The following is a 113,375-nucleotide window of genomic DNA, read 5'->3' as shown; positions in this document are numbered from 1 at the left end:
CCGGGCCCTGGCGGCGTCCAAGCCCGGAGGGCGGTTGCTCGAACTGGGCACCGGCACCGGAGCGGGTACCGCGTGGCTGCTCGCCGGGATGGACCGGGAGTCCGTCCTGGAGACCGTCGACAACGACCCCGCGTGCCTCGGCGTGGCCCGCCGCCACCACACCGTGGACCCGCGCGTGACGGTCTACGAGGCCGACGGCGGCGAGTGGCTGGCCGGTCGGGCGGACGACACCGGCCCCGGCTACGACCTGGTGTTCGCGGACGCGTGGCCGGGCAAGTTCACCCACCTGGACGAGGCGCTCTCGCTCGTGGACCGGGGCGGCTTCTACGTCGTCGCCGACCTCGCCCGGCACGCGGGGGGCACGGACTCCGAGGGCCACCGGCTGGAGGTGGAGGGGCTGATCGGCGACCTGGAGTCGCGTTCGGGCTGGGAGCGGATCCCGCTGCTGGGCTGGTCCTGCGGGGTGCTCGTGATGGTCCGCCGCTGAGGCGTGTCCGGCGCGGAACCGGCCCCCGGGCGGGCGGCGCCCCCTACGGTGGGCGGGACACCCGCCCTCTCCTGTCTGGAGCACCGACCTTGAGCCCACGTTTCCGGGAACTCGACCACCGGCCCACCCCGATGGGGGTGATCAGCCTGCGCCGCCGCTGGGACCCCCTCGTGGGCGACGACGTCTACGAGATCAAGCTCGACGACGACTTCCTGATGTCCAGCGCCTTCACCGCCGCGGAGGTGGAGGTGGCCCGCCTCGCCCTGGCCGAACTGCGCGCGGGCCCCGGCGCGGAGCCGCCGGACGGGTACGACGTGGTCGTGGGCGGGCTCGGGCTCGGCCACACCGCCCTCACCGTGCTCGACGACCCCGGTGTGCGCTCGCTCCTGGTGGTGGAGGCGCTGGGCGAGGTGGTCGACTGGCACCGGGAGGGGCTCGTCCCGGCGGGGGCCGTGCTGTCCGCCGACCCCCGCTGCAGGCTGGCGCGCGGCGACTTCTTCGCACGGGCCCTGGGCTCGGAGGGGCTGGACCCGGAGGCCCCGGGCAGCCGGTTCCACGCGGTCGTGGTCGACATCGACCACTCGCCCCGACACCTGCTCCACCCGTCCCACGCACCCTTCTACGAGCCGGAGGGGGTGCGCCGCCTCGCCGGGAGCCTGCACCCCGGCGGGGTGTTCGCGCTCTGGTCCAACGACCCGCCGGACGCCGGCTACGAGGACGTCCTGCGGCTCGCCTTCGGCGGGGTGCGCAGCGAGGTGGTGACCTTCGCCAGCCCCTACCAGGAGGCGCCCGCGTCGAACACCGTCTACCTGGGGACCGCCCCCGGGGCCTGAGCCGCGAGGACGGGGCCGCCGCGGTGCCGAGGGGCCCCGCGACGTGTCGGAAGCGCCGGAGGGGGAAGCGACGGTGACAGCGGGGACGGCCCGCGGCGGGACGGCTCCGCCGGGCCGGGGGCACGGGAACGGGCCCCTCCCCGGCGGCGGACGAGGACAGGAGGGGACGGGGTGGCGCAGCGGCATCGGACGGGACCCGGGGAGCGTTGGCGCCGGTGGGGGCGCAGGGCCTTCGAACGGCGGGGACACGAGCGCGAGACCGCCGTCCTCATCCTCAAGTGTGCCGTGGCCGCGACCCTCGCCCTGGGGGTGGGCACCCTGCTGATGGACACGCAGCAGATCGGGTTCGCGCCGTTCTCCGCCCTCCTGGTCGTGCGCCCCAGCGTCTACGGGTCGGTGCTCCAGTCCGGCCGCTACGTGGCCGCGGTCGTGACGGGCGCGCTGATCGCGGGCCTGGGCGGTCTCACCGTGGGCCCCGAGCTGTGGATCTTCGCCCTGCTCGTCCTGTTCGCCCTCGTCCTGGGCCAGGCCGCCGTCTTCGGCTCGCAGGGCTCCCAGATCCCCGTCGTCGCGGCGTTCGCCCTGGCGGGGGGCACGGCGGCCAGCCCCGGCGACCTCGGTTCGCTCCTGGCCATGGTCATGGTGGGCGCGGGCGCGGCCGTGGTGACGAACACGGTCCTCGCCCCCGCCATCCGCTTCCGCGACGCCGAGAACGCGGTGCTCGACTTCGCCGACGGCCTGCGCCACCTGTCGCACGAGATGGCCGAGGGGCTCGGGCGGGGGAACGACGGCCTGGCCGATCTCGACCACTGGGCGCGCGTCGCGGAGGGGTTCGACGACACCGAGCGCAACGCGCGGGCCGCGGTCGCCAAGCAGGAGGAGCGGGTGCGCCTCAACCCGCGCAGGGCCCTGGGAGGTCGCGGGCCCCAGGGCGACCCGGACGCGTACCGGGCCTGGATCTCCGCCCTGGGCCGGGCCTCGCGCCACCTCCGGTCCGTCGTGCGCACCCTGCGGTACTCGACCGACTCCGGGGGGAGGTTCCCCGCACCGGACGACGCCTTCCTGAGCGGGTTCGCGCAGCTCATGGACGGCGCGGCCGACGCTTTCCGGGCCGTCTGCGACGCAGAGGAGCCGGAGCGCTCCTCCGCCTCCGCCGACCTGCGCGCCTGCCTGGACGCGGGGGAGCGCGGGGTGGAGCGGGCGCGGCAGGAGCTCGGCGAGGACCGGGACCGGGACCGGTGGCCCGTGTACAGCGCGCTGCTCACCGACGTGGACCGCCTGTTCGAGGAGCTCCGCGAGGGGCACGAGAACAGCACGCGCGACCGCGGGTGAGGAACCGGGCGTACACGGGCCGTCACGGGGAAGGGAGCGGACATGGTGCACACATCGACCGCCGGACCCGCCTTGCGTACCCTCTCCGCCCTCGGCGCCCTCCTCCTGCTCTCCGCCTGCAGCACCCCCGAGGGCGTGACCACCGGAACCGGTGAGACCGACCCCGGGACGACCGCGTCCGAGCCCGGACAGCCGGAGGACGTCGCCACCGGCCTGGAGGTGCCGTGGGGCGTCGCGTTCCTCCCCGACGGCTCGGCTCTGGTCGCCCAGCGCGACTCCGCCGAGGTCGTCCGCGTGGCGGGCGACGGCACCGTCACCGGCGCCGGGACCGTCCCCGGGGTGTCCCCGTCCGGGGAGGGCGGCCTGCTGGGACTGGCCGTCGACCCCGGTTTCCCCGAGGAGCCCTACGTGTACGCCTACTACACGACGGACTCCGACAACCGGATCGGCCGGATGGAGTACGACCCGGACGGGGGCGTCCTGGGCGAGCCGGAGACGGTCCTCGACGGGATCCCCTCGGCGTCCACCCACAACGGCGGCCGGATCGAATTCGGCCCCGACGGCCTCCTCTACGCGGGGACCGGCGATGCCGGGGACCCGCGGAACTCCCAGGACACCGGCTCCCTCGGGGGCAAGGTCCTGCGCCTCACCCCGGACGGGGAGCCCGCCCCGGACAACCCTTTCGGCAACTACACGTACAGCTACGGGCACCGCAACGTGCAGGGCCTGGCCTGGGACGGGGACGGCAGCCTCTACGCCACCGAGTTCGGCCAGAACCGGCTGGACGAGGTCAACCTGATCGAGCCGGGCGACAACTACGGGTGGCCCGAGGTGGAGGGGCCCGGCGGCGGGGACGAGTACGTCGACCCGCTGGTCACGTGGACCACCGCGGAGGCCTCCCCGAGCGGCGCCGCCTTCGCGGGCGGCTCCCTGTGGGTGGCGGGCCTGCGCGGCGAGCGGCTCTGGGAGGTGCCGCTCACCGGTGACGGCGGAGCGGGCGAGCCGGTCGCCCACCTGGAGGGGGAGTACGGCCGCCTGCGCACGGTGGTGGCCGTCCCCGGCGGGGACGGGCTGTGGCTGGGCACCAGCAACCTGGACGGCCGGGGCGAACCGCGCGACGGCGACGACCGGATCCTGCGGCTGCCCCTGGAGTAGGCGGTCCGGTGACGCGCTGCTCCCGCCGGCCCGGGCGGGGGAGCGGCCCTGGCGGCCGGGCCCTCCCCGGACGTCCCGGGGGAGGATGTCGGACGGGGCCCCACGCTCTCCTGAGGGGCCCCGTCCTCCCGGATGGACCTGTGGCCGGTCCGGGCCCGGTCACCGGGGCCCGGACCGGGCGGCTACCGGAGCTGTTCGACGGCGAACGCGGACACCCACGCCAGCGTCGAGTTCCAGTTGACGGTCAGCTCGTTGGTGGCGTAGGAGCCGATGTCGTCGATGTAGCAGAACTGGGGGGCGCACCCCGCCAGGTCGGCCTCGGTCACCGGGTCCCAGGTGGCCGTGTCCGAGTTGGGCCCTCCGGCGAGCGAGCCGGGGGGCGGGGCGGGCAGCGACGGGTCGAGCTGGTGGGCGTACCAGCGGCTGTGCTGGTTGACCGCGTCGTTGGTGCCGTGCCCGGTGACGTAGGACTGGTTGAGGGCGTTGCGGCCCAGCACGTAGTCCATCCCCTCCAGGACCGCGTCCCGGAAGGCCGCGTCCCCGCTGACGTCGTAGGCGGTCGACAGCACCACCAGGTTGTTCAGCACGAGGTTGTTGGAGCCCCAGGCGAAGACCCCGTCCTCGGGCGCGTAGGCCAGGCCGTACGGGTGGGACCCGATGTTGTCCAGGTACTGCCCGGCGCCCTCGACCAGCGCGTCCCGGGCCCCGTCGGACAGGTCGTTGGGCACCGAGGCCAGCTGGAGGACCCCCAGCGGCGCCGTGTAGCGCCAGTCGAACCCGCCGGGTCCGAACACCCCGGGGTCGGCGTGCAGGCCGGACGAGGTGACGGCGTCCTCGTACCCGTCGTCGCCCGTGGCCAGGTACAGCTCCGCGGCCGCCCAGTAGAACTCGTCGGAGACGTCGGTGTCGTCGTAGGGGCCGCCGCCCTCGCCGGTCGGTGGGGCGTACTCCTCGGGGTGGGCCGCGGCGGCGGCCCAGGCGGTCTCCGCCGACTCCAGGCAGGAGGCGGCGAACTCCGCGTCGTAGGGCTCGAAGACCCGGGAGCACTGGGCCGCGGTCGCCGCGAGGTTGAGGGTGGCGGCCGTCGACGGCGGGTGCAGGTAACGGGGCTGGGGGTCGTCGGCGGGCAGCATCGGGATCGCCGTCCACGCCGCGTCGTGGACCTTGTGGTGGGCCATGCCGGCCAGGGGTTCTCCCTCGGGCACCTGCATGGCCATCAGGAACTCCATCTCCCAGCGGGCCTCGTCCAGGACGTCGGGGACGCCGTTGTCCCGCTCGGGCAGGCGCAGGGTGGAGTCGCCCGCGCGCTCGGGGTTGCCGGTCGGCGCGTGCAGGGCGCGCTCGTGGACGCTCATCAGCTGGTGGACGGAGATGCCGCCGTTGACCACGTACTTGCCGTGGTCGCCCGCGTCGTACCAGCCGCCGGACACGTCCAGTGTGTAGTCGCAGGGGGTCGCGGGATGGCAGGGGACCTCGGTGTCGCCCTGGTTGGGCGCGACGCCGACGTGTCCGGCCCCGCGTCCGTAGCCGGGGGCGATCGCGTCCGAGATCCCGATGCCGCTGCGCTGGGGGTAGTAGAAGGACAGGGCGTCCGCGGCCAGGTCCTCGTAGAGGTCGGCGGAGACGGCGAAGGGATGGCTCGTCTCGCCGTCGGCGGTCAGCGTGTACCCCTCACCGGGTTCGGTGAAGCCGCCGAAGTCGACGGTGTGGACGCTCTGGCCGGACGAGGCGTCGGGGCCGTGGGGGACGGTGTCGCCGTCGGCGACGACCGCGCCGTCCGCGTCGGCCAGCGTCCAGGGGAGGGGATCGGCGGCGTCGGTGACGACGGTGGCGTTCTTGGGGCCCTCGGGCAGGTAGCCGAGCTGGTTGACGCGCACGCGCGGGCCGGTGTCGGGCACGTACACGGGGGGTTCGGCGCCGTCGAGCAGGGACACGTCGTCCAGGCAGAGCGTCCAGGGCTCGGCCGCGCCGCCGACCTGGAAGGCCACCTGGGCGTCGTCGCGGTCCTCGTCCGCCGTGAAGACGAACGCGTGGGCGGCGGCCTCCTCGGTGAGGAACGCGCGTTCGTCGAGTTCGGTGCGCCAGGGGTCGACGGGTTCCTGGACGAGCGCGCGGACGGGCCGCGACCCGGTCCCGGAGGCGGTGAAGGAGAAGGTGTAGGACTCGCCCGCACGCAGGGGGACGCCGTCCTGGCCGATGATCACGTCCCACGGATCGGCGGTTCCGCCGGGGACGTCGGCGCACAGCCGTCCGTCCTCCGTGACCTCGGGCGCGATGGAGGGGCTGCCCCACCATCCGGTGGCGCCGTCGTCGAAGCCTCCGTTGACGATGTGTTCGGTGGGTTCCTCGTCGGCCTGAACGGGGGAGGCCGCGAGGAGGGTCGCCGAGAGCGCCAGGGCGGCGCCGAGGGCCGGTGCGGCGTTTCTTCGTACCGGTCTCACTGTGGGGGTTCCTTCCGCCGGGGGTGAGCGGTCGACAGGTCTGGGAGCGCTCCCAAATTCATTGTTGTGTCGTGGATCACTGCTGTCAATGGGGGTAAACGGCATCGGAGGGCGCGGTCTCCCCGCCGCGGCGGAGGGAGCCCTCCGGCGCGGCGGGCGACCCGCCAGGGCTCAGCCCCCGGCCCCGGACACCTGCGTCCCCACCCGCTCCACGCCGGCGGCGGAGCCCCCGGCCCCGGCCGACCCGCCTTCGCGACCCAGCGCCCACAGGGCCAGGGCCGCGCCCAGCAGAACCAGGACCAGCGCCGCCGCGGCCAGGGCGACGGCCGGTCCCGTCCCGGACCGTTTCCGCTCGGGGGGCGGCGGGGGCCCGCCGGAACCGGTCAGCGCGCGGGCCAGGCCCGCCGCGTCCGGGCGGTCCTCCGCCAGCGGCACCAGCGCGGCCGAGACCGGGCCGGCCAGGTCCCGGGGCACCCCGAACAGGTCCGGGCGTCCGTTCTCGTGCCGGTGCGCCACCGCGTCCGGGTCGCCGGTGCCGAACGGAGCCCTGCCGGTCGCGGCGAAGGCCACCACCGACCCCCAGGAGAACATGTCGATCGAGGAGGACAGGCGGCCGGTGAAGCACTCCGGGTCGACCCAGCCCGCCGAGTCGGCCGCGGCCACGTGCGCCTCGAAACCGGTCAGCACCGGGCCGTCCGGCCCCAGGACCACGCCGGCCGGGGTCAGGTTCGGGTAGACGGCCCCGGCGGCGTGGACGTCGGCCAGCGCCGCCGCGATGCCGGCGGCGAGTTCGCGGACCTGGCCGCCGGGCATCGGCCCGTGCGTGGCGACCATGTCGCGCACGGTCGGCCCGGGGACGTACGCGGTCGCGAACCACGGGCGCGGGGCGGAGCCGTCCGCGGCGAGCAGCGGGGCCACACGGGGTGAGCGCACCCGCTGGACCAGGCCGGCGTGGTGGGCGAACCGGGACCGGAAGCCGGGGACGGCCACGTGCTCCTCGCGGACCACGGTGAGCGCGGCCCAGCCGCCGTGCCCGTCCGGGGCGGCGTAGGTGACACCGGAGCCCCCGGTGTTCATCCGGCCGTGCAGGGGATACGGGCCGACCTGTGCGGGGTCGCCGGCCACGAGCGGGGTCGTCGGGGGAGTCTCGTTCACGGGTCCTCCGGCGGGCCCCGGCTCACGGGCCGTCCGGGTCCGCCTGTCGTCCGGATGCGTTCGGGGACAGTATGGCGCGAACCGGACGAAGGCCGTGACCGGGCCTCCCCGGGGCCCCTCCGGTCCCGGGGAGCCCCGGGGGAGTCACTCCCCGGAGGGGAGCAGGCCCCGTGCGACGACGGTGTCGGTCAGGGCGCGGCGGATCTCCTCGGCGTCGCCGGCGTGGCCCCGGTGCCCCGTGGCGGCGAGCAGCTGGTCGCGGATCGCCGCGACCACGGCGTCCCCGCGCAGCACCTCGGCCAGCGGGGCCGCCTCGACGGCCTCCTTCCACTGGCGCAGCGCGTCCAGCCGGCCGTGGTCGACGGACTCGCGGGTGAGGTGGAACAGGGCGTCGATGTTGCGGTGGTAGGCGTCCGCGTCCAGGAGGTCCACGTCGAGGACCTCGACCGGGGTGTTGCCGCCCTCGCCGTCGGGGCGCAGGTGGTAGACCCGCCAGCGGCGGCCGTTGGTGAGGATCACCCACTCGGCGCCCTCGTCCGCCGCCAGGCGCCGCGACATCTGGATGTTGCGCTGGTCGAGCTCCTGGCCGATCCGCCGCACCTCGACGGGGGCGAAGAGCTTGCCCTCCAGCATGATCGCGTAGTCGATCGAGTCGCCGCTCGTGCGGTACTCGGTGGTCATGTCCTGGTACTTGCTGAAATTCAGTCCGACACTGAAGAAGTCGGCGACGAGCATGCGGGTGTCGCCGTCGTTGGCGTCGCGCTCCAGCAGGTCGGCCAGGGGGCCGGAGAGGCGGTCCACCGCCGCGGCGACCCGACCGCGGACCGGGGTCTCCCAGCTCACGGTGGTGGTGAACTCGCCGGTCCTGGTCATGACCTGGGTGTCGTCAGCGTCCATGAACGTCCGTTTCCGTCTGTGGTGAAAGCCCTGTCGCACGGCTTTCTCCGGGACCGGGGGAGCACGCGGACGAGGGGGAGAATCCGGCCCCGATGGTACAGCTCACGGGGCGGGCCGCGGGCCGCGGGTTCGCCTTGCCACCGGCGGAACCGGGGGCCGGCACGCCGCCCGCAGACCCCCTCGCGCCGGGCGCCCGCCGTCGGCCCGCCCGTCCGGCCGCGCGCTGCCGGGCACGCGCCGGGCGCCTCAGAGGCCCCCGGAGACGCGCAGCACCGTGCCCGTCGCGTAGGCGGCCTCGGGGGACAGCAGCCACGAGACCGCGGCGGCGATCTCGAAGTCCTGCCCGGGCCGGCCCAGGGGGATGCGCGTGGCGGCGGCCTTGGCCGGGCGGTCGGGGTCGCCCATCGCCGCGTGCATGCCGGTCTCGATCACGCCGGGCGCCACGGCGTTGACGCGGACCCCGTCGGGGCCCAGCTCCTTCGACAGGCCCACGGTGAGGGCGTCCACCGCGGCCTTGGTCGCGGCGTAGTGCACGTACTCGCCGGGGCTGCCGAGCGTGGCGGCCGCGGAGGACACGTTGACGATGGAACCCGAGCCGTGCGCGGCCATGTCCCGGGCGGCCCGGCGGCAGCACAGCAGGTAGCCGAGCAGGTTGACGTCGACCACCCTGCGCAGGACGTCGGCCGAGGCGTCCGCGAGCCTGCCCAGCGGGCCGGTGACACCGGCGTTGTTGACCAGGCCGGTGACCCGCCCCAGCGGGGCGGCCGAGTCGAAGAGCCGCTCGACGTCCTCCTCCGAGGAGGTGTCCGCGCGCACGGTGACGCAGCGCGCGCCGGCCTCCCGCACCGCGGCCGCGGTCCGGGCGGCCGCCCCCTCGTCGCTCGCGTAGCCCAGTACCAGGTCGTGGCCGTCGGAGGCCAGCCTGACGCAGGTGGCGGCGCCGATGCCCCGGCTGCCGCCGGTGACGACTGTGAGCGGACGTGACACGGTTACCCCCTGTGCGGACTGCCTCGACGGACCTCCAGTGTCCACCTCGGCGCCCGTGGCCCCGCCGTCGCCCCCGGTCACGGTGGTGGCCTGGTCCTTCCGGACCTCGCGGGCCCCGGCCCGGCGCCGCGGCGCGTACGCACCGCGGCGCCGGCGGCCGTCCTCTCCCCGTCCGCCGGGGCGCCCGTGGCGCGACCCCCACAGAGGCGCCACGGGGCCGCGCTCAGGAGAGGACGTCGCGCAGCTCCTCCAGGAACCGCAGGAGGGCGACCGAGCCCGGGTCGCGCTCGCCCGCCCCGCGCTCGCCCACCCAGGCGGCGCGGCCCTTCGCCGACGTCAGCCCGCTGGTCTCCTCGACGGCGCGCCCGGCCGCGGAGGCGGCGGCACGCACGGCGGCGACCGGGTCGTCGGCCCCTTCCAGGGCCTCCTCCACCAGGAGGAGCCCGTCCACGAACGTCTTGTCGCCGGGCTCGGCACCGCCCCGCTCCCGCACCCGGCGGGACACGGCGGAGGTGAGGCGCGCGGCGTCGCGGAACGAGACGGACGCGAGCTCCTCCGACTCGGCCGCGGCGGCGAGCACGCCCGCGCCGGTCAGCGCGGCGAACGTGGAGGGGTTGGCCGACGCGAACGCCGTCGCCGCCGCGCGCAGCACGTCGGCGTGGTGGGCGTCCTCCGGCAGCGCGAGCAGCGCCTCGCGCACGGCCTCCGCCCCCGAGGAGACCGTGATGCCCAGGTCGCCGTCGCCGAGGCGCGAGTCCAGCAGCCGCAGCTCCTCCGCGTGCGCGGGCATGCGCTCCATGGCCGCGACCAGCGCGCCGCGCAGCGCGCCGGCGGCGCCGGTACGGCGGACGGCGGGGGCCGGGCCCCGGACGGCCGCGGAACCGGGTGCCCCGACCCCGGCGGCGCGGGGCTCCGGCGCCTCCGTGTTCCCCTGGCCGAAGAACGGGGACGCGGCGGGGGCGTCGATCAGTTCGGCCAGCTCGTCGTCGAGCAGGAGCACGGAGACCGAGGCCCCCGCCATCTCCAGGCTCGTCGCGAACTCGCCCACGTAGCGCCGGTGGATGACCACGCCGCGCTCGCCCAGCACCTGGTGGACCCGGCGGTACACCAGGTACAGCTCCTCCAGGGGGGTGGCGCCCAGGCCGTTCACCAGGACCGCGACACGGTCGCCGGGCGCGGGCTCCAGTTCGCCGAGGATCTCGGCGAGGAAGCGGTCGGTGATCTCGTCGGCCGTCTCCAGCTTCCCCCGGTGGCTGCCCGGCTCGCCGTGGATGCCGATGCCGACCTCCATCTCCCCCTCGGCGAGCGTGAACGTGGGTTCGCCCGCGGCGGGGAGGATGGTGGGGGACAGGCCGACCCCCATCGTGCGCGTGGCGTCCACCGTGCGCCGGGCCACCGACCGCACCGCCTCCAGGTCGTCGCCGCGCTCGGCGGAGGCTCCCGCCGTCTTGTAGGCGAAGAACAGCCCGGCCACACCCCGCCGGGTGGCCTCCCTGCCGCGGGGCGCGGAGAGGATGTCGTCGGTGCCGAGCACGGTCGCCGTCGCGATGCCCTCTGCCGCGACGACGTCGGCGGCCAGGTCGAAGTTGTAGACGTCCCCGCCGTAGTTGCCGTACAGGTACAGCACGCCCGCGCCCCCGTGGGAGGCGCGCGTCGCCGCGGCGATCTGCTCGGCGGAGGGGGAGGAGAACACGTTCCCCACGGCCACGCCCGTGGCCAGTCCCCGGCCCACGTAGCCGAGGAACAGCGGCAGGTGTCCGGACCCGCCCCCGGTCACGATGCCGACGCGGCCCTCGACCGGCGCGTCGGCGCGCACCAGCGCCCTGCGGTCGCCGGACGCCGCCCGCAGGCGGTCGGGGTGCGCCATGAGCAGTGACTCGGTGACCTCGTCGACGAAGTCCTCGGGTCGGTTGATGATCTTCTTCAGCGCCATCCGCGCTCACTCGCCTCTCGGTCCGCCGCCCCCTGGGGCGGGTCGTGTGTACGCCACGGGGGCGTCGGGCGGCCGGGTCCGGGACCCGGGCCGCGGGGTCAGGCCAGGGCCTCCGCGGTCTCCCTGAGGACCTCCAGGTCGGCCTCGGAGACGGCGTCGCCGCAGACCCTCGCGGGTCCGGCGGGGAGCCCCTGGACCTCCAGCCCGGCCTTGAGGTGCGGGATGCTGCCGCTGCGGACCGCGGCCACCGCGCGGGCCACCAGGGGCTGGGCCGCGCGCACGCCTTCGGTGTCCCCGCTGTTCAGGGCGTCGCGCAGTGCCACGAACGGCCGGGGGAAGACGGAGGAGACGCCGGAGACCACGCCGAGGCCGCCCGCGCGGACGAACTCCTCGAAGGCGATGTCGTTGCCGGACAGGACGTCGAACCCCGCGGGCGCCGCGGCCAGGTACGCCGACACCGAGGCGTCGCTCTCACCGCTGATCTTCACCCCGCGGACGCCGGCGTCGGCGAGGCGGCGCAGCACCGAGGGCGCGGCCGGGGTGGTGGAGCGCACCTGGAACAGGTAGGCGTGCACCTCCGCGCCGCCGGCCGCCGCCACCAGGCGCTCGTAGTAGCGCACCAGCGCGTCCTCGGGGGCGGGCAGGAAGTAGGGCGTGACGGCGGCGAGCCGGGTGGCCCCCGCGCCGACGGCGGCGCGGACCAGCGACTCGGCCTGTCGGGGCGCGGCCGCGCCCACGTGGGCGTAGACCCGCTCCGGGCCGAAGACGTCCAGGGCCAGTCCGATCACCCCGGTCCGCTCGTCGTCGTCGAGGGCGGTGAACTCTCCGGTGGTCCCTGCGACGAACACCCCGTCGACGCCCCGGTCGCGGACCGCCGTGAACAGCGCGGTGGCGGCGTCGGGGTCGAGGGCCTCGTCCCGGGTGAACGGGGTCGGGAGGGCGGTGATCACCTTCGCGTGGACGGACATGCGTGGTTCTCCTCGGGTGGGGAAGGGGCGGCTGCCGGCGGATCCGGGTCAGGGCGCCGGGGTGGTGGTGTTCTCGGAGGCGGCGCGGGCGCGGGCGCGGCGCGCGCCCCACGCCGTGCGCAGCGGCGGCACGACGAGGGCGAGCGCGCTCACCGCCAGGAGTCCGAGTGCGATGGGGCTGGTCAGGATGTTCTCCGGGCCGCCGATCTCCAGGGCGCGGCGGAGGTTGCCCTCGGCCAGGCCGCCCAGGATCAGGCCGAGGACGACGGGCCCCGGCGGGATCCCGAAGCGCTTCAGGAACAGCCCGACGAGGCCGAACACGAGCATCACGGCGACGTCGAGGACGCTGTTGTTCACGGCGTAGGTGCCGACCATGCAGAACACGAGGATGACCGCCCACAGGAAGTGCTGCGGGAGCTCCAGGAGCTTGGCGACGCCGCGCATGCGCAGCACGCTGATCACGAGGGCGACCACCGTCGCGATGAGCATGATCCCGGCGATGCTGTAGACCAGGTCGGGCTGGTTCGCGAACAGCGACGGGCCCGGCTGGATGCCCCAGACGACCATCGAGCCGATCATCACGGCCATCACGGAGTCGCCGGGCAGACCCAGCGCCAGGGTGGTGGTCACGGACCCGCCGAGGGTGGCGTTGGACGAGGTGTCCGCGGCGGTGATGCCCTCCAGCGACCCCTTGCCGAACTCCTCGGGCCGCTTGGACGCCCTGCGGGCCTGGTCCCAGCCGAGGATGCCGGCGATGTCCCCGCCGGTGGCGGGCACGATGCCGACCACGCCGCCGACGCCGCTGCCGATCGCCATCGGCTTGAGCATGGTGCGCCAGTCCGAGCGCCTGGGGAACCAGCGGCCGAACTCCTTGATCGGCTCCGCCTCCCGGCCCCGGCGGTGCACGAGGATCTGGTTCATGACCTCCGCGATGCCGAAGAGGCCGATGATCGCGGCGATGAAGGGGATGCCGTCGGACAGTTCGGGGAGGCCGAACGTGAACCGCGGCGTGCCCGTGATGGGGTCCCGGCCGACGGCCCCGAGGAGCAGGCCCAGGCCGCCCGCCATGAGGCCCTTGACGATCCGGCCGCCGGACACCCCGATCATCATCGTCAGGCCGAACACGACCAGCGCGAACATCTCGGCGGGGCCGAAGTTCAGGGCCAGCCGGGACAGCGGGATCGCGGCGACCATGAGCAGGACGACGCCGACGAGCGTCCCCCACGCGGAGGCGAAGGCGGACGAGGTCAGGGCCAGGCCCGCCCTGCCCTGGCGGGCCATGGCGTAGCCGTCGAAGGTCGTGGCGATCGACGCGGGCGTCCCCGGGGTGTTGACGAGGATCGCCGGGACCCGGTCGCCGAAGTTCGCCGCCACGTAGATCGTGAGCAGGACCGCGAGGCCGGGAAGCGGTTCGAGGGAGAGCGTGAAACCGCTGGCCAGGGCGACCGCCATGGTGGCCGTCACGCCGGGGAAGGCGCCGACGAGCATGCCCAGGAGGGCGCCCGCGGCGATGCACAGCAGGACCATGGGGTCCAGGAGGGCGCTGAAGCCCTCGACGATCGGACTCATAGTGGCACTCTCAGGAGGACGCCGAACAGAAGGTAGAGGATCGCCGTCACGGCGATCGGGAAGAGGATCAGCGCCTTCCACCCGCGGCCTCCGCCGAGCCAGGTGAGGGCCGCGAACAGGACAGCCGTGGAGACCCGGAAGTCGACGAAGTACCAGAGGACGCCGTAGCCCGCGATCGACGCGAGCATCGCGACGAGCCGCCACGCCCCCTGGCGGGTCGCGGCCTCGGGCCCGTCCTCCTCCGCGGTCGCGGAGCGGCGGAACAGCGCCCCCGCGGCCAGCCACGCGCTCAGCACCAGCAGGAGGACGGCCAGCGTCTCCGGCCACCACCTCGGGCTGAACTGGGTGAGCCGGGCCCCTTCGGGGATCTGCGCGGCCAGGGCGAAGGCGCCCGCGGCGAGCGCGGCGCCGACGGCGGCGGGGACCAGGTCCCGCGGTCTGCGTCCCGGACGCGGCCCGCCGGGGGCGGGCGCGTCCGGGGTCGTGCTCGTGTCGGCCACGGTGCTCAGTCCTGGCCCTCGAGCAGTGCGCCGAAGCGGGTGTGCTCCTGGTCGACGAACTCGGAGAACTCCTCCGAGGGCACGTTGACCGGGATGTTCCCCGAGTCGGCGATGATCGTCCTGAACTCGTCGGAGTCGGCCGCCTCGGAGAACGCCTCCTCCAGCTTCGTGCGCACCTCGTCGGGGAGGCCGGCCGGCGCGCCGATGCCGCCCCAGCCGCCGATCACGACGTCCACGCCCTGTTCGGCCGCCGTCTCCACGCCGGGGAGCGAGTCGGAGGGCTGGGAGTCGAAGAGGGCGAGGACCCGGAGCCGGCCGTCCGCGTGGGCGGGGGCGGTCTCGGAGATGCCCGCGACCACGGCGTCCACCTGGCCGCCGACGGCGGCGGTGACGGCGGGGGCGCCGCCGTCGAAGGGCACCGGCTGGAACTCGGTCTCCGTGGCGCGCCCCAGCTCGGTGGTGGCGGCCTCCCAGATGGAGCCCGCGCCGGAGTTGGACACCGAGAGGGCCCCGGGCTCGGAGCGGGCGGCCTCGACCAGGTCGTCGAGGGTCTCGTAGGGGCTGTCCTCGGGGACGGCGATGGTGGCGGGGACCGACACCATCTGGCCGACGAGGTCGTAGGCGCCCGGGTCGACGTCGTAGCCCTGGTAGCCGAGCATGACGGTCTCGACCGGCAGGTAGCCGATGCTGTAGCCGTCGGCCGCCCGCCCGGCGAGGTTCTCCAGTCCCACGGAACCGGCGCCGCCGCTGCGGTTCTCCACGATGATGCTCTGCCCCAGGGAGTCCTCCATCCGGGCGGCCAGGGTGCGGGCCGCGAGGTCGGACGCGCCTCCGGCGTCGTAGGGGACGACGAGGGTGATGTCCTGGCTGGGGTAGTCCGCGGCGTCCTCGCTGACGCCGCCCCGGTCGGCGCAGCCGGCCGTGAGGGCGGTGACCGCGAGTGCGGCCGCGGTCAGGCGGAAGGTGGTGGAACGCATGGTGCTCTCCGGTGTTTCGGTGGAATCGGCTCCGTGGGTCGGTCGCGGGACATGAGCCGAGGGACGACGGGACGCGGTGCGGTCCCGTCGGGTCAGTGGGTCGCGGGCTGGGTGTAGGGGGCCCTGAGCCTGAGCCTGGCGTTGTCCAGGTGGCCGCGGAGCTCTTCCAGGACGGCCTCGGGCTCGCCGGACTCGACCAGCCCGGCGAGGACCTCGTGGGCGCGGACGGAGGGGCCGAGGTCCTCGTAGCGCTCGTTGGAGGCCAGGAGGAGCACCTCGATGGTGGGCCGGTACTGCGCCCACACGTCGGCGAGGCGGCGGTGGCCGGCGACGTCGTAGAAGACCGAGTGGAAGCGCACGTCGGCGGCGGTGAAGGCGTCGGGGTCGCGCTCCTCGCGGGCCCTGCGCATCTGCTCCAGGGGGGCGCGGAGGCCTTCGGCGAGCCCGGCCCGGTCGCGGTTCAGGCCGATCTCCAGGGCGAGCTGTTCGAGGGATCCGCGCAGGGAGAAGAGCTCGTCGATGTCGTCCCCGCCCAGGCCCACGACGGTGGCGCTGCGGCGGTTGGTGTCGATGAGCCCCTCGGAGGCGAGGATCTTGAGGGCGTCGCGGATCGGTCCGCGGCTCAGGTCGAACTGCTCGGCGAGGTGCCCCTCGACCAGCGACGTCCCGGGCGCGTAGCGCCCGGTGACGATCAGGCGCCGGAGTTCTCCGGCGACCTTCTCGCCGAGTGCCCGCTGCTTGATGGGCAGGATCTCCGACATGTCTTCCCTTCGGTTAACTGTTAACTGTTAACCAGATTGGATCACCGTGTGACGTGTGTCAATCCCCGTTGTTGCTGGTGTCTCCGTGGCGGTTGTCCGTTTTTTTCGGGTTCCCCTGTCCTTTCGGGGTTCCGGTGCGCACGGCCGCGAAAAGAACTCGGCCCGGTCGGACCTCCCGCCATGACGCTGTGGAATTGCCCGGTCGCCAGGAGTGCGCGAAAGGTGTCCGGAAGGTGGCGGCGGGGTGTCCTCGGCGTGTCGTCGGGGGCCGGGGCCGTCTTCCGTGTGCGGCGTTCCCGTGGATTCACGCGGCGCGGACCGCGTACCGTCGAGGGCGCAAGGGGACCGCCCCGACCGCGCCGGGGGAGCGCGAGGGGTGGTGGACGGGACGCGGCGGGCCGGTCGGCGCCGAGGCCGTGGAGAGGACATCCGAGATGCCGGAGAAACCGGGGAAGGCGCGGTTCGCCGCCACGGAGAGCGGCGCGCTGGTGTGCGAGGACGGGCTGGTGCGGCCGCCCTGGGCGGCGGCGGACCCGCTGCTGCGCGACTACTACGACACCGAGTGGGGGATGCCCGTCCGCGACGAGCGCGGCGTCTTCGAGCGGATCAGCCTGGAGGCGTTCCAGGCGGGACTCTCCTGGGCCACCATCCTGCGCAAGAGGCCGGCCTTCCGCACCGCCTTCGACGGCTTCGACCCCGACACCGTGGCCGGGTACGGCGAGGAGGACGTGGAGAGGCTGATGGGGGACGCCTCCATCGTGCGCAACGAGAGGAAGATCCGCGCCACGGTCCGCAACGCGCGGGCCGCGGTCGCCCTGCGCGGAGCGGGAGGGCTGGTCGACCTGGTGTGGTCCTTCCGGCCCGAGCGGACCCCGGCCCCCGCGCGGGTCGAGGACATCCCCACCGAGTCGCCGGAGTCGGCCGCCCTCGCCGGCGCCCTGCGCCGCGCGGGGTTCTCGTTCACCGGTCCGACGACCGTGTTCGCCCTCATGGAGGCGATCGGCATGGTCGACACCCACCTGGTGGACAGCCACCGCAGGGGGACCTCGGGGGTCTGGGCGCGTTCCTGACCCGGGCCGCCGCGGGCGGGGTCACTCCCCGCCGAAGAGCCGGGAGGCCGTGCCCCGGGCCCGGTCGAGCGGCCCGCGGTCGCGCGTGGCGCGGGAGAGCAGGAGCGCCCCCTCCACGAGGGAGAGCGCGGACCAGGCGTCGGCGTCCGCCTCCTCGGCCCCGCGCCCCTCGGCCACCAGGCGCTGCGCGAGTGTGGCCTGCCAGGAGGAGTACACCCTCCTGCACACGGTGTGCACCAGGTCGTTGGTGGCCGAGACGTCCAGGGCGGTGGCGGCCAGGGGGCAGCCCCTGGTGAACGCCGACCCCTCCATCCTGGCGGTGAAGAGGTCGACCACCCCCCGGACGAGGGCGGCCGCGTCGGGAGCCTCCTCGGAGAGCTCCCGGATGCGGGACCCGATCTCGGCCCCGGCGGACTCCAGGGCCGCCGCGACCAGTTCGTCCTTCCCTCCCGGGAAGTGGAAGTAGAGGGAGCCGCGGGGGGCGCCGCTGGCGGCCAGGACCTGCTCCAGACCCGTTCCGGCGTAACCGTGGGCCTCGAGCAGCTCGCGTGCGCGGTCGACGAGCCGTGTCCGTGTGACCGTTCCCCTGGTGCCCATGACAGTGACGGTAGACCCGGCCCCGGGGCGAGTACAGCGGAACGGTCGGGACACGCGGGCCGTGCGGCCCGGTGCCGCACGGCCCGCGTGTCGTGTCCGCGTCACCTGCCCGCGTCGACCAGGTGCTCGACGAAGGAGCGGTAGTCGCGCAGGGCCAGGCGCAGGGACTCGGTGTCCGAGCCGTCGCCCTCGCTCCACGCGGAGCGGAGCGCGGCCCGGCGCGTCTCGATCCCGGCGATCACGGCGTCGGCGACCTCGGCCGCCAACACGTCCGCCTCGCGCACGGTTCCCCGCGGATCGTCGACGAACCCGCCCTGCGTCTCCTGCCAGCGCGCCCGCACGTCCCCCGGGTCCATGCCGCGTGGCCCGAGCTGCCTCGCCGGGTCCTCCGCGCCGCGCGGGCCGGAGGGCGCGGACCCGGCGGGAGCCGGGGCCGGCGTGTCAGGGCGAGAGGGGGCGGAGGCGGGGTCGGACACCTCGGCGTCGACCGTCACCGCCCGCGCGGCGCCGGACGCCGCGTCCGGGGCAGGGGGCGGGGGCGCGGTCGGGGCGGGCCCCGCCGCCCGTGCCGGGTCCGCGTGGACCCCGCTGCGTCGCCGCTGCTCCGGCACCTCCTCGGCCGGGGGCCGCCGGACCCCGGCGGCCCCGGGCGTCGTCCGGCCGCCGGCGTCCTCGCGCTCCTGCGCCCGCGGGGTCCGGCGGACGCCGCTCTGCTTCCTGTCCGCCGGTGCGGCGGTCTCGTCGTGCTCTCTCACCGGTCCACCTCCGTATCGGTCCCGCTCCGCGCCGGACCGGTCACGGTCCTGCCCGGAGCCTCGGTCGGGGTCGTGCCGGGGGACTCGGGCAGCCCGCCCAACAGGGCCTCCACGAGGCCCCGGAAGGCCACCAGCTCCTCGCGCAGGCCCTCGGTGCCGACCCGGTCGGCCCCGGCCGGGCGCACGGCGCCGCGCACGCGGTGGAACTCGGCCACGGCGGCGGGATGGTCCACCGACAGGTCTCCCGCGCGCTGCTCGAAGCCCCGGTCCTCGGCCGGGGCGCGGTCGGCGTAGCCGACGTCGGACATGATCCCCTCGACCAGCCCGCGGGCGTTGCGCACGGCGCTGACGGGGTCGTCCACGAACTCCTGCTGCACCGCGGCCCATGTGCCGGCGTGCGCCTCGCGCTCGCGGTCGGTGAGCCTGCGGAGCCTCATGCCCTTGTGGCGGTCGAGCCGCTCGGACAGCTCGCGTTCCGCGGCCGCCCTGCCGCCGTGGGCCTCCACGGCGCGGTAGTACTCCGCGCCGAAGCGCTTCTTGAGCCGGGCGGTGCGCCGGGCCGGGAGGATCGAGGAGCGCGCGGCGAGCGCGACTCCCACGGCGATGATGACGATTGCCGCGATGACGATGATGACAACGGTTCCGGTTTCCACTGGGGGCACCTCCTGTCGTCGGGTCGTCCTGCCCTGCCCCGGTGACCACGCCCAAAACACGGTCACGGGAAGGTAACGGAACCGTCGCAGGTGAGAGCGCCGACAGCGCCCGGGGCGGTCGGCCGCCGCGGGGCCGTCTCGTCCGAGGAGGGTGTTCCCACCCCTCCCGGGCACCGTGTGCCACACACGGGAGCCGGTGCCGCAGAGGAACCGCGGACACCGTGGCCGTCGGCCCCCGTCGGCCGCGTACCTCGTGTGGCCGAGGGACCGCACCGCGCCGCCGCCGGCGACGACCCCCGCGGGGGCGCGGGGCCGGGACGCGGCGCGGACCGGGCGGCGGTCAGCGGCGGGCGGCCAGGAGTTCGTCCCCGAGCCAGTCCCGGGGACCGCCACGGTCGAGCCGGCGCAGGAAGGACAGGACCCCGGAGACCCCCGTCGCCCAGCCGCCGCCCGGCTCACGGGTGTGGTCGAGGAAGACCGGGGCCTCCGGGGTCCCGGCGGAGCGCACCAGCACCAGCCCGGCGACGTCCACGGCCGCGTCCCGGTACGCCGCCCCGCCCGTGAGCCCGGCGGTGTCGAGGAGGAACTCACCGACCCCCGCCAGCCCGCAGCACTGGCAGGCGACCTGCATCTTCGGGGCGAGGGCGCGGCAGTGCGACGCGGTCGTCTCCGCGAGCCCGGTGTAGCGGGGCTCGCCCCGCACCGAGCCGGCCCGGAGCAGCACCCCGCCGATCCCGGTGAGCCCCTGGCAGAAGGAGGCGGCCATGGGCCGGGCCTCGGGCGCGGAGGCGGCCGAGACCAGCCCCGGGACGAACCCGGCCAGCACCTCCAGGCAGGCCGCGGCCTCCGCACCCGCGGCAGTGTCGCCGGTGGCGGCCTCCAGGCACAGGAGGAAGTGGGCGACGCCCGCGACGCCGTGCGCGAACCCCAGCCGCGTCGTCACCTCCTCGTGGTCGCGCAGGTCGGGCGGGCAGGCGCGCAGACCCTCCGCGGGGGCCGAGGCCACGAGCCGCTCCGCGCAGCCCTGCGCCAGGTCGAGCCGGGACCCGTCCCCGCAGAGACGCCACAGCTGGAGCTGGGCCAGGCCGATCCCCGCCAGCCCCGACGAGTAGTCGGTCTCGGGGACCGACTCCGGGGCGGTCCGCGCCAGGGGGCGCACCGCGTCGGCCAGGGTCGGCTCGTCCAGTTCGCGGGCCGCCGCGGCCAGGAAGAGGGCGGTGCCCGCCTCGCCGTCCTGGAGGCCGGGCAGCGACCGGCGCAGCGTGAGGAAACCCGCGGTCCAGTGCGCCAGTGCGCGGGCCAGGCCGCGGGACTCGGCGTCCCCCTGGCGCAGCAGCTCCGTGCCCACGCCCGCCGCGCCCCGGTACAGGTTGGTGGGGCTGGGCCGTCCTCCCGGCGAGCCGCCGCGTCCGGACAGCAGGTCGCGCGCCACACCGCGGGTCTGCTCCAGGGCGCTCGCGACCAGCGCGGGAAGGGAGTGCGGGGTGACGGTGTAGCGCGGTTCGGCCCGGAGCGGCGGATGGTCCCCGCCCCTGCGGAGCAGGTCGGCCGCCGCCCTGCGCTCGGCGGGGTCGGGGGACATCAGCCCCGGCACCGCGCGGGCGCAGGGCGGGACGCCGTCGCCCAGCGAGGCCAGGAGGGTGCGGGCGCGCCCGTCGTCGGGCACCGCCCGGGTGGAGCGGGCGGCCGGCTCGGTGCCGGTGGCGGCGTACAGCAGGGTGGCCCCCAGCGAGTAGAGGTCGTCCTCCTCGCACGCCGGTTCGCCGCGTTCCTGGGCGGGGGAGGAGTACCCCGGGGTCCAGCCGTGCACCTGGTCGCCGTCGAGGCTGCTGATCTCGAAGTCCACCAGGGAGGGGGCGCCGTCGTCGGCCAGCACGATGTTCTTGGGGGCGAGGTCGCGCACGAGGACGCCGCGCCCGTGGACCGCGTCCAGCAGCCCGAGCAGGTCGCGGCCCAGGCGTTCCAGGTCGCGTTCCGGGGTGGTGTACGTGCCGTTCTCGGCCACGTCGGTGCGCAGGTCCCGGGGGCCGACGTCCGTGGTGACGAGGAACTCGTCGGCGCCGTGCCGGAAGTGGTCCACCACGCGGGGGACCCCCGCGACGTCCTCCAGGCGGCGCAGCACGGCGGCCTCGCCGCGCAGCCGGTGGCGCGCGTCGCGGGACCCGTCGAGGTCCTCGCCCGTGTACGCGCGGCGCTCCTTGACGACCACCCCCGCGCCCGACTCCCGGTCGGAGCCCCGGTAGACGCCGCCCACCGCGGTGTGGGCGATGGCGCCGGGCACCAGGAAGCGGCCGCCGAGCAGGACCGGCTCCCGGTCGGACCCGCCGGGGGAGGGGGGTTGCCCCGTGAACGGGTCGGGAAGCCAGTCCGGCGGCTGGTAGCGCCCGTCCGCGGCGCCGGGGCGCTCGCGTCCCTCGGCGTCGTGGAGGACCAGCTGGAAGTCGCCGTTGCCGTCGATGCCGTAGACGCCGGCGAACGGCGCGTAGCGGTAGTAGACCGGCGCGTCCGGCCGCAGCCTGCGGTCGCTGGGAATGCCGGGCCCCTCCACCCCGACGAGTTCGGCGGCGAGCTTCTCGGCCAGGCCGGCGAAGTCGTCCGGGCGGGTGTAGACGGTGACGCCCTTGCCGACGGCCCCGGGACGGTTGTGGTGGGAGTTGAGCTCGCGCATGGCCTCCGTGGTGCGCGCGAACTTGAACCTGCACGGCGTGCGCAGCAGCAGGGGGAGCACGCGCTCGACGGTGGACAGGAGGGTGACCGGCCGGGCCGACACGTGGATCTTCCACCCCTGGGGCGGAAGGTCGAGTCCGGGAAGCGCCACGTCGGTCCAGGGGCCGTAGTCGGAGACCACCCGGCCCGCCTCGACGGCCCGCTCCCGTATGCCGACCGTGCACGTGCGTGTGCCGGTGTGCTCCCGCACCCTGGTCTCCCTCGTGGTCGTCGGTGTCGAAGACGGGGCGGCCGGCTGAGCGGCCGACCGCCCCGCGGCCGGCGCGTCGGGGTCACACGGTGAACCCGGCGTGCGGCGGGGTGAAGGGGGCCCGGTCCCGGGACCGCCGCCCCGCGCTGCCGTCCACCCCGGTCGGCAGCGCTCCCTCATGGCACAGGTGGAGGAGGGCGATCGTCTCCGGACGGCCCGCGTCGGAAGGTCCGGCGCTCGTGCTCACGGCGCCTCGACGGGGTGCGTCACGGTCGTCTCGGGGGGTCGGCGGTACCCGGGCGGGTCCGGGCCGGACTAGAGCGAGTAGCCGTCGCAGCGGATGGTGAAGCCGGAGACGCAGGTGTTGCGGCACTCCAGGTTGAGCCGCTCGGAGATGAGCTCGGTCTCGGCCCCGAGGGAGATCAGAGCGGTGGTGTCGAGCGATCCGGCGTCGCGGGGCAGTTCCTGTGCGGACATGAGTCCTCCAGATCTAGCAACTTTTTGTTAATGGCCGACTACCTTGGGTAGTCTTGCCAGGGGTAGTGATCCCCCTCCACCCCCCGCGAAAACGCCGGTGGGGCGGGATGACCCGGCTCGGCCCCCGAGCCGGATGGTTTTGCCCCCATGAGGAGCGAATTGGAACCAGGAACACAGGCCCGAGTTCCGCTCGAAGTGACGTCCTCAAAGGCGCCAGGGGATCGGACCGAATCCTCGCCCCCGGCGGCGATCAGGACAGAGGCACTGGTCAAGACCTACCCGGGGGTCGAAGCGGTCCGGGGACTCGACCTCCTCGTCCACCCCGGGGAGATCTTCGGGTTCCTGGGACCCAACGGGGCGGGCAAGTCCACCACCATCTCGATGCTCTGCGCGCTCACCCGGCCCACCAGCGGCGGACTGTGGGTGGCCGGGCACGACGTCCGCGTCTCCCCCGACGCCGTCCGCAGGTCCATCGGCGTGGTCTTCCAGGGCTCCACCCTGGACGACAAGCTGACGTCGGAGGAGAACCTGGCCATCCACGCCGCCCTCTACGGGGTCCCCCGCCGCCAGGTGCGCGAGCGCGTCGTGGCCATGCTGACCCTGGCCGACCTGCTCGACCGGCGGCGCAGCCTGGTCCGCACGCTCTCCGGCGGGATGAAGCGCCGCCTGGAGATAGCCCGCGGCCTGCTGCACCGCCCCCACGTGCTCTTCCTGGACGAGCCCACGGTCGGCCTCGACCCGCACAGCCGGGCCGAGGTCTGGCGCCACGTCCACCGGATGCGGAGCGAGACGGGGGCCACCGTCCTGCTCACCACCCACCATCTGTCCGAGGCCGACAACTGCGACCGGATCGCCATCCTGGACCGGGGGCGGGTCGTGGCCCTCGGCACTCCCGCCGAGCTCCGCTCGCGGATCGGCCGCGACCGCATCGTGCTGGTCGCCTCCGACCCCGGGCAGTGCTCGCGGCGGCTGGCCGACTCCCTGGGGCTGAGCCCCTCCGTCGAGGACGGCGCCCTGGTCGTGCGGGTCGAGGACGGGGCGGCCGTGCTCCCGGCGGTCATGGCGGCCCTCGGCGGCTCCGTCACGTCGGTGTCCCTGGTCCGGCCCACCCTGGACGACGTGTTCCTGCACTACACGGGCCGCAGCATCGGTTCGGAGCCCGCAGAGGGGGGAGACGCGTGAGCCCCGCGCCGACGGTCCCCCCGACGGCCGCGCGCCTGGCCTCCGAGGGACGCGCGGCGGCCGCGGTGTGGAAGCGCGAGATGATCACGTTCCAGCGCGAGCGGATGCACCTCGTCATCAGCCTGCTGCAACCCCTGCTGATCCTCGTCGCCCTGGGCGTGGGGCTGGGGACGGTGGTCCCCGAGGACGGCTCCGGCGTCGGCTACGTGACGTTCCTCTTCCCCGGCGTCCTCGTGATGGCCATCCAGCCGCCGGCGTTCGCCACCGGCGCCTCCATCCTGTGGGACCGGGAGTTCGGCTTCCTGCGGGAGATGCTGGTGGCGCCCGTGCGCCGGGAGTCGCTGCTGCTCGGCAAGGTCCTGGCGGGCACCACCATCGCCACGTGCCACGGCGGGATCCTGCTCCTCTTCGCCGGGCTCGCGGGCGTGCCCTACGACCCGCTCCTCTTCGCAGGGTTCGTCGCGGTGCTGGCGCCGGCGTCGTTCGCCATGACCTGTCTCGGGGCGCTGCTGGCGGTCTGCGTGCCCAGCCCCAAGAGCTTCCAGGCCGCCACGGGCCTGCTCCTGGGGCCCCTCGTGTTCCTGTCGGGGGCGTTCTTCCCGCTCAACGGGCTGCCGTCCTGGCTCGTCGCCCTCACCGCCCTCAACCCCCTGACCTACGCGGTCGACGCGGCCAGGCGCGTCCTCGTCTCCCACCTGCCGGCCGGGGCCGCCGACGGGATGTTCCGCGGCCTGGAACTGTGGGGCGTGCGGCCGCCGGTCTCCGGGGAGCTGATGGCGCTGACCGTCTTCGGCGCGGTGTTCCTGCTCGTCGGGGCGCGCCGCTTCGCCCGCCCCGACTAGTGCGCTGTCCGGGCCGGGGCGGGGGTGCCGCCCCGGCCCGGGACGGCGCTCCCGGGACCGCTGTCCCGGTCAGGGCTTGCGCGCCACCCCGCCGTACTGGTCCATGCCGCGGCGGGTGCCGACCTCGATGGGGCCGGGACGCCACAGGGGGCACGGGACCACGCCGGGCTCCAGCAGCTCCAGGCCCTCGAAGCGGGCGGCGATCACCTCCGGGCTGCGCAGGAGGTAGGGGACGTCGCCCTGCTTGTTCCCCACCTCGATGGCCTGGTTGTAGGCCTCGCTGGTGTTGGAGCCGTCGTAGCTCGCCAGGTAGCTCCCGGGCGGCAGGGCGTCCATGAGCCGACCCACGATCGGCATGATCTCGTCCTCGGGCACGTGGCCCAGGATGCCCATGAGCATGAGCGCGACGGGCTTGTCGAAGTCGAGGGTCTGGGCGGCCTGCTCGAGGATCCTGTCGGGATCGCGCAGGTCGGCGTCGATGTAGTCGGTGGCCCCCTCCGGCGTTCCGACGAGGAGCGCCCGCGCGTGCGCGAGCACGAGGGGGTCGTTGTCCACGTAGACCACGCGGGACTCCGGGGCGACGGCCTGGGCGACCTCGTGGGTGTTGTTGGCGGTGGGCATCCCCGTGCCGATGTCGAGGAACTGGCGGATCCCCGCCTCCCCCGCCAGGTGGGTGACCACGCGGATCAGGAAGTCACGGCTCGTGCGGGCCAGGTCCCTGATCTCCGGGAAGAACTCGGCCACCGCGTCGCCCGCCTCGCGGTCGACCGGGTAGTTGTCCTTGCCGCCCATCCAGTAGTTCCAGATGCGGGCCGAGTGGGTCCGCGTGGTGTCGATCTGCGGCGGCCGGCCGGAGCTGTCGGGGGTGGACGGGGACGGGTTGTCGGTCATAGGGGTCTCTACCTCGCTGCAAGGGGGTTCACGCCACAGAGCGGGGGAACCGGCGCTGGCGCGCCCGGAACCCCTGTCTCATCAGGGATCTACTCGCGCCAACCATAGACGACGCGGCGCCGCGTACGGGCGCGCGGAAGAGGCAGGGGAAGGCGGAGCCGGGCCTGCGGGGTCCAGGCCCCGGAGACCGGCCACCGGCGCTCCTGCCGGGGCCGGGCGCGGCAGCCCTGACAGGGGAGCAGCGGTCCCGCCCCGCTCGCGCCGCCGGAACGGTCGGATCCGCCGCTCCCGGCGGCGGAGCCCGGACCCCCGACGTGCGGATCCGCTGCCCCGGAGGCGGTTCAAGGGGGTTGGCCGGACCGCTCCGGAGGACAGGCCTACGTTGGGACCATGACGAAATACGCGTGGATGTATCGTCTCGGCCTCACGCCCTGGGAGCGCTACGGCGCCGCGGGCGGGGCCCAGCTCGGCTCCCTCCTCGACCGCGAGGCGCGGGAGCGCCCGACCGGCCCCGGGCGGGCGCTGGACATCGGCTGCGGACGCGGACAGTTCACCCCCGAGCTCGCCCGGCGCGGGTGGGAGGCGGTGGGCGTCGACATCGTCCCGGCGGCGATCGCGGCGGCCCGGCGCAAGGGCCCTGCGGACGTCTCCTACGCCGTGGGCGACGCGACCGCCCTGGAGACGGCCGGCCTGGGCGCGTTCGACCTCTTCCTCGACGTCGGCTGCTTCCAGGGCCTCGACCCGGACCAGCGGGCCGCGGAGGGGCGGGGCGTGACGGCGCTCGCCGCGCCGGGGGCCGCCCTGCTGCTGCTCGCGTTCGGGCCGTCGCGGTACAGCCGACTCGTCGAGGGCGTCTCGCGGGCGGACGTCGAGGCGGCGTTCCCGGGGTGGGAGCTCCTCGCCGCCGAGGACGCGGACACCGCCGGCCTGGGGTGGCCGATGGACCGCACCTCCCCGCAGTGGTACCGGTTCCGCCGCACCGACGGGTGACGCGGTCCCCGGGGGCCGACGGCCGCGAGCCGGCGTCCGGTCAGGCGTCCCCCGCCGTGCGGGTGGTGTCGTGCAGCTCGAACATCTGGTGCTCGATGTGGTGATCGGGCTCGGCCCGTTCGGCGGCCAGGAGTTCGGGCCGCCAGCCGTGGGCGGCCGCGAGGTCCTCCATCGCGTCGCGGTAGCCGATGTCCCCGAACCCCAGGAAGAGCCGGCCCCGGGGCGCGAGGACGGCGCGCGCGCCGGCGAGGTAGGAGCGGCAGCAGTGGTGGCCGACGTCGAAGACCGCGCGGGTCAGATCGCAGGGGTGCTCGTAGCCCTCGGGCATGGCGACGTAGGGGATGGCCCAGAAGACGAGGTCGTACCCGGTGTCGGGGACGGCGTCGAACACGTCGCCGACCACGACCCTGACCCGGGAGGAGACGCCGTGGCGCCGGGCGTTGCGGGCGGTGTTCGCGGCGGCGGCGGGACCGATGTCGACCGCGGTCACCCCGGCGCACCCGGAGAGCGCGGCCTGCACGGCGGTCACCCCGGCGCCGCAGCCGATCTCCAGGAAGCGGCCCCCCTGCGGGAAGGGGAGGTGGCGGGTGTAGAACCCGGTGCTGGAGGTGAGCGCGGGCGAGAACACCCCGGGCAGCAGGTCCCAGGAACGGCCGAGGGCGTCGAAGTTCCTCCGGCCCTCCGAGAGCGCCCGCTCGACCAGGAGCGTGCTCCCGGCGACGACGGCGGACGAGGACGGGGCCGGGGTCCCGCCCGCGGCGCCCCCGAGCCCGGGGGAAGGTGTGGTGCCGCGGGTGTTCGAGTGCTCGACGCGCTCGTGCATGGTTCCGCCTCGTCTCCTGGTGGGGGAACGCCTGCCGCAGGGGCCGCCGCCCGCCAGCCGTCACCCGGACCGGCGCGGCCGGCGGGGAAGGGGGCGTGGGCGGACGCGTGAGCGCGACGGTCCGCGAAGCGCTCCACGAGAGGGCGCCGCGTCGCGGTGCCGGATCGTGTGAGCACTCTCCGAAATCAAGGACAGAGTAGACGTCGATTCCGGAGCCGACCGGGGATGGCGCCTCCCGAACCTCAAGGAGAGCCTCTGAACTGGGAGAACTCCTCCGAGGCGGGCTTGTGGGAAGCGTGGGTGCGCGGCGCGACCTGGTGGCCGGGTTCGTGGCCCTGCCCGTGGGCGCCGGTGCGGGGCCGAGCCGCCCACGTCTCCGACGACGGCATCACCGCCGGGGCCGACGTCTATGGGGCAGGGGCTTCCTCGGCCGAAGAGGCGGCCTGAGACGCGGGGGCGTCGCGGCGTTCACCCTTGTAGGTGCTGACGGCCTTGGCCAGAAGCACCGACCAGAAAGCGGTCGAAGCCAGTGCCGTACCGCTGACCCGCCCTTCGGTCAGCCATTCCAGTGCCACCCATTGCACTCCGACTCCGGTGAGGAGAGCGGTGAAGGCGACCGGTCGGCGGGCCGGTTGCGCAGGGGGGCTATTCCTCGGCGCTACGTGAGGGGCGGCTCCGGACGCGTTCGCGCCGGTCGAGGATCCAGCGGACGATGAGGGGGCTCACCAGACCGCTGGCGCCGCTCCCGATGAGGGCCGTGAGCCACGTGGGCCAACTCGTCAGGAGTGCGAGCGGCAACGAGACCGCCAACATCAGCGTGAACATGACGGCGACCATGGGGAGAAAGAACCTCTCCGGGTTAGGTGTGGCGCTCATACCGTCTCGAACTCCTTCGATACGGGGCGGGCCGGTGCCGACGCCCACCGGTGAATCAACGAGGGCCGAACGGCCCGCGCAACCTCTGGCCCGGGAGGTGGCCGAACAGGTCGCCGCCGACCACGGCGTGTGCATCCGCCCGGTGTCCCTTCGACGCACGAACACCGCCACCGGTGCCATCGAGGTGATCGACGTCCGGTGACTTCGCCGCGGAGTCGCCCTGACGGGCGTGTGGCACGTGTGTGGCACGGCCTTGGGGGCCTGCCCCGGGAACGCGAGAGGCCAGGTCACCGGAAATCCGGTCTGACCTGGCCTCTGCTGTGTGGAGCGGATGACGGGAATCGAACCCGCGCTATCAGCTTGGGAAGCTGAAGTTCTGCCATTGAACTACATCCGCGTGTGACCGCCGGAAGTCCGGTTGTCGACGCACGCCATCCTAGCCCAACTCCGCCCCCCATGGGCAACTCGGCGCGGCAACCGCGGTCCGGCCGTCCCGCCTATGGTGCGTTGTCGCAGGCGGTAGGTTCGGACCGTGCTGCTCTCCGATCGCGATATCAAGTCCGAAATCGATGCCGGGCGGGTCCGGATCGACCCCTACGACCCCGGCCTCGTCCAGCCCTCCAGCATCGACGTGCGGCTGGACCGTTTCTTCAGGGTCTTCGAGAACCACAAGTACCCCCACATCGACCCCTCGGTCGAACAGCCCGACCTCACCCGCCTGGTCGAGACCGACGGGGAGGAGGCGTTCATCCTCCACCCGGGCGAGTTCGTGCTGGCGTCCACCTACGAGGTGGTCAGCCTGCCGGTGGACATCGCGAGCCGGCTGGAGGGCAAGAGCTCCCTGGGCCGCCTCGGCCTCCTCACGCACTCCACTGCCGGCTTCATCGACCCGGGCTTCTCGGGGCACGTCACCCTCGAACTGTCGAACGTGGCGACCCTGCCGATCAAGCTGTACCCGGGCATGAAGATCGGCCAGCTCTGCATGTTCCGCCTGTCCTCCCCGGCGGAGCGCCCGTACGGCTCCGCGGGCTACGGCTCCCGGTACCAGGGGCAGCGCGGTCCGACGCCGTCCAGGTCGCACCAGAACTTCGTCCGCACGCCCATCAGCCCCGACGCCTCCTGACCGGCGGCGGCTCTGGAATCGGCCGGACGCTTACGTTACGGTTATGAATCGACACGTACCGTCGCGCGACGCATCTGTCTCGCATATGTGACAAGGGTCACCATGAAAAGCAGAGTGGCATAGATCACATATAGACGTCTTGCGGTGCCGACATCCGGTGTCATAGGTCGGCGGACGGTTTTTATGTCGGTTAAACATGTTATTTGCCGGTTACCAACCGTCTGAACTGTGCGTACGTATCTCTGTAGGGTTTGCACCCGACGTGAACCAGGTAGCGGTACCGCCCCGACCAGGGGGCGCATGGGGGCCCTGCGCAAGCCAGCTACCTGCGGGAACCGCGGGTCGGCAGTGGGGCTGAGTATGCCCTGGTGTGTCTCGCGGCCAGGACAGCCCCATAGAGGAGACCGTGCCAGCAGTACGCGCAGACCACTTGTACAAGGTGTTCGGGAAACAGTCCGGAGCCGCCGTCGAGCGGCTCCAGGACGGCAGCCACCGTGACACCATCGCCGACCTCGACGTGACGGCAGCCGTCATCGACGTGTCCTTCGAGGTCGAACCGGGCGAGATCTTCGTCGTCATGGGCCTGTCCGGATCAGGGAAGTCGACCCTGATCCGGATGCTCAACGGCCTCCTGGAACCCACCGCGGGGACGGTCGAGGTCGGCGGCGTGGACATCACCGCCCTGAGCAGGAAGGAACTCCTGAACCTCCGGGGCGAGAAGATCAGCATGGTCTTCCAGCACTTCGCGCTCCTGCCCCACCGCACGGTTCTCGAGAACGCCGCCTACGGCCTGGAGCTCCGCGGGGTCCCGCGTGCCGAGCGCGGCCGCAAGGCGCGGGAGACCCTCGAACTGGTGGGTCTGGGCGGCTGGGAGGACAAGCTCCCCGAACAGCTCTCCGGAGGCATGCAGCAGCGCGTGGGCCTGGCCAGGGCACTGGCCGCGGACACCGACATCATCCTCATGGACGAGGCGTTCAGCGCCCTCGACCCGCTCATCCGGCGGGACATGCAGACCCAGCTCCTGGAGCTCCAGGAGAGCCTGGGCAAGACCATCGTCTTCATCACGCACGACCTCAACGAGGCGATGCGCCTCGGCGACAGGATCTGCGTGCTCCGCGACGGCCGCGTCGCCCAGATCGGTACCGCGCAGGAGATCCTCAGCGAGCCCGCCAACGACTACGTCGAGCGGTTCATCGAGGACGTCGACCGGACCCGCGTGCTCACCGCGTCCTCCGTCCTGGACGCCGACGCCTCCGAGGCCGACGCGTCCGCGCCGCAGGTCGCCGCGAGCACGCCGGTGGCCGACCTGTACGCCGACATGACCACCGCCGACCGCCTCCGCGTGGTGGCCGAGGACGGCAGCGTCCTCGGCACGGTGACGCGCAACTCCGTGCTCGCCGCCCTCGCGGCGGGGAAGGAGACCCCGTGACACCCGTGGAGTTCCCACCGAGCCTGCCGATCGGCGAGGGCTTCGAGGCGTTCAACAGCTGGCTCAAGTCCAACTTCGGCCTCTTCTTCGACGCGCTCGGCGCGTTCATCCGCTGGGCGGTCGACGCCCTGTCCGGGTTCTTCGTCGAACCGGGTGCGGGCCAGCTCGCGTTCATCGCCGCGGTCATCGTCGCGGCCCCGCTGCTGAGGACCCGGCGTCTGCCGCTGACCGTGATCGTCGGCGCCGTCTCGCTGCTCTACGTCCTCCAGGGACAGTTCGGCTTCGGCGACACCGTCGTGAACCTCCTCGGACGCCCGTTCTTCGGGTGGGCGATGACGCTCTTCGACCAGCAGTACGTGGACGCCTACCTGTGCATCTCGCTGCTGTTCCTGATCGCCGTCACCGTGCTGGGCCTGACGGGCCGGTCGACGAGGGTCCGGACCGCCGTCGTCGCGGGCGGCTGGCTCGTCCTCCTCGTGCTGGGCTGGCTCGTGCTGCCGGCGCTGGTCACGAACCCGGCGTCGCTGCTGATGATCCTGCTGCTCGCCCTGCTCGCGCTCTCGGTGGCCGGATGGCGGATGGGCCTGTTCGCCCTCGTTGCCCTCACCCTGATCGCGTCCGTCGGCCAGTGGACGAACGCCATGGACACCCTGGGCCTCGTCCTCGTGGCCAGCGCCATCGCCGTCGTCGTCGCGATCCCCATCGGCGTCCTCGCGGCCTACAACGACACGGTCAGCAAGATCGCCAAGCCGGTCCTCGACCTGATGCAGACGCTGCCCGCGTTCGTCTACCTGATCCCCGCGATCTTCTTCTTCTCGATCGGCGCCGTCCCGGGCGTGGTCGCGACCATCGTGTTCGCGATGCCCCCCGGCGTCCGCCTGACCGAGCTGGGCATCCGCCAGGTCGACCGAGAGCTGGTGGAGGCGGGCGAGGCGTTCGGTGCGCCGAGCCGCAAGATCCTCACCGGCATCCAGCTGCCGCTGGCCCTCCCGAACATCATGGCGGGCGTCAACCAGGTCATCATGCTCGGCCTGTCGATGGTCGTCATCGCGGGCATGGTCGGCGCGGGAGGCCTGGGGAGCCAGGTGTACCAGGGCATTACGCGCAACGACGGCGCGCTCGGCTTCGAGGCCGGCATCGCCGTGGTCATCCTGGCCATCTTCCTCGACCGCCTCACCGCGGCCGTCACCCGCAAGGGGCCCCGGGCCCGCGCCTCCGCCCAGGCGTCCTGAGCCGACCCGGCCCCGCACACGGAATTACCTAGGGAAGGAATCCCACGATGTACACCCCCAAGCGCATGACCGCGCTGTCCGCCGCCGGCATGAGCGCCGCACTCCTCCTGACCGCCTGCGGTGGCGGCGGGGAGGACCTGACCGGCCCCGCGGAGGGCGAGGGCGGGGACAACAAGGAGATCAACATCGCGCTGATCGCCTGGGAGGAGGGCATCGCCACCACCGCCATGTGGGAGGTGATCCTGGAGGAGCTGGACTACGACGTCACCGTCACCGACGTCGACGTCGCCCCCATGTACCAGGGCGCCGCCAACGGCGACGTGGACCTGTTCCTCGACACCTGGCTGCCGATCACCCACTCGGACTACTGGGAGGACTACGGCGACCAGCTGGAGGACCTGGGCGTCTGGTACGACAACGCCGTCCTGACGATCACCGTCCCCACCTACATGGAGGACGTGAACAGCATCGCCGACCTGACCGACCACGCCGAGGAGCTGGGCGGCCAGATCATCGGCATCGACCCGGGCGCCGGCCTGACCCGGGTCACCAAGGAGGAGGCGATGCCGGGCTACGGCCTGGACGAGGACTTCGAGCTCGTCGAGTCCTCCACCGCGGCCATGCTCGCCGAGCTGGACTCGGCCATCGCCGAGGAGGAGCCCATCGTCGTCACCCTGTGGCGTCCGCACCCCGCCTACGCGCAGCACGACCTGAAGGACCTCGAGGACCCCGAGGGCCTCATGGGCGACGCCGAGCAGATCCACGCGGTCGGCCGTGACGGCTTCTCCGAGGAGTACCCGGAGCTCAGCGAGTGGATCGGGAACTGGGAGATGACCGACGACGAGCTGGCCTCCCTCGAGGTGCTGACCGTCGGCGAGGACGTCGACGACCCGCAGGCGGGCGCCCGCACCTGGCTGTCGGAGAACCCGGAGTTCCTGGAGCGCACCCTGGGCGAGGCCGCCGAGGGCCTGGAGTTCTAGCACGCCGGGCCGGCGGCGCGCGAGGCCGCGCGCCGCGCCCGCGGCGGGAAGCGTGAACGGGCCGTCCCCGAGGGGGCGGCCCGTTCGTGTCGTCGGGGGGTCAGGGGGCGTAGTAGCCGCCCTGGGCGCCGCCGTAGCCCTGGTTGAGCTGGCGGGCCCTCTCCCTCCTGGGGAGCAGGTACGCCGCGAGCAGGCCGCCGAGGAAGCCGAAGAGGTGGGCCTGCCAGGAGACGCCGGGGTACTGGGGGAGGACGCCCCAGATCATCGTCCCGTAGAAGACGACCACGCAGATCATGATGACGATGTCGACCGTCTTGCGCTCGACGATGCCGCGCAGGACCGTGTAGCCGAAGTAGCCGAACACCAGGCCGCTGGCGCCGACGGTGAGGGAGAAGGGCGAGCTGAACAGCCAGACCCCGACCCCGCTGACGACGATGACGATCAGCGTGGTGAGCAGGAACCGGCCCAGGCCGCTGAACGCCACGAGGGAGCCGAGCACCAGGAACGGCAGCGAGTTGCCGATGAGGTGTTCGAGGTTGCCGTGCATGAAGGGCGCGGTCAGCACGGTCCAGGGCTGGTCGAAGTTCCAGGCGCGCAGGCCGAACCCGTGGTCGAGCGCTCCCCGGAGGACGAAGCTGTCGAGGATCTCGAGAACCCACATGGCCGCGAGCATCCCCGCTACGGTCAGGATGGCGGTGATTCTGGACTGCTTCACGTCATCGAGGGTAGATGACACCGGCTTGCAGCGGTATGTCTGTGGGGCGCGTGGTGGGTAATTGTCTGATGTGTCCAGAGTCGTCCCAGGGGGACCCGGACGGTCAGGACGTCAGGGAGCGCTTGCGCGGCGGAATGCCGGCCACCGCCATGAACGACTCGACCTTGGCGGGGCTGGTCATCCCGGTGAGCGGCAGGTACGTGCGCGCGGCGCGGCGGCTCTGGAGCGAGGGGAAGCGCTTGGGGCGCCCGGTGGAGTCGCACAGGCCCAGGGAGCGGATGCGACCCGGCAGGACGTAGTAGGAGCCGATGTCGTGGAAGGGGACGCGCACGATGTAGCGGCCCCGCTGGTAGCGGAACTCGCCGTCGGAGACCTCCAGGACGGGGGCCTTGATCATGTGGCCGTGCGCGGCCAGGCCGACGCCCCCGAGGGCGAGGAGCAGGCCGAGGGTGATGTGGGCCCAGTGCCCGGGGTCGATCGCGACCACCACGACGCCGAGTACCACCAGCGCGTAACCTGCCCACAGCTCCACGTGTTTACGGCCTACGGGGCAGACCATGCGGACTGTTTCGGACACGGCAGATGCCTCTCTCGCTGGGTGCTGCGGTGGGATGACGGCGGTCGCCGTTCCCGACCCTATCGGCTCCGCGGGCATGCGAACGGTGGTTTCGGACAGCTCTGCCGAGGGGTTAGGTCTCGGGTATGCGTGCTTTGGTGTAACCAGCTCCTTTTGACGCTTTTATCTGATTAACATCATGTCATCCCACGAATCACTCGAAGATGTCGGGGCGTCCACTGGGGTGGCGTTTGCGACGAAAGAAAAGTGAGTCTTTCGTCCTCGATGGGGATTTTGGTGTCTTGTGTCCGTTTTTCTCTCGGTAATCATGCGCGAGCAAGTTGTAGTTAAACGTCGTTTACTTTATCGTCAACATTGTTGACTGGTATCAATGTCCAGCAATTCATTTCTGGCTTGTCCGAATCTGATGTCTGGGGCGTGTCGTGTGCGGTCGCCTCTGACCTGCGTGAACTGGTCGTGTTACCGCTGTATTGAGGGTTTGTGTCGACGTCCAAGGTCGATGGGCGCGAACCGGTTGCGGATGGGTCACGAATCTGCCAGTAGGGCTATACAGACATTTCGCTCAATGGTCTTCTGATCGACTAATCGCCTAGGCTCGGCTGGCTGTGTGCGAACCACACAAACCCGCGCGGTCCGGCTCGTATTAGTGATCAAGGGTGTGACTGATGGAGAATCGTAGGAAATTGCTGGCCGCCGCCGCTGTCGGCGTCTCGGCTGCCCTGGTGCTGGGCGCCTGCTCGCCCCCCGAGGACAGTGGCGGTGGCGGTGATGGAAGCTCCGTCACCTGGATCGTCAACCAGGCCGGCGGCGGCTGGAACCACAACGCCCCCGAGGGCGGTTCGGTCTACGTCATCCAGATGCTCCACGGCGTCCTGCCCCCGACCGGGTTCTACAACCCCGAGGGCCAGTGGGAGTGGAACTCCGACCTCATCGTCAACACTCCCGAGCTGCTCAGCGAAGACCCCATGGTCTGGGAGTACGAGATCAACCCGGACGCCAACTGGAGCGACGGCGAGCCCATCGACGCCGACGACTTCATCTGGGCCTGGAAGATGAACAGCGGCAAGGAGGAGCTCTGCGCCGAGATCTGCAACTCCCGCGGATCCGACGTGGACGTGCTGATCGAGAGCGTCGAGGGCTCCGAGGACGGCAAGACCGTCACGGTGACCATCGAGGAGGGGACGCAGTTCCCCGAGTGGTACACCTTCGGCATGGACGGCCTGTACCCGTCGCACCTCGCCGAGGCCGAGGGCTTCGACCTCGACACGCCCGAGGGCATGCTGGAGTCCTCCCACTGGTTCAACGAGAACCCCGTGACCGTCTCCGGCGGCCCGTACATCTTCGAGGGCACCCCCGAGCTCGACGGGCGGATCGTCAAGACCGTCAACGAGGAGTACTACGGCCCGGCACCGGAGATCCAGGAGATCATCCAGCAGGTCAACACCGAGGAGGGCAGCTGGGTCCCGGCGCTGACCAACGGCGAGGTCCAGGGCGGCTCCCCGGCCTCCTGGTCCGACGACGTCATCACGCAGCTCGAGGACGCCCCCGACGTCGAGTTCGGCATCGAGTCCGGCGGCAGCTGGGAGCACCTCGACGTCAACCTGGACAACGAGGCGCTGTCCGACCGGGCGCTGCGCCAGGGCATCTTCACCGCCATCGACGTCCAGAACATCGCGACCCGCACCTACGGCGAGAAGTTCCCCGAGGTCGAGCCCCGCACGAACCACATCTTCTCCTCCTCGAGCGAGTACCACGAGGACGTCATCACCCCCACCGGGCAGGGCACCGGTGACACCGAGGCCGCCCTGGAGCTCCTGGAGGAGGCCGGCTACGAGCTCAACGGCGACACCCTCGAACTCGACGGCGAGGCGGTCCCGGCCCTGCGCCTGCGCTACACCGCCGGCCACGTCGCCCGCGAGATCATCGCCGAGCTGATCCAGGCCGACCTGGCCGAGATCGGTGTCACCGCGGAGATCGAGACCACCGACGACCTGGGCGGCACCCTCGCCGAGCAGGACTTCGACCTGATGATCTACGGCTGGAGCACCACCCCGGCCTTCGCCAGCACGCCCTACAACTACTGGCACAGCACGAGCCTGAGCAACCACGGCAAGCTGGACGTCCCCGAGGTCGACGAGCTCACGGAGCAGGCGCAGAACGTCGCCACCTCCGAGGAGGCCGCCGTGTTCGCCAACGAGGCCGCCGCGCTCGTGGCCGAGGAGGCCTACGTCCTGCCGTTCGTGGACACCCCGTCGTTCTACTTCTACGACACCAACTACCTCGGCAACGTCACGGACAACAACACCCAGTCGCGCCGAGCCCAGTGGAACCAGCACGAGTGGACCGCGGTCAACTAGCGCACCTCCCGGCCCGCATCGCTCCGTGCCGAACAGCGGGGAGACGCGCCCGGACCGGTGACCGCCGACGGGACGAGAGTCCCGGCGGCGGCCCGGCCCGGGCGGGCCCCGCCCGCCGTCCCCCGCGGCGGGCAGGGCCGCCTCCCCGTTCCGGGAGCGCTCACCGAAGGACCTTCCCATGCTCGTATACACCGCGCGTCGCCTCGCCGTGGCGATCCCAGTGCTCCTGGCGGCGTCGGTTCTCGTGTTCCTCATGGTCGACCTCAGCGGCGACCCGCTGGCGGACATGCGCCTCGCGCAGCCGCCGCCCAGCGAGGAGGCCATCGCCGCCGCGGAGGCCCGCTACTACCTGGACCGGTCGACCCCGGAACGGTACTGGCTCTGGATGACGGGGATCGGCGGCAACGGAGACATCGGCCTGCTCCAGGGCGAGTTCGGACCCTCGGTCCGGGGCGGCGCCTTCGACATCGGCGAACAGCTCGCCTCCGGCATCTCCGTCACCCTCCGCCTCGTCTCCGCCGCCCTCGTCTTCGCCCTCGGACTGGCGGTCATCTCCGGCGTCGTCAGCGCCATGCGCCAGTACTCCAAGCTGGACTACACCCTCACCTTCATCGGGTTCCTCGCCCTCGCCATGCCGACGTTCTGGCTGGGCGCGCTGATCCGGGAGGGCGGGCTGGTCTTCAACCAGTCCACGGGCACCTCGTTCTTCTTCACCATCGGGGCGAACTCGGCCCGGGTGGGCAACATGACCAACTGGGAGTACTTCCTCGACTCCGCCGGTCACCTCGTGCTCCCCACCATCACCCTGATGCTGACCAGCTACGCGGCGTGGAGCCGCTACCAGCGCACGTCGATGCTGGAGGTGCTCAACAGCGACTACGTGCGCCTCGCCAGGTCCAAGGGCGTGCGCAACAGCGTGGTCGTCAGGCGGCACGCGCTGCGCACCGCGCTGATCCCCCTGGTCACCGTCGCCACCATCGGCTTCGTCGGCATCATCGAGGGCGTGGTGATCACCGAGACCATCTTCCAGTGGCGCGGTCTCGGGTACTTCTTCATCGAGGCGGTCAGGGCACAGGACGCGTTCGCGCTCATGTCCTGGCTGATGCTCAGCGGCACCCTCGTCGTCGTCGCCAACCTCATCGCCGACATCCTGTACGGCGTTCTCGACCCGAGGATCCGCTATGAGTGACATCGACAGCCGTACGGCGAGCGGGAAGGGCCCCGCCGGGCTCCCCGCCGGAGGCGACGTCAACCGGGGGGAGGAGCTGAGCCAGGTCCGGATGGTCTGGCGCCGGTTCCGCCGGCACCGGGCGGCGATGGTCAGCCTGGTCTTCCTGGGCCTCATCACGGCGTTCGCCTTCGTCGGACCCTTCGTGTGGCCGTGGGACCACACCGTCAGCCGGGACATCCTCGGCAACCAGCCGCCGAGCCTGCAGCACCCCTTCGGCACCACCAACCAGGGCAACGACGTGTTCGCGCAGACGATGCGCGGCACCCAGCAGTCCCTCAAGGTCGCCCTCACCGTCGCGGTCCTGTCGACCGTGATCGGCTCGGTCTGGGGCGCGGTCGCGGGCTACTACCGCGGCAGGGTCGACGCGATCATGATGCGCGTCGTCGACGTGTTCCTCATCGTGCCGCTCATCGTCGCCGTGGCGGCGATCAACGGCAACGTCCGGGGCGGGACCACCTGGTACGCGGTGGCGCTCATCATGTGCCTGTTCTCCTGGGCCACCATCGCCCGCGTGGTCCGCGGCGTGGTGCTCTCCCTGCGCGAACAGGAGTTCATCGAGGCGGCCAGGGCGGTGGGGGCCAGGGCCTCGCGGATCATCTTCCGCCACCTGCTGCCCAACGCGGCCGGGCCGATCATCGTGGCCGCGACCCTGCTGGTGGCGGTGGCGGTCCTCACCGAGGCCGCGCTCTCCTTCATCGGGTTCGGCATCCAGCCGCCGGACATCTCCCTCGGGAAGATGGTGGAGGGATCCAGGACCGCGGCCTTCACCCGGCCCTGGCTGTTCTACCCGCCCGGCATCCTGATCGTCATGATCTGCCTGACGATCAACTTCATCGGTGACGGACTCCGGGACGCACTCGACCCACGACAGACGATGGTGCGGCGATGACCACGACCGAACACATGAGCGACGGCCCCGTCCCGACCGCGGGGCACGATGTCGTCCTGGACGTCCGGGACCTCAGCGTCACCTTCTCGTCCGAGGACGGCCCCCTGGACGCCGTGCGCGGCGTCACCTATCAGGTCCGCCGCGGCGAGGCGCTGGGCATCGTCGGGGAGTCCGGCTCGGGCAAGTCGGTGACCTCGATGGCGATCATGGGCCTGCTGCCCAGGACCGCCAGGGTGACGGGATCGGCCAGGGTCCTCGACCAGGAGGTCATCGGGCTCGGCGACGCCGCGATCAGCAGGATCCGCGGCGAGAAGATCGCGATGATCTTCCAGGACCCCCTCACCTCGCTGAACCCGGTGTACACGATCGGCTACCAGATCGCCGAGGCCGTGCTCACCCACCGGGACGTGACCAAGAAGCAGGCGCGGGAGCGCGCCGTCGAACTCCTCGACAAGGTCGGCATCCCCAACCCCGAGCGCCGGGTCGACCAGTACCCGCACGAGCTGTCCGGCGGTATGCGCCAGCGGGTGGTCATCGCCATCGCGATGGCCAACGACCCCGACGTCATCATCGCCGACGAGCCCACGACCGCGCTGGACGTGACGGTCCAGGCCCAGGTGCTGGAGGCGCTGGAGGCGGCCCGCCGGGAGACCGGCGCCGCCCTCGTGCTCATCACCCACGACCTCGGCGTGGTCGCGGGACACGTGGACCGGGTGGCCGTCATGTACGCGGGTCGCCTGGTGGAGACGGGCACGGTCGAGGACGTCTTCTACCGTCCGCGCATGCCCTACGCCCTGGGCCTGCTGGGGTCGGTGCCCCGGCTGGACGGGGGGCGGCACGAACGGCTCACCCCCATCCTGGGGACGCCCCCCTCCCTGCTCAACCTCCCGCGCGGGTGCGCGTTCGCGCCGCGCTGCCCGATGGCGCAGGACATCTGCCAGGAGGAGGTGCCCGAGCTCGCGGAGCCGGCGGACATCGGGGCCCCCGGCGCGGGGGAGGAGGACGACCCCCTGCGCCGGCACCGGTCGGCCTGCCACTTCAGCGAGCAGTTGGCCGGGGTCCGCCCGGAAGACCTCTTCCGGCCCACCTCCGTGGACGCGGAAGCGCCCGCCGAGGTCCTCGCGGCCGAGCTGGGGGGGACCCGGCCGGCGGGGGGCGCCGCCGGGGAGGCCCCGGAGGCGGAGCCCGGGACGGGGGCCGGCACGCCCGGCGGGGGGTCCGAGGTCCTTCTGACCGCCACCGACCTCGTCAAGAACTTCCCGATCCGCTCCAAGGGGATCCTCCGGCGCAAGGTCGGGGAGGTCCAGGCGGTCTCCGGGATCTCCCTGGAGCTGCGCGAGCACGAGACCCTCGCGCTCGTCGGCGAGTCGGGCTGCGGCAAGTCCACGACGGCGCGCCTCCTGCTCCAGCTGATCCGCCGGACGTCGGGCGACGTCCGGTACATGGGGCGGCCGCTGCACGACCTGTCGGACGCCCAGATGCGGCCGCTGCGCCGTGACCTCCAGCTGGTCTTCCAGGACCCGTTCGCCTCCCTCGACCCGCGCATGACGGTCTCGGACACGGTCGCGGAGCCGCTGCAGATCCACGGCCGGGCCAAGGGCGCGAGGACCCGGGTCAAGGAACTCCTGGAACTGGTGGGCCTCAACCCCGAGCACGGCTCGCGCTACCCGCACGAGTTCTCGGGGGGCCAGCGCCAGCGCATCGGCATCGCCCGCGCCCTGGCGCTCAACCCCAAGGTGCTCATCCTGGACGAGCCGGTGTCGGCCCTGGACGTGTCGATCCAGGCGGGCGTGATCAACCTGTTGGAGGACCTCCAGGACGAGCTGGGGCTGTCGTACCTGTTCGTCTCGCACGACCTGTCGGTGGTCCGGCACATCGCCGACCGGGTCGCCGTGATGTACCTCGGCAAGATCGTGGAGACGGGCACGACCGACCAGCTGTTCAGCGCCCCGGCGCACCCGTACACGCAGGCGCTGATCTCGGCCATCCCGCTGCCGGACCCGGTCAAGGAGAGGACCCGGGAGCGGATCGTCGTCACCGGCGACGTGCCCAGTCCGGCCGACCCCCCGTCCGGCTGCCGGTTCCGCACCAGGTGCCCGAAGTTCGCGGGCGAGCTGTCGGAGGCCGAGCGGGTCAGGTGCGTGGAGGAGCCCCCGGACCTGCTGGACCGGGGGACGGGGCACCGGGACGCCTGCCACTACTCCCAGGTGGTCGAGCTGATCTGATCCGTCCGGGGCGTCGGGCCGGCGGCGGGGCGGGAGCCCCGGCGCCGGCCCGACGGGGTTCCCCCGGGGCGGGGGCCCGCCGGAGCCCCGCCCCGCCTCCGGGCATGCGGCGGATCCCGGACGAAACCGCTCCGCCGCGCGGGGGCTCGCGGTGAAACCCTGGATCGGCGGCCGTTTCTGGGCTAGGGTGCGTTGCTTCCGCCCCCTTCGAGGAGACCCATGAAGCAATCCTCCCCCGAACCCCTGCGCCCCCGCCGCACCGGAGGGCGCGGCGCCCGGAGGGCCGCCGCCCTCGTCACGATCCCCCTGCTGCCGATGACGCTCCTGGGAGCGTCCCCCGCGCTCGCCGACGCCTCCGGAGCCCGCCTGACCGAACTGCGCGAGGACATCGACGCCATCCTGGAGGACCCCGCCCTGGAGGGCGCCGTGTCGGGGGTGGTCGTCGTGGACACCGCGACCGGCGAGGAGCTGTACTCGCGCGACGGCGGCGAGCAGCTGCTGCCCGCCTCCAACATGAAGCTGTTCACCGCGGCCGCCGCCCTGGAGGTCCTGGGCGCCGACCACTCCTTCGGGACCGAGGTCGCGGCCGAGTCCGCTCCCGGGCGCCGGGGAGAGGTGCAGGACCTCTACCTGGTGGGCCGGGGCGACCCGACGCTCTCCGCCGAGGACCTGGACGCCATGGCCGCCGAGGTCGCGGCCTCCGGGGTCCGCACGGTCAAGGGCGACCTGTACGCCGACGACACGTGGTTCGACTCCGAGCGGCTCGTGGACGACTGGTGGCCCGAGGACGAGCCCTACGCCTACTCGGCGCAGATCTCGGCCCTGACGGTCGCCCACGGGGAGCGCTTCGACACCGGCGTGACGGAGGTCTCGGTGGCCCCCGCGGCGGAGGGCGAGCCCGCCGACGTGGACCTCGGCGCCGCGGAGGGCTACGCCGAGCTCGACAACCGGGCCGTCACCGGCGCCGCCGGCAGCGCCAACACCCTCGTCATCGACCGCCCGGTGGGCACCAACACCATCGCGGTCACCGGCTCGCTCCCCGCGGACGCCGCCCCCGTGACCGCGCTGCGGACGGTCGACGAGCCCGCCGCGCTCGCCGGTCACCTCTTCGAGGAGGCGCTGGAGAGCAACGGCGTCACGGTGAAGGGCGACGTCGGCCTGGGCGGTGTCCCCGACGACTGGCAGAACGCCGAGGTGCTCGCCGACCACACGTCGGCCGAGCTCTCCGAGATCCTCGTGCCCCTCATGAAGTTCAGCAACAACGGGCACGCCGAGATGCTGGTCAAGAGCATCGGCCAGGAGACCGCCGGCGCGGGCACCTGGGACGCCGGCCTCGCGGGCGTGGAGGACGCGCTGTCCGGCCTGGGCGTGGACACCGCCGGCCTGGTCCCCAACGACGGCTCCGGCCTGTCCCGCGGCAACCTGGTCACCGCCGACACCGTCGTCGACCTGCTCGGGCAGGCGGGCACCGCCCCCTGGGAGGAGACCTGGTCCGCCTCGCTGCCGGTCGCGGGCGAGAGCGACCCGTTCGTCGGCGGCACCCTCGCCAACCGGATGCGCGGTACCGCCGCCGAGGGCGTGGTCGAGGCCAAGACCGGAACGATGAGCGGGGTCAGCGCCCTCTCCGGGTACGTGCCCGGGCCGGAGGGCGAGCTGGCGTTCAGCATCGTGAACAACGGCCACTCCGGTCCCGCGCCCCTCGCGGTGCAGGACGCGATCGCGGTGCGCCTGGCCGAGTACGCGGGCCACCAGGCGCCGGAGGGCACCAGGACGATGCGCGGCCCGGTCCAGGGCAGCGGCGAGCTGGAGTGCTCCTGGGTGCAGGCATGCTGACCGGAGGGAGCACCTGCCGTCCGGCGGTGGCCCGAGGGGGCCCTCCGGCGGAGTGATCCGGTACGGCGCCGGCCCGGCGGCGTGCCGGCCGGCGGAAGCGGGACCGGCGGGCCGCACGCGGCCCGCCGGGGCCGAGGGCCACGGGTTCGCCCCCGTGGCCCTCGGCCGTTCCCGGACTCCGGTCCGCTCCCGTGCGCCTACCAGGCCCGGCGCCCGACGAAGGCGAGGAACCGCGTCTGGGCGTCCGCGCCCTCCGGCGGGGTGAGCTCGGGGCCGCAGACGCCGTTGCCCCGCATGCTGTCGCCGAACGCGGCGGTGTTCCCGTGTGCCCACCGCACGTCCTCCGGGTCCAGCCGGTCGTCCAGCCCCGCCGCGCGGGCCAGGTCCCAGCGGTGCACGACCAGGTCGAAGGAGAGGAACTGGTCGACGGAGCGCGCGAACGTCGTCGGTCCGAAGTACCCGTCGTACCCGGCGTCCGCGAGCTCCGGGTCGTCCAGGTCGGCCCGGACCACCGCGCGGGCCGCGTCCCAGGCCGCGGCCGGGTCCGCGTCCACCGACGGGATGTCCCCCAGGTCCCGGCCGACCAGGCGGAGGAACATGCCCTGGGTGTCCACGACGTGGCGGACCACGTCCCGGGCGGTCCATCCCTCGCAGGGGGACGGGGCCGTCCACCGGTCGTCGGGCACCGCGGCCACCGTCGAGGCGAAGGCGTCGGAGAGGCGGGCGTAGCGCTCGGAGATGTCGCTCATGGGCAGGTGTCCCCCTGGATCGGTCGAGTTCCGGCCCCATCCTCGTCCCGCGGTCCCGCCGGGGTCTTGAAGAAACGCGACAGGGCCGGGCGGCCCGCACGGCCGGGCCCCTCCGGGGGAGCGGAGCGGCGCCGGACCACCGTCCGGATCGCGGGCGCTCCGGGAACCGTCCGAGCGGGGACCTACCCTGGTGCGTGTGAGACCAGAGCCCGTCGAGCGGGACGCGCGGGGCATCATCGACCCGGGGACGGGGCTGACCCGGTTCCGGCTCGACAGGTACGCGCCCTCCGCGCCGGTCGCCCGCTTCGTGGACCACTACTGGGTGGCCTCGTGGAACCTGTCCGGGCACGAGCCGTACACCCAGCGGGTCCTCGCCCACCCCGTGGTCAACGTGGTGTTCACCGCGGGTGGGGCCGCGGTGCACGGCCCCGCCACGAAGGTCACCGGGCGCCGCCTGGAGGGGGAGGGGTGGGCGCTCGGGGTCATGTTCCGTCCGGCCGGGTTCCGGCCCCTCCTCGGCCGCCCGATGAGCGGGATCGTCGACGCCTCCCTGCCCGTGTCGGAGGTGTTCGCCGGGGACGTGCTCCCCGGGGCCCCGCACCCCCTCATGGCCGAGGTGGACCGGATCCTGGCCGGGAGGCTGCCCGCGGGCCGGCACCCGGCGGAGGACACCCGCGACCTCGTCGAGCGGGTGGCCGCGGACCCGGCGGTGGTCGGCGTCTCCGCCCTGGCCGAGCGCGAGGGGGTCGGTGTGCGGCTGCTCCAGCGCAGGTTCGCCGACCACGTCGGACTCGGGCCCAAGGCGGTGATCCGCAGGTACCGGCTCTACGAGGCGGCGGAGCGGGCGAGGCGGGGGGCCGCCCCCGACTGGGGCGTGCTGGCCGCCGAACTGGGGTTCAGCGACCAGTCGCACCTGACCAGGGAGTTCACCTCGGTCATCGGGGTCCCGCCCGCCCGCTACGCGGCTCTCACGAGGAGCGGAGGGAGAGGAGCCGGGTGAGGACCCGGTGGACGGCGTCCGCGGTCAGCTCCGGGTCGGTGCAGGAGCGCATGAACAGGCCGTCCACGGTCGCGGAGGCGGTTGCGCGGTCGTCCGGATCGGGGAGGTACGGCGCGAGGAAGGAGTCCACCGCGCGGTTCCAGCGGTCGATCTGCGGGCGCAGGGCGGGACGCCGGGACGCGAGCAGGAACAGCTCGTACTCCGCGACGACCGAGGCCCGGTCGCCCCCCGCCCCCGCGCAGGAGATCAGCTCGGCGAACCCCCGCAGCGCCGCGTCCGCCTCGCGGGGGAGGGTCCCCAGGGCCTCCACGTAGGTGTCGTTGACCCTGGTGAGGGCGTCCACGAGCAGGTCGTCGACGGCCGCGTAGTAGTAGGTGACGGTGCTGGGCGGCACCCCCGCCTCCGCGGCGACGCGGCGCTGGCTGACGGCGCCCACGCCCTCGCGCTCCACGACCCGCATCGTGGCGTCGAGGAGCAGCCGACGGCGCTGCATCCCCTTGAGCCTGCGGCCGTCGGTGGTCCCCTCGTCCGCCGTACCGCCCACGGTGCTGCTCCCCGTCAATGCGCGCCGCCCATCTCCAGTGCCATCACTCCTCCGATGACCAGGGCGATGCCTCCCACCTGGACCCAGGTGAGGGACTCCCCGAGGAAGAGCGCTCCGATCACCGCCACCAGCGCGATGCCCGCCGCCGCCCACACACCGTAGGCCACCCCCAGGTCCATTCCCCGCGCGAGGGCCTGGCTGAGCATGGCGAAGGCGGCGACGTAGCCGACCACGACGACCACCGAGGGGATCAGTCGGCTGAACCCCTCGGAGAGCTTGAGCGAGGTGGTGGCGGTCACCTCGGCGGCGATGGCGCCGACCAACCAGAACCACGGCATGTCATCCTCCAGGAGAAAGTTGTTCGCTCGACCAGGTTTCGACTGAAGAGAAACCTGAGCGTTCGGCCAAGATGTTATCCCCGGGGGCATCCCGGTGTACAGGGCGGTTCGGAGATGGCCGTAATCTCATACATGGAGGGCTTCTGGTACGTACCCCCTGGGTGTATGGTCGGCCGTTCCGGTGTCTCGCCCCGCGCCGGTGGTAACCGCTCTATACCGATGTGCGGGTTTTCAGAACCTTTTCCCCGCTGGTGCGTCTTAGTGGCAGTAGGCACACGGCGTTCGAGGTACGACATGGAGGTCCAGACGTGACGGGCAAGACCCCTGCGGCGGTGACGCGTCGGTTCGGCATCGGACTGGCGGCGCTCGCGCTCGTCGCCACGGCCTGTACGTCCGGCGAGGCGGAGACGCAGGGCAACAGCCCCGACGCCGACGGCGCGGACGCGGCCGAACTGGTGATCACGCCGGAGGACGGCGCCCAGGAGGTCGCGCCCAACTCCCCCGTCACGGTGACCTCCGAGAACGGCGTCATCACCGACGTCGCGGTGGAGCAGGTCGTCATGAACGAGGCCGCCGCGGACGAGGGCGAGGAGGACCCCGACCTCTACGCCATGACCGGAACCCTCAACGAGGAGGGGACCGAGTGGGTCAGCGACTGGAACCTGCGCCCCGGCTCGGAGATCGTGGTCACGGCCACCGCCGAGAACGACGCCGGTGAGACGACCGAGCTGGTCCAGGAGTTCACCACCCTGGACGCGGTGGCCGGTCAGCGCCTGGAACTGGAGTCCAACTTCCCCAGCTCCGGTGACACCGTCGGGGTCGGCATGCCGATCGTCATCAACTTCGACCTGCCGGTGACCAACAAGGCCCAGGTCGAGAACTCCATGGAGGTCGTCTCCGAGCAGGAGGTCGCGGGCGCCTGGAACTGGGTCAACGACAAGACCGCGCAGTTCCGCCCCGAGGAGTACTGGGACCCCTACCAGCAGGTCAGCGTCGACCTCCGCCTCGCGGGCGTCGAGGCGTCCGAGGGCGTCTACGGGGTGCGCAACCACCGGATCGACTTCGAGGTCGGCCGCGAGCTGATCGCCACCATGCACGTGCCCGACCACGAGATGGTCATCACCGTGGACGGCGAGCAGGAGCGCGTCATCGAGGTGAGCAACGGCAAGGAGAGCCGGCACTTCGACACCACGAGCAGCGGCACCCACGTGCTGATGGAGCGCTACGAGAGCCTGACGATGGACTCCGCGACCGTGGGCATCCCGGCGGACTCCCCGGGCTCCTACAAGGTCGACGTGCAGTACGCGGTCCGCACCTCGCACAGCGGCGAGTTCGTGCACGAGGCGTCCTACAACGGCAACATCGGCTCGGCCAACACCTCTAACGGCTGCACCAACCTGCGCATGGACGACGCGCTCTGGTTCTTCGAGAACACCCTGATGGGCGACGTCCTCGACACCACGGGCACCGACCGTGAGAAGGAGTGGGACAACGGCTGGGGCGTCTGGCAGAAGTCCTGGGACGAGTGGCTGGAGAGCAGCGCCACCGGCGAGGCCCAGATCACCGACGGCTCCGGCACCCCGGGCTCCGTGCACGGCGAGCAGTAGCCGCCGCACGTCCGAGGGGGCGTCGGGAACCACCTGGTTCCCGGCGCCCCCTCGTCGCGTTCCGGGCCGTCCCGGTGCGGGTCAGTCCTCCTGGGACAGCCGGGCGACGAGGGCGTCTATCACCAGCGCGGTCACGGAGGCCATGTCCACGGCCTCCGGGTCCAGGAGCCACTGCACCTGGAGGCCGTCCATGACGGCGATGACCGCGGCGGCGGCGGCTCCGGCCGGGGTGCGCCCGTCGGGGCCGGGGGTGGACGCGGCCTCCCGGTGCTCGGGCCCGAGCCTGTCCAGGACGGCGTCGCCGATCTCGCCGCGCAGCACCGTGTAGCGGTCCCGGAACCACTCCTGGGCGGGATGCCGGTCGGTGGCGCTCTCCGCCGAGAGGACGGCGTACAGCTGCGTGGTCCCCGGGCGGGCCGCGTTGCGCTCCGCGGTGGTCACCAGGTGGTCGAGCATCCGGCTGCCCCCGGGCGCCGGGTCGGAGTCGTCCCTCAGCTCCAGGACGGCGGTGAGCAGGTCGGTCTTGGAGCCGAAGTGGTGCAGGACCCCGGCCGGGGTGATGTCGAGCATCGCGGCGATGTCGGCGAGCGAGGTGTTGTTGAACCCCCGGGCCGCGAAGACGTCGGCGGCGGTGCGCAGGATCTGCTCCCGCCGGTTCACCCGCTTCCGCGGAGTCGGGGCCTCGGGGCCGCCGGGGGACCGGGTGTCCGGTGCGGGGGTCGTCTCGCTCATTCCTGCTCTCCACTTCGTTGTACCCGGCGGGTACTCCGGGCCCGTGGCCGGGGGCGGGCCCGTCGCCCACGGTATCGAGATCTCGTTTCCTCCCTTTGCTTAATAAACATTAAGTAAGGTTCCCGGCCAAGAGACGTACACCACAGGGTAGGACGGCCCCCACCGGGTCCGGCGGTACGGGAGCGGTGGGGGCAGGGGCTCCCACGTCACACCGGCAACGGTTTCGGACAGCCCCTCAACGCGCATCCCCGCCCGGACCGGAGCGGCCCCGGGCCCTCAGACGTCCGCGCCGCAGTCGGTCCCGGCGCCGGAGGGATCGCAGGCCAGCATGACCAGGCGAAGGGTCTCCGGTCCGCTGACCTCGACGGTGACGGCCCCGGCGCGGTGCGCGGACCGGACCGCCGCCGGGTCCGGCCGCTCGGGCCCGGGCGCCTTGTCCGCCCGGTCCGCGGCGTCGGCCGCGCACGGTTCGGCGCAGCCGAACACCCGCGCGCTCCCGTCCCGGAGCACCTCGGCGCGTGAGCCGGCCGGCGTCCCCGGGGCGGCGGCCTCCGCGTCGTCGGGGCACGGGCTCCCGGTGTCGCACACCCGCAGGTAGAGCGTGGAGGGGCCGTGGTCGGGGTCCGTGCGCCAGTAGGCGGCCACGACCCGGCCGCCGACCCGTGCGTGCGACCCGTCCGCGTCGACGTGCGCCTCGCGGCCCGGCTCGGCGGGACCGACGGTGCACCCGGGACCGCAGCCGGCCTCGCGCAGCCCCCCGGGACCGACCTCGAACAGGTGGGCGGTGCCGTCCTCGTCCTCGATCTGCACCGTCGTCCGGTTCTCCGCCGACGCCGTGAGGGCGGCGGAGGGCGCCGCCCCGGGGGGCGCCGGCTCCGGGCGGAGCAGCCCCGGGGCGGCGAGCGGGAGGAGGGCCAGCACGCAGACGAGGGCGGGCACCGCGGCCGGGATGCCGTGGGCGTCGCCGGGGCGGGGACGGGGGAGGGCGGCGCGGACCGGCGCGGTCAGCCGGGCGGTGCTCCGGGCGCGGACGGTCCGCCAGGTCTCGGCCAGGGCCCGTCCCGGGGGCAGGTCGGCCAGCACGTGGAGGGGGAGCGCCGCCAGGAGGAGGGCCGTCACGGCGATCCCGGCCGCCGTTGCGGCGGCGGCCGGCGCGGACCACACGCCTTCCGACGCGAGTCGGCGCAGACCCCAGAACGGCCCGGCCCAGGACGCGGCCGACGGAAGGAGGAGGGCCAGGGTCCCCGGGACGCGGCGCAGGGCGCGGGACCAGGACGCGGGCGCACCGACGTCCTGCCCGAGCACGGCGCCGCCGCCGACGAGCAGCCCCGCGTGCACGGACACCGGGAGGCCGACCACGAGGGCGGCCAGGGTGAGACCGGCGAGGACCACGAGGCCCGCGGACGGCTCCGCCGGCAGGGAGAGCGGCGGCGCGGCCCCTCCGTCCGGGGCCGGCGAGAGGAGTCCGTGGGCCGGGAAGGCCACCGAGGCGACGGCGAGGAGGAGCACGGCCGGGAGGAGGGGGAGCAGGACGGCCGTCAGCAGGGAGCCGCCGGGCGACGGGCGCCGCTCGCGGGAGCGTGCGGGAGGGGAACCGTCCGGGGCACGGTGGGGGAGTGCGGAATCCGCGGTCCGACGGATTCCGCCGGAGCCGGTCTGACCGTCCATCGCCGTCTCCCTCGCTGTGCCCCAACCGAGACTACACAGGCCTTCCGGGGCGTACCGGGCACTCCGGGGGTCGGGGGCGGCCGTGGCGCGACCGGGACGGAGGCGCCGCGGAGCGGTCCTACCAGGACCGGACGCCGCCGACGGGCGCGGGCAGGCGCTCGTTCAGCCACGTCCACGTGCCGTCGTTCTCGGTGAAGCGGCGCTGGATGCGCTCCACGTCCGTGAGGGGGTTCGCGAACACCTCGGTCCACGCCCCCGCGGTGCGCTCCTCCAGGTAGAGGCTGCGCGCGTCGGTGCGCATGCGCACCGCCTGGAGGGTGTGGGAGGAGCCGTTGCTCAACTGGATGCGGTAGTAGGCCATGGGAAGTCCCTGGGGTCTGGTTCGTCCTGGGAGGAAGGACGGTGCGTCCCCGGAACGTGCGTGCCGCCTCGAACGGCAGGGGGATCGGTCTCCCGGTGCGTGCGGCGGGACGAGAGTGGTCGTCGACCGCGAGGGTGTGCCTGAAGGGTGGCGGCGAGAGTGCCGAGACCCGGAGTGCTCCGGGGAACGGGTGCGGGTGCCGGTGCACCGTGCCTTCCGTGTCCTCGGACTCTACTCCTCCGGGTGGGGGCGGGAGCCGAAAACGGGGTGACGGGCGGTGAAATCCGGGTGATCCGCGGGTGAGCGGCGGAGGTGATTCGGAAACCACCGTGTATATCGGTCTATATTGCTGTGATTCGTGTGATTGACGCGACCAGAGGGAAACAGTAGCGAGCCGAGGCGAACGGTTCACGCTCTGCGGTCGTCCAACGGACAGGACCCCTCTCCCCAGGGTGCCCCGTGCAACGCTTCCGACCCGAGGACCGCCATGGCCCACCCGCCCCCGCCGCCGAACCTCACGCCCCTCCAGAGCTCCGACCCCCGCGTGATCCCGCCGTTCGCCGTGCACGGCAGGCTCGGTGCGGGAGGCATGGGCGTGGTCTACGGCGCCGTGGGCCCGGACGGGCGGTGGGCGGCGGTCAAGGTCGTACGCCCCGAGTACGCCGGAGAGCCCGAGTTCCGCTCCAGGTTCGCCAGCGAGGTCGCCCTGATGCACCGGGTGCGGGCCCGCTGCATCGCCCCCGTGCTCGCCCACGACACCCGCGCCGAACTCCCCTGGTACGCCACCCCCTACCTCCCCGGACCCACCCTGGGCGCGCGGGTGCGGCAGGGCGGGGCGCTCGCGCCGCACCAGGCGAGGGTGGTCGCGGCCGGGATGGCCGAGGCGATCGCCGCCATCCACGCGGCCGGGGTCGTGCACCGGGACCTCAAGCCCGCCAACGTCATCCTCGCCCCCGACGGTCCCAAGGTGCTGGACTTCGGCATCGCCAGGGCGGCCGACGCCACCGCCCTCACGCGGACCGGCGGGCTCGTGGGCTCGCCAGCCTGGATGAGCCCGGAGCGCTACCGGGGCACCAGCGGCCCCGAGGCCGACGTGTTCGCGTGGGGCGCGATGGTCGCCTACACGGCCACCGGGCGGCCTCCCTTCGGGGACGGCGGCGCCGAGACCCTGATGTACCGCATCCTGCGCGAGGACCCGGACCTGGAAGGGCTCCCCCCGGAGCTGGAGGAGCCGGTCACCCGCGCGCTCGACAAGGACCCCGCGTCCAGGCCGTCGGCCGGGGAACTGCTGCACCGCGTCGCGGCGGCGGACCCGGAGGCCGCGGCGGGGGCGGACGACACCACCATCGTGGACGGGCTGATCCGCGCCCACTGGGCCGGCGGCGCGGTCCGGGGAGCCCCGGCGCCCCGGACCGCGCCGACCGCCTTCGCCCCGCCTGCCCCCGCCGTCGGCCCCGGGGGCGGACCGGCGGGCGGCGGGCCCGGGCGCGCCGGAGCGGGAGCCGCCCCGCCACCGCGGAGGCGGTTCCGCCGGGCCCCCGTGGTGATCGCCGCCGGGGCGCTCGCGGTGGCGGCCGTGGGCGGCATCGGGCTGGTCAACGCCCTGGAGGGCGGCGATCCGGAGCCGCCCGCCCCCGACCCCGCCCCGTCGGTGGAGACCGCGGAACCGGGCACCCTGGCGGGCACGGTGAACGGCGCCGGCTCCACGTTCCTCTCCTCGGCGGTCGAGGCGTGGTCGGCCTCGTACACGGCTGAGCGGCAGCCCGACACGCGGATCTCCTACGAGGCGACCGGCTCCGGGGCGGGCGCCGACGCGTTCGTGCGCGGCGAGGTGGACTTCGGGGCCTCCGAGAACGCGCTCACCGAGAGCCAGGTCGCGGAGGCGGCGGAGGCCAGGGGCTGCTCCGTCGTGCAGTTCCCGGTGCTGGCGGGGGGCATCGCCCTGGTGTACGACGCCGAGGGCCTCGACGGCCTCGCGCTGCACCGGACGGAACTGGCGGACATCTACTCGGGCGCCGTGACCGCCTACTCCGACCTGGACGGGGCCGCGGACCTCGGGCTCCCGGACCTGGAGATCGTCCCCGTCCGCCACGAGAGCGAGGCCTCCACGGCGCACGTCTTCAGCCGCTACCTGGCCGCCGACGGGGGGTCCTGGGGAGCGGACAACGTCGGGGACGACACCCGGTGGGGCCCCGGAGTGGTCGCCGCGTCCGGGGACGAGGGAGTGCACGCCGAGGTGGCGGCCACCCCGGGCGCGATCGGGTTCGTCAACGCGTCCTACGCCGAGGAGCACGGCCTGGACGTGATGCCGCTGCGCAGTGACCGGGGCGTCGAGGTCGACCTCACCCCGGAGACGACCAGGGCCGCCACCGAGCAGATCGACCTGGACGGGACGGACTTCTCCCTCGACGCGGTCCAAGGGGACAGCGCCTACCCGATCATGCGGGTGAACCACGTGTTCGCCTACGAGTGCGGCCACCCGGAGGGAACCGGTTCCGTCCTGCGCGACTTCTGGGCCTACGCCCTCGGGGACGAGGGCGCGCGGATCGCCGAGGGGGCGGGGTACACGCCGCTGGCGGACTCCGTCGGCGCGCGAGTGGTCGCCGACCACGTCTCCCGGATCACCGAGGGGTGACCCCGCCGGTCCCGCCCGGGGCCCGGGTCAGGCGTTGACGCCCCCGTCCACGCCGATCACCGTGCCGGTGACGAACCGCCCGCCCGGTCCGGCCGGGGCACGCGCGGTCCCCGGGACGCCGCGGTCCCCGCGGGTGGGCGGGGCTCAGGCGGCGGCGAGGCGGGCGCGCGCCTCCATGAGCGCGAAGCCCAGCAGGTTGAGGCCCCGCCAGTGCTCGGGCTGCTCGGCGTGGTCGTGCCGGGCGCCGAGCCCGATGCCCCACACGCGGTCGCGGGGGCTGGCCTCCACCAGCACGCGGGAGCCCGTGCCGAGCAGGTAGGCCCCCAGGTCCGGGTTCTGGCCGAACTTGGCGAGGTTGCCCTCGACCACGATGCCGAACCGGGCCGCCTCCCACGCCTCCTGGTCGAAGCCGCGGACCTCGCGGCCGATCGCCTTGGCGTCGCGCGGGTGCCCCGCGGCGACGATCCGCGCCTCCGCCTCGGCGTCGCCGAACAGGCGCGCCTTCCCGGCCATCATGTGGTGCTCGGCGGTCGGGTGGAGGACCCCGTCCACCGTGAAGTCGGCGGCCCACCACTGGGAGAGGCAGCTCGCGGAGACGCCACCGCCGGCCGGAGGCCGGTGGCCCCAGAAGCAGAGGTACCGGGCCCGCCCCGTGGCGTCGATGAGCTCCCGCACGGACCGGGCGTCCGCGGGGCCGTGTGCGTCGGTCATGGGGAAGTCTGCCAGGAGCCGCCGACGTTCGGCCGCCCGTTTCCCGGTCGGCGCCCGGAGCGGTCCGCGGCCCCGCCGCCTCCGCCGCGATCTCGTGCTCACGGCCCGTCGGGGCGCCGGAGCCGTCCATGAGCACGGGGCCGTCCGGGCCGGATCCCCGCCGCACCGGGAACGGGTGCGGTCGGCCCGCTAGTCGAACTGGAAGGAGCGCTTGGCCAGGCCGTGCCAGAAGCCGTCCACGGTGGACCGCGAGCTCCGGTGCCCGTCCAGGCCCGCGCCCAGGGCCACGAACAGCGGCGCGAAGTGGTCGCTGCGCGGGTGGGCGATCGCGGCGGCCGGGGCCTTGTGCCCGAAGTCGAGCAGGGAGTCGACGTCGTGGTCGGCCACCGCCCGGTTCACCCAGTCGTCGAACTCCACCGACCAGGAGGGGGCGTCGCCGTGCGCCTGCCGGGACATCTCGCGCAGGTTGTGCGTCGTGAACCCGCTGCCGACGATGAGGACGCCCTCGTCGCGCAGCGGGGCCAGGCGGCGCCCCAGGGCGAGGAGCCGTGCCGGGTCGAGGGTCGGCATGGACACCTGGAGGACCGGGACGTCCGCCTCGGGGTACATCTCCCGGAGGGGCACGTAGGCGCCGTGGTCGAGTCCGCGCCCCGGTTCCTGGTGGAGGGTCCCGACCGGACCGGTGACGAGGTCGCGCACCCTCGCGGCGAGGGTCGGCGCTCCCGGGGCGGGATAGGTGACACCGTAGTAGCGTTGCGGGAAGCCCCAGAAGTCGTAGGTCAGAGGGACTCCGTCCGCCGTCGCGCCGACGGTGAGCGGAGCGTCCTCCCAGTGCGCCGAGACCACGAGGATCGCCTCCGGCCGGGCGAGGCCACCGGACCAGTCGGCCAGCTCCCGGGTCCACCGGGCGTCGTCGGCCAGCGGCGGCGCCCCATGGCTGAGGTACAGGGTCGGCATGCGTGTGGGCCGCGGTGCCATGGGGTCCTCCTGTGACTGGGAGATCGGATTTTGACCAGAACACAATTGAACTCTCAAGTATTCCGGGGGGCACGGGCCTGATGGCCGACACGAGGTGGCTAGACGAGGGCGAGCAGCGGACCTGGCGGACCTTCCTGGCCGCCGTCCACCTGTTGGAGGGCTCCCTGGACCGGCAGCTCAGAAGGGACTCGGGGCTCCCCCACGCGTACTACCAGGCCCTGGCGATGCTGTCCGAGGCCCCGGGGGGCGCGCTGACGATGACCGAGCTGGCCGGGCTGCTGAGGTCGTCGCCCAGCCGGCTCTCGCACGCCGCCGCCCGGCTGGAGGAGGACGGCCTGATCCACCGGTTCAAGCGGCTGGGGGACAGGCGGACCACGATCGCCGAGCTCACGCCGCGCGGGCTCAAGGTACTGCGGGAGGCGGCGCCCGGCCACGTGCGCGAGGTGCGCCGGGTCCTGTTCGACTCCCTGACGAGGGAGCAGGTCGACCAGCTCCGCGAGATCTCCGAGGTGATGCTCGGCGAGCTGGACCCCGAGGGGCGGGAGCCGCGGTGCCCGGGGTCCGGAGGGGCCGGGGACCGGGACTGAACCGGGTTCTGTGACCTGTCCTGACCGGGGGTTACGGCGCGGGAGGGAAAAACGCGGGGAGACACTCTATGTGTTCGGGCGGATGCGTACTATCATCTGGCTTCCCAGAAAAAGGTTGCGATCTCAAGTGTTGGACTCGGGCCGCGATCTCCTCTGGGATACCCGCTCACAGAACAGGAATCACCCGTGAACGAGAAAACAGTCGTCTCCAGAATCAGCGACACCACCACCCTCCTCGCCAGAGCGGTCGTCGGTGTCGTCTTCATCGCCCACGGCTGGCCGAAGGCCGCCGACCTCGAGGGCACCGCCCAGGGGTTCGCCTCCCTGGGAATTCCCTTTCCCCAGTTCTCCGCCCTTCTGGGCGCGGGAATCGAGATGGGCGCCGGGCTGGCGCTCGCCGTCGGGTTCGCCCTGCCCCTCGCCGGACTCCTCCTGGCCTTCATGATGGGAAGCGCCTACTACTTCGCCCACCTCGGTGACGCGTTCATCGGCGGCTACGAGTACCTGGTGGTCCTCGCCGTCACCGCCGTCGCCCTCGGGTTCGCGGGCGGGCGCTACTCCCTGGACCGCGTCATGCCGTGGGGCCGCGCCCCGCGCCGACGGACATCGGAATCACTGCCGGCCTCCTGACCGGGGTGCCCGGTCGCCCGCTGCCGGAGGCGGGCGGCCCGGCCGCCAGAAAATACTTTTAACTTACTTAACACCTTTCACAAAACAGACATTAGTTCGCACAATATCGAGTTTCTGTCCTATCCTCGTGGCGTTTCGGGTTCGATCGGTAGAATAAAAAAACCAAACACAATCCACGTTGACAGCGGGGTCGCGTCACCGGGTCCGTCCTCCGTGACCCGACCCCCTGTGCCGAACGGGAGCACCGTGTCCCTCCTGTCCAACCGACCCGACACCCCTGACTGGCAGCTCCGCGTCACCGACCGGGACGGCACCGCCCTCCACGGAGCGGCGGTACTGGTCGCGCCGGAGTACGCCCTCACCTGTGCCCACGTCGTCGTCGAGGCCGTCGGGCCCTCGGCGGGCCCCGGCAGCGAGGTGCGCCTGGACGCGCCGCGCGGACTCCCCGGATGGGAGTCCGTCGGCACCGTCCTCTCCGGCGGGTGGTGGTGGGAGGGGGAGGCGCCCTGGGACGCGGCCGTGCTCCGCCTCGACCGCACCGCCCCGGGGCCGCCCGCCGCGACAGCCCGCCACCGCGTCGGGGACCGGGTACGCGTCCTGGGCTTCCCCAACGCCGAGACCGGACGTTGGGTGACCGGACGGATCACCGGCGACAGCGGCAGCCGTTTCGGCTACACGCAGATCGACGTCGACTCCGCCACGGGCTTCACCGTCCTGCCGGGCTTCAGCGGCAGCGGTGTCCGGGAGGGGACGGGCGACGGGCTCCTGGGCATCGTCTGCGAGGCGGCCGCCAACGGCAGGGCCGGCTGGATGATCCCCCTCGACCGGGTCCCCCGGGTCTGGGGGGCGGGACCGGACACCGCGACCGCCGTCGCGCGCACCGCGCGCGCCATGACCGACCTGCGCACCCTGCTCTCCCCCGACCTGAGGTTCGACCTCTACACGGCCCTCGACCCGAGGCTGCGCCGCAGACTCCGCGCGGACCAGGACCTGACGGTCTTCGCCTCCCAGCTGGTCTCCCTCGCCCACGAGGAGTACCGACTCCTCGGCGCCGTGCTCGACCTCCTCGACGAGAGGGAGGAGGGGAGCGCCGGCATGCTCCGCGTCCGCGAGGCCGCGGCGCCGCTCCTGACGGGGCGGGACGGGTGAGCCGTGCGGCCGGGATAGAGGACCAGCCGCTGGAGGGCCCCGTCCCTCCCCGGGTGGACGAGGCCGACTACGCCCGGCTGGCCAAGGCCCTGTGCTCGGTCACCTGCGTCACGTCCCCCGAGTACCACGAGCTGCTGCTGGGCAAGCTCCCCCGGGTCCGCTCCGGGATCAACCGGAACGCCGTGCCCGTGGTCTTCACCGACGCCCTGGTCGGCCGCTGCCGCGAGAGCCGGCTGCTCGGCGTCCTCATGCGGTGGATCGGCTACTGGTCCGACGACAGCCGGAGCTGGCGGACGGCGGCCCTGATCGCCGAGCCCCTGGTGAGGGAGGAGGAGTGGGCCCAGGTCAGCCAGGCCATACCCGAGGCCACCCGGCAGCAGGTCGACACCGTCCGGGAGGAGCTGGTCCTGTACGACGCCGCGGACTTCCGGGAGATCGCCGACCGCGTCCGGGGGGCGCGGCCCATCGACCGCACGCCGTCCGACCGTGCGTGGCACACGTTCGTGGCCCTGGCCGAGATCCCCGGCAGGGAGGGGGAGTCCGCGCTGGTCGAGTTCTGCGCGATCCTGGGCGCCCGGGGTGCGCTGCGCTGCTCGGCGCTGCTGGAGGGCTGGGGCGGGGGGAGCGGTGCCCCCGAGGCCCCCGGGGCGCCGCCGGGGCCGGACGCCGGGGAGGACGTGCCGGCCCGCCTCGTCGTCCACGTCGAGAGGGGCGAGGAGCGCGACCGCCACGACCTGCGGTACTGGACGGTGCTCAGGGAGCACGGCGGGGACCGGCCCGACTTCTGCGACTCGGGCACCCGCAAGGGCGTCACCCCGGACAGGATCGCCGACAGCGTCGGCGTCCTGCTCGGCCTCGTGGAGGTGGACCACCGCAGGGAGCACCACCGGGGGAGGATGCGGGTGGAGCTGGTCGCGGAGCTGGACCTGCTGCGGGAGCTGGAGGCCGACCGGTGGCAGGAGGCGGGGGGAGCGGCCGGGGCGCCGCCGCTCGGGGCCCGCGCGGAGGTGGTCTACCGGGCGGCGGAGCTGGAGGACCCCTCGCGGCGCGACTACGACGCGGGGAGGAGGGCCCTGGGCCGGCGGTGGGCGGCCCTGCTGAGGTGCGGTTCGGGGGTGCACCTGGACACGGCCCACGAGGCGCAGACCAAGGAGCGGCTGAGCGGTCGGACCTACCGGGAACCATTGGAGGATCGGCTCCCGGACGATAGAATAGCCATTCTCTCGGTACCCTCCCATTTGGACGACTGCCACCAGTCGGTCCGGTCCGCGCTCAGGTTCGGAGTTCCGGTTGTGGTGTGGCGTTCCGCCGACAACGGTCGGGGAATCGGTCCGTGGCTGAATCTGGGAAAGACGGGACGAGAGGTGACGGTGTCATCAGAGAAACTCCAGTCGATCCCCCAGGTGCTCCACAAGTCCCGCTCAGGGGGCGTTTCGCCGGACGATAGCGGGTACATCGAAGAAAGCTTCGAGGTCGCCGTCTTCTACCACGATTCCCTGCCGGTCCTCCCGGACCCCCCTCCGCTGACCGCCAGCAGTATCCGCACCACCCCCCGTTGACCGAGGCTCGAAGGGCTCGCCATGACCGCACACGCCGGACCCGGGCCGACCGACTCCGTACCGGAGTGGTGGGTCTTCCACGGCACTGGTCAGCCGCGCGCGCATCTGGACCTCGCGACGCGGTTACCCCCGCCTCCGCAGTGGCGTACCTACGGCGGGGCGTTGAACTCCGGTTCGACGTCCCCCTTCTACGAACCGTCGGCTCCCCCGGGGGAGCCCGGTGAGCCGGCGGAGCCGGGGGAGGACGCCGTCGCGACGGCGGAGAGCGCACGGCACCTCGGCCCGCAGCACCCGCGCCCCGGCACGGTCCCGCTCGGCCCCCACCGCAAGCACCTCCTGGACAAGGTCAACGCGGCGATCCACCTGCGCAGGCCGCTCCTGGTCACGGGGCCGCCCGGGGTGGGCAAGTCCAGCCTGGCCCACCAGATCGCCCGCGAGCTCAACCTGGGCAGGACGCTGCGCTGGGCGGTGACCAGCAGGAGCACCGTCGGGGACGGCCTGTACTCCTACGACCCGCTCACCCAGATCCACGACCTCAACCTGGAGAACGCCCACCGGCGGGCCACCGGGCAGGCCCCGGACCGGCGCTACGCGGGGGACGGCGACGCGCACCTGCGCAGCAGCGCGGAGTCGATCAGCCGCTACCTCGCCCTGGGCCCCCTGGGCACCGCGTTCCTCCCGACGAGGGCGCCTCGCGTCCTGCTGATCGACGACTTCGACCTGGGCGACTTCGACCTCCCCGGAGACCTGCTCGACCTGTTCGAGAACGGCGGCTACCGCATCCCCGAGCTGGCCAGGCTGGCGGGGGTGGCGCCGACGATCGAGGTGGCCACCGACGACCCCGGACGCACCGTGCCGGTCGCGCACGGAGAGGTGCTCTGCTCCGCCTTCCCCATCACCGTGCTCACCTGCAACAGCGGACGCGACCTCTCCCCCGCCTTCATGCGGCGGTGCATCCCGGTCCGGATGGGCCTCCCGGACGAGCAGGAGCTGCTGGCCGCCGTGGCGGGGCACTTCGGGGGCGACCTGCCCTCCGGGGCGCGCCCGCTGGTGACGGAGTTCCTGGAGAGGAGCGGCAGCGGGCACGAACTCGCCATCGACCAGCTGCTCAACGCCGTGCACCTGGTGGGCGCGCTCGGCCCCGACCAGGCCGGACCCGGGGGGGATCAGGTGCGGGAGCTCTCGGAGCTCCTCTGGCACCGGCTCACGGAAAGCCCGGGATGAGTTCGGGGCGTGGACCGGGGAGCGACCGACCCCGGGTGACAGGCGACGCGGAAGGGTCCACGCGCCGGGGGCCGGGGCTCACCGCGACCGACCTGGCGGACGCGATCCACCTGGCGGCCCTGTGGGACGCGAGCGCCCGCCGGGCCCGGCGGGCGCACCGCCTCGGGGAGGGCCGGGAGGAACTCGTGGCCGACACGGGCCACGACTTCGGGCCGGCGCCGTCCCCGTGGCCTCCCGGCACGGTCCCGGAGCAGGTCGGGAACCCCGTCGCGGGCCGGCCCCGGGAGCCCGCGCCCGCGACCGGCGCGGACCGCCCGGCGGCCCCGGACGGGCGCGTGCCGACACCGGACGCCCCTTCCGGGCGGGAGCAGGCCCCCTCCGAGGAGGGGGCCGAGTCGCCCGGGTTCGTCCAGCCCGTCCTGGAACGGCGGCAGGAGTTCGTCGCGGCCCTGTCCCCGTTCAACCTCAAGGCGCCCCGGGGCGAGCCCGACCGGGTCGACCCGGAGGGCACCGCGCGCGCGTACGCCCGCGCGCTGCTGGACAGCCTCCACTGGACGGACGGCGAGCGCGCGAGCGCCGGCGTCCCCGTCGTGCCCGTGCTCCGTGCACGCGACGAGAGGGCGGTGGACCTGACCCTCCTGCTCGACGAGGGCGTCACCATGCTCTTCCAGCGCGGTCCGGCGGGCGAGTTCGCCGGGCTCCTCCGGGACAGCGGGGTCTTCCGGACGGTGCGCGCGCTGCACTTCGACTCCGAGCGGGCCGGGCCGCCGGAGCTGAGGGACGCGAACGGGCGGGGCCGCGGGCTCGGCGGACGCCGGGCGACCGGCGCGCACGTCACCCTGATCCTCACCGACGGACTCGGCGGGGCCTGGCGGGACCGGGAATTCCAGGAGTGGGTGGCGCGCGCGGCCGGAGAGGGCGCACTGGCGATCCTGCACCTCCTGAGCCCACGCCTGTGGAGGCGCGGCGCCATCGCCACCGCCCCCGCGGAGCTGGGCACGTCCTGGCCCGCCGCCGCCGGGGCGCCGAACACCCGGTACGTGCGCGAGCGGACGCTCGCCGACCTGGTCGCGGACGAGGACGAGCCCGCGGCCGGGACGCTGGTCCCGGTGCTCCCGCTGAAGCCGTCCGCGCTCCACGACTGGGCGTCGTTCGTGATGGCCCGCGGTCGCGCGCGGCTGTGGACGCAGACCGCGGAGTTCCCGGGGCGGCCGGGACCGGTGCTGGCGCCCGACGCCGGGGCCGACGGGGAGTTCGACCCCGACCGGGAGGTGGGCCGCTTCCAGCGGGCGGCGACCCCCGAGGCGTTCGACCTCGCCGTGGCCCTGGCCGCCGTCCCGCTGGACCCGGGCCTCGTGGAGGCCGTGTGCGAGGACGTGATGGGCCGGGCGTCGCCGTCCGAGCTGACCGAGGTCTTCTTCAGCGGGCTCGTCCGGATGGGGGACGCGGCCGAGCGCGGGGCGGTCCGGTGGGACTTCCGCGACGGGGTCCGCAAGGCCCTCCTCGCCCGGGGAGGGCGGGTGTCCGACATCCGCCGGATGCTGGGCCTGGCGGCGGAGCGCCTGCTGAGGGTGGACCCCTGGTTCGGCGACCTCGCGAGGATGCTCCGCGGCGAGCACGTGGTCTCCCCGACGAACACGGGGGCGTCGCGCTCGTGGGTGCGGTCCATGCTCCCCGCGGTGGAGAGCGCGGCCCTCGTACGCCGTTATTCGGCACCGATCAGGGAATATGCCGAAGCGGCCGGGCGAAACGGATACCGGGATCATTCTGTGCCGGAAAACTGGCCCCCGTCCTCGTCTGGTTTAGGATTGACCAAGGTTCCCGGATCTGCGCAAACGAGTAAGAGCGATAACCGGAAGACACGGAATACCGCACCCTTTTCTGATCGGTCGGGTGAAAAGCCGCTTATGTCTACAAACCCGTCAATTGGGGATAGAATGAACGATTCTGGCGACATTCACAGCGGCCGCGCGGGCAGATCGTCCACCAGCGGTCGGCCGCTGAGTGCTGTCTGGGTGCAGGTCCCCCGTAAGAACAGCGCCTTCACGGGGCGCGAGGAGCTGCTCTCCGCGCTGAGGGCACAGCTCCTCACGGGGCAGCGCCAGGTCATCACCGCGCTGAACGGGATGTCCGGGGTGGGCAAGACCGAGCTCGCGAAGGAGTACCTGCACAGGTACGCCTCCGAATACGATCTCATCGTCTGGATCCCCTCCGCCCACGGCAACCAGCTGCGCGAGAGCTTCTCCGTGCTGGCGTCCCGCCTGAGGCTGGACAGCGTCGGCGCCGGCAGCGGGCACGTCGTGGAGGACGTGCTCGCGGCGCTCCACCAGGGCGGGCTCTTCCAGCGCTGGCTTCTCGTCTACGACAACGCGCAGGCCCGGGCCGAACTGGAACAGTATCTTCCTGTCGGGGGCGAGGGGCACGTGATCATCACTTCTCGGGACAACAGCTGGACCGTGGCGGGGGGTGACGCCTTCCTCTCCGTCCGGGAGTTCGAGCGCAAGGAGAGCATCGAACTCCTCAAACGGCGCGGTCCGGCGACGCTCACCGACGACGAGGCGGACGCCCTGGCGCGCGAGCTGGGCGACCTGCCCCTGGCGCTCAACCAGGCGGCGGTGTGGCTGCACGAGAGCGGCATGGCCACCGAGGAGTACCTGCGCCAGTTCGCGGACAAGAGCGAGGAGATGCTCGCGCTGCTGCGCCCGGACGGGACGTACCCGGTGGCGGTCGCCGCCGCGTGGAACGTGTCCCTGGACCGGCTGGCCATGACCAACCCGGCCGCGCTCCAGCTGCTCCAGCTCTGCTCGTTCATGGCGACGGCGCCCATCCCCCGCACCCTCTTCAACCACGCGCGGGGCATCGAGGGCCCGGCGGAGCTGAGGACGGCGCTGGAGGACCCGGCCAAACTCGGCATGGCCATCCGGGACATCGGGCGCAACAGCCTCGCCCACATCGACCACCAGCGCAACACGATCTCCCTGCACCGGCTCGTGCAGCGGGCGGTCCAGGCGCCCATGGACGAGGCGGAGCGGGAGGAGATGCGCCACTGCGCCCACCAGCTGCTGGGCCGCAGCGACCTCCAGGACGTCACGAACGACTCCAGCCGCTTCACCGACCTGCTGCCGCACGTGTGGGCGTCCGAGGCCTGGGACTGCGCGGACCCGTGGGTCCGCGCAGTCGTGGTCCAGATGTGCCGGATCGCCCTGCTGCGCCAGGAGTTCGAGGACGCCCGCCGCCTGGGCGACACCGCGTGGGCGTGGTGGAAGCAGCACCTGGGGGAGGAGCACCCCTCCACCCTCGGGATGGCGGTCCAGGTCGCCGTGGCGATGCGGGGCCAGGGCCACCTGGCGGAGGCCCTCGAACTGGGGGAGACCACCCTGGCCACGCTGCGCGAGCAGCAGAACCCGGAGGACCCGGAGACCCTGGAGGCGGAGATCGAGCACATCCGCAGCCTGCGGTTCGTCGGCAGGTTCCGGGACTCGCTCGCCGCCGCCGCCGACGCCTACCACCGCCGGGTGCGCCTCTTCGGGGAGGACGATCCGCACACCCTGCTCACCGCCCACTTCCGCGCCTTCAACCTGCTCCTCAGCGGTGACCCGGCGGCTTCGGCCGAGCAGTACCGCGACACCCTGACCCGGCTGGAGATCGTCTTCGGCCCCGACCACGGGCGCACCCTCGGCACCAACAACGGGTACGCGGAGGCCCTGATGGAGCGGGGCCTGTACCGGGAGGCGGAGGCGATCCAGACCAACCAGGTCGAGCGGGTCACCAGCCTGCTCGGCGAGGACGACCCCGGGGTCCTGAGCAACGTGCGGACGCTGGCCGTCATGCGGCGGCGGATCGGCAGGCACAGGGAGGCGTTCGCCCTCTCGGAGCAGGCCTGGCAGCGCTTCCGGATCAAGCAGGGCGCGGACAGCAACGACACCATGTACGCGGCGCTCGTGCACTCGATGTCCCTGAGCGCGGTCGACCAGCACGACGAGGCACTGGAGCTGGCGCAGACCACCGGTGAGCGCTACGTCAAGCTGCTGGGCGACCAGCACCCCTACGTCGGGGCCGCGAACATCAACCAGGCGATCATCCTGCGCCGCCTCGGAAGGGTCGCCGAGGCGCGCGAGCTGGACGAGGGGGCCCTGGCACTGTTCCGGGAGCGGATCGGCGGGCACCATCCCAGCGCCCTCTCCTGCCTGGTCAACCTGGCCAACGACCACTTCCTCACCGGGGACGTGGCGGGGGCCCGGGAGCTGGACGAGGAGGCCCTGGCCGCGTGCACCAGGGAACTGGGGGCGAGGCACCCGCTGACCCTCCTGGCCCGGCGCAACCTGCTCGTGGACCGCAGGGCCCAGGGCGAGGACGTCGACCCGGAGTTCATCGAGGTGGAGGACATGTACCGGGAGGCCATGGGCGCGGACCACCCCGCGACGCTGAGCATCCGCAAGAGCGTGCGCGGGGACGCGGACATCTACCTCGCACAGATGTGACCGCGGTGGTCCGGGGCCGGCCCCGGACCACGCCCGCTCAGGCGCGGTCCGCGAGTCGGAGCAGCGCGACCCACTGGTGCGCGGGCAGGGCGAGCTCCGCGTGGTCGCGGTGCGTGGAGTCGCGGATCCCGACCGCGGCGGGCGCGCTCATGACCGCCTCGACGCACGAGTTGGTACCGCCGCCGCTGTAACTCGACGTGCGCCATCGCCCGGGCCCCCGTCCCAAGCCCTTCACGAGAGCTCCTGTCCGGGCTGTCTTTCCTGGTTGTTTCTACGCACGCGGCGGCCTCGATTCTTCCGGTTCCACCATTGGTCGCTCCTGTTTCCCGTGCGGCCCTGTAAGTCCGGTCGGGTCCGACTTCGGCTCTCCCATATATTCTGCTGACTTTCGAACCCACTTGTACATGCCCACTGGGGTACTGATCATGTTGTCCGGATGCAGTCATCCTCGGACTGTTCATAAACTGATGCTTGCGGCATGTTTCCCGTTCGCCCGGGGGAACGCCGCCGGGGGATCTGTGGAGAGGATCGGGGAAGTCCGCTGCTCAGTCCGGGTGCGTCTTTCCCCGGAGTCCCCTGTGTCCCGGCGTCATCGGCGATGGCGAGTGCCGGACGGTAAAGCGTTTTCGGTGGATCCGACCCGAAACGCACCAGCTCCCAGCAGCCCCAAAGTGACCTTGGGAGCGAAAGAGCCGGGACGGCGGTCCGGCGATGGCGAAGCCCTTGACCGCTGGAAAGCGGAGGGACGTACCAGGACCTATAGGGAGAACTTCGCGAAGGCGGACCGAAGGGAGGTTTCCGCAGGTAATCCATTGTGGTCGCGGTCGTACCGCGGACTGTTCCCGACTTCTCCGGAGAAGCGACGGCCTTTGCGCTCTCCTAGGCTGTCCCCAGGGCGAGGGAGGGGATCGACGTGAAACAGGGCGAAACGCACAATTCCATCGGCGGTGGCGTCCACGGCGGTGTGGCCGTGAGCGCCGGCCGCATCGGGAGCGTCACCGTCCACCACCACGCCGCCGGGCCCGGCCCCGCGCGCCCGCCCGCGGACCCCTGGCCGGAGAGGGTGGACCGGTCACCCGTCTGGGACCGCGTCCGGGAGGGGAGCGACTCCGGGCCCTTCCGGGAGGTCTGACCGTGCGCCGTCGTCAGCGGGGGTCCGCAACACTGCCTACCATGCTGGACATGCGCATTCTCGTGGTGGAGGACGACGACCGGGTCGCCCGTGGCCTGGTGACGGCCCTGCGGTCCGCGTCCTTCGACGTCCAGCGGGTCGCCACCGCGGAGCGCGCGCTCACCGCCCCGCCCGCCGACGTCGTCCTGCTCGACCTCGGCCTTCCCGACGCCGACGGCATCGACCTGCTGCGCAAGCTCCGCGAGCGGCCCCAGACCGCCGTCATCGCCGTCACCGCGCGGAGCGAGGAACGCGACCGGGTACGCGGGCTGCGCGCCGGCGCCGACGACTACGTGGTCAAGCCCTTCGGCGTGGCCGAACTCCTCGCCCGGATCGACGCCGTCCTCCGGCGCACCCGCCCGGCGCGGGCCGAGGCCGCCGAGGCCGAGCCCCCGCTCACGGTCGGCGCGCTCACGGTCGACCCCGACTCCCGCGAGGCCAGCGCCGGCGGGCGGACGCTCCGGCTGACCCGCAAGGAGTTCGACCTGCTCTCCCTGCTGGCCTCCCGCTCCCCCTCGGTCGTCGCCCGCGACCAGATCCTCGACCAGGTGTGGGGCGACGCCTGGGAGACCTCCTCCAGGACCCTCGACACCCACATCGCCTCCCTGCGTGCCAAGGTCGGCCGCGCCGTGCGCATCCGCACCGTGCGCGGCGTCGGCTACCTCCTCGACGGGGCCTGACCGTTGCTGCGGCGCCTGCTGGCCCTCCTGCTCCCGGTCGCGTTCGTGATCGTCGCCGCGGTGTTCGTCCCCCTGGGCACGGTCATCGCCCAGCAGCGGACACAGGAGGTGTACGTCGACCGGCTGGGCGACGCGGGGCGGTTCGCCGCCCTGGCCCGCACCGCCCTGGAGACCGACCGGCTCGACCCCCTCGCCCAGGAGATGGCCCACTACGAGGAGCTGTACGCCATCCCGGCCCTCGTGGTCGCGCCCGACGGGCAGATCGTCGTCGGCTCCGGGGACCGGCACCGCATGCGCGACGTCCTCGACGGGATCCCCGACCCGGGGGCCGTCGACGCCGCGATGGCCGGCGAGCGCCCCGCACCGCCGACCACCGCGTGGCCGTGGAACCCCGATCCGCTGGTGGTCGCCGAGCCCATCGGCCGCGACAGCGAGGTCGCGGGCGCCGTGGTGGTGGTCGCCCCGACCCGGGAGCTCGGCGCCGACATCCTCCAGGTCTGGGGCCTGCTCGGCCTGCTCAGCGTCGTGCCGCTGACGGTGCTGGCGACCGCGTCGCTGCCGCTGTCCCGCTGGGTGCTGCGGCCCATCCGCAGGCTGGACGCCGCCACGACCTCGGTCGCCTCGGGCGACCTCGACGTGCACGTGGACGCCGAGCGCGGCCCCCCGGAGCTGCGCCGCCTCACGGAGTCGTTCAACACGATGGTGGACGTCGTGCGCAGGGCCCTGGAGCGCCAGCGCGCGTTCGTCTCCGAGGCCTCACACCAGCTGCGCAACCCCCTGGCCAGCCTGCGGCTGGCCGTGGAGAACCTCGCACCGCACCTGGAGACCCCCGAGGCCAGGGAGGCCCACGAGATCGCCGTCGACGAGGCGGCCGTCATGCACAGGATGCTCAACTCCCTGCTGGCCGCGACCCGCCTGGAGAGCGTCACCGGGACGGAGGCGGTGGAGGTCGCCGAGGTCCTGGAGAGCCGGGTGGAGCGCTGGAGGGCGCTGGGCGAGGCCCGGGGCGTCTCCGTCACCACCCGTGTCCCCGCCGGGGTCCGGGCGTACGCCCCGGCGGGCGGGCTGGGCAGCATCCTCGACGAACTGGTCAGCAACGCCCTGCGCCTGTCGGGCGGCACCCGCGTGGTGGTGGAGGCCGACGGGGGGGATCCGGTGCGCATCAGCGTCCTGGACGACGGCGAGGGCCTGCCGGAGGAGCAGTACACGGCGGCCCTGGACCGGTTCTGGCGCTCGCCGCGGCACCAGAACACCGAGGGCACCGGCCTGGGCCTGGCGATCGCCGCCGACCTGGTACGGGAGGCCGGGGGGCGGCTCACCCTGGGGACGGGCCTGCCCGGAGGGGAGCGCCGCGGGTTCGGCGTGGTGATCACGCTGCCGCCGGTGCGCGGCTCCGGGGACTGACCGGACCGGCGAAGGCCAGGCGCCGCCTCAGGCGGGCTTGTTGTCCCGGTACCAGCGCTCGGAACCGGGGTGCAGGGGGACGACGCCGGTGGAGATGCCCGTGCGCACGTTGATCTGCGCGGCCTCCGGGCGCTGGGCCGCCAGCCGCGCCTGGCCGCGGTAGACGGTGTCGGTGACCCGGTAGGCCAGGGCTTCGTCCAGGTCGGCCCGGCACAGGAGCAGGTTGGGGATGGACATGGTCGGGCAGGCCGGGACCCCGGAGTAGGTGGTCGCGGGCAGCGTCGCCGGGAAGTAGGCCTCCGGGTAGGCGTCGGCCATCACGTCGGCCGTGTCCGCCAGGTCGATCAGCCGTACCGCGTGTTTCTCGGCGAGTTCGGCGACGGCCGGGGTCGGCAGCCCGGTCAGCGAGAACATGGCGTCGATCTCCCCCGACGCCAGGGCGTCGGCGGAGGCGGCCTGGTCGAGCCGGACGGTCTCCACGGCCAGGCCGGTCTCCTCCAGGATCTCCGCGACCGTGAATTCGGTGCCGGAGTTGACCGAGCCCACGGACACGCGCAGGCCGTCCAGGTCGGAGAGCTCGCGCACGGGCGAGTCGTCGAGGACGACCAGGTGGACGAAGCTGTCGTAGAGGCGTCCGACGGCGTCGAGCCGGGTGCCCTCGCCGGTGTCGGCCTCGTACGACAGCACCGCGTCGAGGCTGGCGAAACCGAGGTCGGCCGCGCCCTCGTCCAGGAGGTACAGGTTGTCGAGGGAGGCGCCGGTCTGCACCGTCCTCACCTCCAGCTCCGTCAGGACCTCCTGGAGCAGGACGGCGAGCTTCGCGCCGATCTCCCGGAAGACCGCGCCGGGCGGCCCCGTGGCGACGACCAGCTCGGAGAGCCCGTACTCGGGGCCGCGGGAGCAGCCGCCCACGGCCGCGGCGACGGCGGCCCCCGCCGCGCCGAGCAGCACGGTGCGCCGGTTCGGTCCCATCGAATGCATGGATGCAGCTTAGACAGCCCGGGCGGCGTCCGGGGCCGGGGCGCCGGCGCGGGACGCGGGTGTGCCTGCGGGAACGCCGTCCGGTCCGGGGCTCGGGGCCGGGGACGGCCCACCGGTCCGGAACGGCTCCCGCGCCCGCTCCGGACGCCGTCCGCCCCGCACTGCCCCGACCGCGGCGCCCCGTGCATACCGGTGCGAAACACGCGGAAACACGGTGAAACCCAGGCTTCACGGGGAGGCAGGGCCGCCGAAACACGCCCTTCCTAGCGTCGGGCCCCATGGACACACCGATGTATACAGAGGCGGTGCCCGCCCCGGAGGCGCCGCCCGGGGACGGCGTGCGGCGGGCGGGGGATCCGGAGGCCGCCACCGCCACCTCGCGCCGGGACCGCGTCTACGCCCTGTTGCGCGAGGAGGTCCTGAGCGGGCGGATCGCGCCCCGCGTCCGGCTGGGCGAGGTACGGCTCGCCGAGCTCTTCGGCGTCTCCCGCACCCCCGTACGCGAGGCGCTGGCCCGCCTGCACTCCGACGGCCTGGTGGAGCGGCGCGAGAACGGCTTCTACGCCACCGTCCCCAACCTCGCCGAGCTCCGCGACCTCTACGAGCTCCGGGTCACCCTCGAACTCCGCGGCATCTCCCGCGCGATGGAGGACCCCTCCGTCCGGCACGACCCCGGCGTCCTCCGCGCCGAACTGGAGCGGTGGGAGAAGCTCCGCGCCGACGTCCCCGGGCCCGACCCCTCCTTCGTCCTCCTCGACGAGGAGTTCCACGCCGCCGTCTCCCGCGCCTCCGGCAACCGCGCCCTCACCGACTCCCTCGTCTCCGTCAACCGGCGCATCCGCCGGGTCCGCATGTACGACTTCCTCACCGCCGACCGGATCACCTCCACCGTCACCGAGCACATCGGGATCACCGAACACCTCCTCGCGGGCGAACTCGACTCCGCCTACCGCGCCATGCACGAGCACGTCGGCGCGTCCATGGAGGTCGTCCTGGAGCGCGCCCGCCGCGCGCTGACACAGATGGCGCTCCACTCCGACGCCCTCTGACCCGGCGTCCGCGCGCCCGGACGCGCCCGCCCACCGCCGCACAGACCACCGGACCAAGGAGAGCCAGCGTGTTCGACTCCGTGCTCGTCGCCAACCGGGGCGAGATCGCCTGCCGTATCATCCGCTCCGCCCGCGAACTCGGCCTGCGCACCGTCGCGGTGTACTCCGACGCCGACGCGGGCGCCCCGCACACCCGGCTCGCCGACGAGGCCGTGCGGCTCGGGCCGGCCCAGGCCGCCGAGAGCTACCTCGACGCCGGACGCGTCCTGGCGGCGGCCGCGGCGACCGGGGCCGGGGCCGTCCACCCCGGCTACGGCTTCCTGTCCGAGAGCGCCGCGTTCGCCCACGCCGTCGAGGCCGCCGGGCTGGTGTTCGTCGGTCCCGAGCCCCGCCACCTGGAGGAGTTCGGGGACAAGCACACCGCCCGCAAGGCCGCGGCCGCCGCCGGCCTGCCCATGGTCGCCGGCAGCGAGACCCTGCCCGACGTGGAGCAGGCGGCCGCGGCGGCGGAGCGCATCGGCTACCCGGTCATCCTCAAGTCCACCTCGGGCGGCGGCGGGATCGGCCTGCGTCCCTGCGCCGACGAGGAGGCCCTGCGCGCCGCCTTCGACGAGGTCGGCCGGACGGCCGCCACCCACTTCGGCGGCGGCGGCGTGTTCGTGGAGCGGTTCGTGTCCCGCGCCCGCCACGTCGAGGTCCAGGTGTTCGGCGACGGCCGCGGCAACGTCGTCACCCTGGGGGACCGCGACTGCTCCCTCCAGCGCCGCAACCAGAAGGTCGTGGAGGAGGCCCCCGCGCCGGACCTCCCCGACGCCCTGCGCGCCGAGCTCCACCGCACCGCCCGCGAGCTGTGCGCGGGGATCTCCTACCGCAGCGCCGGGACGGTGGAGTTCGTCTACGACACCGAGCGGGGCGAGGCCTCCTTCCTGGAGGTCAACACCCGGCTCCAGGTCGAGCACCCCGTGACCGAGGAGATCACCGGCGTCGACCTGGTCGCGTGGATGCTGCGCCTGGCCCGGGGCGAGGACGTCCTCGCGGACGTGCCCCCGGAGGGGCCGCCGCGCACCGGGCACGCCGTCGAGGCCCGCGTCTACGCGGAGGACCCCGCCCACGGCTTCCGGCCCAGCTCCGGGCTCGTCACCCGCTTCGAGACCCCTCCCGGGGTGCGGGTGGACGGCTGGATCGAGCCGGGCCAGCGCGTCACCAGCGACTACGACCCCCTGCTCGCCAAGGTCGTCGTGCGCGGCTCCGACCGAGCCGACGCCCTCGCCCGGCTCGGCCGTGCCCTCGCGGAGGTGCGCGTCGACGGGCTCCAGACCAACCTGGGCCTGCTGCGCGCCCTGGCCGGGCACGCCGGCGTCCGCGCGGTCGCGCACACCACCGCCACCTGTGCGGAGGTCGGCGACCCGGAGCCCCGTATCGAGGTGGAGCGGGCCGGAACCCTCACCACCGTCCAGGACTTCCCCGGCCGCACGGGCTACTGGCAGGTCGGCGTCCCGCCCTCGGGGGCCATGGACGACCTGTCGCTGAGACTGGGCAACCGCGCCCTGGGCAACCCGGAGGGGGCGCCCGGCCTGGAGTGCACCATCGAGGGCCCGACCCTGCGGTTCTCCGCCCCGGCCACCGTGTGCGTCACCGGGGCGCCCGCCGACGTCACCGTGGACGGGGAGCCGGTCGCCCGGTGGGAGCCGGTGGCGGTCCCCGCCGGAGGCGTGCTCGCGGTGGGCCCCGCCCGCGGCCCCGGCATGCGCACGTACGTGCTGTTCAGAGGGGGGCTGGACGTGCCCGAGTACCTGGGCAGCACGTCCACGTTCACCGCGGGGGAGTACGGCGGCCACAGCGGACGCGCCCTGCTCCCGGGCGACGTCCTGCGCCCCGCGCCCGTCCCGGCGGGGGCGCCGGAGGCCCGTCCGGTCCCGGAGGCCGACCGTCCCGACTTCGGGGTCCGGAGGGGAGGGAACGCGCACTGGGACGTGGAGGTGTCAGAGGGGCCGCACGCCGCCCCCGAGTTCCTGACCCGTGAGGGCCTGGACGCCTTCTACGCCACCGACTGGAAGGTGCACCCCCAGTCCGCCCGCAACGGCGTCCGGCTCTCCGGCCCCAAGCAGTCCTGGGCCCGACCGGACGGCGGCCAGGCGGGCCTGCACCCCTCCAACGTCCACGACACCGCCTACTCCGTCGGCGCCGTCAACCTCTCCGGCGACACCCCCGTGCTCCTCGGCCCCGACGGGCCCAGCCTGGGCGGGTTCGTCTGCCCGGTCACGGTGGTCTCCGGCTCCCGCTGGAAGGTCGGACAGCTCCGCCCCGGCGACACCGTCCGGTTCCACCCGGTCACCGAGGCCGCGGCCGAGCGGCTGCACTTCGAGCCCGCCGCCGCCCCGCTCCTGCGCGCCACCGGCTCCGACGGCGACGACGGCGTCCTCGCCCGCGTCCCGGAGGGCGACGGCCGGCCCGGGGTCACCTACCGGCGCGGCGGCCACGACAACGTCCTGGTCGAGTACGGGCCCATGGAGCTCGACCTGGGCCTGCGCCTGCGCGTCCACGCCCTCATGGCCGCCCTGGACCTGGCCGCGCCCGCCGGGATCGTGGACGTCACGCCCGGGGTGCGCTCCCTGCACCTGCACACCGACCCGGCGGTGCTCCCGCTGCGCACCCTCCTCGGCCTCCTCCGGGAGATCGAGGACGGGCTGCCGCCCACCTCCCGGCTGAGGGTGCCCAGCCGGACCCTGCGCCTGCCCCTGTCCTTCGACGACCCGTCCGTCCACGAGGCCGTCGCCCGCTACCGCACGGGGGTGCGCGACGACGCGCCCTGGAACCCCGACAACATCGAGTTCATCCGGCGCGTCAACGGCCTCGACTCGGTCGACCAGGTCCGCGACATCGTCTTCGACGCCTCCTACCTGGTCCTGGGACTGGGCGACGTGTACCTGGGCGCGCCGGCCGCCACCCCGCTCGACCCCAGGCACCGGCTCGTCACCACCAAGTACAGCCCCGCGCGCACGTGGACCCCCGAGGCGGGGGTCGGCATCGGCGGCGCCTACCTGTGCGTGTACGGCATGGAGAGCCCGGGCGGCTACCAGCTCATCGGCCGCACCGTCCCCATCTGGTCGGGTCTGCGCCAGTACGGGCCGTTCGAGCCGGGGACGCCCTGGCTCCTGCGCTTCTTCGACCGGATCAGCTGGTACCCGGTCGGCCACGAGGAGCTCCTCGACGTCCGCGCCGACCTGCTCGCCGGGCGCCACGCGCTCGACATCGACGAGGGTGAGTTCGTCCTCGCCGACCACGAGCGGTTCCTCGACGAGAACGCCGGATCCATCCGGGCGTTCGAGCGCCGCCAGGCGGCGGCGTTCGAGGCCGAGCGCCGGGCCTGGGAGGCCGCGGGGGAGTTCGAGGACCGGCCCGAACCCGACCCCGTCGTCCCCGCCGCGCCCGACCTGCCGCCCGGCGCGGTCCTGGTCGAGGCGCCCCTGGCCGCCTCCGTCTGGAAGGTCGACGCCGCCCCGGGCGACACGGTGGAGGAGGGCCAGCCCGTGGTCCGCCTCGAAGCCATGAAGCTGGAGGTCGTGGTCCGCGCTCCCCGCGCGGGAAGGATCTCGGACATCCTCGTCACACCGGGCCAGCACCTCGACCCGGGGAGTGCCCTGGCCGTCATCGCACAAGGAGAGCCCGCCTGATGCCCCACCCCACCGACCGCGTCCGCTCCGCCTACCGGAGGATCGCCGGGGCCGACCGGCCCGAGGTATGGATCACCCTGCGCCCCGAGCGGGAGACGGCCGCCGAGGCCGAGGCGCTGGAGGGACGCCTCGCGTCGGGTGAGGACCTGCCGCTGGCGGGGACGCTCCTCGCGGTCAAGGACAACATCGACGTGGCCGGCCTGCCCACCACCGCCGGCCACCCCGGCTACGCCTACACGCCGGAGGCGAGCGCGCCGGCCGTGCGCAGGCTCGTGGACGCCGGCGCGATCGTGCTCGGCAAGACCAACCTCGACCAGTTCGCCACCGGGCTGGTCGGCACGCGCAGCCCCTACGGCGCGGTCCGCAACGCCTTCGACCCCGAACGGGTCTCCGGCGGGTCCAGCTCCGGGTCCGCCGTGGCCGTGGCCCTCGGGATCGCCGACATCGCCCTGGGCACCGACACGGCCGGCTCGGGGCGCGTGCCCGCCGCCCTGCACGGCCTGGTCGGCCTCAAGCCCACGCTCGGCCTGGTGCCGTCGACGGGGGTGGTCCCGGCCGCGCGCCCCTACGACTGCGTCACCGTGTTCTCCCGCGGCCTGGCCCCGGCGCGCGCGGCCCTGGCCGTGATGGCCGGACCCGACGCCGGGGACCCCTTCAGCAGGGACTGGCCCGCCGACGTGCGGCTCGCCCCGCGCGGGGCCGGGCGGGTGGCGGTGCCGACGGCCGAGGGGCTCGCTCCGCTCGGAGGGGCGGAGCGCGCCGCCTTCCGCGCCGCCGCGGACGTCCTGGGCGCGGCCGGGACGGAGGTCGTGGAGGTGGACGTGGCCCCGCTGCTGGAGGCCGCGCGCCTGCTCTACGAGGGCGCGCTCGTCGCGGAGCGCCACGCCGCCGTCGGCGGGTTCCTGGCCGGGCACCCGGAGGGCGCCGACCCCACCGTCGCCGGGATCATCCTGGCCGCGGGGAACCTCCCCGCCCACGCCCTCGCCGCCGACCAGCACCGGCTGGCCGCCTACAGGGCGACCGCCCGTGCGCTCCTGGCCGGCTTCGACGCCCTGCTCCTGCCCACCACGGTCGGCCACCCCACGCTCGCGGAGGTCGCCGCGGACCCGGTCGGCGCGAACTCGCGCCTGGGCACCTACACGAACTTCGTGAACCTGCTCGACATGGCGGCGGTGGCGGTCCCGGCGGGGACCGCCGACGGGCGCCCGTTCGGGGTCAGCGTCGTCACCCGGGCGTTCGAGGACCAGGTGGCCCTGGACCTGGCGGCCGACATCACCGGGGAGGAGCGGGGAGAGGCCCTTCCGGGCCCCGGGGCGGAACTGGCGGTGTTCGGCGCCCACCTGCGCGGGCAGCCGCTCCACCACCAGCTCACGGACGCGGGCGCGCGGTTCGTCGCGGAGGACGCGACCAGCGCCGACTACAGGATGGTCGCCCTGCCCACCTCGCCCCCCAAGCCCGGGCTGCTCCGCGTGGCGGAGGGAGGGGCGTCGGTGCGCTGCGAGGTCTGGCGGATCTCGCCGGCGGGCCTCGGGGCGTTCCTGGCCGGGCTTCCCGCTCCCATGTCCCTGGGCTCCGTCACGCTGGCCGACGGGCGTGCGGTGGTCGGCTTCGGGTGCGACCCGGCGGCGGCCGAGGGGGCGGAGGACATCAGCCGCCACGGGGGCTGGCTCGCCTACCTGGAGACACTGGAGGGCTGAACGCCCCGGCCGAGGGACGCTCGCGGACCTCCCGGGAGCGGACGGGGCCGACGCCGGGGTCCCGGGTTCGGGGCCCGGGACCGGGGGAGACCGGTGGGCGCCGCGCCCGGGACGGGCGCGCCACCGCCCGGCGGCCACGTGCCCGGACGTCCCCCGGACACGGGAGCGGCCCCCCTCCGCGCACGGAAGGGGGCCGCTCCTCGTTCAGCCGGTTCGGTGCCCCGGGGACACCGGGGCGCCGGATCAGCGGCGCGGGCGCCGCCTGCCCCGCGACGGGGGCCTGTTGGACCGGGAGGCCTCCTGGCGGGGCTCCGCCGGGAGCGTCACCGGCACGCCCGAGGGCGTGCGGGCGCCGGTCACCCGGGCCAGCTCCGGGTCCTGCGAGCTGACCTGCGCGGTCGTCGCCTCGATCTGCGCCCGGCTCATCAGCCGCGCCATCTCGCGGCGCTGGCTGGGCAGGACGAGCGTGACCACGTTGCCGGACTCGCCCGCGCGGGCGGTACGGCCGCCGCGGTGCAGGTAGTCCTTGTGGTCGGTCGGCGGGTCGATGTTGACGACCAGGTCCAGGCCGTCGATGTGGATGCCCCGGGCCGCCACGTTGGTCGCGATCAGCGCGGTCACCGTGCCCTCCTTGAACTGCTTGAGGGTCCGGGTGCGCTGCGGCTGCGACCGGCCGCCGTGCAGGGCCGCCGCACGCACGCCGTTGGCGAGCAGGTGCTTGGCCATCTTGTCCACGGCGTGCTTGGTGTCGAGGAACATGATCACCTGGCCGTCGCGGGCGGCGATGTGCGTCGCCGTGGCCTGCTTGTCGGTGTTGGACACGTGCAGGACGTGGTGCTCCATGGTGGTGACCGCGCCCGCGGTCGGGTCCACCGAGTGGACGACCGGGTCGTTCAGGAAGCGGCGGACCAGCGTGTCGACGTTGCGGTCCAGCGTCGCGGAGAACAGCATCCGCTGCCCGCCGGACGGCACCTGCTGGAGGATCGCGGTGACCTGGGGCATGAACCCCATGTCGGTCATCTGGTCGGCCTCGTCCAGGACCGCCACGTCCACCTGGTCCAGGGCGCAGTCGCCCCGCTCGACCAGGTCGCGCAGGCGGCCGGGGGTGGCCACGACCAGTTCCACGCCCTGGCGCAGGGCCCGGGCCTGGCGGGAGATCGGCATCCCGCCCACGACGGTGGTCAGGTTCAGCTTGAGCGAGCGCGCGTAGGGCGCCAGCGAGTCGGCCACCTGCTGGGCCAGCTCCCGGGTGGGGGCCAGGACCAGCGCCAGCGGGCGGTGGGGCTGCGCGGTCCGTCCCTCCAGGCGGGCGAGCAGGGCGAGCCCGAAGGCCAGCGTCTTGCCGGAGCCGGTCTGGCTGCGGCCCAGGACGTCGCGCCCGACCAGCGAGTTGGGCAGGGTCGCGGCCTGGATGGCCGACGGGGTCGTCAGGCCCTGGCGGGCCAGGGTCGACTTCAGCGGCGCGGGCATGTCCAGTTCCTGGAACGTGGACACGGGGTCGAGCGCCGGGGTGGTGGAGACGGGGAGGGCGAACTCACCGGCCGGACGGCCGGAGGGGCCCCTGCCGCCGCCCGGGGGGCGGCCGGAGGACCTGGGGGGCCGGGAGCGTCCGAAGGAGCCGCCGTGGCCGCCGCCTGTGGAGGAGCGCCGTTGTCCGTTCACGCGGGACGGATGGTTCATACGAGCCTTTCGTCGACGGCGCGTGCCGGTCGAGGAAGCCTCTGGGAGCTTCGACGTGGAGCATCGGTGGTGCGCCGGAAGATTCTGCGGTTTCCACGGCCCACGCGGAGAACACGCTGTGGGGTGGGGTGGTGCGGACCGGTGCCTGTCGGAAGTCGACGGCCAGAAGACCGGTCCAGAAAAACATGAAAAAGGGACAGAGGCCCAGCACCCGTAGGGCGGGCCTCTGTCACGACTGCAGCGCGGGGCTCAGTCAGAGCAGGGTGATGTTCTCAGCCTGGAGACCCTTGGGGCCCTGGGTGGCGTCGAACTGCACGGCCTGACCTTCCTGGAGCTCGCGGAAGCCGGTGGCCTGGATGTTGCTGTAGTGGGCGAAGACGTCGGGGCCGCCGCCGTCCTGCTCGATGAAGCCGAAGCCCTTGTCACCGTTGAACCACTTGACGGTACCGGTAGCCATGTTTTCTCCTTCGTTCTGGGCAAGGAAAACCGCAATCTGACGGTTTCCCCGTCACCGTGATGACCACCCGAATAACGAACCCTGAAGAAGACCCAGCCTGAAGGCCGAACAACGCAAAATCCAACGGGAATCACAACTGCAACTTCCATGAACTTAGCACACCCCGGTTTCGGTGTCGCGGGAATTGTCGTGTGTGTCAAGGCACGGTGGCAGCTGGTATCGATCGGCCCGCCGCGGGCGTTGGACGGTGTCCGCGCGATGTGGCAGGTGGGGCGCCGGCCCCGCCGGGACCGGCGCCCGGGCTCACTCCCCGGCCGTCTCCGTGGGGGCCGTGGCGCGCATGAGCCGCCTGTAGTGCCGGGACCGGGCGCCCAGGACGACCGCGGCCAGCACGGTCGCGACCAGGGACGCGAGGAGCACGCCCGTCTTCGCGTGCGCCAGGTGCTCCGGGGAGTCGGCGAACGACAGCTCGGTGATCAGCAGGGACACGGTGAACCCGATGCCCGCCAGCTGGGACATGCCGACGATGTCGATCCACTTCAGGCTCGGGTTGAGCTCGGCCCGGGTGAGCTTCGTGGTCAGCCAGGAGCCGCCCGCGATACCGACGACCTTGCCCACGACGAGCCCGGCGATGATGCCCATCGCGGCGGTGTCGGTGAGGACCTCCCCGACGCCGTCGAACACCACGCCCGCGGAGAAGAACGCGAAGATCGGCAGCGCCAGCCCGGCGGACCAGGGGCGCAGCACGTGCTCCACGCCGTGGCTGGGGTCGTGCGCCTCCCCGGGCAGCTTCGTGGTCCGCATCAGCAGGCCCATCGCCACACCGGCGATCGTGGCGTGCACACCGCTCTCGTGCACCAGGCCCCAGACGACGAGGGCCAGGGGGACGTAGACGATCCAGTTGGGCAGAGCGGAGGCGTTGAGCTTCGCGGCCAGGCCCTTGCCGCGCTGGAGGTACCAGAACAGCACCAGGCCCGCGGCGGCGGCGAGCAGCGCGAGGAAGTTGATGCCGGAGGTGTAGAACACCGCGATGACGACGACCGCGCCGAGGTCGTCCACGATCGCCAGGGTCAGCAGGAACGTGCGCAGGGCCGGCGGGAGGCCGCGGCCGACGACCGCGAGGATCGCGACCGCGAAGGCGATGTCGGTCGCCATCGGGATGCCCCATCCCTGGACGGTGTCCGGGGAGGTGGCGTTGATCGCCGCGTAGATCGCGGCCGGCACGACCATGCCGCAGACCGCGGCGACGATCGGCAGCATCGCCCTCCGCGGGTTGCGCAGCTCGCCGTGCACGAATTCCTGCTTGAGCTCGTTGCCGACGACGAAGAAGAACACGGCCAGCAGGCCGTCGGCCGCCCAGGTCTCCAGGGACAGGTCGAGGTGCAGCGACGCGGGACCGAAGGTGATCGCGCGCAGGTCCTCGTAGGCCCCGCCGAAGGGCGAGTTGATCCACACGAGGGCGAGGACCGCCGCGCCGATCAGGAGGAAACCGCCGACGGTGTCGCTGCGCAGGGTGTCCGCGAAGCGGGAGAGCGGTCCTCCGGTCGGGATGGACTGGTTCGGGTCGAGGCTCATGGGCAGCTTTCCGGGACATGGGTCGGGGACTGCCGACCAGTCTTCCCGGCACACCTAGGCGCCGTCGCGCCGCGCCCATGCTCGCCGAAGATGGGGCGAATGTCCACTCCAGAGGCCTGTGTCCGTTCCTGGAGGGCGCGCCGGGACGCGTCGAGTACAGTGCTTCGGAGGTGTGCCGGGAAGACTGGTCGGCGGTTGCTGTCGCCTATCCGGAAACAACAGGTGTCCGATGTCCGAGTCCAGCCCTCACGGCGCCCACATCTACCGATCCCCCGCCGGCGCCCGCGCGATCCGCGCCTGGTGCGAACAGCGGATCTCGGGTTGGCCCTCCCTCCGGTCGCTGCCCGAGCTCGCCACCGCACTGGGCCCGACACGGGCCTTCCGGGCGCCGGGGGGCGACGCGACCCCCGTGCTCGTCCTCAGCGGGACCAACTTCAACTCGGCGACGTCCGTGGACACCGCGAGGATCATCGCCCGCGACCGTCCGGTCATCCTCGTCGACCTGCCCGGCCAGCCGGGCCTCAGCGTCGGGGTCCGGCCGAGGTCGGACCGCGCGGCGGCCTACGGCGCGTGGTTCGACGAGGTGCTGCCCCTGCTGACCGCGCGGCCGGTCACCGTGCTCACGCACTCGCTCGGCTCCGCCGTGGCCCTGGCGGCGAAGCCCTCCCCGCTGGTCCACGCCGTGGTGATGGTCGGGCCCGCGGGTCTGACCTCGGCGGCGAAGACGTCCGAGCTGATGCGCGCCACCCTGCCGTGGATGATCGGTCCGCGGGACGACAAGAGCACCCGCCTGCTCAACTTCATGAGCGGTCCCTCCTACGCCGCGCCGGGGACGCACCCCTTCGCCCCGTGGATGACGCTGGTCGGGCGCCACTGCCGCACCAGCCTGGCCCCGGGGCCGCTGCCGCTGGAGTGCCTGCGCCCCTGGGAGAACACCCCGGTCGTGGTGGCCACCGGGTCCGACGACGCCTTCTACTCCCCGGCGCGCCTGCACGGACCGGCCCGGCGCTTCCTGGACGCCGACGTGGTCGTCATGGAGGGCGCGGGCCACCTCGCCATGAACGAGCAGCCCGAGCGGGTCGCGGAGCTGCTGCGGTCGGTGGACTGAGGGCGCGAACGGGCGCCCCGGCCCGACACGGCGGAGGGGCGGCCCCGCGCCGTGCGCGGAACCGCCCCTCCGCCGGTGCGGGGCCGGATCAGACCGCCTCGCCGGCGCGCTCCAGCTCGGCCTTGGATGCGCGGTGGGCCAGCGACACGGCGACGATGGAGATCAGGGCCGTGAACACCAGGTAGACGGCGATCGGCACCCACGAGTCGTCGAACCGGGACAGGAGCCAGGTCGCGATCAGCGGGGCCGTGCCGCCCGCGAGGGCTGCGCCGATCTGGTAGCCCAGGGTGACGCCCGTGTACCGGACCCGGGTGGAGAAGATCTCCGAGCTCAGGGTGCCGATGGTCGCGGTCACCGGCGCCCAGAACACGCCCAGGCCGATCACGGTGGCCAGGACCAGCACGGCCACGCTGCCGGTGCCCAGCATGAGGAAGTACGGGACGGCGAACAGCGCCAGGAGGACCGCGCCGACCAGGTAGACCTTCTGGCGGCCGAAGGTGTCCGAGAGGCGGCCCGACAGCGGGATGCGCACCGTCGCGACGATCGCGCCGACGGTCACGGCGTTGAGCGCGGCCGTGTTGTCGAAGGACAGGGTGCCCGTGGCGTAGCTGACGACGAACGTGCCGAAGATGTAGAACGGCGCGGTCTCCACGACCTTGGCGCCGACGGCGACCAGCACGGCGCGCCAGTGGAAGCGGAAGGTCTCCACGACGGGCAGCTTGGCGACGTTCCCCTCCTCCTTGGCCTTCCGGAAGGACGGGGTCTCGTCGATGCCGGAGCGGATCCACAGGCCCAGGAGCACCAGCAGGACGCTGCCGACGAACGGCACCCGCCACCCCCACGCCTCGAACTGGGCCTCGGGCAGCAGGGACATGAGGGTGAGGGCGAGGCTGGCCAGCAGCATGCCCAGGGTGATGCTCATCTGCGGGACGCTGCCGAAGAAGCCGCGGCGCCCCTTGGGCGCGTACTCGTAGGCGAGCAGCAGGGCGCCGCCCCACTCGCCGCCGATGCCCATGCCCTGGACGATCCGCAGCACGACGGGGAGGACCGGGGCGAGGACGCCGATGCTGTCGTAGGTGGGCGGCAGGCCGAGGCCCATCGTCGCGCCGCCCATGAGGGAGAGCGTGATGATCAGGGTCTTCTTGCGGCCGATCCGGTCGCCGATGTGCGAGAAGACCACGGCGCCCAGCGGACGGATGAAGAACGTCAGCGAGACGAGCGGGTCGTCCGAGGGGAAGAACAGCTTGTCGAAGACCAGGGCCGCTGCGGTGCCGTAGAGGAAGAAGTCGAACCACTCGATCGTGCTGCCGGTGAGGCTCGCGACGAGGACCTTGGCCCTCGGTGGCCGTGCCTGCGTGGTGTCCGCGCTCATGTCCAGAGCTCATGCCGGGGTCGGGGATTTCGCGGGCCGACGAGGGGAGGGTCCGCGAGTATGGCCGGGATCCTAGGTCCGGGTGGCGTGCGCCACCGTTGTCAGAACGGACGACATGGGCGGGGCAGCGGTGTCGGTTCCGACAATCCGGTCCCCGGGGAGCGCCGGAGGGCGGCTCCCGTGACCGGGCGGAGACCGCACGGGAGCCGTACCGCGATGCGCCGCGCCGCGTTCAGGCCCTGAGCGTGATCGCCGCGAGGAGCCGCTGGTCGGCGTCGTCCAGGTCGAGCCCGGTCAGGGCGCAGATCCGCCGGACCCGGTGCCGGAGCGTGTTGGGGTGGACGTGCAGCCTCCCGGCCGCCGCCGTCACGTCGCCGAAGGCGTCCAGGTACGCGGACAGCGAGCGGCGCTGCTCACCGTCCAGTACGTCGAGCCGGTCGTCGCGCAGCCGGGGCATGTCGGCGAGGGTGTCGAACAGGTCGCGCAGCACCACGGAGGAGCGGACCTCATCGAACGCGGTCACGCGCCGCTCGGGGCGGTCCGCGACGACGTCGAGGGTCCGGCTGGCGACCTTCTTCAGGGAGGGCACCGCGCGCATCCTCGGGGCGGTCCCCGCCACGGCGGCCTGCACCGGCGTGCCCAGGTTGTCCCGCAGGACCGACACCAGCTCGCCGGCCCACGCGGCCGGGCTCCGGCCGGTGGTCGCGGGGAGCAGGACGTACAGCAGCCCGCAGGCGGGGACGACCAGCGCGTCCCTGCGGTAGGCGGACGCGTACACGGAGGTGATCTCCGCGGCCTGGTCCAGCAGCCAGGGGAGGTCGGCCTCCGGGCCGCGCAGGGCGAGGGCGACCACCGCGACCGGGGTGGAGGGGTCGGTCCCCAGGTGGCGGGCGAGCGCGTCGGTGTCGAAGGCGCCGGTCAGCAGGCCCACGGACAGCTCCCCGGTGTCGCGCCCCGCTGTTGGCGCGCATGACGTGCACCGCGGCCAGCCGTGCCGCGCCGTGCAGCACCTGGACGCTGGCGGGTGCGAGCGGGCGGTCGCCGACCTGGACCCATATGGTGCCGAGCGCGCGCTCTCCGGCCCGTACGCCCACGACGAGGCGCCGGGCGGCGCCGAGGTCGGGGCGCTCGGCGACCTCGACGACCTCTCCCGCCCAGAGGCGCTCGTTGACGCCCCACTCGCGCATGTGCGCCAGGAACGACTCGGGGCAGCCCCGGCCGAGGATGGTCTGCCTGCGCAGCTCGTCCGCGCCCTCGTCGGACGCGGAGTAGGCGAGGAACTGTCCCCCGGCGTCCTCGATGCTGACGAGGCCCCCGGTCAGTGTCGCGACCGTCCGCGCGAGCGAGAACAGGTCGCCGTGGCGGGACTCGGTCTCCTCGGCCTCCAGGACGGACCGGGCCAGGACGGCGAACTCCTCGGGGCCGACGGAGGGCTCCACGGAGAGGACGGGCAGGCCGAGGTCCGGAGGCCGGCGGCGTCGTCCCCGAGGGCGGCCACGGCGCTCGCGCCCTGGAGCCCGGCCCGCGCGGCGGGGGCGGACCCGCCGGCGGGGACGACGACCGGGGACGCGGCGGGCACGGGGACGCCCTCGCCCGCCACGACGACCGTCCGCACGAGCGCGCCGAGCCCCCGGGGAGCGGCGACGAGCCCGTGGACGGCCCCGTCGAGTGCCTCCATCAGCGCTTTGACGGTCAGGCCGGTCTTGCTCACGTTCCGCTCCGGGGGTCGATCCGCACTGGTCGGAACCATTGTGCGCCTTCGGCCGGTAAGCCCGCCGACGGGCGGTCAGGGGCGGTCGGGGCCCAGGACCTGGTCGACGGTGTGCGCGCCCACCGCGGCCAGGAGCGGGTCCTCGTTCGTGGAGGCGGCCAGGAGAGAGCCGAAGGAGACCGCCCAGGCGCGGGCGCGGTCCCAGGTGGCGGGGTCCACGGGGGAGAGGCGCTCGCGCTCGGCGCGGAACTCCGCGCGCCCGGGGGCGTCGAACATCATCCACGCCGCGGCCAGGTCCGTGGCGGGGTCTCCGGAGGCCAGGTCGCCGAAGTCCAGGACCGCGGCCAGGCCGGGCGCGCCGTCGGCGGGCGCGAGGACGTTGGCGGGGTGCAGGTCGCCGTGGATCCACACGGGCGGCCCCTGCCAGGCCGGGGCGGCCGACAGGCGCTCCCACAGGCGCAGGAGCTCGTCGGCACGGGGGACGATCCCTCCGGCCAGCCGTTCGCGGACCCGCGCGTCGCGGGAGGCCAGGGGGACGCCGCGAACCGGGTTGGCCGGTGCGTCCCCGGGGGCCGGGACGTGCATCCGGGCCGTGAAGGCGGCCAGCGGCCCGGCGAGGCGCCCCCGCTCGGCGGAGGGCAGGGAGGCGGCGACGCGGCCCTCGAACCACGGGACGACCGACCAGGGCCACGGGTACCCGCGGCCGGGCCGCCCCATCCGGACGGGCGCGGGGACGGGGAAGCCGACGCGCGCGGCGACCGTGCCGAGCCAGCGCTGCTCGTTGGCGGCCAGGACCGCCGCGCTCCCGCGCCGCGGGAGCCGCACGGCCAGGTCGTCCCCCAGGCGGAGGACCACGTTGTCCCAGCCGTGTGAGCACGGGACCAGGGGCAGGCCGGCCAGGTCCGGGTGCTGGTCCCGGAGCAGGCCGGCGACGAGTCCGGCGGTGACGGCGACCTCGGCGGGGGGAGTGCGCATGGACCCATCATCCACCGGCCCCGGCGGGGCGGGCACCCGGCGAGGGCGCCGCGGCCCGGAGGATGGTAAGCACTTCCGCCGCAGGGCGCAGGGGTGCACGCACCCCGAAAAGTCAGCGTGGCCGTGCCATGGTCCGAGCCGTCCGCTGCGCCTAGTGTTATATAGGACACATGAGTGATTCGTTCACCTTTGCAGGGGAGAGAGCATGCTCGACGCCGAGGCGACGACCCTAGGCCGACGTCGGGGCAGTGACTTCGCCCAGCTGTCCCGCCGTGTCCAGGAAGCCGGTCTGATGGAGCGGACGCCGGTGTACTTCGCCGTCCGGCTCTCCCTGATCGGGCTGTCCTTCGCCGGCGTGTGGGCGGCCTTCTTCCTCCTCGGCGACTCCTGGTGGCAGATGCTCACCGCCGTCGCCATGGCCGCCGTCTTCGGACAGGTCGGACTGGTCTCCCACGAGCTGGCCCACCTCCAGATCTTCCGCGGGCGCCGCGTCAGCGAGGCGTTCGGCAGGGTCGTGGGCAACCTCGGCATCGGGCTCGGCTACGGGTGGTGGCAGGACAAGCACACCCGGCACCACGCCAACCCCAACCACGAGGAGCTCGACCCCGACGTCCAGCCGGACATCTTCGTGTGGTCCGAGGAGCAGGCCCACGCCGCCAGGGGCGTGCCCGCCTTCCTCGGCCGCCGGCAGGCGTTCCTGTTCTACCCGCTCCTGCTCCTGGAGGGCCTCAACCTGCACGTGGGCAGCGTGCGCGCCCTGTTCCGGCCGAGCACCAAGCAGCGGGTCCTGGAGGGCGTGCTCCTCGCGGGGCACTTCGCGCTCTACCTCGGCGCGGTGTTCACGGTCCTCCAGCCCCTCCAGGCCCTCGCGTTCATCGCGGTCCAGCAGGGGCTGTTCGGGGTCTACCTCGGCTGCATCTTCGCCCCCAACCACAAGGGCATGCCCACGCTGAAGAAGGGCGAGAAGCTCGACTTCCTCCGCAAGCAGGTGCTGACCTCGCGGAACGTGCGGGGCGGCTGGTTCACCGACCTCGCCCTCGGGGGCCTCAACTACCAGATCGAGCACCACCTGTTCCCGAACATGCCCAGCCCGAACCTGCGCCGGGTCCAGCCGCTGGTGCGCGACTACTGCGCGGAGATCGGCATCCCGTACCACGAGACCGGTTTCGTGCGCTCGCACATCGAGGCGCTCACCCACATGCACAGGGCCGGGGCCCCGCTGCGCGCCGCCGCGCGGGCCTGACCGCTCAGGGGCGCTCCCCGCGCTCCCGCGCCCGGGCCGACTCGGTCCGGGCGCGCTCGGTCTCGGGCAGCGGGACCGCCCGCAGGACCTCCCCGGCCTCGTAGAAGTCGGCGGACGGCATCGCGCGCAGGGCGCTCAGGATCTCCTCGTCGCCGCCCTCGTCCAGGGCGCGGGCGACGATCCGGTCCTTGTCCGCCGGGAACTCCATCCGGTCCAGGATCTGCCGCAGCCCGCTGATACCGCGTTTGACGCCCATGTCGGTCCCCCCGGAGAGCGAGAGGGTCCGCCCGCGCCGCGCCCCGGAGGGGGCGCGGCGCGGGCGGACCCGCTGATGCACGTACTGGTGACTACCCGGCGGCGGAGCGCCCCAACCCCGGGGCCCGCCGGCCGCGACCGGCCGGGGAGCCGGGACGGCGCCCCGCCAGGGGCGCCGCGTGTCCCCGCGGACCGGCGCGGGGCCCGGCGCCGCTCAGCCCTGACGGAGCCGGGGCATGACCTGCTCCCCGAACGCGGCCAGGTCGGCGTGGTAGTCCGGGAAGATGAGCATGAGGCCGTCCAGTTCGGCGTACTCGACCATCTCGCGGATCCGGCCGGCCACCGTCTCCGGCGACCCGGTCACGAACGGGGTCTGGAACGCCTCGTCCTCCGGGCGCTCGGAGGTCAGCGACAGGGCCCTGTCCAGGGGCAGGCCCCAGGAGAGCTTCATGTTGACGATCGCGTCCACGTCCGCGCCCCGGCCGTACCTCAGCCGGCGCTCCTCGGCCGCGGCGTCGGTCTCGTCCATGATGACGGTGAGCATCGAGTAGGTCCGGATGCTCCGGCCCCGCTTGTCGGCCCGCGCCTTCACGTCGAGGCTGGCCTCGCGCAGGCCGGGCAGGTCCTGCGCGGTCAGGAACGAGCCGTCGCAGTGCCGGGCCTGGAAGTCGAGCCCCGTGTCGGAGCGCCCCGCGCTGATGAGCGTGGGCGCGGGGTCGGGGTGCGGCCTGGAGCGGCAGTCGTCGAGCTGGAAGAACTCGCCGTCGTGGGTGACGGAGTCCTCCGTCCACAGGCGTCTGAGGACGGTGGCCCACTCCTCCGTGTACCGGTACCGGTCGGCGTGGCCGAGGTCGTCCCGCCACAGGCCCATCTGCGCGAACTCGTCGGCGTAGGACCCCACGACGATGTTCATCCCGGCCCGCCCCCCGCTCACCTGCTGGAGGGTGGTGTACATCTTCGCGGCCAGGGCCGGGTGGAACAGGTTCGTGTGGACGGTCGCCCACACCTTGACGCGCTCGGTCGCCTCGGCGAGTCCCGACATCATCGTCATGGACTCCAGGGTGCGCCCCCAGTGGTCGGTGGCCCCGTCGTACCCGCGCCACTTGCCCATGGACATGACGAAGTCGAGCCCGTGGGCCTCGGCGAGGATCGCGGCCTTCTTGTTGTACTCGTACGTGGCCTGCGGATGCGGTGCCGTCTCCGACACGATCCAGCCTCCGTTACCGATGGGCAGGAAGATCCCGTACTCGGTGTCGGCGGTCGGGGCGCCGCCTGGTGCTGCCATCCTGTGGGCTCCTAGTTCTCTGGCGGCGCGTCGTCGCGCCGCCGCTTCGGGTTCTGCGTGTGCCGTCCGCGCGGCCGGCGCCGCCCGCCCGGGGGAGGGCGGCGCCGGCGGCTCACCGCGTGCGGCGGGTCCTGCCCGTGCGCGCTACTCGGCGGGCCAGGAGACCTCGGTGGCGACGTGCACGGCCTCCAGGTAGCGCGGGTCGAACAGGGGCTCCAGGTCGGGCAGCTCGTCCAGCTGGCCGTTGTCCACCAGGGTCTCCCCCTCGGCCTCGGTCAGGTTCAGGTCGATGTACCCGGGAGGGGCGTCGTCGGGCGTGGACGAGGTGACCAGCTCGTGCTCGGCGTTCCACACCCGCAGGTTGTGGTCGACGTCGTACCCGGACTCGGCCAGGTCGGCGGCGTACCCGACGCACTCCTCGCCGTTCTCCTGGCAGTACGAGAACGCCTGGGCGATCGCGCGCAGGTAGTCCTCGACCACGGTCGGGTTCTCCTGGGCCCACTCGGGGTGCGTGGCCATCACGCCGAACGAGCCGACGACCCCGTAGTCCTCGGGGAGCCACTCGTTGTACTCCTCGTCCATGTCGGCGAGGAGGAACGGCTCGTTGGACCGGAACCCGGTGAGGGCCTGCACCTGGTCGCGGGGCAGGACGCTGGGGTCGTAGCCGACCTCCACGATCTCGATGGCGTCCATGTCGACGCCGTCGGCGACGAGCATGGCCTCCAGCGGGGCGGGCAGCATGCCCTTGTGCCCCAGGGTGGTGCCCTCCAGGTCGCCGAGCTCCTCGATGCCGGTCCCCGTCAGCAGGGTGGCGATGGGGACGTGCCCGTACGTGGAGATGCCGATGACGTCGTGGCCGGCGTCGTTGGCCTGGAGGACCTCGGCCTCGTTGCCCAGCGACGTGAAGTGCGCCGTACCGGCCGAGACCAGCTGGGAGTTGCCGATCGTGTCGCCGGTGCCGGGCTGGATCTCGACGTCGAGGCAGACGGCGTCGAAGAAGCCGAGGGCGTCGGCGGCGACGGCCTCCAGGATGCTCACGGAGGCCTGGTACTGGTATCCGGTGATGTAGGTGACGGGTCCCGCGGCGCGGTTGGTCTCGCACCGCTCCTCGTCGATCACGGTGGCCACGTCCGCCGGCTCCTCGGTCGCCTCCTCGCCCGCGCAGGCGGTGGTGAGGAGGAGGGCCGAGGTGAGGGCCGCGGCGGCCACGGGGCGTACGCGCCGGATCCGGGGCCGGGGGAGGGAGGCGGGGGGGAGTGCCACGAGGGCTCCTTCGGGTGTGTGCGTCACTGCTGCGACTCGTGCCAGAACAGCAGTCGTCGTTCGAGGACGGTGATGAGTGCGAGCATCAGCACGCCCATGGCGGCCAGACAGGCGATGGCCGCGTAGACGTACTCCAGGCGGGCGGTCGCGGCCGAGGTGCGGATCATCGTGCCGAGTCCGCTGGAGGACCCGGCGGCGACGAACTCCGCGACCACGGCGCCCACGATGGAAAGGGGGAACACCACCCGCAGCGCTGCGAGGGCGTAGGGGAGGCTGCTGGGGACGCGCAGCCGGAGCAGCACCTCCAGGCGGGAGGCGTGCAGGGTCGAGAACACGTGCAGGACGGGCACGGGCACCGACCGCAGCCCGGTCGTCATGTTGATGAGCACCGGGAAGAAGGTGATGATCGCGGTGACGATCACCTTGGGCGCCATGCCGAACCCGAACGCGACCACCAGGGCGGGGGCGAGCGCGACGACGGGGGTCACGTTCAGCACGACGGCCAGTGGCATGATCGCGCGCCGCACCACCGGCACCTCGGACATGACGAGGGACAGGACGAACGCCGTCCCCGCTCCGAAGGACACGCCGAGGAGGGCGATCCGGAGCGTGGACCACGCGTTGCCGAGGAACAGGCCGGGGTCCTCCACCAGGACCGTGCCCACCTCCCGGAGCGGGGGGAGCAGGTAGGGCTGGTCCTCGGCGACCGCCGTCCAGGCGAGGCCGCAGAGCAGCACGGCCACGGTGGCGGGCATCCACAGCCCGATGCCGAACAGGCGGCGGCGTACGCGCGGGGCCGCCCCTCGCGGGCCCTCCTCGCGGTCGGGACGGGGACGGGCGGGGGTCTGGGTGGCCATGGCCGTTCCTCCTCTCGGGGCGGTGCTCACAGGGGGACGAGGTCGTCGGGGGCGGCTCCGGCCTCCCAGGCGGTCTGGAGGGAGGCGCGCACCCTGTCCTCCAGGACGTGCAGGCGGGGCCCGGTCACGACGCCCCGGTCGCGGGGGCGCGGCAGGTCGACGTCCAGCACCTCGTGCACGCGTCCCGGACGGGCGGACATCACCACGACCGTGTCGGAGAGGGTGACCGCCTCGCGGACCGAGTGGGTGACGAACAGGACCGTCGTGGACATGCGCTCCCACAGCCCGAGGAGCTGGAGCTGGAGCGCCTCACGGGTGAACTCGTCCAGCGCGGAGAAGGGCTCGTCCATCAGCAGCAGGTCGGGGCGGATGCCAAAGGCGCGGGCGATGGCGACGCGCTGCCTCATGCCGCCGGAGAGCTCGTGGGGGTACTTGCGGGCGGCGTCCTCCAGGCCCACCATGCGGAGCAGCAGGTCGGGGTCCTCGCTGCCCCGGCCGGCCCGGCGGTTGACGCGGGAGGGCAGGGACACGTTGCGCCGCACGTTCTGCCAGGGGAGCAGGGCCGGGGACTGGGGGACGAGGCCGACGGCCTTGGCGGCGGCCATGCGCTCCGGGGTCGACCCGAACACGGAGACGGTCCCGGTGTCGTGCCGCTCCAGCCCGGCCACCACGCGCAGCAGGGTGGACTTCCCGCACCCGCTGGGGCCGATGAGGCTGACGAAGCGGCCCCGGGGGATCTCCAGGTCGACGTCGTGGAGCGCCGGCCGGAGCGGGTCGGCGCCCTCGTAGGCCTTGGTGAGCCCGCGCACCTCGATCCTGTCGCCGGTCACGCCGCGTCCCCGTGCCGCGGCGTCCGCTCCCCGAGGGGGAGCCGGGGGAGGGGCCCGGTCCCCGAGGGGAGCCGGAGGCGCGGAACCGCTGCGGGCGCTCGCGAGGCGGCGCCGTGCGCGGACGGGTCGGTGGGCGGCGGTGTCATTCCTGCTCCTCGATATGCGTGATCGGATGATCGCACACGGTGGCGCTCCGGTGAATGGGTGTTTCCGGGGCAAAGGGAGGAGCGCCGGTCGGGGGTGCCCGAAAAGGGCTGCGGAGGAGCGGGAACGGCTGTGCGGCACGTGGGGAAAGCGGGGAAAAGGGGACCCGGGCGCCCGGCGGGAATCGGGGACGCGTGCGCCGGCGGCGCGTCGCCGGCGCGGGAAAGGGTCGCGCGCGCATGTGGCGTGCGGCGGCGCGCGGGCGCGCACGCGCGGCGCGCATGCGCGACGGGCGGGACATCCATGAACACCCTCCGGGGATGACTGCCTCCGGGCACGGCGAACCAGGGACCGGAGACGTTCGTTGGAGAGCGGGTGGGAGCATGGAATGCGGCGGCCCGCGGGGTTTGACGCGTGGAACGTTAGGGTTAATCGATTAACACGTTATGAAGTGTTCATCACGTACTGATATCGAGTGTGCGGATCCTGTGATGCTCGTCGACCAGGGCGACGGTGATCCGGTAGGAGGCGAACGCGGCGGGGAGCCAGGCCCCCCGCCCGAACAGCCGGGCGAGCGGTTCGCCGATGACCAGGAGGACGTGCGCGTCCGGGAAGTGGTGGTCGCGCAGCCACACGAGCTTGAAGGCGTCGGCGATGACCTTGTTGCGCTGGGTCGACTTGACCGGGCCCTGGAGCGGGGTGAACTGCACCAGGAGGCTCGGGCGGCCCCCGTCGGCGCAGTCGACGCCGATCCTCGTGCCGTCGGGCAGCGTGAACTCGCGGGGGGTGAGTTCGATGCCCAGGTGCGCCGACAGGGCCTCGGCCAGGCCGGGGTCGCCCTGGCGGGCCGGTCGGGTCGAGACCACCGACGACGGACTTCTCGCTGAATACGCCATGGTAGGAAGACTTTAGTGCACAGAAGCCCCATAGTCATCGCGGCGTCGTCGTTCCGGGCGGGTAATCCACGTGCTTCGGAGGGTCCTACCTGGGGCTTTATGGAAGGGATTCGTGTCGCGTCTCACAGGCGTATTATCTCTGCCGGGGAAGGCTCCGCAGGGGGCTCGGGGCAAGGTTTCCCGTAGATTCGCAGGTCGGACGGCACGAACCGAAATCAGTGGCTTCGGGTGTGCCCGGATGTCAGGGAAAAGGGCTCTGCTATTGCCGTTTCCCATGGTCTTCGGAAAAGGCCAGTTCAGAGCGTGTTCCGGCCCGCGGGAGGAAATGTGGGATCACCGGTTGTCCTCGAAACGAGACCGGGGAATCCCGCTTCGGGCGTCGCGGGGCCCCTCCGGCAGGGGGCGCGGGGCCCGCGGGGCGGCGGTCCGCGCGGAGGGGGCACGGGAGCCCGGGGCCGCGCGAGGTCCCGGGCGTACCGGGTCCCCGGTACGCCCGGGAACCCGGTACGCGGGGTCCGGCGGGTCAGGCGACCTGGTCCGCCGCCGCGCGCTCGGCGGTGTCGAGCAGCGCCTGCCGCTCCCCGGGGCCGATGAACCTGCCCGCGACCACGACGGCGTGGATGCGCGTGGTGTTGCGGATGTCGGCCAGGGGGTCGGCGTCCAGCACCACGAGGTCGGCGGCCCTGCCCTCCCGGACGGTGCCCGACCACTGTTCGCGGCCCAGGAAGCGGGCCGCCTCCAGGGTCGCGATCCGGAGGACCCGCGCGGGGCTCAGCCCTGACCGCACCAGCAGTTCCAGCTCGTCGTGCAGGCCGAACCCGGGGAGGACGCCCGGGGTGAGCGGGTCGGTGCCCGCGAGCAGGCGCACCCCGGCCGCGTCCATCGCGACGACGGTCTCCCGGCGCCGCTCGAACAGGTCGCGGCGCAGGGCCCCCTCGGCGGCGCTGCGTCCACGTGTGTAGACCTGTTCCAGGACGTACTTCCACATCTCGCGCATGTACGGCGGCAGGTACCGCAGGCGGGGGTCCTCCAGTCCGGCCCGCTCCGGCAGGTCCACCTTCTCGTGCATCACCAGCGTGGGGCACAGGGCCACGTCGTTGGCGGCCAGCCGTCCGAACACCGAGGCCGCCGCCGCGGAGTCGTAGGAGTTGACGGACTCCCACTCCACCTCGTTGATCTGCCGGAACCAGCTGGAGTAGTAGGTGTCGGGTTCGAGGGAGATCCGCGCCATCGACGCCTCCATCTCCGCCGCGTCCCGGGAGAGTGCGGGCCACAGGCCGTGGACGTGCTCGAAGGAGCGCTGGCCCAGTTCGACCTGTTCCACGAAGGGCACCAGGTCCGAGCGGTGGCCGACGACGGGGATGTCCTGGCGCCGGGCCTCCTCCATCAGGGCGAGGTAGGACTCGCGGTCCAGCCGGGAGTAGACCTTCACGAAGTCCGCCCCGGCGTCGCGGGTCTCGCCGACGGCGCGGCGGGCGTCCTGGGCGCCCTTGACGACGGTGGGCGCCGCGGGGCCCGGGATGTCCTCCCAGAGGGAGGGGGAGCCGTCCACCAGGTTGCCGCCGACGACCCAGCGGGGGCCCGACATCGTTCCGGCCCCGATGCGCCGCCGCCAGTCGTGGACCCGGGGGCCGCCCCACATCTCGCGCACGGTGGTGACGCCGTTCGCGAGGTAGAGCGCGGGGATGATCCGCTCGTCCTCGATGTCGCTGTGGACGTGCATGTCCGCCAGGCCCGGGATGAGGTACTTCCCGGTGAGGTCGACCACCGACGCGGTCTCCGGCACGGGGACCTCCGCGGTGCGTCCGACCGCGGTGATGACGCCGTCCTCGACGAGGACGGTGCGGTCCGGGGCGGACGGGCCGCCGGTGGAGTCGATCACGGTCACATGGGTGTACGCCTGCACGGGTCTTCTCCTCATGGGTTGGGCTCGCGCCACATCGGGTGGACGGTGGGTCCGTCGGGAAGGGTGACCGGGTCGCCCAGCGGGGCGAACCCGTGCCGGGCGTAGAGGGCCGCGCTCCGCTCGGTACTGGCCTCCAGGTAGGCGGGGAGGCCGGCACCGTCGAGGCGGTGGCCCAACAGGGCAGAGCCCAGTCCTCGGCCCCGGGCGCGTGGCAGCACGCAGATCGTCGAGAGGTACAGGTGGGGGACGGTCGGGTGCCGGTCCTCCATGGTCCGCCCGAGCAGGGCGATCCGCGGCACGTGGGGCGCGTACGCCGCGGGGAGCGCCCGGAGGCTCTCCTCGCCCGGGGATCGGGCGGGGCCCGAGCGGTGGGACCAGAGGGCGAGGGCGCTCCCGGTCCCGTCGACCAGCACACGGTCGGTCGCGAGCGCGGTGGCGACGAACTCGCGCATCAGGGCGGGGAGGAGTGCGCGGCGCCCCTCGGCGTCGGGGATCATCCAGGCCATAACGGGGTCGGAGTCCATCGCCTCGGCGATGACGGCGGCCGCCCGCTCCTCGTCGGAGGGAGGGAGTTCGCGGATCTCGATCATGGAGCGATCATACGTATGTATATGACGTTTGTACAATACACTTGTATATAAAGAGGTTAGAGTGGGCGCATGGGACACAAGGAGCAGTTGCTGGAAGGCGCCAAGCAGTGCCTGTACACGAAGGGCTACGCCCGCACGACCTCGCGCGACATCGTGGCCGCCTCGGGGGCGAACCTGGCGTCGATCGGCTACCACTACGGGTCCAAGGAGGTCCTGCTGACCACCGCGATGATCGCCGTCGTGGGGGAGTGGTCGGATCGCGTGCTCGCGGTGCTCTCCGCCGCCGACGGCGGTTCCGCGCCGGTCGACAGGTTCGAGGAGACGATGAACCGGCTCGTGCGCTCCCTGGGCGACGTCCGCACGATGGTGGCCGCGAACTTCGAGGTGCTGGCCCAGCTCGACCGCATGCCCGAACTCCGCGACCAGCTCGCCGGGGCCCACCGGCTCGCACGCCGGGGGCTGGCCGCCGTCGTGCTCGGCGTGCCGGTGGAACAGGTGACGGACGAGCAGGAGGACACGGTCGGCTCGCTCATGCTGACGCTGGTGCCCGGCGTGATGGCGCAGAGCCTGGTCTCACCCGGGGAGACGCCGGACGGGACGCGGCTCGCCGCCGCGATCCGGGCGCTGCTGCCGCAGGCGCCCGGATCGGCGGGGGAGGCGGAGGGCGGCACGGTCCCGGGCCGCGCCTGAACCCGGACCGCCTCCCTCCGTTCCCGGGGGCGGGCCCCGGCCCGGCCCCCGGCGGGTCACCGGCCGCCGAAGAACTCCGCCAGCACGGGCGCGAGCCGCTTCGGCGCCGTCATCACCGAGCCGTGGTTCAGACCCGGCAGCACGCGGTGCTCGGCGGCGTCGAGCACCCCCGCCAGCTCCTCCGCGGCCCTGTGGAACCCGGCCGGGCTCCTGCCGCCCGTCAGCACCAGTGTCCGCGCGTCGGTCGACCACGCGTCCGCGTCCAGCGGCTCCCCCCGCTGGGTGTCGCCCATGACCGCGATGTCGTAGGGCAGGGTGTGCGCCATCGCGGTCAGGGTCGCCCACTGCTTGGGCATCATCCGCATCAGTCCCACCACGAACCCGGGCATGCCCTGCGCCCCGGTCATGAACTCCCGCACCGCGTCCGGGCGCCGTCCCTCGGAGAGCAGGGCGTCGATGCGCGACGGGAAGCCCGGCGGGGGGCCGAAGCCGCCCGGTTCCACCGAGAACGGCGGCTCGTAGAGGGCGAGCCGGTCGACGCCCGCCCCGGCGACGGCGGCCCGGAGCGCGAGAACCGCCCCGGACGAGCTGCCGAACACCGACGCCGAGCCGCCGACGTGCGCGATCAGCGCCGCGATGTCCTCGATCTCGCGCTCCACGGCGTAGGCCTTCGCATCGCCGCTCGCGCCCCGGCCACGCCGGTCGTAGTTGACCACGGTGAACCGCTGGGCGAGCAGGCGGGCGAGCCCGCGGGTGTCCCCGCGGTCGGCCAGGGCCGAGGGGACCAGGACCACCGGACTCCCCTCGCCGAGGCGCTCGAAGGCGATCCGCGTCCCGTCCGCCGAGGCGACCGCGGAGTCCGCCGCGGTTCCGTTCTTGCTGTTCGAGCCCATGTGTCCTGCTCCGATCCGGGTGCTGCTCCGTCGTGTCCGACCGTGTGACGGCGGTCCGCCGGAAAAGGAATCGGCACGGCGGCGACCGGTCCGGCCCTTCGGCGCGGGCGCCCGTCCTCGGGCGCGCCTTCCGGCCTCCGGGCACCCGGCCGGCCTTGTTAACCGTATGTATATACGGTTATTGTCGTACGCCCATACGGTTATCAAGGCACCCGTGGAGGCCCCCGTGAACCGCCGTCCCGCCCGCCCCGCCCCGCGATGGGCCGCCGCCCTCTGCGCGGCACTGCTCCTCGCCCCGGTCGGCGGCGCCCCCGCCGCGGCCGCCGCCGCACGGGATCCCGCCGACCCCTACGCCGCGATCGACGACTACGTGCAGAGGCGCATGGAGGCGACCGGCACACCCGGGCTGTCCTACGCGGTGGTCGGACCCGACGGGCCCCTCCACCGGGCGGCGTGGGGAACCGACGGCGACGGGGCCCCCGTCACGGCCGGGACGCCGTTCCTGTGGGGGTCCGTGGCCAAGCCGGTCACCGCGACCGCCGTCCTCGCGCTGGCCGAGGACGGCGCACTCGGACTGGACGACCCGGTCGCCGACCACCTGCCGGAATTCCGGTTCGGAGGGGCGCACGCCCCGCAGACCACCGTCCGCCACCTGCTCGCCCAGACCTCGGGCCTGCCGCCCTCGTCGGCCTTCGCGGTCTCCGACTGCCGGGGGGACTGCCCCCGGCCCGCCGACCGCCTCCCGGCGCTGGACCGGATCCGGCCCCTCGCGCCCCCCGGCGGCGAGTACGCCTACACCAGCGCCAACTACCTGGTCCTCGCCGCCGTGGTCGAGTCCGTCACCGGCGTCCCCTTCTCCGACCACGTCCGCGACGCCGTGCTCGAACCGGCGGGTGCGGACGGTGCGATCACCGACCCCGCCTCGGCCCGTGACCGCGCCCTGGCCCCGGGGCACCTCCCGCTCTGGGGCGTCACCGCGCCGGTCGCGGCCGGACTCGACCCCCACGGGGCGGCGTACGGCTACCTCGGCGGCGACCTCGACGACCTCGCGGCGCTCGCCTCCCTCTACCTCCGGGGCGGAGGGGGCGTCCTGTCGGCGGACTCCTTCGGGGAGATGAGCCGCGAGCAGACCACGGACGACGGGGCGGGGACGGGCTACGGCCTGGGGTGGCGCGTCGGCGGACTCGACGCCCCGCTGGACGGGGCCGTGTGGCACAGCGGGGCCGCACCCGGCTACTCGGCCGTGCTGCTCCTGCTCCCCGAGCGCGGCCTCGCCCTCGTCATGCAGCAGAACTCCCACGGGCTCCTGCACGACGCGGCGAGCACGGACGTCCTGTTCGGGGCCTCCGCCATGCTCGCGGGCGCCCCGGAGCCGGAAGGCGGCCCGTCCCGCACCGCCTACCTGCTCACCGTCGCCGCCGCCACCGGTCTGGCCGTGTGGCTGACGGCGACGGCCGCCGGGGCGTGTGCGGCACTGCGCCGACCGCGTACCCCGGCCGCTCCGCCCACCAGGACGGCCACCGCGTTCCGGATCCTCCCGGGGCTGCTCCCCGTCGGAGCCGGGGCCGTCCTCCTCGCGGTGACGGGGGCCGACGGGGCTCTCGCGTGGGCGCCCGACGTCGCCCTCTCCCTCGCCGTCGCCGCGGCGGCCGGCGTCGCCTCGGCCGTGCTCCGCACGTGGGCCGACGTCCGAGCGCGGCGGGCCGGGGCGGCGCGGGACCGGGCCGCCCCCGCGTAGGCGTCGCGGTCCTGAGGCAGAGGAAGGGGCGTCACCGCTCTCCCGCCGAGAGACCGGTGACGCCCCCGCGTGTCCGTCGTGGTCTTCCCCAACCACGATTAGAACGCATGTACGAATCTAGCAGCTGTGGGTGACGTGCGCGAGATCCGCCGCGCGGAGCCGCCGGTGACGCGGTGCCACGAACCGGCCCCGAGAAATGTCATGGCGGAGCGGTGACGCGGTCCCACCGCCGGACGGACGCCCCCTCGGCTGAAGAGGTCCCCCCCCAGCGGCGTTCCGGAAAGGCCGGCCGCATCGGCGGCCGCGGGGGACTTGAGTGTGCCGCGGCGTCATGGTTTCTCCTGGAGCACAGCCCACCCCGGGCCACCGCACACGAACGAGAGGGGCGACATGGCACTGCCCGGCCCGATCCCGGTCGAGGACTTGGACGGCGGTTCCGAGCCGCGGTGCGTGACCGCCGACGAGACCCGCAGCGTGGTGCGCTGCGAGCGGGCCGACGACCCGAGCCGGCTGTTCCACCTCCGGGACAGCGGCGGCGACGAGAACCGGCACCTGGTTCGGGTCGACCCGGACGACCCGGGGTCTGCGGCGGTCGACCTCACCCCGTTCCCGGGGGCGGGGGTGCTGAGCTCCGCTCCGGCCCCGGCCGCCCGGGGCGGGCCGGTCGACCACTGGTACCGCTACGTCGGCGGCCCCGCGGACGCCGGGCAGGAGGCGGACATGCAGGCCCGCTCGCCGATCTCCCGGGTGGACGAGATCACCACCCCGCTGATGGTGGTCCAGGGCGCCAACGACACCCGTGTCGCGCAGGCCGGGTCCGACCGGATCGTCGAGGCCCTCCGCGCCCGCGGGGCCGAGGTGGGGTACCCGGTCCTCCCCGAGGAGGGCCACGACTTCGTGAACCCGGAGAACCTCATCACCGCGTTCGGCGCCGCCGAGCGCTTCCTCGCCCGCCACCCGGAAGGGCGGAGCGACCGGGCCGACCGCGACCGCGCCGACGGGGCGGCCCTTTCGACCACCGTTTCCCACACTCGCGAAGGGTGACCACCGCATGGACACGAGCCAAGGCAGAACCGTCCGACCGCTGGGCGCGTTCGAGCGGACCATCGACCTCTACATGCACCGCAACCCGGTCCAGTTCTCCCTGGTCGCCGAGCTGTCCCACCGGGTCCTGCCCGGCTCGGCGGCCGCGGCCCTGGCGGTGCTGCGGGTCCGCCATCCCCTGCTCGGGGTGGCGGTCGACCGCACCGCACCGCAGGCGGTCTTCCGGGCGGCTGACGGCCCGATCCCCCTGGAGGCGGCCGCGGACGGCACCCCGTGGCAGTCCGTCGTCGCCGTCGAGCAGACACGGCCGATCCCCCCGGAGCCGGGGCCGCTGGTCCGCGCCGTGCTGGTCCCGGGGGAGCCGGGGAGCACCGTGGTGCTGACCTTCGCCCACCAGATCGCCGACGGTGTCGGCGGGCTGCGGGCCCTGCTGGACCTGGTGGCGGCGCTGGGCGGCGAGGAGCCGGCGCCCGGCGGGGTCCCGGAGGCGCAGGAGGACCTCCTCGCCCGCAGCGGGGGAGCGGCGGAGGCCGACGGCCCCGCGGCCGGGCCCCCTCCGGAGAACGACGCTCGCATGGACGCGCCCGGCGAGCTCACGCCGTTCTCCGGGAGCAGGCCGCACGTCGACGCCCTCGCCCTGGACCGGGGCCTGACAGCGCGGCTCGTCCGCCGCTGCCGCCGGGAGCGCGCCTCGGTGCACGCCGCCCTCTGCGCGGCCGCCGCGGTGGTGTTCCACCGGCGGGGGCGCGAGTACGTGCGTGTGCTCAGCCCCGTGGACCTGCGCCGCGCCGCCGGGCTGCCCGACGAGGTGGCGGTCCGGTTCGCGGGCGCCCGGACGGGGAGCGACGTGGACGGCGCAGGCGACTTCTGGCAGCTGGCCCGCCGCACCCGCGCAGCGCTCTCGCTCCAGCGGACGCCGGACGCGCTCAGGGCCGGCGCCGCGGCCATCGCGGGACAGCCCCCGTCGAGCAGTGCCGAGGCCGAGGCGATGATGGCCTCCGCCACGGCCGCCGACGTCCAGATCACCAACCTCGGGGTCGCGGACCCCGGCCCGGGTATGGAGGCGGTCACCGCCCTGTGGGGTCCGGCACAGACCACCCAGCTGCGGGGCGAGCACGTCCTCGGCGTCGTGACCGTCGGCGGGCGGCTGAGGATGACGGAGCTGACCCATGACCCCGTCGCCGGCCTCGTCCCCGAGATGGGCGCCGTGCTGGCCGAGGCGTGCGCCGAGCCCCCGGGCGCGTGAGGGCCGTCCGCGGTTCCCCGGGTTCTGGGGCCGGGTCTCCCAGGCTCTGGGCTCGCGTCCGGGGGAGCCCGGTGGGCGGCTGTCGGGCCTGTCCGCGGCGGCGGGCCCCGCGTGTCGGCACGGTGATCAGGCGCGTTGCGCGCGGGGTTCCATCGGCAGCACGAAGGGCCTGCTGCTGGGGTAGAGTTGCCTCTGGCGACGGGCGGCAGCATGCCCGGGAGTCGCCGAGGGCCTCTAGCTCAATTGGCAGAGCAACGGACTTTTAATCCGTGGGTTCAGGGTTCGAGCCCCTGGGGGCCTACTCATGGAAGCCCAGGTCAAAGGCCATCTCAAGGTCTCGGTCCTGGGTTTTTCCCGTTCCCGGGGCCGCCGCCCGCTCCTGTGCCTCCGCCGTGCCGCCACCTCGTGCGCGTGCCCGCTCCCCCCTCCTGCTCCGTCCCGTGGCCGGGCCTGCTGTCCGGTGCGCAGGGCTACTCGTCCTCCTGGGGCGTGTAGAGCATGATCCAGTGGTCCCGCTCGGGGTCGTGCAGCACCTCGATGTCGAAGCGGGCCCACCCCTGGGTCGGGTGGTGCATCCGCTTGACCGCCGACCTCGAAGCGCCGACCTCGCCCTCCTCCCAGTGGTCGCGGAAGCTCTGACTGGTCGCGGTGAGCTCGGCGAGCAGGGACCGCAGGTAGGCGTCGTCGGGGTACCGGCTCAGCGCGATCCGGAACTCGGCGGCCGCGGCCCGCAGGAAGCGCTCCGAGCCCTCGCCTCCGAGCAGGCGCGCCAGGGTGTCGGTCGTGAAGGCCTGGTAGGCGATGTTGCGCTCGAACGGGCCGTCGCCGAACGAGGTCCCGAGCAGCTCCTGCGCGGCCTTGTTGCGGGCCAGCAGGTCCAGGCGCCCGTCGTGCACGGTGACCGGCATCGTCTCGTCCAGGCCCCGCAGCAGGCGCAGCAGCCCGGGGCGGATGACCGAGGCGGGGGAGGCCGGCTCAGGCGGGGGCTCACCGCCCAGCCGGAAGAGGTGGGCGCGTTCGGCGTCCGAGAGACCGAACGCCTGTGCCAGCGAGGCGAGGATCTCGCGCGAGGGGCGGGGCGCCCTGCCCTGCTCCAGGCGTGTGTAGTACTCCACCGAGATCCCCGCCAGGTCGGAGACCTCCTGGCGGCGGAGCCCCGGAACCCGCCGGCGGGAGGTCCGCACGCCGCCCCGCGGGTCCGCGGGGCTCATCGCGGCCCTGCGGCGCCTCAGGTACGCCCCGAACTCGGTTCGATCGCTGCTCGGCATGCCCCTTATTGTCCCCGCCCCGTGTCGGCGGGCGAGCCTGGTCCTGCCGATACCACCCTCGGCTCGGCCTTCCTGCCCCGCCCGTCCTCCCGGATCATCGAAAACGAACCGGGTTCACCAGGAACGCCCCGAGCATGTGGCGGACCGCCCGGGGCCGAGGAGAGGGCATGACCAGTACAGCGTGGACCTTCACGATCCCCCGGAGTCGCGTCCAGGAGTTCCGGGACCTCCTCGCCGACCTGAACAGGGACCACCTGCCCGGCCTGGACACCCGGGCCCGAGAGGTCGGCTACCTCCGGGAGCGGATGTGGCTCCAGCCGGGGGAGGACGGCGGCGCGGAGTTCATCGTCTACCTCGAATTCGACGAAGGCGTCGACCTGGCCGACTTCTCCGAGCGGCTCCTGGCCTACGAGTCCGAGTTCACGCGGTGGTGGACGCCCCGCTTCGCCTCCTTCGGAATCCCCACCTCGTTCGGTGAGCCCCTGCTGTCCTGGGACGCCTGAACCGGATCTCCGCGCACACCCCCCGCACACCCGCACACCCGCACGACGATCGGAAACCTCATGGACGACCAGAGAGTGACGCCCGTCGCCCACACCGGGCTCGCCGTGGCCCAGGAGTTCATCCGCGCCGTCGAGGCCAAGGACATCGACGCCGTGGCCCGGACCCTGGCAGGCGAGGCGCGACAGCTGTTCATGCACGCCGGGGGCGCCACGACCCCCCAGGGTGTCGCCGACATCGTCGCGGGCCGCAAGCGGGGCGTCTGCGTCGCCGACGTCAAGGGCAGGAGCGAGGTCCTCGCTTACACGGGCGCCCTGTTCGACAAGTTCTCCCCGCTGCGCTGGCGCGACCACAGGTGGGTCGTCTCGCCCGACGGCGGCGAGCTCTTCTTCCACGGCGTCGGCGACATGGTCGTGGCGCGCACGGGACAGCCCTACCGCAACACCTATGTGACGCGGTTCGATGTCGAGGACGGCCGGATCGTCCTCATGGCCGAGTACGGGAACGCGCTGATGTACGCCGGGCTGGGCGTGCGCCCGAACGGGGCCGAGTTCCGCTCCCTGCTGCGCGCGGTCGGCCGCATGCTCTCGCCGCGGCTCTCCGCCCGCTCGGGCCTGTGAGCCTCCCGCCCCAGGCGGGCGGCCCGGCCCCTGCCCGGGCGTGGACTCACCCGGCGACGGGCGACGGCGGCGCCTCGACGACGAAGAACAGGAAGCCGATCTGCGTGGACAGGGCGTGGAAGTCGTCGGGGAACAGCTCACGGGCGGCCGGGTCGGGCTGCGGCTCGCTGATGACGGAGAGGCGGAAGCCGGCGGCGGTGAAGGCGTCGGTCATCGCGTGCAGCGGTCGGCGCCAGAACTTCAGCGTGACGGTCCGCCCGCTGAACGAGAGCTCGTCGGAATAGCTGGTGGTCGCGGAATAGTCGGGTCGGGGGTCCTGGATCGCGTAGTCCACGAACGGGTGCTGCACCGAGGCGATCAGCCGGCCGCCCGGCCTGAGCACGCGCCGCATCTCGGCCAGCGTCGGCCCCCAGTCCTCCAGGTAGTGCAGCACCAGCGACGCGACCACGTCGTCGAACGCGTCGTCGTCGAACGGCAGGGGGTCGCCCAGGTCCGCCACGCGCAGGTCGACGCCGTCCCCGAGCCGCCGCCTGGCCAGCGCCAGCATCCCGGCGCTGGCGTCGACGCCGGTGACGACGGCGCCGCGTTCGCGCAGGGCGGCCGACAGGGGACCCGCGCCGCAGCCGGCGTCCAGGATCCGGCGGCCGGCCACGTCCCCGGCGAGGGCCAGCATCGCCGGCCGCTCGTAGTAGGCGTTCTGGATGTTGTTCTCGTTCTCCGCCGCGTACGCCTCGGCGAAGCCGTCGTAGTCGTTCGTCCGGCCCGGAGCATCGGGCCGGGCGGGGGTCTCGGGGGTGCCGGTTCCTCGGTCCATGGCCAGAGCCTAGATGAGTAATTCCAAGGGGTGTGTGGTCTGAGCATGAGGCGAGGGAGCCCATGGTCGAGTTGTGACGCAAGACCTGAACTCCCTCGTCCAAGCACTCTACGACACCCCCCAACGGCTCCTGAAACACCGTCCGGACCTGGCCCCCCGGCGTCCCGCCATCGGATTCCGACCCCGCCTGTCCGACGCCGACCTGGTCACCCTCGCGCTCATGCAGGCCATGCCCGGACACACCGACGAAACCCGATGGCCGCGCTACGCCCGCACCCACCTCGCGGAGCGCTTCCCCTACCTGCCCCAACAGAGCGGATACAACAAGCGCCTACGCGAAGCAGCCGGACCGAGCGGCGCTCCCCCGCCCCGCCAGCAGGCGTGGATGAGACAAGGCCCTGTTTCCTGACCCTTCTCGAACACGCTCTGAGTCTTCTGTGCCATCACGGCCTGCTGAACCGGTTCCGGGTATTGCGTGAACTCATGTCCGACGAACGCGCGGAGATCGTCGAATGATCCGGCCGGCGGCCTGTCCCGGGCCCACGGCGAGCGTCACAGCAATGTTGCAGCGCACTCCCGAAACACCTGTTCACGACCACCGTTCGAATTCGGCGTCGAGGCGTGTTTCAGTGCGCACCCAGACTTCGCCGTCGGCCGCCTCGGCCGGGGCGTCGACTCGCTCGAGGCCGAGAAATTCGATCAGCTTGAGCAGTTCGGCTCGCTCGGCTCGATCATCGTCGACACCATGTGAATCGAAGAAGATGTAGTAACGGTTGCTCGGGTCCACGATGCCCGAATCCGCCCAGATGCGGGCAACCTCTTCGATTGCTGCGGCTTCGGTGGTGATCATGGCGGCGCGGGTGGCACCACGGGTCTCCGGTGACGCGTCGAGGTCGGCGAGGTCCGGGAACCACTGTCCGAAGTGGTCGAGGCCGGAATGTCCGTTCTCGAAGAACAGCATGGCGCTCGGCAGGTAGCGATTGCCCCTGTCGACCTTGAGGTATTCGATCTGAGGCGCGCCCGCACCTTCGATCCGGGCGATCGCGCCTCTGTCGGGCATGAGAAGCAACCTCTGGGCCGCCGGTGCGTCTTCGATGGTGTAAGTGTCGGAATCTCGACCCCGGAAGAACTCGGAGAATGCTGCGTAGGCCTCTTGGGGGTCTCCCACGGAAACGTAGTGGTCGTTACCGTCGCCAACACCGAAAATGAACTGCTTCGGTCCTGGTTCGTAAGAGCGGGCCATGTTGTCTCCTTGGTTCAGGCGTGATGCCTCCATCAGCGTAGTCGAATCTGAACAGGCGGACTTTTCGGTCATCGCCGATGAGTCCCGGACGACCGGGAGCGTGTTCGAAGGGGCGGGAAACAGGGCCTTGGCCCGTCCGGGCCTGCCGGGCACCGGATGGGCGCGTCGCCGCGCGCGGGACGGGCACTGTTGGTGTACTCGGACAGTCGGAAGACCGGCCGAGGATCGACGACCAAGGAGCGGCATGGCGTTCTCTGAGAAGCAGCAGGCGGTTCTGCGCAAGCCCGCGTTCGGGCACGTGGCCACACTCGGCCCCGAGGGGCAGCCCCAGTCGAGCCCGGTGTGGATCGACTGGGACGGCGAGTTCCTGAGGTTCAGCCAGACCACCACCCGGCAGAAGCTGCACAACCTCCGGCGCGACGGGCGGATCGCGGTGTCGGCCACCGACCCCGACGACCCCTACATGTACGTGGAGGTCCGCGGCGAGGTGGAGCGGATCGAGGAGGACACGGACAAGGCCTTCATCGACGAGATGTCCCAGAAGTACATGGGCACCCCGTACCCCTGGGACGACCCCTCCGAGAAACGTGTCATTGTCTACGTCCGGCCCGAACGCTTCGTGGGCCGGTAGGGCGGTCGGCAGGCCACGGGCGCGGCCCCGCTCCGGCGGGGTCGCGCGCTCCCCGTCGCGGGCGGCGTCCGCGCCGCCCCGGAGCACACTCGTTGAGAAATATTGCACGGTCCGCAAGGATTGGCCGTGTACGGGGAGGACCACCGTGGGACTTCGGGAACGGAAGAAGCAGGCGACCCGCCGCGCACTCCAGGAGGCGGGGATACGCCTCACCCTGGAACGCGGGCTGGAGAACGTGACGGTCGAGGAGATCGCCCTGGAGGCCGACGTCTCGACGCGCACCTTCTTCAACTACTTCGCCACCAAGGAGGAGGCCCTCCTCGGCGACGTCCCCGCGACCCCCGACGAACAGGTGCGGCAGGCGTTCGTCGACGGCGGCCCCACGGGGGACTTCGTCGAGGACCTCATCACCGTCCTGATCACGTTCCTGGTCAGCACCGAGGACCTCGCCACCCAGCGCGCGGACATGCTCCTGCGCAAGAAGCTCACCGAACGCGAACCCCAGCTCGTGCGCGGGCTGCTCGCCCGCTTCCACAACGTGGAGGTGGAGCTGGCCGGGGCCATCGCCGAGCGCACCGGCGCCGGCCCCGACGACGACCGGCCGCAGCTCCTCGCGGCGGCCGGCATGGCGGTGATGCGCCACACCATGAAGCGCCTCCACTACTCGGAGAGCGAGGAGCCCGCGGACGTCCGCGCCAAGATCCGCGAGGCGCTCCGCCACCTCGGAGAGGCCTTCGCGCCCCCGGCGCGCGAGGACTGAGCCCCGGGGCGAGCCGTCCCTCCCAGGTCTCCCGAAGGCGAACGGAACCCTCTATGACCACCCCCGGCCCCACCCGGCTGCGCTGGATCCTCCTGACGATCATCCTGACGATGCTGCTGGGCTCGCTCGACCAGACCATCGTCGCCACCGCCCTGCCCACGATCGTCGGCGAGCTCGACGGCCTGGAACACCTCTCCTGGGTCGTCACCGCCTACATGCTCGCGGCCACGGTCGGCATGCCCGTCTACGGCAAGGCCGGGGACGTCTTCGGCCGCCGCCACGTGTACGTCTTCGCGATCGCGGTGTTCCTGCTGGGGTCCGTCCTGTCCGGCCTGGCCCAGAACATGACCCAGCTCATCGTCTTCCGCGCCGTGCAGGGCATCGGCGGGGGCGGGCTGATCATCAGCGCCCAGGCGATCATCGCCGACGTGGTCCCGCCCCGCGAGCGCGGCAAGTACATGGGGGTCATGGGCGCGGTGTTCGGCGTCTCCGCCATCGCGGGACCGCTGCTCGGCGGGTTCTTCACCGATCAGCTCGACTGGCGCTGGATCTTCTACATCAACCTGCCGCTCGGGGCGGTGGCGCTGGTCACGGCGCTGGCGGTGGTCCACCTGCCCCGGCCGACCGGCCCCAGGCCCCGCCTGGACCTCGCGGGCACGGCACTGCTCGCGGCCACGAGCGTCTGCCTGGTGCTGGCGACGAGCTGGGCCGGGCACGCCTACGCCTGGCTCAGCCCGCAGATCATCGGCCTGGGCGCGGGCGCCCTCGTCGCGGGCCTGCTGTTCGTCCTCGTGGAACGGCGCGCGGCCGACCCCGTCATCCCGCTGCGCCTCTTCCGGGACCGGGACTTCGTCCTGACGGCACTGGTGGGGATCACCGTCGGCATCGCCATGTTCTCGACGGTCGCCTACATGCCCACGTTCCTCCAGATGGTCGGCGGGGCGTCGGCCACCGAGTCCGGCCTGCTCATGCTCCCGATGGTGGCCGGGATGCTCACGAGCACCATCACCACCGGACGACTCATCTCCAGGACAGGCCGCTACAAGCACTGGCCGGTCATCGGCACCGCCCTGATCACGGTGGGCCTGGTCCTGCTGTCCCGCATGACCGCCGACACCCCCTACGCCTTCAACGGGACGGCGATGCTGGTCCTGGGGCTGGGCGTGGGCATGGTGATGCAGAACCTCGTGCTGATCGTCCAGAACACCGCCCCCCGCCGCGACCTGGGGGCCGCGACGTCGGCGAACAACTACTTCCGCCAGATCGGCGCGTCCTTCGGCATCGCCGTGTTCGGCTCGGTCTTCGTGTCCCGCCTCGACCGGCGGATGGAGGGCGCGCCCGGCGGCGGCGTGGAGTTCGCGGGCGGGGAGGCCGGGATCAGCTCCATGACCCCCCAGCTGCTCCAGGGCCTTCCGGCGCCGCAGCGCGAGTTCATCGTCGACGCCTTCGCGGGGGCGCTGCCGCCGATCTTCCTCTACGCGGTGCCCGTGGCCCTGGCCGGCTTCGTGCTCTCCTGGTTCATCTCGGAGAAGCCCCTGGGCACCAGCCTTCCCGGTCACGACCCCGCGGAGTCCGTCGGGCCCCGGCCGGACGCCGGGGCCGGGGACGGCGGGGACACGAGCGCCGGGGATCCCGGCACGTCCGGCCGGGCGGAGGGAACCGCCGAGGAGCTGCCCACCGGTAGGGACTGACCTCCGGGGAACGCCCGGCCTCTCCCCGGGGAGGCCGCGCCGCCCTCGGGGGACCGCCGTACGGGTCGGCCCGGCCCCGTTCGGGCCGAATGTGCCCCACGCCTCAGGAACGCCGTGGGACTCCGTCCCGTCGAACCCTTCACGGGGGTGTCCGGACGCCCCCGGCCGCCCCTCCAAGGGGGTCGGGGGGATGTCAGGGGAGGGCCAGGGCTGTCCCCGATGGGAATCGTCGTGGGGAGCGGGCATGGTGGATACATGAACGAGAACTACCAGAGCAAGCGGTTCCGGCGCAGCGGGACCGACCGTTACCTCGCCGGCGTCTGCGGCGGTATCGCCGAGTTCCTCAAGGTCGACTCCAACCTCGTCCGGCTGGTCCTCGTGGTACTGACCTTCTTCGGGTTCAGCGGTGTCTTCGTGTACATCCTGGCCTGGCTGGTCATGCCGGCCGCGAACGAGCAGCGCTCCATGCTGGAGCAGATCATCCGCAACTTCCAAGGAAAGCCGAGCGAGAACTGATGTGGACCCTCAGGGCACACCCGGGCTGGGAACGACGTGAGCTCCGCACCCCACGGGAGGAACGCGAGGCCGAGGAGGCCCGCGAACCCTCCGTGGAGAGCTGCGGCGAGCGCTAGGGCGCGTCCGGCCGAACCCCGCCCCGCCGAGAGAGACGGGCGGCACCCGCCGGAGGACGCCCTAGGGCCGCTCGGTGGCGTCCATCCGCGCGATGGTCTCCCCCGAGAGCCGTGACCAGGGGATCGCCAGGAGCACGGCGAAGCCCACCCCGAGCACGCCGGCCGAGACGATGACGACGCCGGTGCCGAAGAACTCGGCGAAGAACCCGGCGATCAGGATGCCGACGCCCTGCGCGGCCTGGAGCCCGGACGCGACCAGCCCGAAGGCCAGTCCCCGGCCCTCCTTGGGCACGCACAGCACGAACGCCGCGTTGGCCACGAACTGGTAGGACCCCGCGACGCCGCACAGGGCCAGGGCGGTCACCATCAGCCACAGCGGCGGGTCGAACAGCCAGAGCAGCAGCGGCACCGACGTGAGGACGGCCAGGGGGCCGAGCAGGCGCATCCGGGTCGGCGGCGGGACCAGGCGGGTGAGGACGAACCCGCCGAGGAACGCGCCGATCGACGAGCCCGCCATGATGAACCCCGCGGCGGCGGCCCCCGCCCCGATCTCGGCGGCCATGGGGTTGGCCAGCCCGTAGGGGATCATGTAGAGGCCGGCGAGCCACGCGAGCAGCGCCAGTGTGCGCAGCCGCGGGTCGCCGAAGACGAGCTTGGCCCCGTCGCGCGTCATGGCCGCGAACCCGGGCCGCTCCTCCTTCTCCCCCCGGGGCGCCGGGCGGGCCTTCACCCCGATCAGCACGACCGTCGCGGACAGGACGAAGAGGATCCCGGTCGACATCACGGTGATGTTGGGTCCGACGTGCGCCACGATCACACCGCCGGCGACGAGCCCGGCGAGCATGCCGATCTGCGAGGTCAGCTGGATGATCGCGGTGCTCGCGACGTAGCGCTCGCCCTGGATGATCTCCGCCAGCATGGCCGCGCGGGCCGCCGCGAACGGGATCGACGGCAGCACCGAGCAGAACAGCAGGAGCCAGATCGCCCAGATCGGCATGCCGGGGATGCCGATGAGCACGATGACCGCGGCGCGGGCGAGGTCGCAGATGACCATCACCCTGCGCCTCGGGAAGAGGTCGGCGAGCCCCGCGATCAGGGGACTGATGATCGGCGGCAGGAAGGTGAGGGCCAGGGTGACGCCGGCGGCGAGCGCGGAGCCCGTCACCTGGAAGACGAGGATGCTGGTCGCGATGTTCAGCAGGTTGGAGCCGATCATCGAGAGTGCGTGGGCGAGCCAGACGGCGCGGAACTCGCCGATCGCCATGACGTCGCGGTAGCTGCTCCGCCAGTCGTCCTTGCCCGGGCCGGCGGGGGTCGCGTTGTCGGGGGCGCTCGAAGACTCGTGGTCTCCGTTGTCAGGTGTGTTGTCGAGGCGCGGATTGGCCACCCGGCACTCCCTTACTGTTACAGGGTTGAAATCACGCTGTGTCGTGTCTCAATAACCAACCGTTCCGGAAGGCGGGCTTCCTCGCAAGCCACTTGGGTAAATTCGTGTCTGATTCGTTGCTGCGGGTAATGGACGACGGGTGGATTCGGCAATCTCCCGGCCAAGTCGTGTACGGAACGTTTTTGCTGGTGACAATGTGTACACGGGCGATCCCCGTGACGGCCCGGCGTGTCGGGCGCGGGCGAGTCGTTCCCGGATGTGTACGCAGAGCACCGAAAATGGGACCCCGTACCGAAAAAAGCGGCCGGAGTTTCGGATTCCGGCGGCCCCGCTCAGCCCCACCCCAGTTCGGTCAGCCTGGCGTCGTCGATCCCGAAGTGGTGGGCGATCTCGTGCACCACTGTGACCAGGACTTCTTCCACCACCTGCTCGGGGGTCTCGCAGATCGCGCAGATGTTGCGACGGTAGATGAAGATCTGGTCCGGGAGCACGCCGAAGTAGGTGTCGCCGCGCTCGGTCAGCGGGATGCCCTCGTACAGGCCGAGCAGGCCGTCGGGGGACTCGTCCTCCACGCTGATCACCACGTTGTCCATCAGCCGGGACAACTCGGTCGGGATCTCGTCCAGGGCGTCGGCGACCAGCTCCTCGAAGGCCCTGCGTGTCAGTTCCACCACGCCTGCCATTGTGCTGCCTGCCGGTGGGGGAGGGAAGCGGCCCCCGAGCGGCATAACACTCTGGAAAGGGAGGAAATATTGGGATCGACCCCCGTCAGCGGCATGATGGTGGTGTGTTGTCTTGGGAAGCGATCCGCGGTCACGACTTCCGTGGGGCCCTCGCGCGGCTCCGCGTCGCCCTCGACCGGGTGCGCGCAGGGCGCGCGTGGCGGTGGGGGTGCGTCGTCGCCGCCGGGCTCGTCGGGGGGTGGCTCGGCCTTGCGCTGGGCGGACAGGTGGTCACCCCCATCGGCCCGGCCGACGTCACCCTGGGTCTGACCCCCCAGTGGCGCGGCGAGACCGTCGTCGACGTGGCCCCGCTGGGACAGCTGGCCTTCGACACGCACAGCGCGCCCCTGAAGCTGGAGGCGACGATCTCCGACATCCGGCTGTCGGCTGCCCAGGAGATGTTCGCCGACCCGGAGGCCATCAACCGGATGGCCGCGGGCATCGGATCGGACCTGCGCGACGGCGTGGTCGCGCTGCTGGTCCGCGCGGTCCTCGCGGCGACCCTGGGTGCGGCCCTGATGGGCCTCCTGCTCTTCCGGAGCGCCGGGCGCGCCGCGGGCAGCGCGGCCGCGTCCCTCGCCGTCCTCGTGGCCTCGGGCGCCGCCGCCGCGGGCACCTTCAACCCCAGCGCCATCGCCGAGCCCCGCTACACCGGCCTCATCGCGGGGGCCCCGCAGGTGGTCGGCAGCGCCGAGGAGGTGGTGGGCCGCTTCAGCCAGTACCAGGAGCAGCTCGCGGGCCTGGTCGGCAACGTCGCGATGCTCTACGAGGCCACCTCGACCCTCCCCGTGTACGAGGAGGACGAGACGGTGATCCGGGTGCTGCACGTGTCCGACATCCAGCTCAACCCCGCGTCGTGGAGCATCATCCGCACCCTCCAGGAGCAGTACGGGGTGGACATGGTGGTCGACTCCGGGGACCTCACCGACCGGGGCAGCGCCACCGAGGACGTGTTCGCCGACGAGATCGGCAAGCTCGACGTGCCGTACGTGTGGGTGCGCGGACAGCACGACTCCATGGGCACCCAGCGCGCGGTGGAGGCCCAGTCGAACAGCGTGGTCCTCGACGGCGCCGTCGAGGAGGTGGGCGGGCTCACCTTCTACGGCTCGGGGGACCCCCGGTTCTCCCCCGACGCGACCCGCCTCAACCCCGACGCCGCCGGGGTGGCCGCGCGGGGCGAGGAGGAGGCCGGCGAGGTCATCGGCTCCCGCGAGGACGTGGACGTGGTCCTCATGCACACGCGCACGCAGGCCGAGGCGTTCGACGGGGTGGCGCCCCTCGTGCTGACCGGCGGCGACCACCTGAGATCCACCGAGCTGACCGACCTCGGCACGAGGTTCCTCGTCCAGGGCTCCACCGGGGGCGCGGGGCTGCGTGGCCTTGATCACGGTCCGGACCGGCCGACCCCCTACCAGGCGTCGGTGCTGTACTTCGACGCCGAGAGTGGGCGCCTCCAGGCGCGCGACGACGTCGACCTGGGCGGCATCGGTCTCACGTCGGCCCAGGTCGAACGGCACATCGAGGGAGAACCGGACCGCCCGGTCGGGGACCGCCCGCAGGTACCGGCGACGGAGGGCGACGGGGACGGCCGCACACCGTAGCACCCGGGCCCGGATCGGCGTTCCCGCAGGTGGCGGACGTCTGGCCCGGGTGGGGGAATCGCTTTGGTGTTGGTGGGAATCTCCCCTATGCTTGACCTGTCACACGGGCCCCCATCGTCTAGCGGCCTAGGACGCCGCCCTTTCAAGGCGGTAGCGCGGGTTCGAATCCCGTTGGGGGTACGACGCGGTTCGAGCACTGCCGGACGTCTGGCAGAATAAGAACCGCGACAACGCGCCGGGGCACGTACCGGGCGCGACAACAGAACAAGGTCCTGTGGAGCAGTTAGGAGTGCTCGCCACCCTGTCAAGGTGGAGGCCGCGGGTTCAAATCCCGTCAGGACCGCCGTCGCCGAGCGATCGGCGAGTGCGGCTAGGTAGCTCAGTTGGTACGAGCGTCCGCCTGAAAAGCGGAAGGTCGGCGGTTCGACCCCGCCCCTAGCCACTTCCAGCAGACATGCACAAAGGCCCCGTCACCTGCGTATACAGGTGACGGGGCCTTTTGGTGTGTCAGTGGACGGCGGCGGTTGCAGGTAAGTGGCCACGGCCAATGCGCGGCCACGTCCGAGCGCCTGCTCGCCTGCTCGCCCTGCTTCAGGCCGACGGGCGGTGCGGTCGACGAACCTCGGTGCGTGGCGCAGGACGTCGGGAGGCGTAGTGAAGGTTCCCACGGAGCTGGTCGGCGCCCAGGTCACGAGAACGGCCTTCGACCACCAGGTCAGAATCACCTTCACCGGCCACGGCCCCGACGGCCGGATCCGCCTGGACGGGGAACTCGTCATCGAAACCGTGTTGTCCATGACGGACCCGGGCGGTGGCCGGGTCGTCCTGACTCCGGGGGCCGGCACCTCTCCGGCGCCGCTGCTCGGCCTGTTCGCCAAGACCGTCGCCGAGGTCGAGGTCACCGGGTGCGGCACCCTGTGCGTCGACTTCGACGACGGCACGGGGCTGAGGGTCGACCCGGACCCGGATTACGAGTCGTGGAGTCTCACCGGCTTCGGGTTCGACTCCGTTCTGGTGGGTCCGGGCGGGGAAGTCGGCCGGCAACGCTGATCAGCGGTGGACCGGGGGCGTCGGTGCGCCTCCTCGCTCTACCCCGCCGTCGGTCGTCGGGGGACCGTGTCGCTCACCACACGCGGCGGCTCTCGGACCGCGCAGGCACAGGTCACAGGGTTCCGGGACCGCGCCCCCCGACCGGCAGGGGACCGGCCCCCCTCCACCGCTGTTGACCGTGCCCCGACGGCATGGTCTGCAATGGCAGGCACCGGCACGGGAGGCACCGTGCCGGAGCGAGGAGGGAGGGCCGGCCATGGCGTGGAGCACCCGTCAGCTCGCCGAGCTCGCCGGAACCACGGTGAAGGCCGTGCGGCACTACCACGAGCTCGGCCTGCTGGACCAGCCAGAACGCGCCGCCAACGGCTACAAGCGCTACGGGGTCGAGCACCTGGTGGTCCTGCTGCGCATCCGGCGACTGGCCGGCTTCGGCCTGTCGCTGGCTCAGATCGCCGATATGGAGCGCACCGGGGAGCCCCCGGCGGAGGCCCTCCGCCTGCTGGACGCGGAGCTGGCGGAAGCGGTGGAGCGGCTCCGGCGGATCCGCGCCGAGCTGGCGGAGATCCTGGCGCGGCGCCTGCCCCCGGAACTGCCCGCCGAACTGGCCCCGGTCGCCGGGCGGCTCTCCCACGAGGACCGTTCGCTGGCCCTGGTGATGACGCGGGTCTACACCCCCGAGGCGGCGGAGGCCTACATCGATCTGCTTAGGGACATCGAGCCCCATCCCGTCGACGAGGTCTTCATGAATCTGCCGGCGGACGCGGACGAACGGGCACGGCGCGGCGCGGCCGAGCAGATGCTCCCCCTGGTCCGCGGCGTGCTCGCCGACTACCCCGCCCTGGACCGGTCCGGGCTCCCCCCGGCGGACGCGGCCCGGACCGGCGAGGTGGTCACCGCGATGATGCGCGTCCTGTGCAACCCCGCCCAGCTCGACGTCCTGAAGCGCGTCGGGGACCGGCTCGCGGAGGAGCGCGAGCCGCCCCGGGGCACCTGGCCGGACACACGACCCGCCGGCGCAGACAGCCGTGAGGAAGACGAGGAACCCGCACCATGACGACCACCCGACCCGACACCCCGCCCCCGGAGCCCCCGGTCCCCGCCGCGGCCTCGGCGGGCTCGACCCCGGTCTCGGAGCGGGCCCTGGCCCCGGACCTGGCCCGCGGCATGATGCTGCTGCTGATCGCGCTGGCCCATGTGCCGTGGTTCATCTACGACGCCCCCGCCGGCCTGGCCATGCTCCACCCCGACCAGGGCAACCTCGCCGACCGGATCGCGCAGGTCGCGTCCCTGGTCGTGGTGGACGCCCGCACCCACACCATGTTCGGGTTCCTGTTCGCCTACGGCATCGGGCAGATGTACGCCCGCCAGAAAGCCCACGGAACCCGGGACGAGGACGCCCGCAGGATCCTGCGCACACGCCACCTGTGGATGCTCGCCCTGGGCGCCGTGCACGCCCTCCTGCTGTGGCAGGGCGACATCATCGGCACCTACGGCCTCATCGGCCTGCTCATGGTGCCGCTGTTCCTGCACCGCACCGACCGCACCCTCAAGGTCTGGACCGCCGTCCTGCTCGCGGCCGGCGCCCTGTTCACCGCCCTGTCGGTGCTCGGTGCCATGGCCGCGCCGGCGGGCGCGCCCGGGGTGGACGCGGCCGCCGTGCAAAGGGCCAGCATCGCCGAGACCGGCTACCTGCTCTCGGCCGCGGTGCGCCTGCCCACCTGGGTCTTCGGGCTCGGCTCGGGCCTGCTCTCCCTGGCCCTGCCCACGGTGTTCCTGATCGGCCTGCTCGCGGCGCGGCACCGGTTCCTGGAGGAGCCGCAGCGCCACCTGCCCCTGCTGCGCCGGGTGGCCGTGTGGGGCATCGCCGCCGGGTGGGTCCCCGGGCTGGTGCTGGGCCTGCAGCACGTGGGGGTGCTGGACCCGGTGTACGGCCCGGCGGTGGCCTCGGTGCACTTCTACACCGGGATCTTCACCGGGGTGGGCTACGCCGCGCTCTTCGGCCTCCTGGCGCACCGCCTCACCGCCCGGGGTGGCGGGCCGTCCCTGCCGGTCCGGGCCCTGGTGGCCCTGGGCCGGCGCTCCCTGAGCGGCTACCTCGCCCAGTCGGCGGTCTTCGCACCCTTCCTGGCGGCGTGGGGGCTCGGCCTGGGGGTGCACCTGTCCAGCTGGTCGGCGGTCCTGGTGGCCTTCGGCACCTGGCTGCTGACCGTCCTCGCGGCGTACCTGCTCGACCGGGCGGGCCGGCGCGGACCCGCCGAGGTCCTGCTGCGCACACTGACCTACCGGAAGCCGGTCCGCCGGCGCCGGCCCGCGGCCGAGCACGCGGGCTGACGGATCCGTCCCCGGCGGTCCGCCGCCGTGAAGGCCGGCCCCGGCAGCGGGGCCGGCCGTCGGCGCGGACCGCCGACCGGCACGGGCCGGGCCCCGGC

The 113,375-nt window shown here is 73.2% G+C and carries 102 protein-coding genes, 5 tRNA genes and 1 pseudogene (1 of these 108 only partly in view); 54 read left to right on the top strand and 54 right to left on the bottom strand.

Annotation, left to right across the window (positions count from 1 at the left end; translation table 11 throughout):
* From OUQ99_RS29900 to OUQ99_RS29885, 4 genes are all read left to right on the top strand, one after another.
* Positions 1–487 carry the 3' portion of an O-methyltransferase gene (locus OUQ99_RS29900; protein ID WP_267947097.1) on the top strand. It extends 110 nt beyond the left edge of the window, so only the last 487 of its 597 coding nucleotides appear in the window; its start codon lies off the left edge, out of view; the stop codon is at positions 485–487.
* Between the two features lie 89 nt (positions 488–576).
* A complete protein-coding gene (locus OUQ99_RS29895) occupies positions 577–1,320 on the top strand; it encodes a spermidine synthase (RefSeq protein WP_267947096.1) in 744 nt (247 codons plus the stop codon).
* Between the two features lie 171 nt (positions 1,321–1,491).
* Positions 1,492–2,652 (top strand): FUSC family protein, encoded by a 1,161-nt coding sequence (locus OUQ99_RS29890; RefSeq protein ID WP_267947095.1) that lies wholly within the window; start codon positions 1,492–1,494, stop codon positions 2,650–2,652.
* A 42-nt stretch (positions 2,653–2,694) separates the two neighbouring features.
* On the top strand, positions 2,695–3,807 hold the full coding sequence (locus OUQ99_RS29885) for a PQQ-dependent sugar dehydrogenase (protein ID WP_267947094.1): 1,113 nt from the start codon (positions 2,695–2,697) through the stop codon (positions 3,805–3,807).
* A 182-nt stretch (positions 3,808–3,989) separates the two neighbouring features.
* Here the strand turns inward: OUQ99_RS29885 and OUQ99_RS29880 are convergent, their stop codons facing one another.
* From OUQ99_RS29880 to OUQ99_RS29835, 10 genes are all read right to left on the bottom strand, one after another.
* Positions 3,990–6,248: a glycoside hydrolase family 9 protein gene (locus OUQ99_RS29880; protein ID WP_267947093.1), complete on the bottom strand. Its 2,259-nt coding sequence runs from the start codon at positions 6,246–6,248 to the stop codon at positions 3,990–3,992.
* A 171-nt stretch (positions 6,249–6,419) separates the two neighbouring features.
* On the bottom strand, positions 6,420–7,403 hold the full coding sequence (locus OUQ99_RS29875) for a hypothetical protein (RefSeq protein ID WP_267947092.1): 984 nt from the start codon (positions 7,401–7,403) through the stop codon (positions 6,420–6,422).
* Positions 7,404–7,547: 144 nt separating this feature from the next.
* Entirely contained in the window at positions 7,548–8,300 is a 753-nt protein-coding gene (locus OUQ99_RS29870) for a hypothetical protein (protein ID WP_267947091.1), read from the bottom strand.
* Between the two features lie 246 nt (positions 8,301–8,546).
* Complete coding sequence (locus OUQ99_RS29865) at positions 8,547–9,287, bottom strand: SDR family NAD(P)-dependent oxidoreductase (protein WP_267947090.1); 741 nt, start codon at positions 9,285–9,287, stop codon at positions 8,547–8,549.
* A gap of 223 nt (positions 9,288–9,510) precedes the next feature.
* Positions 9,511–11,220 (bottom strand): dihydroxyacetone kinase family protein, encoded by a 1,710-nt coding sequence (locus tag OUQ99_RS29860; protein WP_267947089.1) that lies wholly within the window; start codon positions 11,218–11,220, stop codon positions 9,511–9,513.
* Between the two features lie 98 nt (positions 11,221–11,318).
* Complete coding sequence (locus OUQ99_RS29855) at positions 11,319–12,188, bottom strand: dihydrodipicolinate synthase family protein (protein ID WP_267947088.1); 870 nt, start codon at positions 12,186–12,188, stop codon at positions 11,319–11,321.
* Positions 12,189–12,236: 48 nt separating this feature from the next.
* Entirely contained in the window at positions 12,237–13,757 is a 1,521-nt protein-coding gene (locus tag OUQ99_RS29850; protein ID WP_267947087.1) for a tripartite tricarboxylate transporter permease, read from the bottom strand.
* The gene (locus OUQ99_RS29845; RefSeq protein ID WP_267947086.1) at positions 13,754–14,257 is read right to left on the bottom strand and encodes a tripartite tricarboxylate transporter TctB family protein; all 504 of its coding nucleotides are present in this window, start codon (positions 14,255–14,257) and stop codon (positions 13,754–13,756) included. The genes OUQ99_RS29850 and OUQ99_RS29845 overlap by 4 nt, the downstream gene beginning before the upstream one ends.
* A 5-nt stretch (positions 14,258–14,262) precedes the next feature.
* Positions 14,263–15,234 carry a tripartite tricarboxylate transporter substrate binding protein gene (locus OUQ99_RS29840; protein WP_267947085.1) on the bottom strand — a complete coding sequence of 324 codons (972 nt, stop codon included), beginning with the start codon at positions 15,232–15,234 and terminating at the stop codon, positions 14,263–14,265.
* A gap of 92 nt (positions 15,235–15,326) precedes the next feature.
* A complete protein-coding gene (locus OUQ99_RS29835) occupies positions 15,327–15,995 on the bottom strand; it encodes a GntR family transcriptional regulator (protein ID WP_267947084.1) in 669 nt (222 codons plus the stop codon).
* Between the two features lie 434 nt (positions 15,996–16,429).
* Between OUQ99_RS29835 and OUQ99_RS29830 the strand changes: the two genes are divergently transcribed.
* Positions 16,430–17,065, top strand: a complete 636-nt coding sequence (locus OUQ99_RS29830) for a DNA-3-methyladenine glycosylase I (protein ID WP_267947083.1) — start codon at positions 16,430–16,432, stop codon at positions 17,063–17,065.
* A gap of 21 nt (positions 17,066–17,086) precedes the next feature.
* Here OUQ99_RS29830 and OUQ99_RS29825 read toward each other — a convergent pair whose 3' ends face one another.
* The 6 genes from OUQ99_RS29825 to OUQ99_RS29800 form a co-directional block, all read right to left on the bottom strand.
* Positions 17,087–17,662, bottom strand: a complete 576-nt coding sequence (locus OUQ99_RS29825; RefSeq protein ID WP_267947082.1) for a TetR/AcrR family transcriptional regulator — start codon at positions 17,660–17,662, stop codon at positions 17,087–17,089.
* A 101-nt stretch (positions 17,663–17,763) separates the two neighbouring features.
* Positions 17,764–18,417 (bottom strand): hypothetical protein, encoded by a 654-nt coding sequence (locus tag OUQ99_RS29820; RefSeq protein ID WP_267947081.1) that lies wholly within the window; start codon positions 18,415–18,417, stop codon positions 17,764–17,766.
* Entirely contained in the window at positions 18,414–19,070 is a 657-nt protein-coding gene (locus OUQ99_RS29815; protein WP_267947080.1) for a hypothetical protein, read from the bottom strand. The genes OUQ99_RS29820 and OUQ99_RS29815 overlap by 4 nt, the downstream gene beginning before the upstream one ends.
* A 340-nt stretch (positions 19,071–19,410) precedes the next feature.
* Positions 19,411–21,987, bottom strand: coding sequence for a class IV lanthionine synthetase LanL (gene lanL / locus OUQ99_RS29810; protein WP_267947079.1), 2,577 nt, complete (start codon positions 21,985–21,987; stop codon positions 19,411–19,413).
* An 82-nt stretch (positions 21,988–22,069) separates the two neighbouring features.
* Positions 22,070–22,234 carry a hypothetical protein gene (locus tag OUQ99_RS29805; RefSeq protein ID WP_267947078.1) on the bottom strand — a complete coding sequence of 55 codons (165 nt, stop codon included), beginning with the start codon at positions 22,232–22,234 and terminating at the stop codon, positions 22,070–22,072.
* Positions 22,235–22,302: 68 nt separating this feature from the next.
* Positions 22,303–22,464: a cinnamycin family lantibiotic gene (locus OUQ99_RS29800; RefSeq protein WP_267947077.1), complete on the bottom strand. Its 162-nt coding sequence runs from the start codon at positions 22,462–22,464 to the stop codon at positions 22,303–22,305.
* A gap of 195 nt (positions 22,465–22,659) precedes the next feature.
* On the opposite strand from OUQ99_RS29800, the gene OUQ99_RS29795 reads away from it, so the two are divergent.
* Together OUQ99_RS29795 and OUQ99_RS29790 are read left to right on the top strand one after the other, a co-directional pair.
* Positions 22,660–23,646 (top strand): ATP-binding cassette domain-containing protein, encoded by a 987-nt coding sequence (locus OUQ99_RS29795; RefSeq protein WP_267947076.1) that lies wholly within the window; start codon positions 22,660–22,662, stop codon positions 23,644–23,646.
* Positions 23,643–24,488 (top strand): ABC transporter permease, encoded by an 846-nt coding sequence (locus tag OUQ99_RS29790; protein ID WP_267947075.1) that lies wholly within the window; start codon positions 23,643–23,645, stop codon positions 24,486–24,488. The genes OUQ99_RS29795 and OUQ99_RS29790 overlap by 4 nt, the downstream gene beginning before the upstream one ends.
* A 69-nt stretch (positions 24,489–24,557) precedes the next feature.
* On the opposite strand, the gene OUQ99_RS29785 is transcribed toward OUQ99_RS29790, so the two are convergent.
* Positions 24,558–25,379: an SAM-dependent methyltransferase gene (locus tag OUQ99_RS29785; RefSeq protein ID WP_267947074.1), complete on the bottom strand. Its 822-nt coding sequence runs from the start codon at positions 25,377–25,379 to the stop codon at positions 24,558–24,560.
* 390 nt (positions 25,380–25,769) lie between these two features.
* Between OUQ99_RS29785 and OUQ99_RS29780 the strand changes: the two genes are divergently transcribed.
* The gene (locus OUQ99_RS29780) at positions 25,770–26,369 is read left to right on the top strand and encodes a class I SAM-dependent methyltransferase (RefSeq protein WP_267947073.1); all 600 of its coding nucleotides are present in this window, start codon (positions 25,770–25,772) and stop codon (positions 26,367–26,369) included.
* Positions 26,370–26,409: 40 nt separating this feature from the next.
* Here the strand turns inward: OUQ99_RS29780 and OUQ99_RS29775 are convergent, their stop codons facing one another.
* The 3 genes from OUQ99_RS29775 to OUQ99_RS29765 all read right to left on the bottom strand — a co-directional run bounded on the left by OUQ99_RS29775 (position 26,410) and on the right by OUQ99_RS29765 (position 28,068).
* Positions 26,410–27,192: a methyltransferase gene (locus tag OUQ99_RS29775; RefSeq protein WP_267947072.1), complete on the bottom strand. Its 783-nt coding sequence runs from the start codon at positions 27,190–27,192 to the stop codon at positions 26,410–26,412.
* Positions 27,193–27,599: 407 nt separating this feature from the next.
* A complete protein-coding gene (locus tag OUQ99_RS29770; RefSeq protein WP_267947071.1) occupies positions 27,600–27,767 on the bottom strand; it encodes a hypothetical protein in 168 nt (55 codons plus the stop codon).
* A 70-nt stretch (positions 27,768–27,837) separates the two neighbouring features.
* A complete protein-coding gene (locus OUQ99_RS29765; RefSeq protein ID WP_267947070.1) occupies positions 27,838–28,068 on the bottom strand; it encodes a hypothetical protein in 231 nt (76 codons plus the stop codon).
* 34 nt (positions 28,069–28,102) lie between these two features.
* Between OUQ99_RS29765 and OUQ99_RS29760 the strand changes: the two genes are divergently transcribed.
* Complete coding sequence (locus tag OUQ99_RS29760; RefSeq protein WP_267947069.1) at positions 28,103–28,270, top strand: hypothetical protein; 168 nt, start codon at positions 28,103–28,105, stop codon at positions 28,268–28,270.
* A 121-nt stretch (positions 28,271–28,391) separates the two neighbouring features.
* Here the strand turns inward: OUQ99_RS29760 and OUQ99_RS29755 are convergent.
* Positions 28,392–28,465, bottom strand: a tRNA-Gly gene (locus OUQ99_RS29755).
* Between the two features lie 135 nt (positions 28,466–28,600).
* Between OUQ99_RS29755 and dcd the strand changes: the two genes are divergently transcribed.
* The 4 genes from dcd to OUQ99_RS29735 all read left to right on the top strand — a co-directional run bounded on the left by dcd (position 28,601) and on the right by OUQ99_RS29735 (position 32,832).
* Entirely contained in the window at positions 28,601–29,191 is a 591-nt protein-coding gene (gene dcd / locus OUQ99_RS29750; protein ID WP_267947068.1) for a dCTP deaminase, read from the top strand.
* A gap of 430 nt (positions 29,192–29,621) precedes the next feature.
* A complete protein-coding gene (locus tag OUQ99_RS29745) occupies positions 29,622–30,620 on the top strand; it encodes a quaternary amine ABC transporter ATP-binding protein (RefSeq protein WP_267950558.1) in 999 nt (332 codons plus the stop codon).
* Positions 30,617–31,852 carry an ABC transporter permease gene (locus OUQ99_RS29740; protein WP_267947067.1) on the top strand — a complete coding sequence of 412 codons (1,236 nt, stop codon included), beginning with the start codon at positions 30,617–30,619 and terminating at the stop codon, positions 31,850–31,852. The genes OUQ99_RS29745 and OUQ99_RS29740 overlap by 4 nt, the downstream gene beginning before the upstream one ends.
* 47 nt (positions 31,853–31,899) lie before the next feature.
* Complete coding sequence (locus OUQ99_RS29735) at positions 31,900–32,832, top strand: glycine betaine ABC transporter substrate-binding protein (RefSeq protein ID WP_267947066.1); 933 nt, start codon at positions 31,900–31,902, stop codon at positions 32,830–32,832.
* A 100-nt stretch (positions 32,833–32,932) separates the two neighbouring features.
* Here OUQ99_RS29735 and OUQ99_RS29730 read toward each other — a convergent pair whose 3' ends face one another.
* Both OUQ99_RS29730 and OUQ99_RS29725 read right to left on the bottom strand, forming a co-directional pair.
* A complete protein-coding gene (locus OUQ99_RS29730) occupies positions 32,933–33,547 on the bottom strand; it encodes a rhomboid family intramembrane serine protease (RefSeq protein WP_267947065.1) in 615 nt (204 codons plus the stop codon).
* Positions 33,548–33,650: 103 nt separating this feature from the next.
* A complete protein-coding gene (locus OUQ99_RS29725; RefSeq protein WP_267947064.1) occupies positions 33,651–34,124 on the bottom strand; it encodes a hypothetical protein in 474 nt (157 codons plus the stop codon).
* Between the two features lie 665 nt (positions 34,125–34,789).
* Between OUQ99_RS29725 and OUQ99_RS29720 the strand changes: the two genes are divergently transcribed.
* The 5 genes from OUQ99_RS29720 to dacB all read left to right on the top strand — a co-directional run bounded on the left by OUQ99_RS29720 (position 34,790) and on the right by dacB (position 42,659).
* Entirely contained in the window at positions 34,790–36,481 is a 1,692-nt protein-coding gene (locus OUQ99_RS29720) for an ABC transporter family substrate-binding protein (protein WP_267947063.1), read from the top strand.
* A gap of 178 nt (positions 36,482–36,659) precedes the next feature.
* Positions 36,660–37,670, top strand: coding sequence for an ABC transporter permease (locus OUQ99_RS29715; RefSeq protein ID WP_267947062.1), 1,011 nt, complete (start codon positions 36,660–36,662; stop codon positions 37,668–37,670).
* Positions 37,671–37,761: 91 nt separating this feature from the next.
* Positions 37,762–38,601 carry an ABC transporter permease gene (locus tag OUQ99_RS29710; RefSeq protein WP_267950557.1) on the top strand — a complete coding sequence of 280 codons (840 nt, stop codon included), beginning with the start codon at positions 37,762–37,764 and terminating at the stop codon, positions 38,599–38,601.
* Positions 38,598–40,826, top strand: coding sequence for an ABC transporter ATP-binding protein (locus OUQ99_RS29705; protein ID WP_267947061.1), 2,229 nt, complete (start codon positions 38,598–38,600; stop codon positions 40,824–40,826). Before OUQ99_RS29710 ends, OUQ99_RS29705 begins: the two co-directional genes overlap by 4 nt.
* A 219-nt stretch (positions 40,827–41,045) precedes the next feature.
* Positions 41,046–42,659 carry a D-alanyl-D-alanine carboxypeptidase/D-alanyl-D-alanine endopeptidase gene (gene dacB / locus OUQ99_RS29700; RefSeq protein ID WP_431061471.1) on the top strand — a complete coding sequence of 538 codons (1,614 nt, stop codon included), beginning with the start codon at positions 41,046–41,048 and terminating at the stop codon, positions 42,657–42,659.
* 197 nt (positions 42,660–42,856) lie between these two features.
* Here dacB and OUQ99_RS29695 read toward each other — a convergent pair whose 3' ends face one another.
* Positions 42,857–43,408 (bottom strand): TIGR03086 family metal-binding protein, encoded by a 552-nt coding sequence (locus tag OUQ99_RS29695; RefSeq protein ID WP_267947060.1) that lies wholly within the window; start codon positions 43,406–43,408, stop codon positions 42,857–42,859.
* Between the two features lie 196 nt (positions 43,409–43,604).
* On the opposite strand from OUQ99_RS29695, the gene OUQ99_RS29690 reads away from it, so the two are divergent.
* On the top strand, positions 43,605–44,408 hold the full coding sequence (locus OUQ99_RS29690) for a DUF6597 domain-containing transcriptional factor (RefSeq protein ID WP_267947059.1): 804 nt from the start codon (positions 43,605–43,607) through the stop codon (positions 44,406–44,408).
* On the opposite strand, the gene OUQ99_RS29685 is transcribed toward OUQ99_RS29690, so the two are convergent.
* Together OUQ99_RS29685 and OUQ99_RS29680 are read right to left on the bottom strand one after the other, a co-directional pair.
* Positions 44,377–44,901, bottom strand: coding sequence for a TetR/AcrR family transcriptional regulator (locus OUQ99_RS29685; RefSeq protein ID WP_267950555.1), 525 nt, complete (start codon positions 44,899–44,901; stop codon positions 44,377–44,379). The genes OUQ99_RS29690 and OUQ99_RS29685 overlap by 32 nt on opposite strands.
* A 65-nt stretch (positions 44,902–44,966) precedes the next feature.
* Entirely contained in the window at positions 44,967–45,290 is a 324-nt protein-coding gene (locus OUQ99_RS29680; RefSeq protein WP_267947058.1) for a DMT family transporter, read from the bottom strand.
* Positions 45,291–45,598: 308 nt separating this feature from the next.
* Here OUQ99_RS29680 and OUQ99_RS29675 point away from each other — a divergent pair, with 308 nt between their 5' ends.
* A complete protein-coding gene (locus OUQ99_RS29675) occupies positions 45,599–46,897 on the top strand; it encodes a L,D-transpeptidase (RefSeq protein ID WP_267947057.1) in 1,299 nt (432 codons plus the stop codon).
* 81 nt (positions 46,898–46,978) lie between these two features.
* Here OUQ99_RS29675 and OUQ99_RS29670 read toward each other — a convergent pair whose 3' ends face one another.
* The 3 genes from OUQ99_RS29670 to OUQ99_RS29660 form a co-directional block, all read right to left on the bottom strand.
* Positions 46,979–47,629, bottom strand: coding sequence for a TetR/AcrR family transcriptional regulator (locus OUQ99_RS29670; RefSeq protein ID WP_267947056.1), 651 nt, complete (start codon positions 47,627–47,629; stop codon positions 46,979–46,981).
* Between the two features lie 276 nt (positions 47,630–47,905).
* Complete coding sequence (locus OUQ99_RS29665) at positions 47,906–49,297, bottom strand: hypothetical protein (protein WP_267947055.1); 1,392 nt, start codon at positions 49,295–49,297, stop codon at positions 47,906–47,908.
* A gap of 118 nt (positions 49,298–49,415) precedes the next feature.
* Entirely contained in the window at positions 49,416–49,658 is a 243-nt protein-coding gene (locus tag OUQ99_RS29660) for a hypothetical protein (protein WP_267947054.1), read from the bottom strand.
* A 487-nt stretch (positions 49,659–50,145) separates the two neighbouring features.
* Between OUQ99_RS29660 and OUQ99_RS29655 the strand changes: the two genes are divergently transcribed.
* Positions 50,146–52,293, top strand: coding sequence for a protein kinase domain-containing protein (locus OUQ99_RS29655; protein ID WP_267947053.1), 2,148 nt, complete (start codon positions 50,146–50,148; stop codon positions 52,291–52,293).
* 144 nt (positions 52,294–52,437) lie between these two features.
* On the opposite strand, the gene OUQ99_RS29650 is transcribed toward OUQ99_RS29655, so the two are convergent.
* Together OUQ99_RS29650 and OUQ99_RS29645 are read right to left on the bottom strand one after the other, a co-directional pair.
* Positions 52,438–53,004, bottom strand: coding sequence for an NADAR family protein (locus OUQ99_RS29650; RefSeq protein ID WP_267947052.1), 567 nt, complete (start codon positions 53,002–53,004; stop codon positions 52,438–52,440).
* Between the two features lie 189 nt (positions 53,005–53,193).
* Entirely contained in the window at positions 53,194–53,982 is a 789-nt protein-coding gene (locus tag OUQ99_RS29645; RefSeq protein ID WP_267947051.1) for a dioxygenase family protein, read from the bottom strand.
* Positions 53,983–54,062: 80 nt separating this feature from the next.
* Here OUQ99_RS29645 and OUQ99_RS29640 point away from each other — a divergent pair, with 80 nt between their 5' ends.
* The 6 genes from OUQ99_RS29640 to fxsT all read left to right on the top strand — a co-directional run bounded on the left by OUQ99_RS29640 (position 54,063) and on the right by fxsT (position 63,612).
* Positions 54,063–54,569, top strand: coding sequence for a MarR family winged helix-turn-helix transcriptional regulator (locus tag OUQ99_RS29640; protein ID WP_267947050.1), 507 nt, complete (start codon positions 54,063–54,065; stop codon positions 54,567–54,569).
* A 186-nt stretch (positions 54,570–54,755) separates the two neighbouring features.
* Entirely contained in the window at positions 54,756–55,199 is a 444-nt protein-coding gene (locus tag OUQ99_RS29635; protein ID WP_267947049.1) for a DoxX family protein, read from the top strand.
* A gap of 213 nt (positions 55,200–55,412) precedes the next feature.
* Complete coding sequence (locus OUQ99_RS29630; RefSeq protein ID WP_267947048.1) at positions 55,413–56,348, top strand: trypsin-like serine peptidase; 936 nt, start codon at positions 55,413–55,415, stop codon at positions 56,346–56,348.
* Positions 56,345–57,907, top strand: coding sequence for a hypothetical protein (locus tag OUQ99_RS29625; RefSeq protein WP_267947047.1), 1,563 nt, complete (start codon positions 56,345–56,347; stop codon positions 57,905–57,907). Before OUQ99_RS29630 ends, OUQ99_RS29625 begins: the two co-directional genes overlap by 4 nt.
* Before the next feature lie 21 nt (positions 57,908–57,928).
* Positions 57,929–59,131 (top strand): AAA family ATPase, encoded by a 1,203-nt coding sequence (locus OUQ99_RS29620; RefSeq protein WP_267947046.1) that lies wholly within the window; start codon positions 57,929–57,931, stop codon positions 59,129–59,131.
* 35 nt (positions 59,132–59,166) lie between these two features.
* A complete protein-coding gene (gene fxsT / locus OUQ99_RS29615; RefSeq protein ID WP_267947045.1) occupies positions 59,167–63,612 on the top strand; it encodes an FxSxx-COOH system tetratricopeptide repeat protein in 4,446 nt (1,481 codons plus the stop codon).
* 37 nt (positions 63,613–63,649) lie between these two features.
* On the opposite strand, the gene OUQ99_RS29610 is transcribed toward fxsT, so the two are convergent.
* Positions 63,650–63,847, bottom strand: a complete 198-nt coding sequence (locus tag OUQ99_RS29610; RefSeq protein ID WP_267947044.1) for a DUF397 domain-containing protein — start codon at positions 63,845–63,847, stop codon at positions 63,650–63,652.
* A 678-nt stretch (positions 63,848–64,525) separates the two neighbouring features.
* On the opposite strand from OUQ99_RS29610, the gene OUQ99_RS29605 reads away from it, so the two are divergent.
* From OUQ99_RS29605 to OUQ99_RS29595, 3 genes are read left to right on the top strand one after another with little or no spacing between them, the layout of a single operon-like run.
* A complete protein-coding gene (locus tag OUQ99_RS29605; RefSeq protein ID WP_267947043.1) occupies positions 64,526–64,744 on the top strand; it encodes a hypothetical protein in 219 nt (72 codons plus the stop codon).
* 41 nt (positions 64,745–64,785) lie between these two features.
* Positions 64,786–65,463, top strand: coding sequence for a response regulator transcription factor (locus OUQ99_RS29600; RefSeq protein ID WP_267947042.1), 678 nt, complete (start codon positions 64,786–64,788; stop codon positions 65,461–65,463).
* 3 nt (positions 65,464–65,466) lie between these two features.
* Positions 65,467–66,867 carry a HAMP domain-containing sensor histidine kinase gene (locus OUQ99_RS29595; protein WP_267947041.1) on the top strand — a complete coding sequence of 467 codons (1,401 nt, stop codon included), beginning with the start codon at positions 65,467–65,469 and terminating at the stop codon, positions 66,865–66,867.
* Positions 66,868–66,894: 27 nt separating this feature from the next.
* On the opposite strand, the gene OUQ99_RS29590 is transcribed toward OUQ99_RS29595, so the two are convergent.
* Positions 66,895–67,848: a TAXI family TRAP transporter solute-binding subunit gene (locus tag OUQ99_RS29590; RefSeq protein ID WP_267947040.1), complete on the bottom strand. Its 954-nt coding sequence runs from the start codon at positions 67,846–67,848 to the stop codon at positions 66,895–66,897.
* A 278-nt stretch (positions 67,849–68,126) separates the two neighbouring features.
* On the opposite strand from OUQ99_RS29590, the gene OUQ99_RS29585 reads away from it, so the two are divergent.
* From OUQ99_RS29585 to atzF, 3 genes are all read left to right on the top strand, one after another.
* On the top strand, positions 68,127–68,897 hold the full coding sequence (locus OUQ99_RS29585; RefSeq protein WP_267947039.1) for a GntR family transcriptional regulator: 771 nt from the start codon (positions 68,127–68,129) through the stop codon (positions 68,895–68,897).
* Positions 68,898–68,965: 68 nt separating this feature from the next.
* On the top strand, positions 68,966–72,571 hold the full coding sequence (gene uca / locus OUQ99_RS29580) for an urea carboxylase (protein ID WP_267947038.1): 3,606 nt from the start codon (positions 68,966–68,968) through the stop codon (positions 72,569–72,571).
* Complete coding sequence (atzF, locus tag OUQ99_RS29575) at positions 72,571–74,268, top strand: allophanate hydrolase (protein ID WP_267947037.1); 1,698 nt, start codon at positions 72,571–72,573, stop codon at positions 74,266–74,268. Before uca ends, atzF begins: the two co-directional genes overlap by 1 nt.
* 243 nt (positions 74,269–74,511) lie before the next feature.
* On the opposite strand, the gene OUQ99_RS29570 is transcribed toward atzF, so the two are convergent.
* From OUQ99_RS29570 to nhaA, 3 genes are all read right to left on the bottom strand, one after another.
* A complete protein-coding gene (locus OUQ99_RS29570) occupies positions 74,512–75,948 on the bottom strand; it encodes a DEAD/DEAH box helicase (RefSeq protein ID WP_267947036.1) in 1,437 nt (478 codons plus the stop codon).
* Positions 75,949–76,201: 253 nt separating this feature from the next.
* Positions 76,202–76,405: a cold-shock protein gene (locus OUQ99_RS29565; protein ID WP_267947035.1), complete on the bottom strand. Its 204-nt coding sequence runs from the start codon at positions 76,403–76,405 to the stop codon at positions 76,202–76,204.
* A 303-nt stretch (positions 76,406–76,708) separates the two neighbouring features.
* Positions 76,709–77,980 (bottom strand): Na+/H+ antiporter NhaA, encoded by a 1,272-nt coding sequence (nhaA, locus tag OUQ99_RS29560; protein WP_267947034.1) that lies wholly within the window; start codon positions 77,978–77,980, stop codon positions 76,709–76,711.
* Positions 77,981–78,209: 229 nt separating this feature from the next.
* On the opposite strand from nhaA, the gene OUQ99_RS29555 reads away from it, so the two are divergent.
* Positions 78,210–79,088, top strand: a complete 879-nt coding sequence (locus OUQ99_RS29555; protein ID WP_267947033.1) for an alpha/beta fold hydrolase — start codon at positions 78,210–78,212, stop codon at positions 79,086–79,088.
* Between the two features lie 88 nt (positions 79,089–79,176).
* Here the strand turns inward: OUQ99_RS29555 and OUQ99_RS29550 are convergent, their stop codons facing one another.
* The 4 genes from OUQ99_RS29550 to OUQ99_RS29535 all read right to left on the bottom strand — a co-directional run bounded on the left by OUQ99_RS29550 (position 79,177) and on the right by OUQ99_RS29535 (position 83,146).
* A complete protein-coding gene (locus OUQ99_RS29550; RefSeq protein ID WP_267947032.1) occupies positions 79,177–80,460 on the bottom strand; it encodes an MFS transporter in 1,284 nt (427 codons plus the stop codon).
* 232 nt (positions 80,461–80,692) lie between these two features.
* Positions 80,693–81,391: a PucR family transcriptional regulator gene (locus tag OUQ99_RS29545; RefSeq protein WP_267947031.1), complete on the bottom strand. Its 699-nt coding sequence runs from the start codon at positions 81,389–81,391 to the stop codon at positions 80,693–80,695.
* 387 nt (positions 81,392–81,778) lie between these two features.
* Complete coding sequence (locus tag OUQ99_RS29540; protein ID WP_267947030.1) at positions 81,779–82,171, bottom strand: hypothetical protein; 393 nt, start codon at positions 82,169–82,171, stop codon at positions 81,779–81,781.
* A 75-nt stretch (positions 82,172–82,246) separates the two neighbouring features.
* Positions 82,247–83,146 carry an aminoglycoside phosphotransferase family protein gene (locus OUQ99_RS29535; RefSeq protein WP_267947029.1) on the bottom strand — a complete coding sequence of 300 codons (900 nt, stop codon included), beginning with the start codon at positions 83,144–83,146 and terminating at the stop codon, positions 82,247–82,249.
* Positions 83,147–83,438: 292 nt separating this feature from the next.
* On the opposite strand from OUQ99_RS29535, the gene OUQ99_RS29530 reads away from it, so the two are divergent.
* Complete coding sequence (locus tag OUQ99_RS29530) at positions 83,439–84,389, top strand: fatty acid desaturase family protein (RefSeq protein WP_267950554.1); 951 nt, start codon at positions 83,439–83,441, stop codon at positions 84,387–84,389.
* A 4-nt stretch (positions 84,390–84,393) separates the two neighbouring features.
* Here the strand turns inward: OUQ99_RS29530 and OUQ99_RS29525 are convergent, their stop codons facing one another.
* From OUQ99_RS29525 to OUQ99_RS29490, 8 genes are all read right to left on the bottom strand, one after another.
* Positions 84,394–84,726: a DUF2795 domain-containing protein gene (locus OUQ99_RS29525; protein WP_267947028.1), complete on the bottom strand. Its 333-nt coding sequence runs from the start codon at positions 84,724–84,726 to the stop codon at positions 84,394–84,396.
* Between the two features lie 132 nt (positions 84,727–84,858).
* Complete coding sequence (locus OUQ99_RS29520; protein WP_267947027.1) at positions 84,859–85,929, bottom strand: LLM class flavin-dependent oxidoreductase; 1,071 nt, start codon at positions 85,927–85,929, stop codon at positions 84,859–84,861.
* A 144-nt stretch (positions 85,930–86,073) separates the two neighbouring features.
* Positions 86,074–87,192, bottom strand: a complete 1,119-nt coding sequence (locus OUQ99_RS29515; protein WP_267947026.1) for an ABC transporter substrate-binding protein — start codon at positions 87,190–87,192, stop codon at positions 86,074–86,076.
* A 23-nt stretch (positions 87,193–87,215) separates the two neighbouring features.
* The gene (locus tag OUQ99_RS29510) at positions 87,216–88,049 is read right to left on the bottom strand and encodes an ABC transporter permease (protein WP_267947025.1); all 834 of its coding nucleotides are present in this window, start codon (positions 88,047–88,049) and stop codon (positions 87,216–87,218) included.
* Between the two features lie 26 nt (positions 88,050–88,075).
* Positions 88,076–88,879, bottom strand: a complete 804-nt coding sequence (locus tag OUQ99_RS29505) for an ABC transporter ATP-binding protein (RefSeq protein WP_267947024.1) — start codon at positions 88,877–88,879, stop codon at positions 88,076–88,078.
* Positions 88,880–89,481: 602 nt separating this feature from the next.
* Positions 89,482–89,889 (bottom strand): hypothetical protein, encoded by a 408-nt coding sequence (locus OUQ99_RS29500; RefSeq protein ID WP_267947023.1) that lies wholly within the window; start codon positions 89,887–89,889, stop codon positions 89,482–89,484.
* Positions 89,890–90,442: 553 nt separating this feature from the next.
* The gene (locus tag OUQ99_RS29495; protein ID WP_267947022.1) at positions 90,443–91,825 is read right to left on the bottom strand and encodes an amidohydrolase family protein; all 1,383 of its coding nucleotides are present in this window, start codon (positions 91,823–91,825) and stop codon (positions 90,443–90,445) included.
* An 11-nt stretch (positions 91,826–91,836) separates the two neighbouring features.
* On the bottom strand, positions 91,837–92,415 hold the full coding sequence (locus OUQ99_RS29490) for a GNAT family N-acetyltransferase (RefSeq protein ID WP_267947021.1): 579 nt from the start codon (positions 92,413–92,415) through the stop codon (positions 91,837–91,839).
* 69 nt (positions 92,416–92,484) lie between these two features.
* Here OUQ99_RS29490 and OUQ99_RS29485 point away from each other — a divergent pair, with 69 nt between their 5' ends.
* Positions 92,485–93,105 carry a TetR/AcrR family transcriptional regulator gene (locus OUQ99_RS29485; protein ID WP_267947020.1) on the top strand — a complete coding sequence of 207 codons (621 nt, stop codon included), beginning with the start codon at positions 92,485–92,487 and terminating at the stop codon, positions 93,103–93,105.
* Positions 93,106–93,161: 56 nt separating this feature from the next.
* On the opposite strand, the gene OUQ99_RS29480 is transcribed toward OUQ99_RS29485, so the two are convergent.
* Complete coding sequence (locus OUQ99_RS29480; RefSeq protein ID WP_267947019.1) at positions 93,162–93,998, bottom strand: alpha/beta fold hydrolase; 837 nt, start codon at positions 93,996–93,998, stop codon at positions 93,162–93,164.
* Between the two features lie 226 nt (positions 93,999–94,224).
* On the opposite strand from OUQ99_RS29480, the gene OUQ99_RS29475 reads away from it, so the two are divergent.
* The 4 genes from OUQ99_RS29475 (at position 94,225) to OUQ99_RS29460 (ending at position 98,327) form a co-directional block, all read left to right on the top strand.
* On the top strand, positions 94,225–95,736 hold the full coding sequence (locus OUQ99_RS29475) for a serine hydrolase domain-containing protein (protein WP_267947018.1): 1,512 nt from the start codon (positions 94,225–94,227) through the stop codon (positions 95,734–95,736).
* 390 nt (positions 95,737–96,126) lie between these two features.
* Positions 96,127–96,780: an alpha/beta hydrolase family protein gene (locus OUQ99_RS29470; RefSeq protein WP_267947017.1), complete on the top strand. Its 654-nt coding sequence runs from the start codon at positions 96,127–96,129 to the stop codon at positions 96,778–96,780.
* A gap of 7 nt (positions 96,781–96,787) precedes the next feature.
* On the top strand, positions 96,788–98,026 hold the full coding sequence (locus tag OUQ99_RS29465; RefSeq protein ID WP_267947016.1) for a phthiocerol/phthiodiolone dimycocerosyl transferase family protein: 1,239 nt from the start codon (positions 96,788–96,790) through the stop codon (positions 98,024–98,026).
* 228 nt (positions 98,027–98,254) lie between these two features.
* A tRNA-Lys gene (locus tag OUQ99_RS29460) sits at positions 98,255–98,327 on the top strand.
* Between the two features lie 169 nt (positions 98,328–98,496).
* On the opposite strand, the gene OUQ99_RS29455 is transcribed toward OUQ99_RS29460, so the two are convergent.
* Entirely contained in the window at positions 98,497–99,294 is a 798-nt protein-coding gene (locus tag OUQ99_RS29455; protein ID WP_267947015.1) for a helix-turn-helix transcriptional regulator, read from the bottom strand.
* A 167-nt stretch (positions 99,295–99,461) separates the two neighbouring features.
* Between OUQ99_RS29455 and OUQ99_RS29450 the strand changes: the two genes are divergently transcribed.
* Together OUQ99_RS29450 and OUQ99_RS29445 are read left to right on the top strand one after the other, a co-directional pair.
* The gene (locus tag OUQ99_RS29450) at positions 99,462–99,797 is read left to right on the top strand and encodes a hypothetical protein (RefSeq protein ID WP_267947014.1); all 336 of its coding nucleotides are present in this window, start codon (positions 99,462–99,464) and stop codon (positions 99,795–99,797) included.
* Positions 99,798–99,857: 60 nt separating this feature from the next.
* The gene (locus OUQ99_RS29445) at positions 99,858–100,415 is read left to right on the top strand and encodes a nuclear transport factor 2 family protein (RefSeq protein WP_267947013.1); all 558 of its coding nucleotides are present in this window, start codon (positions 99,858–99,860) and stop codon (positions 100,413–100,415) included.
* Between the two features lie 46 nt (positions 100,416–100,461).
* Here OUQ99_RS29445 and OUQ99_RS29440 read toward each other — a convergent pair whose 3' ends face one another.
* Positions 100,462–101,229 (bottom strand): class I SAM-dependent methyltransferase, encoded by a 768-nt coding sequence (locus OUQ99_RS29440; RefSeq protein ID WP_267947012.1) that lies wholly within the window; start codon positions 101,227–101,229, stop codon positions 100,462–100,464.
* Positions 101,230–101,302: 73 nt separating this feature from the next.
* On the opposite strand from OUQ99_RS29440, the pseudogene OUQ99_RS29435 reads away from it, so the two are divergent.
* Positions 101,303–101,575, top strand: a pseudogene (locus OUQ99_RS29435) (IS982 family transposase); the annotation flags it as partial.
* Between the two features lie 243 nt (positions 101,576–101,818).
* Here the strand turns inward: OUQ99_RS29435 and OUQ99_RS29430 are convergent.
* Positions 101,819–102,472 (bottom strand): hypothetical protein, encoded by a 654-nt coding sequence (locus OUQ99_RS29430; RefSeq protein WP_267947010.1) that lies wholly within the window; start codon positions 102,470–102,472, stop codon positions 101,819–101,821.
* Between the two features lie 244 nt (positions 102,473–102,716).
* Between OUQ99_RS29430 and OUQ99_RS29425 the strand changes: the two genes are divergently transcribed.
* The 4 genes from OUQ99_RS29425 to OUQ99_RS29410 all read left to right on the top strand — a co-directional run bounded on the left by OUQ99_RS29425 (position 102,717) and on the right by OUQ99_RS29410 (position 106,070).
* Complete coding sequence (locus tag OUQ99_RS29425; protein ID WP_267947009.1) at positions 102,717–103,103, top strand: PPOX class F420-dependent oxidoreductase; 387 nt, start codon at positions 102,717–102,719, stop codon at positions 103,101–103,103.
* Between the two features lie 145 nt (positions 103,104–103,248).
* Entirely contained in the window at positions 103,249–103,863 is a 615-nt protein-coding gene (locus tag OUQ99_RS29420) for a TetR/AcrR family transcriptional regulator (protein WP_267947008.1), read from the top strand.
* Positions 103,864–103,916: 53 nt separating this feature from the next.
* Entirely contained in the window at positions 103,917–105,554 is a 1,638-nt protein-coding gene (locus OUQ99_RS29415) for an MDR family MFS transporter (protein ID WP_267947007.1), read from the top strand.
* A 255-nt stretch (positions 105,555–105,809) separates the two neighbouring features.
* The gene (locus tag OUQ99_RS29410; protein ID WP_267947006.1) at positions 105,810–106,070 is read left to right on the top strand and encodes a PspC domain-containing protein; all 261 of its coding nucleotides are present in this window, start codon (positions 105,810–105,812) and stop codon (positions 106,068–106,070) included.
* Positions 106,071–106,247: 177 nt separating this feature from the next.
* Here the strand turns inward: OUQ99_RS29410 and OUQ99_RS29405 are convergent, their stop codons facing one another.
* Both OUQ99_RS29405 and OUQ99_RS29400 read right to left on the bottom strand, forming a co-directional pair.
* Positions 106,248–107,573, bottom strand: coding sequence for an MFS transporter (locus tag OUQ99_RS29405; RefSeq protein WP_267947005.1), 1,326 nt, complete (start codon positions 107,571–107,573; stop codon positions 106,248–106,250).
* A 332-nt stretch (positions 107,574–107,905) separates the two neighbouring features.
* Positions 107,906–108,256 (bottom strand): metallopeptidase family protein, encoded by a 351-nt coding sequence (locus tag OUQ99_RS29400; RefSeq protein ID WP_267947004.1) that lies wholly within the window; start codon positions 108,254–108,256, stop codon positions 107,906–107,908.
* A 107-nt stretch (positions 108,257–108,363) separates the two neighbouring features.
* Between OUQ99_RS29400 and OUQ99_RS29395 the strand changes: the two genes are divergently transcribed.
* From OUQ99_RS29395 to OUQ99_RS29365, 7 genes are all read left to right on the top strand, one after another.
* A complete protein-coding gene (locus OUQ99_RS29395; RefSeq protein WP_267950553.1) occupies positions 108,364–109,896 on the top strand; it encodes a metallophosphoesterase family protein in 1,533 nt (510 codons plus the stop codon).
* 107 nt (positions 109,897–110,003) lie between these two features.
* Positions 110,004–110,076 (top strand) — tRNA-Glu (locus OUQ99_RS29390).
* A gap of 88 nt (positions 110,077–110,164) precedes the next feature.
* Positions 110,165–110,239: transfer RNA gene (locus OUQ99_RS29385), tRNA-Asp, on the top strand.
* A gap of 25 nt (positions 110,240–110,264) precedes the next feature.
* Positions 110,265–110,338 (top strand) — tRNA-Phe (locus OUQ99_RS29380).
* A 212-nt stretch (positions 110,339–110,550) separates the two neighbouring features.
* Positions 110,551–110,946 carry a DUF6188 family protein gene (locus OUQ99_RS29375; RefSeq protein ID WP_267947003.1) on the top strand — a complete coding sequence of 132 codons (396 nt, stop codon included), beginning with the start codon at positions 110,551–110,553 and terminating at the stop codon, positions 110,944–110,946.
* Between the two features lie 256 nt (positions 110,947–111,202).
* A complete protein-coding gene (locus OUQ99_RS29370; protein ID WP_267947002.1) occupies positions 111,203–112,000 on the top strand; it encodes a MerR family transcriptional regulator in 798 nt (265 codons plus the stop codon).
* On the top strand, positions 111,997–113,277 hold the full coding sequence (locus OUQ99_RS29365; RefSeq protein WP_267947001.1) for a DUF418 domain-containing protein: 1,281 nt from the start codon (positions 111,997–111,999) through the stop codon (positions 113,275–113,277). Before OUQ99_RS29370 ends, OUQ99_RS29365 begins: the two co-directional genes overlap by 4 nt.
* Positions 113,278–113,375: the final 98 nt, after the last annotated feature.

It is taken from the genome of Streptomonospora nanhaiensis (genome assembly GCF_026642255.1).
Lineage (GTDB): Bacteria > Actinomycetota > Actinomycetes > Streptosporangiales > Streptosporangiaceae > Nocardiopsis > Nocardiopsis tropica.
The sequence above is the reverse complement of the archived record's forward strand: the minus strand, read 5'-3'. Positions and strand labels throughout refer to the sequence as shown.

Bases quoted from the DNA above. Each gene is read 5' to 3' on its own strand.
- OUQ99_RS29510 (WP_267947025.1), bottom strand. From the start codon at position 88,049: ATGGCCACCCAGACCCCCGCCCGTCCCCGTCCCGACCGCGAGGAGGGC.
- OUQ99_RS29650 (WP_267947052.1), bottom strand. From the start codon at position 53,004: ATGACCGACGCACACGGCCCCGCGGACGCCCGGTCCGTGCGGGAGCTC.
- OUQ99_RS29455 (WP_267947015.1), bottom strand. From the start codon at position 99,294: ATGCCGAGCAGCGATCGAACCGAGTTCGGGGCGTACCTGAGGCGCCGC.
- OUQ99_RS29555 (WP_267947033.1), top strand. From the start codon at position 78,210: ATGTCCGAGTCCAGCCCTCACGGCGCCCACATCTACCGATCCCCCGCC.
- OUQ99_RS29720 (WP_267947063.1), top strand. From the start codon at position 34,790: ATGGAGAATCGTAGGAAATTGCTGGCCGCCGCCGCTGTCGGCGTCTCG.
- OUQ99_RS29425 (WP_267947009.1), top strand. From the start codon at position 102,717: ATGGCGTTCTCTGAGAAGCAGCAGGCGGTTCTGCGCAAGCCCGCGTTC.
- OUQ99_RS29860 (WP_267947089.1), bottom strand. From the start codon at position 11,220: ATGGCGCTGAAGAAGATCATCAACCGACCCGAGGACTTCGTCGACGAG.
- OUQ99_RS29620 (WP_267947046.1), top strand. From the start codon at position 57,929: ATGACCGCACACGCCGGACCCGGGCCGACCGACTCCGTACCGGAGTGG.
- OUQ99_RS29410 (WP_267947006.1), top strand. From the start codon at position 105,810: ATGAACGAGAACTACCAGAGCAAGCGGTTCCGGCGCAGCGGGACCGAC.
- OUQ99_RS29655 (WP_267947053.1), top strand. From the start codon at position 50,146: ATGGCCCACCCGCCCCCGCCGCCGAACCTCACGCCCCTCCAGAGCTCC.
- OUQ99_RS29480 (WP_267947019.1), bottom strand. From the start codon at position 93,998: ATGGGCTCGAACAGCAAGAACGGAACCGCGGCGGACTCCGCGGTCGCC.
- OUQ99_RS29565 (WP_267947035.1), bottom strand. From the start codon at position 76,405: ATGGCTACCGGTACCGTCAAGTGGTTCAACGGTGACAAGGGCTTCGGC.
- OUQ99_RS29765 (WP_267947070.1), bottom strand. From the start codon at position 28,068: ATGAGCGCCACACCTAACCCGGAGAGGTTCTTTCTCCCCATGGTCGCC.
- OUQ99_RS29830 (WP_267947083.1), top strand. From the start codon at position 16,430: ATGCCGGAGAAACCGGGGAAGGCGCGGTTCGCCGCCACGGAGAGCGGC.
- OUQ99_RS29685 (WP_267950555.1), bottom strand. From the start codon at position 44,901: ATGCAGCGCCGTCGGCTGCTCCTCGACGCCACGATGCGGGTCGTGGAG.
- OUQ99_RS29520 (WP_267947027.1), bottom strand. From the start codon at position 85,929: ATGGCAGCACCAGGCGGCGCCCCGACCGCCGACACCGAGTACGGGATC.
- OUQ99_RS29535 (WP_267947029.1), bottom strand. From the start codon at position 83,146: ATGCGCACTCCCCCCGCCGAGGTCGCCGTCACCGCCGGACTCGTCGCC.
- OUQ99_RS29885 (WP_267947094.1), top strand. From the start codon at position 2,695: ATGGTGCACACATCGACCGCCGGACCCGCCTTGCGTACCCTCTCCGCC.
- OUQ99_RS29640 (WP_267947050.1), top strand. From the start codon at position 54,063: ATGGCCGACACGAGGTGGCTAGACGAGGGCGAGCAGCGGACCTGGCGG.
- OUQ99_RS29800 (WP_267947077.1), bottom strand. From the start codon at position 22,464: ATGTCCGCACAGGAACTGCCCCGCGACGCCGGATCGCTCGACACCACC.
- OUQ99_RS29470 (WP_267947017.1), top strand. From the start codon at position 96,127: ATGGCACTGCCCGGCCCGATCCCGGTCGAGGACTTGGACGGCGGTTCC.
- OUQ99_RS29530 (WP_267950554.1), top strand. From the start codon at position 83,439: ATGGAGCGGACGCCGGTGTACTTCGCCGTCCGGCTCTCCCTGATCGGG.
- OUQ99_RS29780 (WP_267947073.1), top strand. From the start codon at position 25,770: ATGACGAAATACGCGTGGATGTATCGTCTCGGCCTCACGCCCTGGGAG.
- OUQ99_RS29365 (WP_267947001.1), top strand. From the start codon at position 111,997: ATGACGACCACCCGACCCGACACCCCGCCCCCGGAGCCCCCGGTCCCC.
- OUQ99_RS29570 (WP_267947036.1), bottom strand. From the start codon at position 75,948: ATGAACCATCCGTCCCGCGTGAACGGACAACGGCGCTCCTCCACAGGC.
- nhaA (WP_267947034.1), bottom strand. From the start codon at position 77,980: ATGAGCCTCGACCCGAACCAGTCCATCCCGACCGGAGGACCGCTCTCC.
- OUQ99_RS29445 (WP_267947013.1), top strand. From the start codon at position 99,858: ATGGACGACCAGAGAGTGACGCCCGTCGCCCACACCGGGCTCGCCGTG.
- OUQ99_RS29490 (WP_267947021.1), bottom strand. From the start codon at position 92,415: ATGATCGAGATCCGCGAACTCCCTCCCTCCGACGAGGAGCGGGCGGCC.
- OUQ99_RS29825 (WP_267947082.1), bottom strand. From the start codon at position 17,662: ATGGGCACCAGGGGAACGGTCACACGGACACGGCTCGTCGACCGCGCA.
- dacB (WP_431061471.1), top strand. From the start codon at position 41,046: ATGAAGCAATCCTCCCCCGAACCCCTGCGCCCCCGCCGCACCGGAGGG.
- OUQ99_RS29370 (WP_267947002.1), top strand. From the start codon at position 111,203: ATGGCGTGGAGCACCCGTCAGCTCGCCGAGCTCGCCGGAACCACGGTG.
- atzF (WP_267947037.1), top strand. From the start codon at position 72,571: ATGCCCCACCCCACCGACCGCGTCCGCTCCGCCTACCGGAGGATCGCC.
- OUQ99_RS29715 (WP_267947062.1), top strand. From the start codon at position 36,660: ATGCTCGTATACACCGCGCGTCGCCTCGCCGTGGCGATCCCAGTGCTC.
- OUQ99_RS29590 (WP_267947040.1), bottom strand. From the start codon at position 67,848: ATGCATTCGATGGGACCGAACCGGCGCACCGTGCTGCTCGGCGCGGCG.
- OUQ99_RS29840 (WP_267947085.1), bottom strand. From the start codon at position 15,234: ATGCGTTCCACCACCTTCCGCCTGACCGCGGCCGCACTCGCGGTCACC.
- OUQ99_RS29705 (WP_267947061.1), top strand. From the start codon at position 38,598: ATGACCACGACCGAACACATGAGCGACGGCCCCGTCCCGACCGCGGGG.
- OUQ99_RS29710 (WP_267950557.1), top strand. From the start codon at position 37,762: ATGGTCTGGCGCCGGTTCCGCCGGCACCGGGCGGCGATGGTCAGCCTG.
- OUQ99_RS29440 (WP_267947012.1), bottom strand. From the start codon at position 101,229: ATGGACCGAGGAACCGGCACCCCCGAGACCCCCGCCCGGCCCGATGCT.
- OUQ99_RS29735 (WP_267947066.1), top strand. From the start codon at position 31,900: ATGTACACCCCCAAGCGCATGACCGCGCTGTCCGCCGCCGGCATGAGC.
- OUQ99_RS29600 (WP_267947042.1), top strand. From the start codon at position 64,786: ATGCTGGACATGCGCATTCTCGTGGTGGAGGACGACGACCGGGTCGCC.
- OUQ99_RS29850 (WP_267947087.1), bottom strand. From the start codon at position 13,757: ATGAGTCCGATCGTCGAGGGCTTCAGCGCCCTCCTGGACCCCATGGTC.
- OUQ99_RS29400 (WP_267947004.1), bottom strand. From the start codon at position 108,256: ATGGCAGGCGTGGTGGAACTGACACGCAGGGCCTTCGAGGAGCTGGTC.
- OUQ99_RS29665 (WP_267947055.1), bottom strand. From the start codon at position 49,297: ATGGACGGTCAGACCGGCTCCGGCGGAATCCGTCGGACCGCGGATTCC.
- OUQ99_RS29485 (WP_267947020.1), top strand. From the start codon at position 92,485: ATGGGACACAAGGAGCAGTTGCTGGAAGGCGCCAAGCAGTGCCTGTAC.
- OUQ99_RS29775 (WP_267947072.1), bottom strand. From the start codon at position 27,192: ATGCACGAGCGCGTCGAGCACTCGAACACCCGCGGCACCACACCTTCC.
- OUQ99_RS29550 (WP_267947032.1), bottom strand. From the start codon at position 80,460: ATGAGCGCGGACACCACGCAGGCACGGCCACCGAGGGCCAAGGTCCTC.
- OUQ99_RS29660 (WP_267947054.1), bottom strand. From the start codon at position 49,658: ATGGCCTACTACCGCATCCAGTTGAGCAACGGCTCCTCCCACACCCTC.
- OUQ99_RS29785 (WP_267947074.1), bottom strand. From the start codon at position 25,379: ATGACCGACAACCCGTCCCCGTCCACCCCCGACAGCTCCGGCCGGCCG.
- OUQ99_RS29585 (WP_267947039.1), top strand. From the start codon at position 68,127: ATGGACACACCGATGTATACAGAGGCGGTGCCCGCCCCGGAGGCGCCG.
- OUQ99_RS29465 (WP_267947016.1), top strand. From the start codon at position 96,788: ATGGACACGAGCCAAGGCAGAACCGTCCGACCGCTGGGCGCGTTCGAG.
- OUQ99_RS29695 (WP_267947060.1), bottom strand. From the start codon at position 43,408: ATGAGCGACATCTCCGAGCGCTACGCCCGCCTCTCCGACGCCTTCGCC.
- OUQ99_RS29855 (WP_267947088.1), bottom strand. From the start codon at position 12,188: ATGTCCGTCCACGCGAAGGTGATCACCGCCCTCCCGACCCCGTTCACC.
- OUQ99_RS29645 (WP_267947051.1), bottom strand. From the start codon at position 53,982: ATGGCACCGCGGCCCACACGCATGCCGACCCTGTACCTCAGCCATGGG.
- OUQ99_RS29835 (WP_267947084.1), bottom strand. From the start codon at position 15,995: ATGTCGGAGATCCTGCCCATCAAGCAGCGGGCACTCGGCGAGAAGGTC.
- OUQ99_RS29670 (WP_267947056.1), bottom strand. From the start codon at position 47,629: ATGAGCGAGACGACCCCCGCACCGGACACCCGGTCCCCCGGCGGCCCC.
- OUQ99_RS29430 (WP_267947010.1), bottom strand. From the start codon at position 102,472: ATGGCCCGCTCTTACGAACCAGGACCGAAGCAGTTCATTTTCGGTGTT.
- OUQ99_RS29680 (WP_267947058.1), bottom strand. From the start codon at position 45,290: ATGCCGTGGTTCTGGTTGGTCGGCGCCATCGCCGCCGAGGTGACCGCC.
- OUQ99_RS29415 (WP_267947007.1), top strand. From the start codon at position 103,917: ATGACCACCCCCGGCCCCACCCGGCTGCGCTGGATCCTCCTGACGATC.
- OUQ99_RS29450 (WP_267947014.1), top strand. From the start codon at position 99,462: ATGACCAGTACAGCGTGGACCTTCACGATCCCCCGGAGTCGCGTCCAG.
- OUQ99_RS29870 (WP_267947091.1), bottom strand. From the start codon at position 8,300: ATGGACGCTGACGACACCCAGGTCATGACCAGGACCGGCGAGTTCACC.